The 113,376-nt window shown below is 59.5% G+C and carries 113 protein-coding genes, 7 pseudogenes and 1 riboswitch (2 of these 121 running past the window's edge); of the genes and pseudogenes, 48 read left to right on the top strand and 72 right to left on the bottom strand.

Annotation, left to right across the window (positions count from 1 at the left end):
* Positions 1-689, bottom strand: partial view of a Fe-S cluster assembly protein SufB gene (gene sufB, locus G3A56_RS00935; RefSeq protein ID WP_006698793.1) — the start only. Its footprint begins 781 nt before the window's first position; 689 of the gene's 1,470 nt are visible here — the first part of the coding sequence; its start codon is at positions 687-689; its stop codon lies beyond the left edge, outside the window.
* 195 nt (positions 690-884) lie between these two features.
* The gene (locus G3A56_RS00930) at positions 885-2,054 is read right to left on the bottom strand and encodes a cysteine desulfurase family protein (protein WP_082182513.1); all 1,170 of its coding nucleotides are present in this window, start codon (positions 2,052-2,054) and stop codon (positions 885-887) included.
* 211 nt (positions 2,055-2,265) lie between these two features.
* Between G3A56_RS00930 and G3A56_RS00925 the strand changes: the two genes are divergently transcribed.
* Positions 2,266-2,943, top strand: a complete 678-nt coding sequence (locus G3A56_RS00925) for an alpha/beta hydrolase (protein ID WP_003495402.1) — start codon at positions 2,266-2,268, stop codon at positions 2,941-2,943.
* A gap of 237 nt (positions 2,944-3,180) precedes the next feature.
* On the opposite strand, the gene G3A56_RS00920 is transcribed toward G3A56_RS00925, so the two are convergent.
* On the bottom strand, positions 3,181-4,302 hold the full coding sequence (locus G3A56_RS00920; RefSeq protein ID WP_082182514.1) for an anhydro-N-acetylmuramic acid kinase: 1,122 nt from the start codon (positions 4,300-4,302) through the stop codon (positions 3,181-3,183).
* Between the two features lie 149 nt (positions 4,303-4,451).
* On the opposite strand from G3A56_RS00920, the gene tyrS reads away from it, so the two are divergent.
* Positions 4,452-5,705, top strand: coding sequence for a tyrosine--tRNA ligase (gene tyrS / locus G3A56_RS00915; protein WP_082184457.1), 1,254 nt, complete (start codon positions 4,452-4,454; stop codon positions 5,703-5,705).
* Positions 5,706-5,891: 186 nt separating this feature from the next.
* On the opposite strand, the pseudogene G3A56_RS00910 reads toward tyrS, so the two are convergent.
* Positions 5,892-9,274, bottom strand: a pseudogene (locus tag G3A56_RS00910) (YhdP family protein).
* Between the two features lie 119 nt (positions 9,275-9,393).
* Here G3A56_RS00910 and G3A56_RS00905 point away from each other — a divergent pair.
* From G3A56_RS00905 to G3A56_RS00840, 14 genes and pseudogenes are all read left to right on the top strand, one after another.
* Positions 9,394-9,861, top strand: a complete 468-nt coding sequence (locus G3A56_RS00905; RefSeq protein ID WP_082182516.1) for a peroxiredoxin — start codon at positions 9,394-9,396, stop codon at positions 9,859-9,861.
* 33 nt (positions 9,862-9,894) lie between these two features.
* Positions 9,895-10,701, top strand: coding sequence for a ferritin-like domain-containing protein (locus G3A56_RS00900; protein WP_164056568.1), 807 nt, complete (start codon positions 9,895-9,897; stop codon positions 10,699-10,701).
* Positions 10,702-10,867: 166 nt separating this feature from the next.
* A pseudogene (locus G3A56_RS00895) lies at positions 10,868-12,165 on the top strand (M23 family metallopeptidase).
* A 219-nt stretch (positions 12,166-12,384) separates the two neighbouring features.
* A pseudogene (locus G3A56_RS00890) lies at positions 12,385-13,889 on the top strand (DEAD/DEAH box helicase).
* 29 nt (positions 13,890-13,918) lie between these two features.
* Positions 13,919-14,335: an NUDIX domain-containing protein gene (locus tag G3A56_RS00885; protein WP_003495385.1), complete on the top strand. Its 417-nt coding sequence runs from the start codon at positions 13,919-13,921 to the stop codon at positions 14,333-14,335.
* 827 nt (positions 14,336-15,162) lie between these two features.
* Positions 15,163-16,290: a branched-chain amino acid ABC transporter substrate-binding protein gene (locus G3A56_RS00880; RefSeq protein ID WP_246231035.1), complete on the top strand. Its 1,128-nt coding sequence runs from the start codon at positions 15,163-15,165 to the stop codon at positions 16,288-16,290.
* A 105-nt stretch (positions 16,291-16,395) separates the two neighbouring features.
* Complete coding sequence (gene rpe / locus G3A56_RS00875; protein ID WP_082182520.1) at positions 16,396-17,073, top strand: ribulose-phosphate 3-epimerase; 678 nt, start codon at positions 16,396-16,398, stop codon at positions 17,071-17,073.
* Positions 17,074-17,134: 61 nt separating this feature from the next.
* A complete protein-coding gene (locus G3A56_RS00870) occupies positions 17,135-17,659 on the top strand; it encodes a hypothetical protein (protein ID WP_082182521.1) in 525 nt (174 codons plus the stop codon).
* Positions 17,660-17,783: 124 nt separating this feature from the next.
* Positions 17,784-19,091 carry an adenylosuccinate lyase gene (gene purB / locus G3A56_RS00865; RefSeq protein ID WP_035242377.1) on the top strand — a complete coding sequence of 436 codons (1,308 nt, stop codon included), beginning with the start codon at positions 17,784-17,786 and terminating at the stop codon, positions 19,089-19,091.
* A gap of 68 nt (positions 19,092-19,159) precedes the next feature.
* Positions 19,160-19,723, top strand: a complete 564-nt coding sequence (locus G3A56_RS00860; protein ID WP_003495376.1) for an alpha/beta hydrolase — start codon at positions 19,160-19,162, stop codon at positions 19,721-19,723.
* Between the two features lie 203 nt (positions 19,724-19,926).
* Complete coding sequence (gene purC / locus G3A56_RS00855; protein WP_003495374.1) at positions 19,927-20,691, top strand: phosphoribosylaminoimidazolesuccinocarboxamide synthase; 765 nt, start codon at positions 19,927-19,929, stop codon at positions 20,689-20,691.
* Positions 20,692-20,746: 55 nt separating this feature from the next.
* Positions 20,747-20,989 carry a phosphoribosylformylglycinamidine synthase subunit PurS gene (gene purS, locus G3A56_RS00850; RefSeq protein WP_003495372.1) on the top strand — a complete coding sequence of 81 codons (243 nt, stop codon included), beginning with the start codon at positions 20,747-20,749 and terminating at the stop codon, positions 20,987-20,989.
* Positions 20,990-21,010: 21 nt separating this feature from the next.
* Positions 21,011-21,682, top strand: coding sequence for a phosphoribosylformylglycinamidine synthase subunit PurQ (purQ, locus tag G3A56_RS00845; RefSeq protein ID WP_082182522.1), 672 nt, complete (start codon positions 21,011-21,013; stop codon positions 21,680-21,682).
* Between the two features lie 78 nt (positions 21,683-21,760).
* The gene (locus G3A56_RS00840) at positions 21,761-22,165 is read left to right on the top strand and encodes a hypothetical protein (protein WP_003495368.1); all 405 of its coding nucleotides are present in this window, start codon (positions 21,761-21,763) and stop codon (positions 22,163-22,165) included.
* A 294-nt stretch (positions 22,166-22,459) separates the two neighbouring features.
* Here G3A56_RS00840 and G3A56_RS00835 read toward each other — a convergent pair whose 3' ends face one another.
* Positions 22,460-22,765, bottom strand: coding sequence for a DUF1127 domain-containing protein (locus G3A56_RS00835; RefSeq protein ID WP_035224218.1), 306 nt, complete (start codon positions 22,763-22,765; stop codon positions 22,460-22,462).
* Between the two features lie 93 nt (positions 22,766-22,858).
* On the opposite strand from G3A56_RS00835, the gene G3A56_RS00830 reads away from it, so the two are divergent.
* From G3A56_RS00830 to G3A56_RS00815, 4 genes and pseudogenes are all read left to right on the top strand, one after another.
* Positions 22,859-24,277, top strand: a complete 1,419-nt coding sequence (locus G3A56_RS00830; protein WP_082182523.1) for an aminotransferase-like domain-containing protein — start codon at positions 22,859-22,861, stop codon at positions 24,275-24,277.
* A gap of 107 nt (positions 24,278-24,384) precedes the next feature.
* Positions 24,385-24,975: an acyloxyacyl hydrolase gene (locus G3A56_RS00825; RefSeq protein ID WP_082182524.1), complete on the top strand. Its 591-nt coding sequence runs from the start codon at positions 24,385-24,387 to the stop codon at positions 24,973-24,975.
* Between the two features lie 114 nt (positions 24,976-25,089).
* Positions 25,090-27,323, top strand: a pseudogene (gene purL, locus G3A56_RS00820) (phosphoribosylformylglycinamidine synthase subunit PurL).
* 16 nt (positions 27,324-27,339) lie between these two features.
* Complete coding sequence (locus tag G3A56_RS00815; RefSeq protein ID WP_003507909.1) at positions 27,340-27,573, top strand: BolA/IbaG family iron-sulfur metabolism protein; 234 nt, start codon at positions 27,340-27,342, stop codon at positions 27,571-27,573.
* Between the two features lie 136 nt (positions 27,574-27,709).
* On the opposite strand, the gene G3A56_RS00810 is transcribed toward G3A56_RS00815, so the two are convergent.
* Positions 27,710-28,858, bottom strand: a complete 1,149-nt coding sequence (locus tag G3A56_RS00810) for a hypothetical protein (protein ID WP_082182526.1) — start codon at positions 28,856-28,858, stop codon at positions 27,710-27,712.
* Positions 28,859-28,970: 112 nt separating this feature from the next.
* Between G3A56_RS00810 and G3A56_RS00805 the strand changes: the two genes are divergently transcribed.
* From G3A56_RS00805 to G3A56_RS00795, 3 genes are all read left to right on the top strand, one after another.
* Complete coding sequence (locus tag G3A56_RS00805; protein WP_082182527.1) at positions 28,971-29,222, top strand: hypothetical protein; 252 nt, start codon at positions 28,971-28,973, stop codon at positions 29,220-29,222.
* 146 nt (positions 29,223-29,368) lie between these two features.
* On the top strand, positions 29,369-29,704 hold the full coding sequence (gene grxD, locus G3A56_RS00800; RefSeq protein ID WP_003520429.1) for a Grx4 family monothiol glutaredoxin: 336 nt from the start codon (positions 29,369-29,371) through the stop codon (positions 29,702-29,704).
* Positions 29,705-29,841: 137 nt separating this feature from the next.
* Positions 29,842-31,050, top strand: coding sequence for a multidrug effflux MFS transporter (locus G3A56_RS00795; protein WP_082182528.1), 1,209 nt, complete (start codon positions 29,842-29,844; stop codon positions 31,048-31,050).
* A gap of 233 nt (positions 31,051-31,283) precedes the next feature.
* On the opposite strand, the gene G3A56_RS00790 is transcribed toward G3A56_RS00795, so the two are convergent.
* From G3A56_RS00790 to rpsD, 5 genes are all read right to left on the bottom strand, one after another.
* Complete coding sequence (locus G3A56_RS00790) at positions 31,284-32,108, bottom strand: inositol monophosphatase family protein (RefSeq protein WP_003495348.1); 825 nt, start codon at positions 32,106-32,108, stop codon at positions 31,284-31,286.
* A gap of 29 nt (positions 32,109-32,137) precedes the next feature.
* Positions 32,138-32,965, bottom strand: a complete 828-nt coding sequence (locus tag G3A56_RS00785) for an inositol monophosphatase family protein (protein ID WP_082182529.1) — start codon at positions 32,963-32,965, stop codon at positions 32,138-32,140.
* A gap of 16 nt (positions 32,966-32,981) precedes the next feature.
* Positions 32,982-33,908: a tRNA 2-thiocytidine(32) synthetase TtcA gene (gene ttcA / locus G3A56_RS00780; protein ID WP_164056025.1), complete on the bottom strand. Its 927-nt coding sequence runs from the start codon at positions 33,906-33,908 to the stop codon at positions 32,982-32,984.
* A 62-nt stretch (positions 33,909-33,970) separates the two neighbouring features.
* Positions 33,971-34,900: a glutaminase gene (locus G3A56_RS00775; RefSeq protein WP_003495341.1), complete on the bottom strand. Its 930-nt coding sequence runs from the start codon at positions 34,898-34,900 to the stop codon at positions 33,971-33,973.
* Between the two features lie 70 nt (positions 34,901-34,970).
* A complete protein-coding gene (gene rpsD, locus G3A56_RS00770; RefSeq protein ID WP_003507896.1) occupies positions 34,971-35,588 on the bottom strand; it encodes a 30S ribosomal protein S4 in 618 nt (205 codons plus the stop codon).
* Between the two features lie 451 nt (positions 35,589-36,039).
* On the opposite strand from rpsD, the gene G3A56_RS00765 reads away from it, so the two are divergent.
* Complete coding sequence (locus G3A56_RS00765; protein ID WP_082182530.1) at positions 36,040-37,023, top strand: TerC family protein; 984 nt, start codon at positions 36,040-36,042, stop codon at positions 37,021-37,023.
* Positions 37,024-37,213: 190 nt separating this feature from the next.
* Here G3A56_RS00765 and G3A56_RS00760 read toward each other — a convergent pair whose 3' ends face one another.
* From G3A56_RS00760 to G3A56_RS00725, 8 genes are all read right to left on the bottom strand, one after another.
* Complete coding sequence (locus G3A56_RS00760; protein ID WP_164056566.1) at positions 37,214-38,731, bottom strand: helicase HerA domain-containing protein; 1,518 nt, start codon at positions 38,729-38,731, stop codon at positions 37,214-37,216.
* A gap of 126 nt (positions 38,732-38,857) precedes the next feature.
* Positions 38,858-39,745, bottom strand: a complete 888-nt coding sequence (locus G3A56_RS00755; protein WP_082182532.1) for an EamA family transporter — start codon at positions 39,743-39,745, stop codon at positions 38,858-38,860.
* Between the two features lie 37 nt (positions 39,746-39,782).
* Positions 39,783-40,421, bottom strand: a complete 639-nt coding sequence (locus G3A56_RS00750; RefSeq protein WP_082182533.1) for a LysE family translocator — start codon at positions 40,419-40,421, stop codon at positions 39,783-39,785.
* Positions 40,422-40,466: 45 nt separating this feature from the next.
* Positions 40,467-40,955, bottom strand: a complete 489-nt coding sequence (locus G3A56_RS00745) for a GNAT family N-acetyltransferase (protein ID WP_082182534.1) — start codon at positions 40,953-40,955, stop codon at positions 40,467-40,469.
* Between the two features lie 111 nt (positions 40,956-41,066).
* Positions 41,067-41,306: a hypothetical protein gene (locus G3A56_RS00740; protein WP_082182535.1), complete on the bottom strand. Its 240-nt coding sequence runs from the start codon at positions 41,304-41,306 to the stop codon at positions 41,067-41,069.
* A 378-nt stretch (positions 41,307-41,684) separates the two neighbouring features.
* Positions 41,685-42,506 (bottom strand): glutamate racemase, encoded by an 822-nt coding sequence (gene murI, locus G3A56_RS00735; RefSeq protein ID WP_082182536.1) that lies wholly within the window; start codon positions 42,504-42,506, stop codon positions 41,685-41,687.
* Complete coding sequence (locus G3A56_RS00730; RefSeq protein ID WP_003495322.1) at positions 42,490-43,323, bottom strand: RNA methyltransferase; 834 nt, start codon at positions 43,321-43,323, stop codon at positions 42,490-42,492. The genes murI and G3A56_RS00730 overlap by 17 nt, the downstream gene beginning before the upstream one ends.
* A gap of 62 nt (positions 43,324-43,385) precedes the next feature.
* Positions 43,386-43,967: a hypothetical protein gene (locus G3A56_RS00725; protein WP_164056024.1), complete on the bottom strand. Its 582-nt coding sequence runs from the start codon at positions 43,965-43,967 to the stop codon at positions 43,386-43,388.
* A 215-nt stretch (positions 43,968-44,182) separates the two neighbouring features.
* On the opposite strand from G3A56_RS00725, the gene G3A56_RS00720 reads away from it, so the two are divergent.
* Positions 44,183-45,397 (top strand): NADP-dependent isocitrate dehydrogenase, encoded by a 1,215-nt coding sequence (locus G3A56_RS00720; RefSeq protein WP_082184460.1) that lies wholly within the window; start codon positions 44,183-44,185, stop codon positions 45,395-45,397.
* Between the two features lie 32 nt (positions 45,398-45,429).
* Here the strand turns inward: G3A56_RS00720 and G3A56_RS00715 are convergent, their stop codons facing one another.
* A complete protein-coding gene (locus tag G3A56_RS00715) occupies positions 45,430-46,041 on the bottom strand; it encodes a TetR/AcrR family transcriptional regulator (RefSeq protein ID WP_082182537.1) in 612 nt (203 codons plus the stop codon).
* A gap of 80 nt (positions 46,042-46,121) precedes the next feature.
* On the opposite strand from G3A56_RS00715, the gene G3A56_RS00710 reads away from it, so the two are divergent.
* Both G3A56_RS00710 and G3A56_RS00705 read left to right on the top strand, forming a co-directional pair.
* Positions 46,122-46,658, top strand: a complete 537-nt coding sequence (locus G3A56_RS00710) for an anthrone oxygenase family protein (protein ID WP_164056023.1) — start codon at positions 46,122-46,124, stop codon at positions 46,656-46,658.
* Positions 46,659-47,045: 387 nt separating this feature from the next.
* Complete coding sequence (locus tag G3A56_RS00705; RefSeq protein ID WP_035242360.1) at positions 47,046-47,672, top strand: glutathione S-transferase family protein; 627 nt, start codon at positions 47,046-47,048, stop codon at positions 47,670-47,672.
* Positions 47,673-47,748: 76 nt separating this feature from the next.
* Here the strand turns inward: G3A56_RS00705 and G3A56_RS00700 are convergent, their stop codons facing one another.
* From G3A56_RS00700 to recA, 3 genes are all read right to left on the bottom strand, one after another.
* A complete protein-coding gene (locus G3A56_RS00700; RefSeq protein ID WP_082182539.1) occupies positions 47,749-48,132 on the bottom strand; it encodes a VOC family protein in 384 nt (127 codons plus the stop codon).
* A 67-nt stretch (positions 48,133-48,199) separates the two neighbouring features.
* Positions 48,200-50,863, bottom strand: a complete 2,664-nt coding sequence (gene alaS / locus G3A56_RS00695) for an alanine--tRNA ligase (RefSeq protein ID WP_082182540.1) — start codon at positions 50,861-50,863, stop codon at positions 48,200-48,202.
* Between the two features lie 231 nt (positions 50,864-51,094).
* Positions 51,095-52,186 (bottom strand): recombinase RecA, encoded by a 1,092-nt coding sequence (gene recA, locus G3A56_RS00690; RefSeq protein ID WP_003495306.1) that lies wholly within the window; start codon positions 52,184-52,186, stop codon positions 51,095-51,097.
* A 246-nt stretch (positions 52,187-52,432) separates the two neighbouring features.
* Here recA and G3A56_RS00685 point away from each other — a divergent pair, with 246 nt between their 5' ends.
* Both G3A56_RS00685 and G3A56_RS00680 read left to right on the top strand, forming a co-directional pair.
* Entirely contained in the window at positions 52,433-53,374 is a 942-nt protein-coding gene (locus G3A56_RS00685; RefSeq protein ID WP_082182541.1) for a carbohydrate kinase family protein, read from the top strand.
* A gap of 29 nt (positions 53,375-53,403) precedes the next feature.
* Complete coding sequence (locus G3A56_RS00680; RefSeq protein ID WP_082182542.1) at positions 53,404-54,327, top strand: pseudouridine-5'-phosphate glycosidase; 924 nt, start codon at positions 53,404-53,406, stop codon at positions 54,325-54,327.
* 126 nt (positions 54,328-54,453) lie between these two features.
* On the opposite strand, the gene G3A56_RS00675 is transcribed toward G3A56_RS00680, so the two are convergent.
* Positions 54,454-56,727: an OmpA family protein gene (locus G3A56_RS00675; protein ID WP_082182543.1), complete on the bottom strand. Its 2,274-nt coding sequence runs from the start codon at positions 56,725-56,727 to the stop codon at positions 54,454-54,456.
* 346 nt (positions 56,728-57,073) lie between these two features.
* On the opposite strand from G3A56_RS00675, the gene G3A56_RS00670 reads away from it, so the two are divergent.
* The 5 genes from G3A56_RS00670 to G3A56_RS00650 all read left to right on the top strand — a co-directional run bounded on the left by G3A56_RS00670 (position 57,074) and on the right by G3A56_RS00650 (position 60,944).
* On the top strand, positions 57,074-57,847 hold the full coding sequence (locus G3A56_RS00670) for an ABC transporter substrate-binding protein (protein ID WP_003495294.1): 774 nt from the start codon (positions 57,074-57,076) through the stop codon (positions 57,845-57,847).
* Positions 57,848-57,960: 113 nt separating this feature from the next.
* Positions 57,961-58,764, top strand: a complete 804-nt coding sequence (locus tag G3A56_RS00665) for an ABC transporter permease (protein WP_003495292.1) — start codon at positions 57,961-57,963, stop codon at positions 58,762-58,764.
* Positions 58,761-59,591: an ABC transporter permease gene (locus tag G3A56_RS00660; protein WP_003495290.1), complete on the top strand. Its 831-nt coding sequence runs from the start codon at positions 58,761-58,763 to the stop codon at positions 59,589-59,591. Before G3A56_RS00665 ends, G3A56_RS00660 begins: the two co-directional genes overlap by 4 nt.
* Positions 59,592-59,768: 177 nt before the next feature.
* Positions 59,769-60,035: an usg protein gene (locus tag G3A56_RS00655; RefSeq protein WP_035224318.1), complete on the top strand. Its 267-nt coding sequence runs from the start codon at positions 59,769-59,771 to the stop codon at positions 60,033-60,035.
* Positions 60,036-60,119: 84 nt separating this feature from the next.
* On the top strand, positions 60,120-60,944 hold the full coding sequence (locus tag G3A56_RS00650) for a class I SAM-dependent methyltransferase (protein WP_082182544.1): 825 nt from the start codon (positions 60,120-60,122) through the stop codon (positions 60,942-60,944).
* A gap of 267 nt (positions 60,945-61,211) precedes the next feature.
* Here G3A56_RS00650 and G3A56_RS00645 read toward each other — a convergent pair whose 3' ends face one another.
* From G3A56_RS00645 to G3A56_RS00630, 4 genes are all read right to left on the bottom strand, one after another.
* On the bottom strand, positions 61,212-62,177 hold the full coding sequence (locus G3A56_RS00645) for an aliphatic sulfonate ABC transporter substrate-binding protein (protein WP_082184462.1): 966 nt from the start codon (positions 62,175-62,177) through the stop codon (positions 61,212-61,214).
* 289 nt (positions 62,178-62,466) lie between these two features.
* The gene (locus tag G3A56_RS00640) at positions 62,467-62,955 is read right to left on the bottom strand and encodes an Lrp/AsnC family transcriptional regulator (protein WP_003507846.1); all 489 of its coding nucleotides are present in this window, start codon (positions 62,953-62,955) and stop codon (positions 62,467-62,469) included.
* A 70-nt stretch (positions 62,956-63,025) separates the two neighbouring features.
* On the bottom strand, positions 63,026-63,679 hold the full coding sequence (locus tag G3A56_RS00635) for a uracil-DNA glycosylase family protein (protein WP_164056022.1): 654 nt from the start codon (positions 63,677-63,679) through the stop codon (positions 63,026-63,028).
* Positions 63,672-64,265 (bottom strand): thermonuclease family protein, encoded by a 594-nt coding sequence (locus G3A56_RS00630; protein ID WP_082182545.1) that lies wholly within the window; start codon positions 64,263-64,265, stop codon positions 63,672-63,674. Before G3A56_RS00630 ends, G3A56_RS00635 begins: the two co-directional genes overlap by 8 nt.
* 108 nt (positions 64,266-64,373) lie before the next feature.
* On the opposite strand from G3A56_RS00630, the gene pdhS2 reads away from it, so the two are divergent.
* Positions 64,374-65,909, top strand: a complete 1,536-nt coding sequence (gene pdhS2 / locus G3A56_RS00625; RefSeq protein WP_003495275.1) for a two-component system sensor histidine kinase PdhS2 — start codon at positions 64,374-64,376, stop codon at positions 65,907-65,909.
* A 6-nt stretch (positions 65,910-65,915) separates the two neighbouring features.
* Here the strand turns inward: pdhS2 and G3A56_RS00620 are convergent, their stop codons facing one another.
* Both G3A56_RS00620 and cobT read right to left on the bottom strand, forming a co-directional pair.
* Positions 65,916-66,320: a diacylglycerol kinase gene (locus G3A56_RS00620; RefSeq protein ID WP_082182546.1), complete on the bottom strand. Its 405-nt coding sequence runs from the start codon at positions 66,318-66,320 to the stop codon at positions 65,916-65,918.
* An 8-nt stretch (positions 66,321-66,328) separates the two neighbouring features.
* Entirely contained in the window at positions 66,329-67,351 is a 1,023-nt protein-coding gene (gene cobT, locus G3A56_RS00615; RefSeq protein WP_003495271.1) for a nicotinate-nucleotide--dimethylbenzimidazole phosphoribosyltransferase, read from the bottom strand.
* A gap of 153 nt (positions 67,352-67,504) precedes the next feature.
* On the opposite strand from cobT, the pseudogene G3A56_RS00610 reads away from it, so the two are divergent.
* The 4 genes and pseudogenes from G3A56_RS00610 (at position 67,505) to ribB (ending at position 70,278) form a co-directional block, all read left to right on the top strand.
* Positions 67,505-68,289, top strand: a pseudogene (locus G3A56_RS00610) (adenosylcobinamide-GDP ribazoletransferase).
* Positions 68,290-68,308: 19 nt separating this feature from the next.
* Positions 68,309-68,503 carry a DUF1289 domain-containing protein gene (locus G3A56_RS00605; protein ID WP_003495267.1) on the top strand — a complete coding sequence of 65 codons (195 nt, stop codon included), beginning with the start codon at positions 68,309-68,311 and terminating at the stop codon, positions 68,501-68,503.
* Positions 68,500-69,207: a TIGR02281 family clan AA aspartic protease gene (locus G3A56_RS00600; protein ID WP_164056021.1), complete on the top strand. Its 708-nt coding sequence runs from the start codon at positions 68,500-68,502 to the stop codon at positions 69,205-69,207. Before G3A56_RS00605 ends, G3A56_RS00600 begins: the two co-directional genes overlap by 4 nt.
* 160 nt (positions 69,208-69,367) lie before the next feature.
* Positions 69,368-69,517: riboswitch (FMN riboswitch) on the top strand.
* A gap of 119 nt (positions 69,518-69,636) precedes the next feature.
* Complete coding sequence (gene ribB, locus G3A56_RS00595; RefSeq protein ID WP_082182549.1) at positions 69,637-70,278, top strand: 3,4-dihydroxy-2-butanone-4-phosphate synthase; 642 nt, start codon at positions 69,637-69,639, stop codon at positions 70,276-70,278.
* Positions 70,279-70,357: 79 nt separating this feature from the next.
* Here ribB and G3A56_RS00590 read toward each other — a convergent pair whose 3' ends face one another.
* The 5 genes from G3A56_RS00590 to G3A56_RS00570 form a co-directional block, all read right to left on the bottom strand.
* Positions 70,358-71,119, bottom strand: coding sequence for an ABC transporter permease (locus G3A56_RS00590; protein WP_003495259.1), 762 nt, complete (start codon positions 71,117-71,119; stop codon positions 70,358-70,360).
* A complete protein-coding gene (locus tag G3A56_RS00585; protein ID WP_082182550.1) occupies positions 71,116-72,042 on the bottom strand; it encodes an ABC transporter ATP-binding protein in 927 nt (308 codons plus the stop codon). The genes G3A56_RS00590 and G3A56_RS00585 overlap by 4 nt, the downstream gene beginning before the upstream one ends.
* 115 nt (positions 72,043-72,157) lie before the next feature.
* Positions 72,158-72,979 (bottom strand): sulfite exporter TauE/SafE family protein, encoded by an 822-nt coding sequence (locus G3A56_RS00580; protein WP_082182551.1) that lies wholly within the window; start codon positions 72,977-72,979, stop codon positions 72,158-72,160.
* 432 nt (positions 72,980-73,411) lie between these two features.
* Positions 73,412-74,680 (bottom strand): extensin-like domain-containing protein, encoded by a 1,269-nt coding sequence (locus G3A56_RS00575; RefSeq protein ID WP_137067549.1) that lies wholly within the window; start codon positions 74,678-74,680, stop codon positions 73,412-73,414.
* Positions 74,681-75,041: 361 nt separating this feature from the next.
* The gene (locus G3A56_RS00570) at positions 75,042-76,856 is read right to left on the bottom strand and encodes a methyl-accepting chemotaxis protein (RefSeq protein ID WP_082182553.1); all 1,815 of its coding nucleotides are present in this window, start codon (positions 76,854-76,856) and stop codon (positions 75,042-75,044) included.
* 252 nt (positions 76,857-77,108) lie between these two features.
* On the opposite strand from G3A56_RS00570, the gene G3A56_RS00565 reads away from it, so the two are divergent.
* Entirely contained in the window at positions 77,109-77,423 is a 315-nt protein-coding gene (locus tag G3A56_RS00565) for a DUF1883 domain-containing protein (RefSeq protein WP_082182554.1), read from the top strand.
* Between the two features lie 80 nt (positions 77,424-77,503).
* Here G3A56_RS00565 and G3A56_RS00560 read toward each other — a convergent pair whose 3' ends face one another.
* Both G3A56_RS00560 and G3A56_RS00555 read right to left on the bottom strand, forming a co-directional pair.
* Positions 77,504-78,820, bottom strand: coding sequence for a replication-associated recombination protein A (locus G3A56_RS00560; protein WP_082182555.1), 1,317 nt, complete (start codon positions 78,818-78,820; stop codon positions 77,504-77,506).
* Complete coding sequence (locus tag G3A56_RS00555; RefSeq protein ID WP_082182556.1) at positions 78,817-80,223, bottom strand: DegQ family serine endoprotease; 1,407 nt, start codon at positions 80,221-80,223, stop codon at positions 78,817-78,819. The genes G3A56_RS00560 and G3A56_RS00555 overlap by 4 nt, the downstream gene beginning before the upstream one ends.
* Before the next feature lie 170 nt (positions 80,224-80,393).
* Between G3A56_RS00555 and G3A56_RS00550 the strand changes: the two genes are divergently transcribed.
* On the top strand, positions 80,394-80,747 hold the full coding sequence (locus G3A56_RS00550; RefSeq protein WP_082182557.1) for a lysozyme inhibitor LprI family protein: 354 nt from the start codon (positions 80,394-80,396) through the stop codon (positions 80,745-80,747).
* Between the two features lie 3 nt (positions 80,748-80,750).
* Here G3A56_RS00550 and G3A56_RS00545 read toward each other — a convergent pair whose 3' ends face one another.
* A complete protein-coding gene (locus tag G3A56_RS00545) occupies positions 80,751-81,752 on the bottom strand; it encodes a serine hydrolase domain-containing protein (protein ID WP_082182558.1) in 1,002 nt (333 codons plus the stop codon).
* A 388-nt stretch (positions 81,753-82,140) separates the two neighbouring features.
* The gene (gene ilvD, locus G3A56_RS00540; protein ID WP_003495241.1) at positions 82,141-83,976 is read right to left on the bottom strand and encodes a dihydroxy-acid dehydratase; all 1,836 of its coding nucleotides are present in this window, start codon (positions 83,974-83,976) and stop codon (positions 82,141-82,143) included.
* 312 nt (positions 83,977-84,288) lie between these two features.
* Between ilvD and msrP the strand changes: the two genes are divergently transcribed.
* The gene (msrP, locus tag G3A56_RS00535) at positions 84,289-85,230 is read left to right on the top strand and encodes a protein-methionine-sulfoxide reductase catalytic subunit MsrP (protein WP_082182560.1); all 942 of its coding nucleotides are present in this window, start codon (positions 84,289-84,291) and stop codon (positions 85,228-85,230) included.
* Between the two features lie 2 nt (positions 85,231-85,232).
* Positions 85,233-85,879: pseudogene (gene msrQ, locus G3A56_RS00530) on the top strand (protein-methionine-sulfoxide reductase heme-binding subunit MsrQ).
* Here msrQ and G3A56_RS00525 read toward each other — a convergent pair.
* Entirely contained in the window at positions 85,833-86,261 is a 429-nt protein-coding gene (locus G3A56_RS00525) for a ribosomal maturation YjgA family protein (protein ID WP_082182562.1), read from the bottom strand. The pseudogene msrQ and the gene G3A56_RS00525 overlap by 47 nt on opposite strands.
* Positions 86,262-86,316: 55 nt before the next feature.
* Here G3A56_RS00525 and G3A56_RS00520 point away from each other — a divergent pair, with 55 nt between their 5' ends.
* Together G3A56_RS00520 and G3A56_RS28650 are read left to right on the top strand one after the other, a co-directional pair.
* Complete coding sequence (locus G3A56_RS00520; RefSeq protein ID WP_082182563.1) at positions 86,317-87,189, top strand: DUF817 domain-containing protein; 873 nt, start codon at positions 86,317-86,319, stop codon at positions 87,187-87,189.
* Positions 87,190-87,313: 124 nt separating this feature from the next.
* Complete coding sequence (locus G3A56_RS28650; RefSeq protein ID WP_246231033.1) at positions 87,314-88,261, top strand: RNase A-like domain-containing protein; 948 nt, start codon at positions 87,314-87,316, stop codon at positions 88,259-88,261.
* 136 nt (positions 88,262-88,397) lie between these two features.
* Here the strand turns inward: G3A56_RS28650 and rplQ are convergent, their stop codons facing one another.
* The 31 genes and pseudogenes from rplQ to rpsL all read right to left on the bottom strand — a co-directional run bounded on the left by rplQ (position 88,398) and on the right by rpsL (position 108,048).
* Complete coding sequence (gene rplQ, locus G3A56_RS00510) at positions 88,398-88,823, bottom strand: 50S ribosomal protein L17 (RefSeq protein WP_003495230.1); 426 nt, start codon at positions 88,821-88,823, stop codon at positions 88,398-88,400.
* Positions 88,824-88,943: 120 nt separating this feature from the next.
* Positions 88,944-89,954: a DNA-directed RNA polymerase subunit alpha gene (locus tag G3A56_RS00505; RefSeq protein ID WP_003495228.1), complete on the bottom strand. Its 1,011-nt coding sequence runs from the start codon at positions 89,952-89,954 to the stop codon at positions 88,944-88,946.
* Positions 89,955-90,149: 195 nt separating this feature from the next.
* A complete protein-coding gene (gene rpsK / locus G3A56_RS00500; protein ID WP_003495225.1) occupies positions 90,150-90,539 on the bottom strand; it encodes a 30S ribosomal protein S11 in 390 nt (129 codons plus the stop codon).
* 138 nt (positions 90,540-90,677) lie between these two features.
* Complete coding sequence (rpsM, locus tag G3A56_RS00495; protein WP_003495222.1) at positions 90,678-91,046, bottom strand: 30S ribosomal protein S13; 369 nt, start codon at positions 91,044-91,046, stop codon at positions 90,678-90,680.
* A 305-nt stretch (positions 91,047-91,351) separates the two neighbouring features.
* Positions 91,352-91,942 (bottom strand): adenylate kinase, encoded by a 591-nt coding sequence (locus tag G3A56_RS00490; protein WP_035242327.1) that lies wholly within the window; start codon positions 91,940-91,942, stop codon positions 91,352-91,354.
* The gene (gene secY, locus G3A56_RS00485; protein WP_164056020.1) at positions 91,939-93,279 is read right to left on the bottom strand and encodes a preprotein translocase subunit SecY; all 1,341 of its coding nucleotides are present in this window, start codon (positions 93,277-93,279) and stop codon (positions 91,939-91,941) included. The genes G3A56_RS00490 and secY overlap by 4 nt, the downstream gene beginning before the upstream one ends.
* A gap of 334 nt (positions 93,280-93,613) precedes the next feature.
* A complete protein-coding gene (gene rplO, locus G3A56_RS00480; protein ID WP_035224073.1) occupies positions 93,614-94,093 on the bottom strand; it encodes a 50S ribosomal protein L15 in 480 nt (159 codons plus the stop codon).
* 16 nt (positions 94,094-94,109) lie between these two features.
* Positions 94,110-94,316 carry a 50S ribosomal protein L30 gene (gene rpmD / locus G3A56_RS00475; RefSeq protein WP_003495212.1) on the bottom strand — a complete coding sequence of 69 codons (207 nt, stop codon included), beginning with the start codon at positions 94,314-94,316 and terminating at the stop codon, positions 94,110-94,112.
* Between the two features lie 11 nt (positions 94,317-94,327).
* Positions 94,328-94,897: a 30S ribosomal protein S5 gene (rpsE, locus tag G3A56_RS00470; protein ID WP_003495208.1), complete on the bottom strand. Its 570-nt coding sequence runs from the start codon at positions 94,895-94,897 to the stop codon at positions 94,328-94,330.
* 119 nt (positions 94,898-95,016) lie between these two features.
* Positions 95,017-95,379: a 50S ribosomal protein L18 gene (gene rplR, locus G3A56_RS00465; protein ID WP_035224069.1), complete on the bottom strand. Its 363-nt coding sequence runs from the start codon at positions 95,377-95,379 to the stop codon at positions 95,017-95,019.
* Positions 95,380-95,391: 12 nt separating this feature from the next.
* Positions 95,392-95,925 carry a 50S ribosomal protein L6 gene (gene rplF, locus G3A56_RS00460; RefSeq protein WP_003495204.1) on the bottom strand — a complete coding sequence of 178 codons (534 nt, stop codon included), beginning with the start codon at positions 95,923-95,925 and terminating at the stop codon, positions 95,392-95,394.
* 42 nt (positions 95,926-95,967) lie between these two features.
* On the bottom strand, positions 95,968-96,366 hold the full coding sequence (rpsH, locus tag G3A56_RS00455) for a 30S ribosomal protein S8 (protein ID WP_004442588.1): 399 nt from the start codon (positions 96,364-96,366) through the stop codon (positions 95,968-95,970).
* Positions 96,367-96,378: 12 nt separating this feature from the next.
* Positions 96,379-96,684 (bottom strand): 30S ribosomal protein S14, encoded by a 306-nt coding sequence (rpsN, locus tag G3A56_RS00450; RefSeq protein ID WP_003495202.1) that lies wholly within the window; start codon positions 96,682-96,684, stop codon positions 96,379-96,381.
* Between the two features lie 33 nt (positions 96,685-96,717).
* On the bottom strand, positions 96,718-97,272 hold the full coding sequence (rplE, locus tag G3A56_RS00445) for a 50S ribosomal protein L5 (RefSeq protein WP_003495201.1): 555 nt from the start codon (positions 97,270-97,272) through the stop codon (positions 96,718-96,720).
* Positions 97,265-97,573 carry a 50S ribosomal protein L24 gene (rplX, locus tag G3A56_RS00440; RefSeq protein WP_003495200.1) on the bottom strand — a complete coding sequence of 103 codons (309 nt, stop codon included), beginning with the start codon at positions 97,571-97,573 and terminating at the stop codon, positions 97,265-97,267. Before rplX ends, rplE begins: the two co-directional genes overlap by 8 nt.
* A gap of 12 nt (positions 97,574-97,585) precedes the next feature.
* The gene (gene rplN, locus G3A56_RS00435; RefSeq protein WP_003495199.1) at positions 97,586-97,954 is read right to left on the bottom strand and encodes a 50S ribosomal protein L14; all 369 of its coding nucleotides are present in this window, start codon (positions 97,952-97,954) and stop codon (positions 97,586-97,588) included.
* A 235-nt stretch (positions 97,955-98,189) separates the two neighbouring features.
* Positions 98,190-98,426: a 30S ribosomal protein S17 gene (rpsQ, locus tag G3A56_RS00430; RefSeq protein WP_003495195.1), complete on the bottom strand. Its 237-nt coding sequence runs from the start codon at positions 98,424-98,426 to the stop codon at positions 98,190-98,192.
* A gap of 11 nt (positions 98,427-98,437) precedes the next feature.
* A complete protein-coding gene (gene rpmC, locus G3A56_RS00425; protein ID WP_003495193.1) occupies positions 98,438-98,638 on the bottom strand; it encodes a 50S ribosomal protein L29 in 201 nt (66 codons plus the stop codon).
* 12 nt (positions 98,639-98,650) lie between these two features.
* Positions 98,651-99,064, bottom strand: coding sequence for a 50S ribosomal protein L16 (rplP, locus tag G3A56_RS00420; RefSeq protein WP_003495190.1), 414 nt, complete (start codon positions 99,062-99,064; stop codon positions 98,651-98,653).
* A gap of 38 nt (positions 99,065-99,102) precedes the next feature.
* Positions 99,103-99,834: a 30S ribosomal protein S3 gene (gene rpsC, locus G3A56_RS00415; protein ID WP_003495188.1), complete on the bottom strand. Its 732-nt coding sequence runs from the start codon at positions 99,832-99,834 to the stop codon at positions 99,103-99,105.
* Positions 99,834-100,223 carry a 50S ribosomal protein L22 gene (rplV, locus tag G3A56_RS00410; protein WP_003495184.1) on the bottom strand — a complete coding sequence of 130 codons (390 nt, stop codon included), beginning with the start codon at positions 100,221-100,223 and terminating at the stop codon, positions 99,834-99,836. Before rplV ends, rpsC begins: the two co-directional genes overlap by 1 nt.
* A 2-nt stretch (positions 100,224-100,225) precedes the next feature.
* Complete coding sequence (gene rpsS / locus G3A56_RS00405; protein ID WP_003507772.1) at positions 100,226-100,504, bottom strand: 30S ribosomal protein S19; 279 nt, start codon at positions 100,502-100,504, stop codon at positions 100,226-100,228.
* A 15-nt stretch (positions 100,505-100,519) separates the two neighbouring features.
* Positions 100,520-101,356: a 50S ribosomal protein L2 gene (rplB, locus tag G3A56_RS00400; RefSeq protein ID WP_003507771.1), complete on the bottom strand. Its 837-nt coding sequence runs from the start codon at positions 101,354-101,356 to the stop codon at positions 100,520-100,522.
* Between the two features lie 43 nt (positions 101,357-101,399).
* A complete protein-coding gene (locus tag G3A56_RS00395) occupies positions 101,400-101,693 on the bottom strand; it encodes a 50S ribosomal protein L23 (protein ID WP_003495178.1) in 294 nt (97 codons plus the stop codon).
* Positions 101,690-102,310, bottom strand: a complete 621-nt coding sequence (gene rplD, locus G3A56_RS00390) for a 50S ribosomal protein L4 (protein WP_003495173.1) — start codon at positions 102,308-102,310, stop codon at positions 101,690-101,692. Before rplD ends, G3A56_RS00395 begins: the two co-directional genes overlap by 4 nt.
* Positions 102,311-102,322: 12 nt before the next feature.
* Positions 102,323-102,963: pseudogene (rplC, locus tag G3A56_RS00385) on the bottom strand (50S ribosomal protein L3).
* 169 nt (positions 102,964-103,132) lie between these two features.
* Positions 103,133-103,441, bottom strand: coding sequence for a 30S ribosomal protein S10 (gene rpsJ, locus G3A56_RS00380; RefSeq protein WP_003495158.1), 309 nt, complete (start codon positions 103,439-103,441; stop codon positions 103,133-103,135).
* A 310-nt stretch (positions 103,442-103,751) separates the two neighbouring features.
* A complete protein-coding gene (gene tuf / locus G3A56_RS00375) occupies positions 103,752-104,927 on the bottom strand; it encodes an elongation factor Tu (protein ID WP_003495154.1) in 1,176 nt (391 codons plus the stop codon).
* Positions 104,928-104,993: 66 nt separating this feature from the next.
* Complete coding sequence (fusA, locus tag G3A56_RS00370; RefSeq protein WP_035224062.1) at positions 104,994-107,093, bottom strand: elongation factor G; 2,100 nt, start codon at positions 107,091-107,093, stop codon at positions 104,994-104,996.
* A 34-nt stretch (positions 107,094-107,127) separates the two neighbouring features.
* Positions 107,128-107,598, bottom strand: a complete 471-nt coding sequence (gene rpsG, locus G3A56_RS00365; RefSeq protein WP_003507761.1) for a 30S ribosomal protein S7 — start codon at positions 107,596-107,598, stop codon at positions 107,128-107,130.
* A 78-nt stretch (positions 107,599-107,676) separates the two neighbouring features.
* Entirely contained in the window at positions 107,677-108,048 is a 372-nt protein-coding gene (gene rpsL, locus G3A56_RS00360) for a 30S ribosomal protein S12 (protein ID WP_003507760.1), read from the bottom strand.
* A gap of 530 nt (positions 108,049-108,578) precedes the next feature.
* Here rpsL and G3A56_RS00355 point away from each other — a divergent pair.
* From G3A56_RS00355 to G3A56_RS00345, 3 genes are all read left to right on the top strand, one after another.
* Positions 108,579-108,872, top strand: coding sequence for a hypothetical protein (locus G3A56_RS00355; RefSeq protein WP_035224059.1), 294 nt, complete (start codon positions 108,579-108,581; stop codon positions 108,870-108,872).
* A 10-nt stretch (positions 108,873-108,882) separates the two neighbouring features.
* Positions 108,883-109,233 (top strand): VOC family protein, encoded by a 351-nt coding sequence (locus tag G3A56_RS00350; RefSeq protein ID WP_082182564.1) that lies wholly within the window; start codon positions 108,883-108,885, stop codon positions 109,231-109,233.
* A gap of 99 nt (positions 109,234-109,332) precedes the next feature.
* The gene (locus tag G3A56_RS00345; protein ID WP_082184465.1) at positions 109,333-110,415 is read left to right on the top strand and encodes a helix-turn-helix transcriptional regulator; all 1,083 of its coding nucleotides are present in this window, start codon (positions 109,333-109,335) and stop codon (positions 110,413-110,415) included.
* Between the two features lie 131 nt (positions 110,416-110,546).
* Here the strand turns inward: G3A56_RS00345 and rpoC are convergent, their stop codons facing one another.
* Positions 110,547-113,376, bottom strand: the 3' portion of a protein-coding gene (gene rpoC, locus G3A56_RS00340) for a DNA-directed RNA polymerase subunit beta' (RefSeq protein WP_082182565.1). 1,379 nt of this gene lie beyond the right edge of the window; the window shows 2,830 of its 4,209 coding nt (coding positions 1,380-4,209); its start codon lies off the right edge, out of view — the gene reads right to left on this strand; its stop codon occupies positions 110,547-110,549.

The raw sequence follows: 113,376 nt of genomic DNA, 5'->3' as shown, positions 1-113,376 counted from the left end.
CGCTCGAACTGGCCGGTGTTCTTTTCATTGATGCGGAAATAGGTGGAAAGCTCCATCGGGCAGCGAACACCCTTCGGCACGAACACGAAGGAACCGTCGGTGAAGACAGCCGAGTTCAGCGTCGCGTAGAAATTGTCCGTCGTCGGAACGACCGAGCCGAGATATTTCTTCACCAGTTCCGGATGCTCGCGCACGGCTTCCGAAATCGACATGAAGATGACGCCGGCTTTCGCCAGTTCCGCCTTGAAGGTGGTGACGACGGAGACGCTGTCGAACACGGCGTCCACCGCAACCTGGCGCTTTTCGACGCCGGCGAGGATTTCCTGTTCCTTCAGCGGAATGCCGAGCTTTTCATAGACCTTCAGAAGCTCCGGATCGACTTCATCGAGCGACTTCGGGCCGGGCGTGCTTTTCGGCGCCGCGTAATAATAGAGATCGTTGAAGTCGATCTTGGGGTAGCTGACGCGTGCCCATGTTGGCTCTTCCATCGTCAGCCAGCGCTTGTAAGCCTCAAGACGCCATTCCAGCATCCATTCCGGCTCCTGCTTCTTGGCCGAGATGAAACGGATCACCTCTTCCGAAAGGCCCTTCGGGGCCTTGTCGACTTCGATATTGGTTTCGAAGCCGTATTTATACTGGTCCACATCGATCTGGCGTACCTGATCGATCGTTTCCTGAACCGCTGCCATGTCGTTCTCCAATCTCGCCGGAGCCAAGGTCCGGTGGCTTGTCAACGTATCAAGGCGGAAAGCCGCCTTATCCATCTTCGGGCAATGTCACCGCGCCGTTAAGGGGCGGAGCTTATACCCATGTAAGTGCGGGATGGCGCTTTTCACACATCCCGGCAAGCGGAAAATTGCTATTCCGCAATTCTTTGCCGCATTTTAAGCGGCCTGACCGGAAAGCCTGCGCCGCCCGGCAATTTTCGTGAACGCCGCAAGCGTCCGTTCTATATCGGCCTCATCAGTCGCATGGCCAAGGGAAATCCTGAGTGCGCCAAGCTTGGGATCACGCCCCATAGCCGTCAGCACATGGCTTTCCCCCACCTTGCCGGATGAGCAGGCCGAACCGGCAGAGAGCGCAATGCCTTCAATATCGAAAGCGATCTGCCCCGTTTCCGCCTTCAGGCCCGGCAGGGTGAAAAACGTGGTATTGCCAACGCGGGCAACGTCCTCGCCGTGGATGATCACGTCAGGCGCACTCACCCGCATGCCGTCTTCCAGCCGCGCCCGCAGAGCGGCAAGACGCGCCGCTTCAATCTCGAGATTCAGGGCAGCCACAGCGGCAGCGGCACCAAAACCGATGACAGACAGGGTATTTTCCGTGCCGGAACGATGCCCCTTCTCCTGCCCGCCGCCATGGATAAGCGGCTTCGGCATCATCACCTCGCCGCGCGAGACCAGCGCGCCAGCCCCCTTGGGGCCACCGAGCTTATGGGACGAGACAACCACGAAATCGGCATCGAGCGCATTGATATCGAGCGGGACACGACCTACCGCCTGCACGGCGTCGACGACCATCAATCCACCCGCCGCATGCACCAGCCGCGCCGCTTCCACCACCGGCTGGAGGATGCCGGTCTCATTGTTCACCAGCATGCAGGCAACCATCGGCAGGCCGGTGGAAGCATCATGCGAAGACAGAAGCGCCTCGAGTGCGACAAGATCGATGACACCCGCTGACGTAACGGGAATTTCCGTAACGTCAGCCTTGCCGAACCGGCCGCCTTCGCGAAAGGCGGGGTGCTCGATCGCGGAGACGTAAAGACGGCCATAGCGCACCGGAGCGCGCCCCATCTTGAATTCAGGCGTCAGCACCAGATTGGCGGCTTCCGTCGCGCCGCTGGTGAAGGTGACATGGGCGGCCTGCGCACCGGCAAGCGCTGCAACCTCGCGGCGGGCGGCCTCGACGGCAGCGCGCGCCGCACGCCCTTCCCGGTGAACGGAAGACGGGTTGCCGGAAAGATCGAGCGCCGACACAAGGACGTCACGCACGGCGGGCAGAAGCGGCGCCGTGGCGTTCCAGTCCATATATGTGCGCGTCAAACCCGTCATGGCGATGAGGCTTTATCCAATCTTCAATGCGCAAAAACGCATTTTTCTTGAAATTACAGTTGCGCTTGCCTTATGACACGACCCGAGTGCTTAAGCACACGCAAAGTTTCGAATTATTCTAAACTGCGTTCTAGAAAAGATGACACAGTTCGTCAAGTCTTCTCATCGGAAGAATGCGGTTGGAGAATGAAAAAACACGACCGGAGTACCAATGCCCGAAGTCATCTTTAACGGCCCTGCGGGTCGCCTCGAAGGCCGTTATCAACCCTCCAAGGAAAAGAGCGCGCCGATAGCGATCATCCTTCATCCGCACCCGCAGTTCGGCGGCACGATGAACAACCAGATCGTCTATCAGCTCTTCTATCTTTTCCAGAAGCGCGGTTTCACGACGCTCCGGTTCAATTTCCGCTCCATCGGCCGCAGCCAGGGCGAGTTCGACCACGGCGCTGGCGAGCTTTCCGACGCCGCTTCCGCCCTCGACTGGGTCCAGAGCCTGCATCCCGATTCGAAAAGCTGCTGGGTTGCCGGTTATTCCTTCGGCGCCTGGATCGGCATGCAGCTTCTGATGCGCCGTCCGGAAATCGAAGGCTTCATGTCGATTGCGCCGCAGCCCAACACTTACGATTTCTCCTTCCTCGCGCCGTGCCCCTCTTCCGGCCTCATCATCAATGGCGATGCCGACAAGGTCGCGCCTGAGAAGGACGTGAACGGTCTGGTTGAAAAGCTGAAGACCCAGAAGGGCATCCTCATCACCCACCGCACCCTTCCCGGCGCCAACCACTTCTTCAATGGCAAAGTGGATGAGCTGATGGGCGAATGCGAGGACTATCTCGACCGCCGCCTCAACGGCGAGCTGGTGCCGGAACCGGCGGCCAAGCGCATTCGGTGATTGGCTGCGCCTCTTGGCGGGCGGCTCGATTTTTCTAAAGTGATCGCAGGCGGTTGTGGCTTACCCCCCTCTGCCCTGCCGGGCATCTCCCCCTCAAGGGGGAGATCAGCTAGACGCCTGCTCCTCGCCTAAGCCTCTGCATTAAAGATGACCGGAAGGTCGCCCCGATTCGATCTCCCCCTTGAGGGGGAGATGCCCGGCAGGGCAGAGGGGGTAAGCCACACGCACCGTCCTCTATTACCCCCGCACCAAAACCCCACCCGTCACCGGCTCCTTCACCCCCGTCGTCCCCGGATAGGTCAGGGGCAAACCCTTCAGCGAGCGCACCGCCAGATAGGCCCAGGCCTCCGCCTCCATCGCCCCGCCATCGAAACCCGCCTCCTCCGCCGCGATCACCCGTGCACCGACCTTTTCGGCAAGGTCCGCGAATTCTGCCATGATCACCGGGTTCAATCGACCGCCGCCACAAACGACATAGGTCTTCGCCGCTTCGGGCAGATAACTCGCCGACTTCAGAATCGCCGCCCCCGTCAGATGCGCCAGCGTCCGCGCGCCATCCGCCAGCGAGACTTCTCCTTTTTTCGGCGGCACGAAATCGCCGCGGTCCAGCGACCGGCGGATATTGGCTGAAAAAAACGGGCTTTCCATATAACGCGCCACAAGCGACGCGACGACGCTGCCGCCAGCCGCCGTCTTCCCGCCCTTGTCGAAGGCTTTGCCCGTATGCGCCTCGATCCACTGGTCGATCAGCATATTGCCCGGCCCGCTGTCGAACGCCGCAAGCCTCCCTGCCTCGCCAATATAGGTCAGATTTGAGATGCCGCCGATATTGACAAAAACGGCCGGCGTTTCGAAGCCATCAGGCAGATTGGCGGAGAGCGCCATGTGGTAGGCGGGAATGAGCGGCGCACCCTGCCCGCCATGCACCATGTCGTTGGCGCGCATATCGTAAACCACATCGATACCGGTTTCCTCGGCCAGCAGTGCGCCGTCGCCGATCTGCACGGTCAGCGCCTCATCCGGCCGGTGCAGCACCGTCTGGCCGTGAAAACCGATCACGTCGACATCGCTGGCTTCAAGCCGGTGACGGTGGAGAAAGGATTTCACCGCCGCCGCATGGGCAAGCGTCAATTTGCGCTCGGCCTCAGCCAGATCGCCGGGGCGTTCACGCCGTTCGCGAATGGCTTTGGCCGTAACCAGCGCCTTCTGCCAGATCGCACGCAGGCCCGGATCATAGGGAAAATAACCGCTCGGCCCGTGCCGGACCACGCTTTCGCCATCCGTGTGCAAGAGGGCGATATCGATGCCGTCCATCGATGTCCCGCTCATCAGCCCGATCGCCGTTTTGACCTCGCCCACGCGCCGCTCCCTTTCAATATCGAATCATGCTGACATGAATCGCCGTTATTCATGGCCGAAACGGGTGCACTTTTCAAAAAACAATGGTAAAGCCCCCGCGTTCATTGACAGACAATGACGGCAAAGGTCCGACCAGAAAGAAAAAGGTTATGTCCAGGTTCAAGTCCGATTTCCTCCGCACGCTCGACGAGCGCGGCTTCATTCACCAGATCTCCGACGAGTCGGGTCTCGACGAACTGTTCGCCAAGGAAACCGTGACCGCCTATATCGGCTTTGATCCGACAGCGCCAAGTCTTCACGCCGGCGGTTTGATTCAGATCATGATGCTGCACTGGATGCAGCAGACCGGACATCAGCCGATTTCGCTGATGGGCGGCGGCACCGGCATGGTCGGCGATCCATCCTTCAAGGACGATGCACGGCAATTGATGACCGTCGACACCATTGAAAGCAACATCGCCTCGATCAAGCGCGTTTTCTCGAACTACCTCGATTACGACCGTGCCGACAAACCAGCCATGATGATCAACAACGGCGACTGGCTGCGCGAGATCAATTACCTCGAATTCCTGCGCGACGTCGGCCGCCATTTCTCGGTCAATCGCATGCTGTCCTTCGACAGCGTGAAGACGCGTCTCGACCGCGAGCAGTCGCTGTCCTTCCTCGAATTCAACTACATGATCCTGCAGGCCTACGACTTCGTTGAGCTGAACAAGCGAACCGGCTGCCGGCTGCAGATGGGCGGTTCGGACCAGTGGGGCAACATCGTCAATGGCATCGACCTCGGTCACCGCATGGGGACGCCGCAGCTCTACGCGCTTACATCGCCGCTTTTGACCACCTCTTCGGGTGCGAAGATGGGTAAATCGCTGAACGGCGCGGTATGGCTCAATCCTGACATGCTGTCCGCCTATGATTTCTGGCAGTACTGGCGCAACACGGAGGATGCCGACGTGTCCCGCTTCCTCAAGCTCTATACGACGTTGCCGATGGACGAAATCGCTCGCCTTTCCAGCCTCGGCGGTTCGGAAATCAACGAAGTCAAAAAAATCCTCGCAACCGAAATCACCGCTATGCTGCATGGCCGAGCCGCTGCGGAAGAAGCAGCCGAGACGGCGCGCAAGACTTTCGAGGAAGGCGCGCTTGCTGAAAACCTGCCTTCCATCGAGGTTCCGGCATCCGAACTCGATGCCGGCGTCGGTGTCCTCTCGCTCATCGTCCGTGCCGGTCTTGCCGGTTCGAACGGCGAGGCCCGCCGCCATGTCCAGGGCGGTGCGGTGAAGATCAACGATCAGGGCGTCTCCGATGAGCGCCAGATGATCGGCACCGGTGAAGTGACCGGCGACGGCGTCATCAAGCTGTCGGTCGGCAAAAAGAAGCACGTTCTGGTTCGCCCGGCTTAAGGGGCATAAAGATAGTCTTCCGGGAGCCGCGAAAACGGCTCTCGGGAGTGACGATAAGAGGCAGCGATCCCTCCACCGTCATCCTCGGGCTTGACCCGAGGATCCACAATCCGACGCACCATGGATCCTCGGATCAAGTCCGAGGATGACGTCGGGTATGAGGCTCACTCGCTATATGAGGCTTTCTCACTGAAACTCAAAAATCTGCCGGAACACACCGGGCGCGATCAGCGAGAGGGGATTGATCGTCAGCTTCGGCTGGTCCGTCTGGCCTGATAATTTGAAGGTGATGCCGAGCAGCCCCCGGTCGCGGCCGTTGCCGAGGAAGATGCCGATGAAGGGCAACTCGCCGAACAGCCGGTTCAGCCCGTAGGCTGGCATGAAGGTGCCGGTCATGTCCATGCGGCCGCTCTGGTCTTTCAACAGCCCTTGGAAGGTTGCGCCGATCTGTTCGCCGCGCACCACCCCGTTTTCCACCGCAACCGAGCCATTGACGTAAACAAGCCGGGCAAAACCGCGCTGGAATTTTTCCGAGCTGACATCGATATTGCGGCGTACCGCATTGTTGAGGCTCCTGCCATCCTCACCGGCGGGCGTGGCGACGATGTCCTGCAGCTTCGCTTCGTTGACGACGGAAAAATTGCGCAGGTCGAGCGAGCCGCTCCAGTCGCTGCCATTGGCAGTCGTCAGCGCAAGATTGAGCAGACCGCCGCGGATGCGGCTATAGATATTGGCGAAGCGGGCCAGGGATCCGGCATCGCTGCTGGTCAGCGTCACAGTCCCCGTCGCGCCGCGATTGGTAGTCTGCGCGACGACGGCCTGGCCATTGCCGGTGACACCGCGCACATCGACCGACCGAACCTTGCCGTCCCGCACGCTGACATCGGCACTGACATTGGCGAGGATTTCGTCGTTGAAACCGTAGACCTTGTCGAACTGCGCCTTGACGGCAAGGGATGGCTGCGAGCGTGATGCGCCGTCGCCCCCGCTCGAAGGGCTGCGAAGCTTGGATATGAAGGGCCGAAGATCAGCGGATTTTCCCGAAGCATTGATATTATAGCCATTCTTCGAGGCGGCGACCGAAACGGCGTAATTATCGGCAGGCGACAATTGCACGCGGCTGAGATCGGCCGAGATCAACCCGTTCTTGCTGAAAGCAATGTCACCGGCAGCGCCGAAACCGTCACCGTCGAGGGAAAAATCGCTGATCGTGGTGCGGCCATCGGCGGCTTCCAGGGTGAAGGCGGCTTTTGCCGGAATGCCGATGCCCTTGCTCCAGCCGAGCCCCGGCAGGATGATCGACGCCTTTGCCAGATCAAGCCGGATGTTCTGACGTTTCGGATCCGCACCCTCGATTTCCACCACCGTCGTGCCGCCAAGAACGGTGGACAGCTCCGGCGCGAGCTTGGCGACCTGCGTCTCGTTCAGGGTTGCCTTCAGCGACAGTGTCGGGGCAACGTCGCTGTTCTTGCGAACAGGCTCCGTCATCGCGATATCCATCGGCACGTCGTCCACACGGCCCTTGCCCTCAAGCCTGAGCTGGTGGTCGTTCAACGACATGAAACCGTCGAGCGCGGTCACCTTGTGTCCAGCGAACGGCTTTGTGAGCGACAGGTTCTTGAGATCGAGATCGGCCGTCCATACCGGCGGCGGCGGATTTTGGCTGGAGAGCAGCCCGATGGTCAGCTTCGCATTCGCCTTGACGTCACCGGTGAAGTCATCCGGCTTGAACTGCGTATCCTTGAGGGCATTGATGGGTTTCAGCGTCGCAAGTTCGGCAACCGCATCAGCCGCGCCTGCAACGTTCAGTTCGAGGTTGCCGAGCAGCGGCTTGTCATAAACGTCGGAGATGATGAAACGGCTGTTTTCCAGCGCCAGCGAGCGGTTGGACGGGAAATAGGATGTCGCCCGCTTGATATCGACACTCATCTGGCCGCCGACGAGATTGAAATGCGCATCGACATCGCGCAGCGGCGGAATATCGCCGGTGGTGTTAAGCCGCGTATCGTCAATATCGAAGCGAATCTGCATTTCGCTGTCGCCGAGCACCAGCGGGCAACCGGGACCGCACATCCGCCCCTGCGGAATGAAGACGGCAATCGAGCCGTTCGTGATCGTGCCGCCATAGAGATTGGACACCACCCATTCCCGCGGCTTGTGCGCCATCCAGAACGGCCAGAGCTGCTTGACAGCCGTCGCCTCCATCTTCGGAATCTGCCCCGCGAAACTGATTTCCGGCGATCCCTCGCCGAACCGGATCTTCAGCGATCCCGCCATGTCTCCAAGCGGGCCGCTGACATAGAGCGAGGGAACCTCAAGCTGCTTCGTGGCCGCCGTGAACTGCCCGTCCGCCTTCAGGCTGAAAGGTACGGGCTCCTCGCCCGACGCTTCGGCGGAAGCCACCGCATTGTCGATCCGCAGCGAAAGACCGAAGCCCTCCTCCGTATCCCTGATCTCGCCAACAACCGGAACAACCGTCCGCCCCAGCTCCACCCGTGAATTTTCGATCAAAAGCGTGCTCTTTTGAAAATCGTAGCGGGCATTGACGGTGCCGGCGGTAAAGGGCTGGGCCTCGCCACCGATGAGAAGCGTTCCGTTGCCCATGCCGACCGAGACTTCCAGCCGCGGCTCATGCCCTTCCATGGCGCGGCGGGCCACGATGCTGACACCGGTCTTGACGTTCAGCCCCTCATGAAGATTGCCCTGCGGATCATATTTCTCCAGAAACGGACCGATATCGAAACCGTCGATCCGGGCCTGAAAGCCATCGATCGTACCGCCAGCCCCGAGGTCTTCAGCGACACGCTGGCAATTTCCCCGTTAAACAACGTTTCGCCATCAAGCGAATATCCGCCCTGCTGGTCGGGCGTCAGTGACAGTTCCCGCACCTCGATGGTGCGCGGTTTGCCCAGTTCGCCAGGCGGCAGGTGAACCGAGACGCTGGAAATATCGATTTCCTCGGTCCCGCTGCTCAAGAAAGCCTGCGCGAGCTTGTCAAGCTGCCCGAAGGCCGCCTGCAATTGCTGCGGCACGGCGTCGAGCTTGACACTGGACAGATCAAACCCGTTACCCTTGGGCAGCAGCGCGGTGTCCAGTTCCATGCCGTCGGCTTCAAGGCTTTGCACCGAGACACGGCCTGCCAGAAGCGCAAGCGGATCGAGCGCCATGCCGATCGCCCGCGCCCGGCTCAGATGCTGGCCGGACTCCTTTTCGACGATATCGACATCCTGCGCCACCAGCGCCAGCCGCAGCCCGGTCGAGAACCGGATAGCCGACGAGCCTATCCGCGCGCTGTAGTGAGGCCCGAGCGCCCTTTCCAGCGCCTGCTGCGCCTGGCTGGAAAGGGTCTTGTCAATCGATCCGGTCTCGACGGAGACGATGATGCCGCCGATCGACAGAAAGGCGAGCACGAAAAGCGCCGCGAAAATCTTGATGAAGGCGCGCGCCATGGAGCGCGGCGGCGGGCAATGCACGATGATCGGATCTTCCGCCTGCGCCGAAGGGAGATCGTGCAGCGCAACGATATCACGCTTGCCGAACGTAACCTTTTCACCCCGTATTTCAGCCATACGCCCGTGTTTGCCCCTGAATAGCTTTTGTTTCGCCCCAACACTGGACGACGCGCCGTTTCGCTATATATCGAATGTGGCGACTTTCACTCAACATCCCGGCGAAAGAAAGGTGGATTATGACAGACTTGACGATTGGCAGCCCGGCTCCGGATTTCACTTTGCCCCGTAACGGTGAAGGAACGGTGACGTTGTCCGGCCTGCGAGGCAAGGCGGTCGTTCTCTATTTCTATCCGAAGGACGATACATCCGGCTGCACCGCCGAAGCCATCGACTTCAGCGCCCTTGGTGGAGAATTCGAGGCAGCCAACACGGTTGTCATCGGCATTTCCCCTGATAGCGTCAAAAGCCACGACAAGTTTGCCGCAAAACACGCGCTCAGCGTCATGCTTGCCTCCGACGAGGACAGGAAAGCTCTCGAGGCCTATGGCGTCTGGAAGGAAAAAAGCATGTATGGCAAAAAATACATGGGTGTCGAACGCACCACCTTCCTCGTCGCACCGGATGGCAAGATCGCGGAAATCTGGAACAAGGTGAAGGTTCCGGGCCACGCACAGGCCGTCCTTGAGGCAGCAGGCAAGCTCTGAGAGACGGCGCCTTGTGACGCCCCTTTCAAAATCATCTCGCTGCGCAGCGGCGCCACCGAGGCGATCGCCAGCGCCGATCTCGACCGAAAAACTGCATTGGCGCAGGAAACGGCGACGCGATGGTTTGAACGTCGCCTGTCGCTGCGCTCCCCGCTCGATCCGCCCTTGCCGGAACGTCCGGGCAGGCCGGAAAAGCCGGAACTCGTTCCACCGACCGCCGTCGAGCGCCGCTCCCTTCACACCGTCAAGGGCCGCATAGCGCTCCTTCACGCCATCGCCCATATCGAGCTGAACGCCGTTGATCTCGCGCTCGACATCGTTGCCCGTTATGCCAGCGAGCCGGTGCCACATTCCTTTTTCGATGGGTGGATGCAGGTTGCCTTCGAGGAGGCGAAACATTTCCGGCTGGTGCGTGACCGGCTGCGAAGCCTGGGCGCCGACTATGGCGATCTGCCGGCCCATGACGGGCTCTGGCAAGCGGCCCATTCGACCCGCAACGACCTGACCGCGCGGCTCGCGGTCGTCCCTCTCATTCTCGAAGCCCGCGGGCTGGATGTGACGCCCTCCCTGCAGGCAAAGATGCGGGAAACCGGAGACCTCGACAGTGCGGCCGTTCTCGATGTCATCTACAATGATGAAAAGGGCCACGTCGCCATCGGCGCCAAATGGTTCCGGTTTCTGTGCGCGCGCGAAAAGAAGGACCCGGCAGCCACCTTCAAACAGCTGGTGCGCACCAATTTCCGCGGTCCGCTGAAGCCACCTTTCAACGATCTCGCCCGCGCCGAAGCCGGGCTGACACCAGCCTTTTATCGCTCGCTTACCGCCGTCAGCAACAACTGACGCCGCTTTCCCGCCCTGAGGGCCTCTCCGGCAAAACTTCGTTAACCTTAACGAATTATGATTTCCTTTAGAGCGACGTGCGTCCATTCGGACGCGCAAATGATGCTCCAAACTGTTGAATCTGCGCGTCGTGCTTTGCGAAAATCGGCCAGCCCGGAGAGAGATTTTGACTGATACAACGGAAAACCGGGTATTCGGCAAAAAGCGTGAGCCACACGTCCTCATTCTGGCGCGCGGTGACAAGGTCCGGCATCTGACGATCCGGCCATGGATGTCGGCACTTGCCGGCTGCACCATCGGTCTTTTTTCGCTCGGTTATCTCGGGGCTACTGGCTATCTCATCCTGCGCGACGACCTGATCGGCGCAACCATGGCGCGCCAGACCCGCATACAGAACGATTACGAAGACCGCATCGCAGCGCTGAGGGCGCAGGTGGACCGCGTTACTTCACGGCAATTGCTTGACCAGCAGGTGGTTGAAAAGAAAGTGGAAAAGCTGCTGGAACAGCAGGCCGCCCTCACCTCCAGGCACGGGCGCATGAGCGAGTTGCTGGAACGCGCGGAAAATTCCGGCATTGCCGCCTCGCCGGCCGCACCTTCCTCTCTTTCCAACGCGATGGCGCCGGAAAAACGCGCCGATATGTCAGGCGGTCTTTCCGCCATCGAAAAGCTGATGGCGCCCCGGAAATTGCAGCCGGAAAACGCCGCCGGCACCGACAAACGGGCATCCTACGCGCCCGAAGCCGGCGAAACACCTTCCGACCGGGCCGACCGGGTGTTCTCCAAGGTGACGCTTTCACTGAAGGACATCGAGCGCCAGCAGATATCGCGCATAGCGAGACTGACCAGCGACGCCGAGGACAAGGCGAGCGCGATGCAGGACATCATCCGCCAGGCGGGACTGAAAATTGATGAAAGCGGCATGGACGATGTTGGCGGCCCCTACGCCGACCCGCAGCGCAGCGAGGCCGATCCGTTCAATCTGTCCCTCACCAATCTCGACAACGCACTCAACCGGCTGGATATCGTCAAGGAAAGTGCTACCGCCCTGCCCTTCGGCAATCCGGCCCCGGCAGAACGATCACCAGTCGATTCGGCAACCGGATGGATCCGTTCCTCGGGCGGCCCGCCTTGCATACCGGCATCGATTTTCGCGCCGAAACCGGTGCCGACGTGAAAGCGACGGGGGCTGGCAAGGTCACGGTTGCGGAAAATTCCGGCGGCTACGGCAATATGGTCGAGATCGACCACGGCCAGGGCGTGTCAACGCGATTCGGCCACCTCTCCGCCATTCTGGTCAGGGCCGGCGACAAGGTGGAGGCCGGCGACGTCATCGGCCGTGCCGGCAGCACCGGTCGCTCGACCGGTCCGCATGTGCATTACGAAGTACGCCGCAACGATACGCCCGTTGATCCGATGCGGTTCCTGATCGCCGGGGCAGAGCTTAAAACCTATCTTAAATAGTGGCCCGATTTTAACGCTTTTTTTGCGCTTTTGACGATAAATCGCGCAAAACCGCGCCGAAGGCTAAAATGCCTCGCCCGAACCGCGACGTTTCGCGTGCATTTCCCGTTGTTTCCTTGACTTTCCGGCAATTTGGGCATATCCCCGCGCCAAGTCTTTGCAAGTGTCGCAGCGGCACGCAGGTGTTCTTCCCGAACCAGAACGGAAAAAGTTCTTCCTTTGACAACATTCTCTGATCTTGGCCTGAGCCAAAAAGTTCTTTCCGCTATTGCAGATGCCGGCTACACGACGCCGACACCCATTCAGGCCGGCGCAATTCCGCCCGCGTTGGAAAAGCGTGATATCTGCGGTATCGCACAGACAGGCACGGGGAAAACCGCTTCCTTCGTTCTGCCCATGCTCACTCTGCTCGAGAAGGGCCGCGCGCGGGCCAGAATGCCGCGCACGCTGATCCTCGAGCCGACCCGCGAACTCGCGGCGCAGGTGGCTGAGAACTTCGAGAAATACGGCAAGAATCACAAGCTGAACGTCGCCCTTCTGATCGGTGGCGTCTCCTTCGAAGATCAGGACCGCAAGCTTGAGCGCGGCGCCGATGTTCTCATCTGCACGCCCGGCCGCCTTCTCGACCATTGCGAACGCGGCAAGCTGCTGATGACCGGCGTGGAAATCCTCGTCATCGACGAAGCCGACCGCATGCTGGACATGGGTTTCATTCCCGATATCGAGCGTATCGCCAAGATGATCCCTTTACCCGGCAAACGCTGTTCTTTTCCGCCACCATGCCGCCGGAAATCCAGAAGCTCGCCGATCGCTTCCTGCAGAACCCGACCCGTATCGAGGTTGCCAAGCCCTCCTCCACGGCAAAGACAGTCACGCAGCGCATCGTCGCCGCGCACAACAAGGACTATGAGAAGCGCGCTGTCCTGCGCGATCTCGTCCGTGCCGAAGAGGCCGAACTGAAGAACGCCATCATCTTCTGCAACCGCAAGAAGGATGTCGCCGACCTGTTCCGTTCGCTGGATCGTCACGGCTTTTCCGTCGGCGCCCTGCATGGCGACATGGACCAGCGTTCGCGCACCACCATGCTGCAGAATTTCCGCGATGGAAACCTGACGCTGCTGGTCGCTTCCGACGTTGCCGCCCGCGGACTGGACATTCCCGATGTCAGCCACGTCTTCAACTTCGATGTTCCCATTCATGCTGAAGACTATGTCCACCGCATCGGCCGCACCGGTCGCGCGGGCCGTTCGGGCAAGGCCTTTACCCTCGTCACCAAAAGCGACGCAAAATATCTGGACGCGATCGAGAAGCTGATCGCCGAGAAGATCGAGTGGCTGAATGGTGATCTCTCCTCACTCCCCGCCCCCATGGAAAGCTTTGAAAGCAATGCGGGCCGCCGGGGCAGCAAGGAACGTGGCGGCAGGGGCCGCGACAGGAGCCGTCGCGATGCACCCGTATCGCCGGTCGAAAACATCAATCAGGTTGCACAATCCGCTGTGGAAACGGACATCCCGGCTCATGGAGACGACAAGGTGAAAGCAGAACGCAGACCGGAAAAGACCCCGCGCAATTCTGAGCGCAACAATCGCAACCAGCCGCACGCCAATGACGACAACCGCGACCGCCGCCGCCATTATCGTGACCATGATGATGGCCCGACGCCCGTTGGTTTCGGCGACGACATTCCCGCATTCATGCTGATCGTGGCCAACGCCAAGGCCTGAGCCCACACGACTGACGCAGGAATGACAGCATGACGCCGACCATCAAGCCAGGACAAGATTTTCCGGGCGTCGGCGTTGGCCTTGCCATTTTACGTGACGGCAGGCTGCTTTTATGCCGGCGCCTGAAAGCGCCGGAGGCCGGATACTGGAATATTCCAGGCGGCAAGGTTGACCATCTGGAATCCGCCCTCGCCGCAGCAAGGCGAGAGGCCGAAGAAGAAACCGGGCTCACGATCGGCACGGTCGAATTTCTCTGTCACAGCGAATATATCAATCCGCAAGACCGCCATCACTGGGTCTCGCTGATCTTCGTGACACGCGATGCACAGGGCGAGCCGGCGCTGACCGAACCGGACAAGCTTTCCGATATCGGCTGGTTCGACCTCGATGCGCTTCCTGCACCGATCTCCGCCTTTGCAAAAGACGCGCTGAGCGCCCTGAAATAAAGCCGGGCAACAAACGGACATCACCGATTCAGCGGAGCACGGCGGGGTTTTTTCGTCCTCAGGCGAATATCTGCCGGGGAGCAGACATGCTCTCACACCCGGTATAAACCAACTCTGCGCGCGATTTCTTTTCGGTAAATATAATTATAAGAGAATGCCTTTGCGCAAAGCCGCGCAAATACAATTTTAAATTGCTTAATTTAGCACCATTTAAAAAACCGCCTCAGTTTCCTGAAGCGGTTTATACGTGATGAAATAAATACAATAAAGAATGTAATATAGTCTGGCAGTGCTTATAATCGGAACACTTCCGAGGCTTTTTACAGCCAATTTCAGTCGTCCCCTGAAACACGTATATCTAAGCTAAACATTTACTTTCCGTCAAGCAAATCTTCTCGCAAATGCGAAAAAAACATGGCAAGAAGCAAATGCCGAACAAAAAAAGCCGAATATTAGCTTTGTATATCAATGCATTAAAGAAGTGAAAATAAAATGTGCAGCCTATCGCGCTGCACTCTAAAAGTGCAGATTATGCTATTATTCTGCGCAAAATCTGCTTATAACCGCGGCATGTTACAGCATTATAAAGTAAAGAGCCTCTCACTGAGCGCAGTCGATACTTCTTTTGGCGCTCGACGGAAATTCCTTTAGCTTCAGAGCAGATATAATCGGCAGATCGCACATAATTGCATCAAAGCCCAACAACCAGGACGTGTTGTCGTCTTCCGATCTTTCAAATCATGTAAGTTCTGGCCTGAACCACCGTGTCAGGGCCGGCGATGTGCGATTCTGCTGGGGTATCGGTGATTTTTCCTTTGGAAAACCGATTGTTGCCGATAAACATCAAGCCGGGACAACAGGATTTCGATCACGTCATGCTTTCACTTCGCCTGCTAACGATTATCGCCGGTTTTGCCTTTGCGGGCTCAGCAAGTGCGGCATCGATTGGCATCGTTGCTCCGCAGAACGGTCCCTATGAGCTTCTGGGGCAGCAGGTGCGGCAGGGAGCAAAGGCAGCAGCTGCCAAGCTCGGGCTGGATATCGTCGAAATCCATGAAAGCTGCGAAGACGGCAGCGGCGGTGCGATTGCCGACGGCCTGGTGGCCGCCAAGGTCAGCGCCGCAATCGGATTTTTGTGCACCGAGACGCTGCAGGGCGTTTTGCCGCCTCTCAAGGCGGCCGCCATTCCGGCGATCACGCTTTCCAGCCGTGCCCCGATCCTGATGGAAGACGCCCTTAAATACGGCTGGCCGCTTTTCCGCCTTGCCCCATCGGACAAGGCCGAGTCGGACAGGGCCGCGGAAATCATCCTGCGCGACTGGAAAGGACATTCCATCGGGCTTGTGGATGACGGCACGATCTTCAGCCGCGACCTGGTGGACCGCATCCGTTCGACGCTGGAGCAAAACGGGCTGAAACCCACCTTTGCCGATACGATACGTCCGGGCCAGGAACAGCAGGTGGCACTCGTGCGCCGGCTGGCACGAACCGGCATTACCCATGTCTTCATCGGCGCCGAGCGCAACGATGTCGCCATCATCGCCAGGGATGCTGCTTCCGAAAACATTCCCCTCACCATCATGGGCGGCGATGCCATGAATGCGGCGAACAATCCCGTCGCACTTGCTCAGAACGTGCTGGCGATCACGCGCCCCGCCTATGACACGCTGCCCTCGGCACAGGCCGTCGCCGGTGAATTGCGCGCCGCCAACATTGAACCGGAAGGTTACACCCTGCCCGCCTATGCGGCGACGGAATTGACCGCAGCACTCGCGGAGGCGGCGCAATCGCAGGGAAAACCTGCACCCGAAATACTGGCAAGCGGCACCCCGTTCAAAACGATCATCGGCGATATCGTTTTCAATCCGTCGCATGAGGTTTCCGAAAACCCCTATCGCCTGCAGCGCTGGAATGGCCAGCGCTTCGAACCCGCGGACAAGGCCGAAAGACAGTAAGCGAAGCCGGTCGTGCCGGAAATTCAACAAGTCGCGGCCGAGGCCGTTTCAAACCCCGAAACATGATGCTAAAGGCAGCTTAACGCGTCGAGAGGAGTTTGCCCCATGTCCCTGCCCATCCGCATAGCACCGTCCATCCTGGCTGCCAATTTCGCCAAGCTGGGACAGGAAGTCGCCGATGTCACGGAAGCAGGCGCGGACTGGATCCACCTCGATGTCATGGACGGCCATTTCGTGCCCAACATCTCGTTCGGTCCTGACGTCATCAAGGCGCTCCGCCCGCACAGCAATGCCTTTTTCGACTGCCATCTGATGATTGCCCCCGTCGATCCCTATCTCGAAGCCTTCGCCAAGGCGGGCTGTGACGGCATCACCGTCCATGCGGAGGCCGGGCCGCATCTGCATCGCTCGCTCCAGACCATCCGCACACTCGGGCTGAAGGCCGGCGTGACGCTCAATCCCGCCACACCACTTTCCGTCATCGAAAACGTGCTTGATGATGTCGATCTCATTCTGATCATGAGCGTCAACCCCGGTTTCGGCGGCCAGAAATTCATTCCCGCCATGCTCGACAAGATCCGCGCGGCAAAAGCGATGATCGGCGACCGGCCGATCGAGCTTGAAGTGGATGGCGGTGTGACGGCGCAGACCGCCGGCGCGATCGTTGCCGCCGGCGCCAATGCACTCGTGGCCGGCTCGGCCGTCTTCAAGGGCGACGGCGTCGAAGACTATCGCAAAACGGTCTCGCTGCTGCGCACGGCGGCTGAAGCCGGGCAGTCCTGACCCGCCGCCAAACGCGGAGACGCCGCAAGCGGGACGACAGGGCGTTTGGGTGGGGGCTTTGATGGACAGCGACAGGCAGGAATCCGGCAACACATTATCGGCATGGCTGTTTCCACTTCTCGCCCCGCTCGTCTGGGCCGCCTCTTCAGCGGCCAGCGCCGGCCTTGGTCTTTATTCAAGAAACCGGTTCGAAACCGACCATGCCGCTGATATCGCCATACTGTTCTTCTGCGGCGGCCTCCTCGGCTGGCCGCTGGCCATGGTTGCCTTGCGCTTCCTCCCCGCATCCGCCGGCCTGCCGCTGCGCTTTGCGGCAAGCTGCCTTGCCATCGCATTCTTCACCATAGCGGTCGCGGCGGCGCTTTTCGCTTTCCAGTACCGCATCTTTTATGCGCAATGGCATGCACCGGCACTTTCCCGCATCTGGTTTTTCCAGCAGCTCTTCACCTCCCTCGGCGCGATCTACCAGTTCTGCATTCTCGGCCTTCGCCTCTATTTTCCATTTGCCGCTGTTCCGCTGGCGCTGGCGGGCGCAATCCTCTGCCGACGGATCCATGACCGCCCGGACGTCCAAAGGACGCTTTGACATCTGCAATAGGCGCATCGAGCCGGTGCGCTGGCTCTATAGTTGATTGAGATTATCGGAACACTTTGCTAAACGGGCAGCAAATTCCTCCACCAAGAATTCCTCCACTAAGAAAGTCATTGCCATGATCCCTCGTTACTCCCGACCGGAAATGGTCGCCATCTGGTCGCCGGAAACGAAGTTCCGCATCTGGTTCGAGATCGAGGCGCATGCCTGTGACGCGCTTGCCGAACTCGGCGTCATTCCGAAATCGGCAGCACAGACGATCTGGGAAAAGGGCGGCAGCGCCACCTTCGATGTCGCCCGCATCGACGAGATCGAGGCCGTCACCAAGCACGACGTCATCGCTTTCCTGACGCACCTTGCCGAATTTGTCGGCCCCGACAGCCGTTTCGTTCACCAGGGCATGACCTCGTCGGACGTGCTGGACACCACGCTCAACATCCAGCTCGTCCGCGCCGCCGATCTGCTGCTCGCCGATATGGACCGTGTACTCGCTGCACTGAAGACCCGCGCCTTCGAACACAAGAACACGGTGCGCATCGGCCGCAGCCACGGCATCCATGCCGAGCCGACCACCATGGGCCTGACCTTTGCCCGCTTTTATGCCGAGATGCACCGCAACCGCGAGCGCCTCGTCAATGCCCGTGCGGAAATCGCCACTGGCGCGATCTCCGGCGCCGTCGGCACCTTCGCCAATATCGACCCGCGCGTCGAAGAGCATGTCTGCGCCAAGCTCGGCCTCATTCCCGAGCCGGTCTCCACGCAGGTCATCCCGCGTGACCGTCACGCCATGTTCTTCGCCGTCCTCGGCGTCATCGCCTCGTCGATCGAAAACGTCGCCATTGAAATCCGCCACATGCAGCGCACCGAGGTTCTGGAAGCGGAAGAGTTCTTCTCTCCCGGCCAGAAGGGCTCGTCCGCCATGCCGCACAAGCGCAACCCGGTGCTGACCGAAAACCTGACGGGCCTTGCCCGTCTGGTGCGCATGTCGGTCGTTCCCGCCATGGAAAACGTGGCGCTCTGGCATGAGCGCGATATCAGCCACTCCTCCGTGGAGCGCGCCATCGGCCCCGACACCACCGTTACCCTCGACTTCGCACTGAACCGTTTGGCCGGCGTCATCGAAAAGCTGGTGATCTACCCGGACAACATGTTGAAGAACATGAACAAGTTCCGTGGCCTCGTGCATTCGCAGCGCGTGCTGCTGGCGCTGACGCAGGCCGGCGTTTCCCGCGAGGACGCCTACCGCCTGGTGCAGCGCAACGCCATGAAGGTCTGGGAACAGGGTGCGGATTTCCTGGAGGAACTGCTGGGTGACGAGGAAGTGCGTGCCGCCCTTCCCGAAGATGCCATCCGCGAGAAGTTCGATCTCGGCTACCACACCAAGCATCTCGACACGATCTTCAAGCGCGTCTTCGGCAACGCCTGAGCAAACACCCTGAAGTTAATGCCGTCGCGGCCTTGATCGCGGCGGCGTCACGACACAGATATGGGCGCATGAAAGTTTCAGAAGCAGATATCCTCATCGTACCGGGTTACACCAATTCCGGCCCAGACCACTGGCAGACCCGCTGGGAGCGCAAGCTTTCCACCGCGCGCCGTGTCGAGCAGGCCGAGTGGACAAAACCGGTGAGGCACGATTGGGTGGCGCGGCTCGTGGAAGAGGTCAACGCCTCGACCAAGCCCGTCGTTCTCGTCGCCCATTCGCTGGGTGTTCCGACCGTCATCCACGCCATTCCGGAAATCGGCAGGAAAGTTGCAGGCGCGCTTCTCGTCGCACCGCCGGATGTCGCCAATCCGGATATCCGGCCGAAACATCTGATGACCTTCGGCCCCTATCCGCGCGATCCGCTGCCATTTCCGGCCATCACCATCGCCAGCCGCAACGATCCCTTCGGCTCCTATGAACATGCCGACGATATTGCCGCCGCCTGGGGTTCGCTGCTGATCGATGCCGGCATGTCCGGCCATATCAACGCCGAGTCCGGCCATGGCCCATGGCCCGAAGGCGGCATGGTGTTCGCCCAGTTCCTGAGCCGCCTGAAGGCAAACGAGCCCTGAGAGGGACGAAGGGCGAGACCCGTCCCGCCCCTTGCCGCTCGCGCCGGCCGATTTTCAGCCATGGGACATTGTCGGCCCGACATAAGAATTGAAGGGAAGATATGCGCGCTGCATTGTAGAATGCACTCTTTTCCTTTATGGGACCGCTCAAAGACAGAAACGTAACGCCACCAGAATCGGCGTCAACCAAGAGACCTGCCATTATGAACCGTCGCCGCCGTATTTACGAAGGCAAGGCCAAGATCCTTTACGAAGGTCCGGAGCCAGGCACGCTTATCCAGTTCTTCAAGGACGATGCGACCGCCTTCAACAAGAAGAAACACGAAGTCATCGACGGCAAGGGTGTGCTGAACAACCGTATCTGCGAATATGTCTTCACGCATCTGAACAAGATCGGCATTCCCACGCACTTCATCCGCCGCCTCAACATGCGCGAGCAGCTGATCAAGGAAGTGGAGATGATCCCGCTCGAGATCGTCGTGCGCAATGTCGCCGCCGGCTCTCTGTCCAAGCGCCTCGGCATCGAGGAAGGCGTGGTGCTGCCGCGCTCCATCATCGAATTCTATTACAAGTCCGACGAGCTCGAAGACCCGATGGTCTCCGAAGAGCACATCACGGCTTTCGGCTGGGCCAACCCCGCCGAGCTTGACGACATCATGGCGCTGGCCATCCGCGTCAACGACTTCCTGTCCGGCCTCTTCCTCGGCGTCGGCATCCAGCTCGTCGATTTCAAGATCGAATGCGGCCGGCTTTTCGAAGGCGACATGATGCGCATCATCCTCGCCGACGAGATTTCGCCAGACAGCTGCCGTCTCTGGGACATCGAGACCCAGAAGAAGATGGACAAGGATCTGTTCCGCCGCGACATGGGCGGGCTTCTCGAAGCCTATTCCGAAGTTGCGCGCCGTCTCGGCATCATCAATGAAAACGAACCGATCCGCGGCACCGGCCCAGTCTTGGTAAAGTAATATCGGCCGCGTGAAGTAATATTGGCCTAGCAAGGTAAAATCAGGAGAAGATCAGGTGATCAAGGCACGGGTGACTGTTACGCTGAAGAACGGCGTTCTCGATCCGCAGGGCAAGGCAATCGAAGGCGCGCTCGGCAGCCTCGGTTTCGGCGGCGTCGGCCATGTCCGTCAGGGCAAGGTCTTCGACCTGGAGCTCGAAGGCGCCGACAAGGCCAAGGCCGAGACCGACCTGAAGGCGATGTGCGAAAAGCTTCTGGCCAATACGGTTATCGAAAACTACTCTATCGCCATTCTCTAAAAGCCGCAGGAGCCGCCGACCATGAAATCCGCTGTCGTCCAACTTCCCGGCCTGAACCGCGACCGCGACATGATCGCGGCGCTCACGAAAATCTCCGGCACGGCGCCCGTCACCATCTGGCAGACGGAAACGGCACTTCCGGATGTGGACCTGATCGTCATTCCCGGCGGCTTCTCCTACGGTGACTATCTGCGTTGCGGCGCGATTGCCGCCCGTATGCCGGTCATGCAGGCCATCCGCGAAAAGGCCGAAAAGGGCGTCAAGGTTCTCGGCGTCTGCAACGGCTTCCAGATACTGGTCGAAGCGGGCATGCTGCCGGGCGCGCTGATGCGCAACGCCTCCCTGAAATTCGTCTGCCGTGAAGTGAAGCTCGAAGTCGTCAACAACGACACCGAATTCACCCGTGCCTATGACAAGGGCCAGGTCCTGCGTTGCCCCGTCGCCCATCACGACGGCAACTACTTCCTCGATACGGATGAGCTCAAGTCCGTTGAAGACAACGGTCAGGTCGTGTTCCGTTATGCTGACGGCACCAACCCCAACGGCTCGCTGAACGACATTGCCGGCGTCATCAACGCACAGGGCAACGTTCTCGGCATGATGCCGCATCCTGAAAACCTGATCGAAGCCGCCCATGGCGGCAATGACGGCCGCGGCCTCTTTGCCTCGGCGCTCGGCGTCATCGCAGCCTGACAGACCGGGCGGGCTTCAAGCCCGCCTTTTTAATGCCCGCTTGCGGCTGCCGCTTCGGCCTCTCTTCTGGATGACCTGATGTCTCTTGCTTTTCGACTGAATGCCCACAAAGCTACCGGACTGATCCTTGCTGCCGTCGCACTCGCCGCCTGCCAGCCGAAACCGCAGCCGGCTGCCTCCGTTTCCCGCGCCGCCCTGCCGACGATGGAACGGATCGCGCTCGGTGCCAATGCCTGCTGGTTCAAGTCGGGGGATGCAGCTTTCAAGGCCTACCGTCTGGCGCCGGAGTTGAACTCCTTCTCCGGCAGGCCGCGCATTCTGCTCGTGCCGCGCAACAGCCCGGAATCGCGCCCCATGCTGGTCGTACAGGCCGAGGGTAACCCGGCAAAGCTCGATGCTTTCGGTCCCATGATGAACGAGACCGTTTCCGGCCGCATCGCAACCGATGTCAAACGCTGGGCGAATGGCGGCAAGGGCTGCTGATCTCATCGTACGCGACAAAAAGATTCTAGGCCGGCGCGTCGGTTAAGACGCTTGCCCTTTGTAATACGCGCTCGCTTCCTCATTCCTGTGCTTGTCACAGGAATGAGGGGCGTGGGGATGCATCGCGGCAGGAAACTCCTCACGTCATATGTTTAGGTGTATTGGTTTGGCGAAAATGCTCCAAGCAGTCCAAACACAAAAAGACCCGCCAACGCCGGTTGGGACTGGCGTGGCGGGCCTGCCGAATGGCAATTCAGGCACCGGGGAAAGATGGCGCCGCTCTCCGGCAGAAAATCAAAGCGGCCGCGTTGGCCACGAGAAAAGCTGTGACTTTGCGGCCTCTTTCAAGGCCTCGTCGCGCGTCACGCCAATATCCTGCAGAAGATCGTCCGACAGTTCCCGCAAAGCGAGCCGTCCCTGTCGTTTATCGTGCCAATTGAACAAGCCCGTAATCAGGCGACCAATAAGCGTGCGAGCGATCTCAGCCGGATACGGCGCCGGTGCGACCATGTCGCCGGCATCGCGGAACACGCGTTCCCGTTCGTAACCGTCAGGATAAATTGTATCCGTTGTCGAAAGGTATTGATCCATCTTGCGCATATTGCACCTATTGTCTCCGTGCGTTCAGCCTCAGTTAATGCATCCAATAAATACAATTGACTTGCGCATAGATACAATGCATAAATTGTCACCATGACAAATTGGCTTCCCGACATTACCGAGGGCAATGGGCCCATTTACCTGCGCCTTGCAGACAGTATCGAAGGTGCGATTTCGGATGGCATTCTGAAGGCAGGTTCGAAATTGCCGCCGCAGCGCAATCTCGCTTATGATCTGGGTGTGACAATCGGCACAATCAGCCGCGCCTATGCGCTCATCCACGAACGTGGTCTCGTCAGCGGCGAAGTCGGGCGCGGTACTTATGTCAACGAGAGCAAGACCCCTGCCCCGTCGTCACGTATCGAACCGGCAGCGTCTGGATTCGGCGGCACACGCCACCCGATCGAAACCAGCGCGGAGTTTCGGCTGAACACCACAGCTGCACCCGATGTCGGCCAGAGCGTGCTGATCACCCGGCACATCGAGGCCGTCACCCGGGACCATCCTTTCGAAGTCGCCAACTACACCCGCACGCTTCCAGACAGCTGGTGTATGGCGGGCGTCCGCTGGCTTTCCCAGAACGGCTGGTCGCCGAAACCGGAAAACATTGTTTCGACGCTCGGCGCCCATGCGGCGGTAATGAGCGTTGTGACGGCGATGACGGCGCCGGGCGACCGGATCGTTTTCGAGCCCCTCACCTATTCCCATATCAGCCGCAGCGCCGCGCTCGCCGGACGGCGGGTAACGCTGGTGGAAGCGGATGAGAAGGGCATTGTCCCTGATGATTTCGAGCGCGTCTGCGCCCAGCAGCACCCCAAGATGATCTTCCTGATGTCGGCCGGCCAGAACCCGACCTGCGCCACCCTGCCCGAGGAGCGGCGGCGGGCAATCGCCGATATCGCCCGCAGATACGGCGTATGGATCGTCGAGGACAATCTCTATGGCGCCATGACCCGCGAGGCCATTCCCCTGATTGCCGAATTTGCGCCCGATATAACCTTCGTTATCGGCGGGCTGTCCAAATCCGTTTCCGCCGGCGTCCGCGGCGGCTGGGTCGCCTGCCCGGCACAATTCTCATCGCGGATACGCATTTCGCATTCGATGATAACAGGCGGCCTGCCCTTCATGCTGGCAGAACTGAATGCGCGGCTCGTCAACAGCGGCGACGCCGATGACATCCGCAAGGATTGCATTGCCGAGATCAACCAGCGCGAGGCGATCGCCAGACGCGTTTTTACCGGGCTGGAATTCAACTCCCTGCCGGATATCGCCTTCCTGTGGCTGCGACTGCCCGAACCCTGGCTTTCCGGTACATTCCGCAATGCCGCCATGAAGGAAGGCGTGCTGATCGACGACGAGGACGAGTTCAAGGCCGGGCGCACGGAGAAGGTTTTCCACCGTGTCCGCATCAGCTTCTCCGGGCCTCCCAAACGCGAGGATCTAACCCATGCCTTCGGCACCTTGCGGCATCTGCTCGATAATGGTTCGGCCGGTTATGAAAGCGAGGCGTGAGCGGGAACGAGTCTTTCCTGCAACACGACCTCTAATTCAGTAACTCATTATTTACCAAACCGGCGAATCTGCCATCCTTTCCCTACTTCGGAGCGGGGAATGATTCGATGGCAGCATTCGGTTCCATATCCGCCAGGGCATTTGTTGCTCTCGCGATGGTTTTCGCAGCATGTGTGTTGAGTGACATGACGCCGGCCGCCGCCGCAGACGGCACGGTGTTCGATGAATTGCGTTTCGGGGTCACGACCTCGCTCGCCGATCGCGGTGGCGGTGGCGAAGACGGCGTATTCCCGGCCTTTACCGCCTATTTCGATCCCTTCGCCAGCGCCTCGGCCGTCACCCTTGGCGAAAAGCTTGCCCGCCCACGACTGCATCTGGGTGCGGAAATCGGCACCGAGGGCGAAGCAAATACCATTTACGGCGGCGTCAACTGGACCTTCGACCTCAATCCGAAAATTTTCGTCGACCTCGGCTTTGGCGGCCTGTGGCATGATGGCAGGCTGAGAAACGGCCCGGGCGAAACCGGCGCGGAATTCGGCTGCCGCGTGCTTTTTCATGAATATGCCGCCATCGGATATCGCTTCAACAGCAACTGGAATATTTCGACTCAGATCGAACATGCCTCCCACGCCAATCTGTGCGACGGCCCCAATGACGGGCTGACGCGTGTGGGACTAATGGTCGGCTACAAGTTCTGAATATGCCAACAAAGCAGCGTTTTGCCGGCAAAACGGCGCATTTTCCTGTCGCACGATCAAGCCTCTTGCGGTAAAGAACCGGAAACTTTCCTCGGCTCGAACCGCGTGAGACCTATGTCTATCTCAAATTCCATCAAGATCACCCCGGAACTCGTTGCATCCCACGGGCTGAAGCTCGACGAATACCAGCGTATCCTCGACCTGATCGGACGGGAGCCGAGCTTTACCGAGCTGGGCATCTTCTCGGCCATGTGGAACGAGCACTGCTCATACAAGTCCTCCAAGAAGTGGCTGAAGACCCTGCCGACCAAGGGCCCACGCGTCATTCAGGGCCCCGGTGAAAATGCCGGCGTTGTCGATATCGACGATGGCGACTGCGTCGTCTTCAAGATGGAGAGCCACAACCACCCATCCTACATCGAACCCTATCAGGGTGCGGCGACCGGCGTCGGCGGCATCCTGCGTGACGTCTTCACCATGGGTGCCCGCCCGATTGCGGCCATGAACGCCCTGCGCTTCGGCGCACCCGATCATCCGAAGACCCGCCACCTCGTGGCCGGCGTCGTCGCCGGTGTTGGCGGTTACGGCAACTCCTTCGGCGTGCCGACCGTCGGCGGCGAAGTGGAGTTCGACCCGCGCTACAACGGCAACATCCTCGTTAACGCCTTTGCCGCCGGCCTTGCCAAGTCCAATGCGATCTTCCTCTCGGAAGCCAAGGGCGTCGGCCTGCCGGTGGTCTATCTCGGCGCAAAAACCGGCCGCGACGGCGTCGGCGGCGCGACCATGGCATCCGCCGAATTCGACGAATCCATCGAAGAAAAGCGCCCGACCGTTCAGGTTGGCGACCCCTTCACCGAAAAGTGCCTGCTGGAAGCCTGCCTCGAACTGATGAAGACCGGCGCGGTCATCGCCATTCAGGACATGGGTGCAGCCGGCCTCACCTGCTCGGCCGTTGAAATGGGCGCCAAGGGCGATCTCGGCATCGAGCTCGATCTCAACGCCGTACCGGTGCGCGAAGAGCGCATGACGGCTTACGAAATGATGCTCTCGGAAAGCCAGGAGCGCATGCTCATGGTTCTCGAGCCCTCCAAGGAAGAAGTCGCCAAGGCGATCTTCGTCAAGTGGGGTCTGGACTTCGCCATCGTCGGCAAGACCACCGACGACCTGCGCTTCCGCGTGCTGCACAATGGCGAGGAAGTCGCCAACCTGCCGATCAAGGATCTCGGCGATCAGGCCCCGGAATATGACCGTCCGTGGACGCCCGCCAAGGTTCAGGCGCCGCTTTCGGAGAACGACGTTCCAGACGCAGACATTGCCGACGCGCTGGTATCGCTGGTCGGTTCGGCCAACAACTCCTCGCGCCGCTGGGTATACGAACAGTACGATACGCTGATCCAGGGCAACTCCCTGCAGCTGCCGGGTGGGGATGCGGGCGTGGTTCGCGTCGAAGGCCATGACAAGAAGGCGCTCGCCTTCTCCTCCGACGTCACACCGCGTTATGTCGAGGCTGATCCTTTCGAAGGCGGCAAGCAGGCCGTGGCCGAATGCTGGCGCAACATCACCGCAACCGGTGCTCTGCCGCTGGCGGCCACCGACAACCTCAATTTCGGCAATCCGGAAAAGCCGGAGATCATGAGCCAGCTCGTGCATGCCATCAAGGGCATCGGCGAAGCCTGCCGCGTGCTGGAATTCCCGATCGTTTCCGGCAACGTCTCGCTCTATAACGAGACCAACGGTCAGGCGATCCTGCCTACCCCACCATCGGCGGCGTTGGGCTCCTGAAGGATTGGAACCGCATGGCGCGCATCCGCTTTGCTGCGGCTGACGAGGTGGTGCTGTTGGTCGGCGCGCCTGCCGGTCTCGGCACCCACATCGCCCAGTCCGTTTACATGCGCGACATCCATGGCCGCATCGATGGCCCGGCACCGCATGTGGATCTGGCAGCCGAAAAGACGAACGGCGATTTCGTCCGCACGCTCATCACCGACGGTCTTACGACAGCCGTTCACGATTGCTCTTCGGGCGGTCTCGCACTTGCTGTTGCCGAAATGGCGATTTCCTCGGGCATTGGCGCGACGATCGATGCGGTCGAAGGCCACAATCCGGTCCTCACCTTCTATGGCGAAGACCAGGGTCGTTACGTTCTGACGGTGAAGAAGGCCGATCTCGACAAGGTGCAGGCGGCGGCCAAGGCGGCAGGCGTTTCCTGCCCGGCAATCGGCGTCACCGGCGGTGCAAGCGTAAAGCTGGGCACGGCGCGGGCTGTCGAGATTAAAGAATTGCACTTGGCCTATGAATCGTGGTTCCCTCAATTCATGGACGGCGAAACTTTGATCGCCGCAGAATGAATTAAGGAGAAACACCATGCCCATGAAACCCGGCGACATTGAAGACATGATTAAGGCGGGAATTCCCGGGGCAAAGGTCACGATCCGCGATCTGGCCGGTGATGGCGACCATTACGCGGCGGAAGTCGTCGCGGAAGCGTTCAAGGGCAAGACCCGCGTGCAGCAGCACCAGATGGTCTATGACGCGCTGAAGGGCAATATGGGCGGTGTTCTGCACGCCCTTGCCTTGCAGACCTCGGCTCCCGAATGACCGTGGCCGTCAAAGCCGTTCGGGCAAGACAGTTTCACTGTCCTGCCAACGCATAAAGGCTCCGGACTAAAATCAAAGGCCCGCGTGATACTCTCACGCGGGCCTTTTCATATCCGGGAGAATGAGCGGTAGCCGCTTATAAAACAGGCGGGCTCTGCGATTCCAGATCGGCAAAAGATGCGGCCGGTAAAGGTCCAGCCGTTAGCAGCGTAAAATCGTAACCGGATTTGCGATCAGGCCCCAGAACATATTGCCGGTGCATGCGCAGGAAGTTTCGCTTGTTCTTTTTATACCGCTCCGGCGAAAGCGAATGCTTGAAGCGGATCGGCACGATCTTCGGCAGCGGCGCATCCTTATGGCCGGTCAGCGCCACCGTGTTACACCTGTAGAGATGAATGGGATCGGTGAGGCACTGGATATCGAACCATGTCACCTCCGGGTGATGCGCGATCGTGCCGACGCTCTGTCGCAGCCTGTCCGCACTCGACAGCAGCGCGCATTGCAGGGCAGCACCACCGAGCGTGGCAAAGGACAATTTCCGGCCATCCAGCGCATCGGGTTCGAGTTCCAGCACACGGCCGATCACGGCGAGCGCGAGGCTCGCCCCCATGCTGTGCGACACGACCAGAACCTCCTCAGAAGGCTGCTCCAACGCCTTGAGGACAAGGGCCGCCTTCTCTTCGATCCAATCACGGGAAATCGGCTCATCGCGGCCGACGGCCAGCGCGAAGCGCCAGTCGGCGTAAAGATGCAACGTATGAAACCGCTCAGCGAAGGGCAGAAACGCCTTCACGAAGAACAGGGCCGCAGCGGGAAGACTGATCACGAAGAGCCAGAGGGGGAAACCAAACAGCAGCGGCGACAGGGCAATGCCCGCCGCAAGCGCGCCGCCCACCAGCATCAGCAGGAACGGAAAAATGAAGAAAAGACCGAAACGCCAGGCATGACGAAGATAGCGCCCTGCCCCGCCTTCTGCGACGATACCGCCCGCAGCCGCAAAGCCCAGCCCGACCTGCCGCCAGACGGGCATATCCCGCAGGCGCGATATCACCGCATTATGATCATAGACGAAGATGGTGGAACGCGTCCGCCAGTCACCGGCCGAGGCCTCCACCGTGAATGTTTCGCCCGCCGGCGTAGTCTCAAGCGCTCCCACCGTATAGTCCACCCCCCATGTCTTGCCGGCAAGCGCCGCCGCCCGCTGATAGCGCAGATGATGGGCCGCCGCATCCAGCGGATCGAAGCCGGGGAAATAAAGAACAAGTCGTGACTTGACGGTCGGCATGCATAAACCTTCGGGCTGGAGACACCCAAAAGGATCGCTTGATACAGTGGGCGATGCACGTATAGTAAAAATCGCGACAGAAATATGATTTTTATTTATTGGCGAGGGAATTTTGTCTGGCATCGTCGATCAAGTGCTCAACGGCGTCGTCAAGGGCGCACTGTCTGAAATCCTCACCAAGACCGGTCTTCGCAAGACCCGCCGCACCCGCCGCCGGACAAAAAGCAACACGTCCCTTGCAGGCGGAATCGTCGGCTCCGTGCTAGAAGCAGCAATCAACGCCGCGGTCAAATCCACGCCGGCCAAGAAACAGGTGAGCAAAAGACGCACCGCCGCCGCGCGCAGCAGACAGCGGCTTCGATGAGCCAAACAACGGGCTTTTCCGAGCTGTGACGCATTGCAACACCCACGCATTTTTTCCGTCCGACGGGTGGAAATCGCGCCGCGACATGTTATTTAGGGACAAAGAGAAAGCAGCGGCCTTGAACCGCATGTGAAAGGAATAGGCCTATGAGCGGCATTCACGACATGATCGACAGCGAAGTGAAGAGCAACGATATCGTTCTTTTCATGAAGGGCACCCCGCAATTTCCGCAGTGCGGTTTTTCCGGCCAGGTGGTACAGATCCTCGATTATCTCGGCGTCGACTACAAGGGCATCAACGTGCTTGCCGATGCAGATATCCGCCAGGGCATCAAGGACTACTCCAACTGGCCGACCATCCCGCAGCTCTACGTCAAGGGCGAATTCGTCGGCGGCTGTGACATCGTAAGAGAGATGTTCCAGTCCGGCGAACTTCAAAACCACTTCCAAGAACAGGGTATCAGCGTCCGCGGCGCGGCCTGATTTCGGCCGGTTCATCCGGCCCACCCTGATTGTCAGAAATTTATGCCAGGCGTTGCTTCATGCAACGCCTTTGCCGTTCTTTTTGGGGCAATCCTGTGACAGAACTTTCACAATCCACCGCTTCGCGCGCAGGCTCGATGGGGCGCACGGAATTCATTGCGCTGGCCGCGATGCTGATGGCGCTGAACGCGCTCGCCATCGACATCATGCTGCCCGGTCTTCAGGAAATCGGCGCATCGCTTGGCGTCGTGAATGAAAACCACCGCCAATATGTCATTTCCACCTATCTTCTCGGCTTCGGCGTCGCACAGCTTCTGTACGGTCCGATCTCGGACCGTTTCGGACGCCGGAAGCCGATGCTCGTCGGACTTGCGATCTATATCGTTTCAGCCCTCGCCGTAGTCTTCGTACCGTCATTCTCCGGCCTGCTGATCCTGCGTTTCATTCAGGGCATCGGCTCGGCGGCGACACGCGTCATCACCATCTCGATCGTGCGTGACATCTATGGCGGCCGCCAGATGGCGGAAGTCATGTCGTTGATCATGATGGTGTTCATGGTCGTTCCGGTCATCGCGCCCGGCACCGGCCAGATCGTGCTGTTTTTCGGTAACTGGCACCTGATCTTCGCCTTCATGGCGGGAATTGCCGCCGTGGTGACGGCCTGGATGTATTTCCGCCTGCCGGAAACCCTGCATCCGGACGATGTCCGCCCCTTCACCGCCCGTTCGGTGCTTGGCGGCTTCAAGATCGTGCTCACCAACCGCATCGCGCTCTGTTACACGCTCTCCAGCACCTTTATCTTCGGTGCGCTGTTCGGCTTCATCAATTCGGCTGAGCAGGTCTATAAGGGCATCTACGGGCTCGGTGCATGGTTTGCGGCGGCCTTTGCGGGCGTTGCTTTGTTCATGGCCTTCTCGTCCTTCATCAATGCAAGGCTGGTCGGCAGGTTCGGTATGCGCAAGCTGTCGCACGGATCGCTGCTGGGCTTCATCGCCATCACCTTCATCTGGCTGCTGGTGCAGGTGATGGGTCCGGAACCGATGCCCTTTGCGATCTTCATTGTGTTCTTCGCGCTCGCCATGTTCCAGTTCGGCTGGATCGGCTCGAACTTCAACTCGCTCGCCATGGAGCCGCTCGGCCACGTCGCCGGCACCGCCTCCTCCGTCATCGGATTCATGGGAACGGTCGGCGGCTCGCTGATCGGCGCAGCAATCGGCCAGGCCTTCGACGGCACGGCGCTGCCCATGGTGGCGGGCTTCTTCGTCGTCTCCATCATCGGCCTCGTCTTCGTGCTGATCGGCGAAAAGGGCGTGCTGTTTCAGGCCCACAACAAGCCGACCCGCTAGGGGCAGGTAGACAAATAAAAAGGGCGCGGAACTCGGTTCCGCGCCCTTTTTATTGATTGACGGTTCACGTCATACGCATTCCGTCACCCCGGACTTGATCCGGGGTCCAGCCAGCCCAAGTCTTTGGGCTGAGAAGAGTCTTCCGCCACGCAGACGCGCGGCTACTGGATGCCGGATCAAGTCCGGCATGACGGGCAAAAACCTTTCCGCCCTGCCCCTTACACAACACCGCCTCAAACCGTAAAAATCTTCTCGCGCAGCAATTCCCAGGTCTCCTGGTTTGGCGCCAGCAGCAGGCCGCCATCCGTGTGGCGCGGCAGATAGGGCGAGCCGTCGAGGCGCGCGGCATAGGCGCCCGCTTCCTGCGAGAGCAGCGTGCCGGCCAGATGGTCCCAGGGCATCAGCTTGTTATACATCAGGAAATGCATGTGGCCGCCGCAGAACAGGCGGTATTCGTGCGCGGCGCAGCGATAGCTGGTGAAGAGGCGCACATCCGCGAGGTTCATGAGGATCTTGCGGCGTGTCTCCACGTCGAAATAGCCGGTATTGGCGATGCCCACCATCTGCGAAAGTTCAGGCGCGGGCACCACGGACATCTCTGTCTGCGTACCATCGGCGCTGCAAAGCCAGGCGCCGGAGCCCTTTTCGGCAATAGCCCAGTCATTGCCCATCGGATCGAAAATCAGGCCGGCAACGGTCTCGCCCTTGGAGATGACGCTCATCATCACGCCAAACAGCGGCAGGCCTGAGGCGAAGTTGTAGGTGCCGTCGATCGGATCGACCACCACGGCAAGATCCGCATCGGCAAGCTTGCCAAGCAGCGAGGCATCCGCCGCAACGGCCTCTTCACCGATGAACAGAGCGTCCGGCATGATTTCCTGCACGCGTGCGCGGATCAACCGTTCTGCAGCCTCGTCGGCCTCGGTCACGAGGTCGATCGCCTCGCTCTTTATCCTGACGTCGCCCTCACCCAGATTACGGAACCTCGGCAGGATTTCCACTGCCGCCGCCTCCTGAAGCGCATTGGCGAGAGAGGCGATGTCGAGTTCGATAGCCATGGGCGATATCCTTCCTTCTAAGCGTAAAACTATAAAGCCACGATTTCCCGGCGCAGCATCTTCCAGCTTTCCTTGTCGGGCGCCGACAGGATGCCACCCGTCGTCTGTCCCGGCCGGTAGGGCGTATTGTCGAAACGGGCCGTATAGCCGCCCGCTTCCTGATGAATGAGAACACCGGCAAGATGATCCCAGGGCATCAGCTTTTCATGGCCGATGAAGTGCAGCTTGCCAGCGGAGGCAAGCCAATATTCATGAGCCGAACAATTGATTGAAAGCGCCATCTTGATCTTGGCCATATTGGCGGCGATCACCGGGCGGCGATCTTCATGGCTGTGACCCCAGGAAAAGATGCCGACCATTTCGGACAATGGCACAGGATCGGCGACCTTGAGCTTTGCCTGCGAGCCGTCCCTGCGGTTAAGAAACGCGCCCTCACCTTTCAGCGCGATGATGGTATCGCCCATGACGGGATCGTGGATGATGCCCGCGACCGTCTCACCCTTGACGGTGACGGCGAGCAGCGTGCCGAAAGCGGGAAAGCCCGAAGCATAGTTGAAAGTGCCGTCGATTGGATCGATCACGAAGGCGAAAGGCGCATCGGCAAGAGCTGGAATGACGGATTGATCCGCATCATAGGCCTCTTCGCCAACGATATGGGCCTTCGGAAACCGTTGCAGAAGAGCGGCGGTTATCGCCTTTTCCGTAAGAATATCCGCCTCGGTGACGAGATCGACGGCGGAGGTCTTTTCGGAGATCGCGCCAGCGTCGAGATTGCGGAAGCGGGGCATTATTTCCTGGCGGCCGGCAGCGGCAACGGTGGAAATCAGAAAGTCGATATCTTTATCGGAAAGGGTCATCGCGCGGTGCACTTCTTCATAAGGGAGGGCGGGCCTCCGTACGCTCTTCAGGTGACGCCCCGGTGACAGCGAGCGCCGAAAAATCAAAAAGCTTCGGATCGAGCAGATGCGACGGATTGACGTGGGCAAGCGCCCTCAGCATCACGTCCTTGCGGCCCGGCATGCGCCTTTCAATGTCGGCCAGCATCTCCTTCATGGCATTGCGCTGAAGCCCGTCCTGCGAGCCACAGAGGTCGCAGGGAATGATCGGGAACTCCATCGCCGCCGCGAATTTCGCCATATCTTCCTCGGCGCAATAGGCAAGCGGGCGCATGACCATCAGGTCACCCTCATCATTCAAAAGCTTCGCCGGCATGCCGGCCAGCCGGCCGCCATGGAAGAAATTCATGAAGAAGGTCTCAAGAATATCCTCGCGATGATGGCCAAGCAGCAGCGCGTCGCAGCCCTCTTCCCGCGCAATACGGTAGAGATTGCCGCGCCGGAGCCGCGAACAGAGCGAACAGTAAGTGCCACCGGACGGCACCTTTTCCTTCACCACGGAATAGGTGTCGCGATATTCGATGCGATGGGGCACGCCGATCTTCGCCAGATACTCCGGCAACACGTGCTTGGGAAAATTCGGCTGGCCCTGATCCAGATTGCAGGCGATGAGTTCGACAGGCAAAAGGCCGCGCCACTTCAGATCGAGCAGCAGCGCCAACAGCCCATAGCTGTCCTTGCCGCCGGAAAGGCCCACCAGCCAGCGTTTTTGGCCGTTCAGCATGCCGAAATCGGTAAAGGCCTGACGCACATTGCGCAGCAGACGCTTGCGCAGCTTGTTGAACGAGACCGAACGTGGTGCATTGTCGAACAGAGGATGCGAGCTGCCGTTTTCCTCGGGCGCGTCCTGATCTGCCTCGACCTTATCGGCGATGTCATCGATCCTGGTGAGAATGTTCATCATTAGCTCGCTCCGGCACGACTGCCGTTCTCAATGCAGGCAAATGCCCGCATCTGCCTGCAATATCAAGCCCCGAATACCGACCAGCCGGTTTTCGTCGCCAGCATTTCCAGCGCATGTGACCCAAGCGCCGAATTGCCCACCTTGTTGAGACCCGGCGACCAGACGGCAATGGACGCCTTGCCCGGCGCAACCGCCATGATGCCGCCACCCACACCACTCTTGCCGGGCAGGCCGACATGATAGGCGAAATCGCCCGATCCGTCATAATGGCCGCAGGTCAGCATCAGCGCATTGATGCGCCGCGCCCGCCGGTCTGACACGACCGTATGGCCGCTCAGCGGATTGCGGCCGCGATTGGCAAGGAACAGCCCGGCGCGCGAGAGCTGCGCGCAGGTCATGGACAGCGCACATTGGTGAAAATAAACGCCCAGCGTATATTCGACGGGGTGATGCAGATTGCCGAAGGACCGCATGAAATTGGCAAGCGCGAAGTTGCGGAAACCCGTCGCCTGCTCGGATTTCGCCACCGTGTCGTCAATGCTGATCGTGTCATCGTCAGCGAGATAACGCACGAAACGCAAGAGTTCGCCGATCGCCTCTCGCGGCTGGTGGCCGGAAAGAACGATATCCGTCACCACGATGGCGCCGGCATTCACGAAGGGATTACGCGGAATGCCGTGCTCATGCTCCAGCTGGACGATGGAGTTGAAGGAAGACCCGGATGGCTCGCGCCCCACCCGGTTCCACACGGTCTCTCCCGCCTTGCCGAGCGCCAGCGTCAGCATGAAGACCTTGGAAATGCTCTGGATCGAAAACGGCGTGAGCGCATTGCCGGCCGTATAGGTGGTTCCATCGACAGTGGTGATGGCGATGCCGAACTGGTTCGGATCGACCTTGGCGAGCTCGGGAATATAGTCCGCAACTTTGCCCTCGCCCAGCCGCGGCACCATGCTGTCGTAAATGGAATCGACGATCGCCTGAATGTCCTGCATGCAAAGCCTTCCCCAGCAAACAAAAAAGCCGCCCCGAGGGGGCGGCTTTCTCAATACTGAAACGCGTCGATTAACGCGAGTAGAATTCGACGACCAGATGCGGTTCCATGACGACCGGGTACGGAACGTCAGACAGAGCCGGGATGCGAGCATAGGTCGCAACCATCTTGTTGTGATCGACTTCGATGTAATCAGGAACGTCGCGTTCTGCGAGCTGAACAGCTTCGAGAACCGTCACCAGCTGCTTGGACTTCTGGCGAACTTCAACAACGTCGCCCGGCTTGCAACGGTAAGAACCGATGTTGACGCGAACGCCGTTAACCGTGACGTGGCCGTGGTTGATGAACTGACGCGATGCGAAAACGGTCGGAACGAACTTGGCGCGGTAGACGATGGCGTCCAGACGCGACTCGAGCAGGCCGATCAGGTTCTCGGAGGTATCGCCCTTGCGACGGTTTGCTTCGTCGTAGGTGGCGCGGAACTGCTTTTCGCGCAGTTCGCCGTAGTAGCCCTTGAGCTTCTGCTTGGCGCGCAGCTGCGTGCCGAAGTCGCTCATCTTGCCCTTGCGGCGCTGGCCGTGCTGGCCCGGGCCGTATTCGCGGCGGTTTACCGGAGACTTCGGACGGCCCCAGATGTTTTCGCCCATGCGGCGGTCAATTTTATACTTAGCCGATTCGCGCTTGCTCATCGTATTTCCTTCTCAAAAGGTTATGCCGGTCTGTTACCAAACCGGTTTAAGGAAACACGCCCTCCTCTGAAGCCCGTTTCAGGGCCTCTGACAGGCTTCTCACATGCAAATGGAGAAACCACGGGACATGTCGGTGATATTGACCGCCGAACGTCAGTTATTAAACTGCAGGGCAGTCAACAAAACACACCGGACATCACTGCCCGGCGTTGGGGCGGCTTCTAAACAGGTTTTACAAATTTGTCAAACAAAGCCTGCCGCTTTTTTCTCGAACCGGCCCTTGAAAAGCCTGAAGGCTCTCCTATCTCTCCCTCGTGATCAGAACTCGGGCCCCTCTGGCGTGTTACCGGACAACACGTGATGTCGAGTTTCTTTAGGTTGGGGCCCACGTATATTCTTGACACACGTTCCCCATCCGCAAAGCCAACCTCGTCCGGCTAAAGGTTGACTGATGGAGTTCCTCCTCAACGATTTTCTCGGTACCCCCACATGGATGTGGGCGGTCTTCATTTCTCTCGTCCTTGGCCTCCTGGCGCTCGATCTTGGCGTATTGCACAAGAATTCCAAGGAAATCGGCATCCGTGAAAGCCTGCTGATGTCAGGCTTTTACATCGCCATCGGTTTGGCCTTCGGCGGCTGGATCTGGTATCAGTCCGGCCAGCAGTCGGCGATGGAATATGTCACCGGCTTCGTGGTCGAAAAAAGCCTGGCGATGGACAATATCTTCATCATCGCCATGATCTTCTCCTATTTCGCCATTCCCCGCCAATATCAGCACCGCGTGCTGCTCTGGGGCATTCTCGGCGTCATCATCCTGCGCGGCATCATGATTGCCGGTGGCGCCGCCATTGTCGAAAACTTCCACTGGGTGCTTTATCTCTTCGCGGCCTTCCTCGTCTTCACCGGCCTCAAGATGCTGTTCTCGTCCGACCATGACGAGGCCGATATCGGCAATAACCGCATCCTGAAGTTCCTGCGCAGCCGCCTGCCGGTGACGGAGAAGCTGCATGGCGAGAAATTCTTCGTCAAGGAGACGGATACGACCACCGGCAAACTCAAGACCTTCGTGACGCCGCTCTTCCTGGCGCTCATCATGGTCGAAATCGCCGACCTTATCTTCGCGGTCGATTCGATCCCGGCGATCTTCGCGATCACCACCGATCCCTTTATCGTCTACACCTCGAACATCTTCGCGATCCTTGGCCTGCGCGCCCTCTATTTCGCGCTTGCCGCCCTGATCCACCGCTTCGCTTATCTGAAATATGCGCTGGCTGCGGTTCTGGTCTTCGTCGGTTCGAAAATCTTCGTGGCCGACATGCTCGGCATCGCCAAGATCCCGCCGGCAGTCTCGCTCGGCGTCACCGTCGCCATCCTCGCAACCGGCATCATCGGTTCGCTGATTGCGACGCGCAAGGAAGCAAAGGCCATCGAATAAGGATGAGCAAGATGAGGAGGCGGTAACGCCTCCTCACACGCCGTCACCCCGGACTTGATCCGGGGTCCAGCGCGATCAAGTCCTTGATCGCAAGAGACTCGTCTCACGGCGCAGACGCGCCGTGGCTGGATGCCGGATCAAGTCCGGCATGACGGGTAAGTATATCGACGCAGACAAACCTGCCGTAACTTCACTCCGCCGCCAGCCTCGCGTCATCCTCCGCCGCATCCGCATCGCCGGGTGCGGTTTTTGCATCGAGATCAGGGAAAGCCACAATGCGCTTGCCGGAGAAATCGGCATGTACCACCACAAGCTCCTTCTCCTCGAAATAACCGAGAAGACGGCGCGCGCGGCGGGCGGAATGGGTGCCATAAGCGCGGGCAATACGGGCATCCGACGGGCAGGGTTCTTCACCCAGCGCCGCCTTGACCAGAAGCAGGAAAACCCCCTGCAGATCGTCGGAAACCGACATCGACAGCTCCAGCGCCTTCTGCCAGCCTTCGCTTGCCGCCATCGTCGCATCCACGCCTGAGCGTGCAATCGCCACCTGCCGGCGGAAATCCGCAAGCGTCATGGGCGTGCCGGGAATACGGCGCATGCGGGCGCGCACCAGAAAATCCTGGTACAGCACGGCGTCGGTGCGATAGGCCGATTGCGGATCGTCGAGAATTTCGACCAGCACAGCGGCGATCTTCTCCTCGCGCTCCTCCGGCGTCAGCTCCGGCTGGCCAGCACGCGGAGACTGCTCCGGTGAGGGACCGCCGACCGCAGGGGTGGAACGGGAGAGTTCGGCCAGAATATCGGTTGTCGGGCGCGGCGCCGGCGGTGTGCGGCGCGTGGCGGGTCGCGTGAACTCTTCCGGGTCCGGCGTGAAGATCAGGTCTTCCACATCCTGGGGCGCATCCGGCAGCGGCATCAGCTTCGGCGAGGACGAGCGCGCCGAGGTTTCCACGGCACCGATGACAATCGGCAACGGGCGGCGCGACAACGCCGGGCCGAGCGCCACGAAATTGCCGCGCTGCAGATCGCGGAACATTTCCGCCTGTCGCCGGTCCATGCCGAGCAGATCGGCCGCGCGCGCCATGTCGATATCGAGAAAGGTGCGGCCCATCAGGAAGTTGGAGGCTTCCGCCGCCACGTTCTTGGCAAGCTTGGCAAGGCGCTGCGTGGCGATGACGCCGGCAAGCCCGCGTTTACGGCCACGGCACATCAGATTGGTCATGGCGCCGAGAGACGCCTTGCGGGCATCTTCCGTCACCTCGCCGCCGACGGAGGGCGCAAACATCTGCGCCTCATCCACCACGACAAGCACCGGATACCAGAATTCACGATCCGCATCGAACATGCCGTTGAGGAAGGCGGCGGCGGCCCGCATCTGCTGCTCGATATCAAGGCCTTCCAGCGTCAGCACGCAGGAAACGCGGTGCTGGCGAATGCGGTTGGCAATGCCGGCAAGTTCCGCCTCGGTGCGCTCGCCATCCACCACCACGTGGCCGAACTTATCGGAAAGCGTGACGAAATCGCCCTCGGGATCGATGATGACCTGCTGCACCCATTGCGCCGATTGCTCCAGCAGCCGGCGCAGAAGATGCGACTTGCCGGAACCGGAATTGCCCTGCACCAGCAAACGCGTCGCAAGCAATTCCTCGATATCGAGCTTGGCCTGCTGCCCGCCCGATAGGGTTCCCATGTCGATGCCGACCTGCAATGTTCCGTTCCTCGTGCTGCATGTCATCCGGCCGATTCCCTTGACGGCGGCCGAACATGCTCTTTACCAAAAAATCGCCGGTTGCGTCTGCCCCGTGCCGGTAATGCACAGGCAATTACGCCCCATCTATGCGGCTCCGGATGAGACCCGCAAAAATGAAAGCCGCCTGCCGAACACATTCAGCATCAGCCCGACGATGACCAATGCAGCACCGACCACTTCGAAGACGGTAATATGCTCCGCAAAAGCGAGATAGGCGCTGATGAAACCGACAATCGGCACCAGCAGCGAAAACGGCGCCACCGTTCCGGCCGGATAACGCAGAAGCAGGTAACTCCAGATGCCCGCGCCGACGATGGTCGCACCATAGGCCATGTAGATCACCACGAAAGCCATCGTCGGCGTTGCGTTGAGCAACCCTTCCGCAATCGCATCAGGTCCTTCCACCACAAGCGAAAGCAGGATCAACGGCAGAACGGGCACAAGGCTCGTCCATGCGACGAAGGAGACCGCGTTCACCTGGCCGATGCGGCGATTGACGATGTTGCCGCAGGCCCAGGCAATGGCCGAGCCGACGCCCATCAGGAGCGGTATCAGCGCTGCGGCCGTCATGCGCTCCAGACCGATGACCGCCAGCCCGCCAAAAGCAACGATCGCACCGATGATCTGTGACGGCAACGGCCGCTCGCCGAGAAACACCACGGCCAGCGCCAGCGTGAAGAAGGCCTGCGACTGCATGACGAGCGAAGCAAGCCCCGCAGGCAGGCCGAGCTTGATGGCCGGGTAAAGCAGGCCGAACTGCACAAAGCCCATCGCCATGCCGTAAACGATCATATGCCGCCACGGCACGTTGGGTTTCGGCAGGAAGAATATCAGGGGCACGGCCGCAAAGAGATAACGCACGCCCGTCAGAAACAAAGGCGGCATGTCGGCGACGCCCACCTTGATGACGACGAAGTTGAAGCCCCACAAAAACACGGTGATCAGGGCGAGAAGAATATGCGGCAATGCCATTTTGTTATGTCCGAATTTCAGGCGATCGACGGGCGTTTTACGCCGAAACCGCCCTCTTCCAGCCGAAGGCAACAAGACCGGCGCCGATCAGGAGACCGCCACCCGTGCGATTGACGATGCGCTGAACCTTCGGTTTGCGGATCGTATTGCGGGCGGCGCTTGCCAGAAGTCCATAAAGCGCCGCGTTCACGGTGGCAAGCACCAGGAATGTCGCTTCGAAAATCAACACCTGCGGCCAGAATGGCAGCGTCGGCACCAGAAACTGCGGCAGGAAGGCCACGAAGAACACGATGCTCTTGGGGTTGAGCGCCGTCACGATATAGGCATGCAGGAAGATTTTGAGCGGTCTCTCACGACCCGTCACGCCCGTGCCTTCCGCACCTTCGCCACCGACCGGAGAGCGCCACAGCTTGATGCCGAGATAAATGAGGTAGGCGGCGCCGATCCATTTGAGGCCGGTGAAAAGTGCCGCCGAGGTGGCAAGCAGCGCGCCGAGGCCGAGCATCGAGGCCGTCATCGCGGTGAAGTCACCAAGCGCCACACCCGTTACCGTCGCAGTGCTCGCCTTGCGGCCGTGGCCCAGCGCATAGGAAATAACCAGCAGGATCGTCGGTCCCGGAATGGCGAGCATGATGGCGGATGCGGCCACGAAGGCCAGCCAGTTCTCAAGCGGCATGATGAAATCTCCCTTGCGTGATTTTGGGAGCAAGCCATGGAAATCTCACGCTGGCAAGAGCGCCGTTTCTTGCTCGGCAAGACGGGCAAGCGTCGCCTCATCGAAGCGCAGGAGAACGCTGTCAACTTCGCTTGCGCCAACGCGACTGTAGAACCGTTGCGCGCCGACATTGTCCCGGCCAGTGGTAAAATCGAGGCGCGAACCACCCCTCTCGAAAACGATCTTCGCCGCCTCGCGGATCAGCGCCTCTCCCACACCACGTCCCCGAACCCGCTCTGTGACGTAAAGTTCCTTCATGAACCAGACCGGGCGCAAAGCCACACCGGGAAACATCTCGAACATCGAGAGAATGCCAAGAGCGCCGTCGTCAAAGGCGGCAAGCATGATGCCCTGGCCGGTGTGCAGAAATTCTCCGAGACGAACGCGGATCTCGTTCCCGTCAATCGCGCCCTCTCCCTCATAGTGCCGCTCCATATCGGCAAAGACAGGGCAAAGCAGTTCGATATCGGCCAGTGTGACTGTTCTTATCTGCACTACATTCCACTCCAAAAACGCCACGAAAGCATAAGATCATGACGATGGCGCAAATTGCGGGATACCCCGCCGGACCTCAAGGGCCGGCGGGGTTATGATCCGACCACACGATCAAAACCGCGGCGCCCAGTGGGGAGCAGCCCACTCCCGCCGCCTTTTGCGGGCGGATGGCTCGACGCCGATATCGTCCAGCAGGCGTTCCGGCAGATCGGTAAGATCGGTCGGTGGCGCGCGCGGCACGAGGGCGGCGACGATGACCGCCCGCAGGGTCTTCCAGACGCCGAATGTGACGAACAAACGATCGACCGCATCCGGCAGCGCATATACTACCATTGGTTGATTTTTCTGCATGGGGAATCCATCCCGGCGCGGCAAAGCGGCCAGGTCCTTTATCGATGGAAAACGACATGCCGGGAGCGCGTGGGGCAGCCTGTCGGCCACGCGGACGCACAATCAGATGTCGGACGAAGTGAGAATGCCAAACGGCAGGGAAATCAGGCCATAAGCCTTATCGGAGGTCGATGCCTCGGGACATGTAACCACCGATGACCATGCCGGAAATGCCAGACATGCCGTTAAGGCGCATATTCATGTAATCAGTCATTCCACGCCTCCTTTTATAGCGGTTACAGACGAGGTGCATCTTACACAAGATGCCGGACGCGACAAGAGGTCGCAATCTCGAATTGCAAAACTCAGATGGAGAAGATGCAAAAATGCAACACACACTCAGCCCAACGAGACACTGAGCCCGAAACCTTGCATCAGCCGCCGCGTCGCGAAATCCGGCTTGCCGGAGGTGAAGACGGCGAAGTCGAAACCATCGGGATGTTCCGCATCCTGCGGCAGCGGCACCAGATGACGCGCGCGCCTGGCAATCGCTTCCGCCGGATCGAGCCAGTCGACCGGCCAGGGCGCCAGCCTGCGAAACACATTGGCCATGAAGGGATAGTGGGTGCAGGCAAGCACGACGATATCGGTGCGCTTGCCGTCGCTGTCGATGAAGCAGGGCTCGATTTCGGCAAGCACGGCTTCGTCGGATATAGCCTCGCCCCTGATCCAGCCTTCTGCCATGCGTGCCAGATTTTCCGACCCCACGAGGCGGACATGGCATTGCGTGGCGAAGGACTGAATGAGATCGCGCGTATAGGCGCGTTTGACGGTGCCCGGCGTCGCCAGCACGGAAACGAGACCGGAGCGGGTGCGTTCTGCGGCGGGCTTGATGGCGGGAACGGTGCCCACGAAGGTCATGTCCGGAAAGCGCGCCCGCAGATCTGCCCCGGCCAGCGTGAAGGCGGTGTTGCAGGCGATGATGCAGACTTCGGGACTGTAATCTTCAAGCAGCTTTTCGAAGAGTGAGAGAATGCGCGCCTTCAGCGCCTCCTCTTCCCAGCCGCCATACGGGAAGCCCGCATCGTCGGCTACATAGATGAAGCCGCGCTCGGGCATCAGCACCCGCGCTTCGCGCAGAACCGTCAGCCCGCCAATGCCGGAATCGAACACCAGCACCGGTTTCAGCACGTCGGCCGCGGCCTCACTCGTCTTCAGCATTCTCCCCTGCCCTTTCGGCCGATGGCCCCGCTGCTCTTCCCGTCTGCTTCGGCCACTGCCGGGGAAAACGGTCGAGCGAATTGATCACGCCACGGACAACACTGATTTCCTGCTCGGAAAAACCGCGTCTCGACAGCACTGCGCGCAGGTTGTCGACCATTTTCGGCTTTTTTTCGGGCGGATGGAAATAACCGCGCGCATCGAGCGCCTCCTCGATATGCTCGAACAGGCCAAAGACCTGTTCCTTGGTCGAAGGCCGCTGCTCGACAGACTGGAAAAGCGTTTCGCCCAGATCGTCCATGCCGGATTTCATCCATTCATAGGACATCAGAAGCACGGCCTGCGCGATGTTGAGCGAGGCGAAGGCGGGGTTGACCGGAAATGTCACGATCTCGTCTGCCAGCGCCACTTCCTCATTGGTAAGACCCCAGCGCTCGCGCCCGAACAGGATGCCGGTTCTTTCCCCCGTCTTGAACTTTGCCCGCAGCGTTTCGGCGGCGGTGACGGGCGCACGCACGGGCTTGAAACCGTAACGTTCGCGTGCGGTCGTGGCGTAAACAAAGTTGAGATCCCTGATCGCCTCTTCGAGCGTCTCGAACACCTTCGTCGCATCGATGACATGATCGGCCTTGGAAGCGGCAGCCCGCGCCTTCTCGCTCGGCCAGCCGTCACGCGGATTGACCAGACGCAATTCGGCAAGGCCGAAATTGGCCATCGCCCGCGCCACCATGCCGATATTTTCGCCGAGCTGCGGTTCGACCAGAATGATCGCCGGGCCTTCCGCCACAAGTTCAAGCTCGCTGTTTGTGCCTGCCATCGTCGTTTGTCCGTGTGTTGAAGCGTCGCATCGATTTTCGAGCCGATGCGCTAAAGCGCGCTTCACTGGCACAGATCGGCGCTAAAATCAAAGGCGGAGGGATGCAAGCACCCCTCACTCCCCTTGATGATCGTCGCCATCTCTTCGCGCAGCGAATCCCTGCCCTCGTCGCCAACCCGGTGAATGTCGCTGATGACCGGCCGGCCATCTTCCTCGATGACATCGAAATGCACCTCGTCGACCGTTGCCTTCATTTCCGCCTCGTCCATGCAGGCCCAGAGCTTGAACTTCGCCGTCACATCCGTCACGCCGTCCTTTATTGCACCCGCGGTCACCGACACATCCTCCAGCGGGCAACCATCCTGCGAATTGGTGACGACGTCGTAACCGAAGGGGTCGCCCTTCTCGCCACTCTCGGCCTCATAGGCAGGCTTCTTGGATGCTTCGCGATATTGCGCAACGAAGTCCTTGCTGAACAGGCTCACCAGCATGTCCTCGTCGAAGATGTATTTCCAGTTCTCGGCATCGCCGGACCAGTTCTTGACGGTGATGTCCATCACCTTCTGGACGGGATCGGCAGGCCCCGCCGCAAGGGCGCTATGGGAAAAGAGGACGGCGGCAGTCAGAAGCAGAATATTCCGCATGATGTGATCCCGGGATAGGCCCGACACGCGGGCGAAGCGATTCGCCTGACTGTATTCCGGCATTGTGGTTTGGCAATGCGCAAAGCGTTATTGCGCTGCGCCAAAAAAGCGCCCCCCATGGCTTTGCCTCAGGCGCATGCGATGCTATAGCCGCACCGGATATTTTTCCGACTATTGGCGTTATCAGGCGCCACAGCTTCGAAGGTGAGGAATTCATGGCAAAGATCAAGGTAGCCAATCCGGTCGTCGATCTCGACGGCGACGAAATGACCCGTATCATCTGGCAGCTCATCAAGGACAAGCTGATCCTGCCATACCTCGATCTCGACATCGAATATTACGACCTCTCGGTTGAAAACCGCGACGCCACCAACGACCAGGTCACCATCGATGCGGCACACGCCATCAAGAAACACGGCGTCGGCATCAAGTGCGCGACGATCACGCCGGATGAGCAGCGCGTCGAGGAATTCGGCCTGAAGCAGATGTGGAAGAGCCCTAACGGCACCATCCGCAACATTCTGGGCGGCGTCATCTTCCGCGAACCGATCATCTGCAAGAACGTTCCGCGCCTCGTTCCCGGTTGGACGAAGCCGATCGTCGTCGGCCGTCACGCCTTCGGCGACCAGTACAAGGCAACCGATTTCAAGTTCCCCGGCAAGGGCAAGCTGACGATCAAGTTCGTCGGTGAAGACGGCACGGTCATTGAAAAGGACGTCTTCGACGCCCCGAGCGCCGGCGTTGCACTCGCCATGTACAACCTTGACGAATCCATCCGCGAATTCGCCCGCGCATCCATGATGTACGGCCTGATGCGCAAGTGGCCGGTCTACCTGTCCACCAAGAACACCATTCTCAAGGCTTATGACGGTCGCTTCAAGGACATCTTCGAAGAAGTCTACCAGAACGAGTTCAAGGCGAAGTTCGACGAAATCGGCATCACCTACGAGCATCGCCTGATCGACGACATGGTCGCCTCCGCCCTGAAGTGGTCCGGCGGTTACGTCTGGGCCTGCAAGAACTACGATGGCGACGTGCAGTCCGATACGGTTGCCCAGGGCTTCGGTTCGCTCGGCCTGATGACCTCCGTTCTTCTGTCGCCGGACGGCCGCACGGTCGAAGCCGAAGCAGCACACGGCACAGTGACGCGCCACTACCGCCAGCACCAGAAGGGTCAGGAAACCTCGACCAACTCGATCGCGTCGATCTTCGCCTGGACCCGTGGCCTTGCCCACCGCGCCAAGCTGGATGACAATGCCGAGCTGGCCAAGTTCGCGACGACGCTCGAAACCGTCTGCGTCGACACTGTCGAAAGCGGCTTCATGACCAAGGATCTGGCGCTCCTCATCGGACCGGACCAGCCGTGGCTCTCCACCACCGCCTTCCTCGACAAGATCGACGACAACCTCAAGACGGCGATGGCGGCTTAAGCCTCTTTGCTCAGCAGCTTTAAAACCCGGCCTCAGCGCCGGGTTTTTTCATTCGTGCCATAGAGCCGGAATATCAGCATCGCGGCGCGCGCCGATCGCGCCCTTATGTCCTCTTCCGTCGGAAGGCCGATCGCACCCGTGGCGCGTCTGACCTGCAAATCCCCAACCAGAAGCGACAACCAGATTTCCGCAGGCTCTTCCGAAGCCTCGGCACATATGGCGCCCTGCTGCGCCAAAGCCGCAAAATAGATGGCAAGCTTCGGCATGACATGGCTACGGCCTTTAGCCGAGAGAAATTCGCCGAGCGTGGTTTCGCTGCCTGCCTCCGCCGCCGCCACCCTGTTGAGCAGCACCGCCCGTTCTCCCAAAAGCACCGTCAGGAGATCGGCCCCGAAACGCGAGAGCTCGCCAACACCATCCGCCGCCTCCGCCGATGGCAATACCAGCGTTGCGGCATTCTCGGCGACCATGGCTTCGTAAAGACCGGCCTTTCCCCCGAACCAGCCGTAGAGCGTCTCCTTGGAAGACTTGCTCACCTTTGCCAGCGCCTGCATGGAAAACGCGGCGTAACCGTCCTGCGCAAGCATGGCGAAGGCGTGCTCGACAATTTCACGCCGGCGTAATTCCTTGCTCTCGCTTCGCATCAGCACTCCCTTGACAAAAACCGTACAGATACGTACGGAATATCCGTACGATAGCGTACGGATATTCTATGGAGATTTTCATGTCCAGCTCATTTCTGCATGACATAAAAACAAAGCACTTTCCCGCACTGGAAATGACAAGAGAACCGGCGAGCCTTGCCCTGCGCCTGTTCGCACCGCTTAGTCTTGGCATCATGGCCGGTTTTTTCTTCGCCTTCAGCAATCCCGTCATGATGGCCTTCCAGCAACTGGAGGCGGATATTTTCATCCAGGCGTTCAACGGCATCAATATCAGCGTCCGCAACGGCATTTTCTTTGCGGCCTTCTTCGTTCCGCTCGCCGCCCTTCTCGGCGCAGCACTCATCGACCGCGACAGCCGGCTACTATGGGTCATGGCCCTGGTCATCTACGCGGTTGTCGTGATCCAGACCCGCATGGTCAATGTGCCCATCAACGAGTTCTTCAAGACGGTTTCGACTGAAATACCGAGCGACTGGCAGGAACTGCGTGACCGATGGGCGCTTTCCAACCTCGTCCGCACCGTGCTTACCACCCTCGCCTTTTTTGTGGCGCTGCTTGCTGCCACAAGACATCGCGAAAGACGCATGGCCGCTTAACCCGCACCACACTCGCTGCACATCCGTCGACCCTTCGAGGAAAGACGTGATCACGTCCTGACAGGCGGCATGAAATATCCAGGAAACAAAAACCCGGCCGCAACGCCGGGTTTCTTTTTTTGTTCACAGTATCTTGATTAGACGTTGCACTAGGCGCAAACTTCCATTCCGCACCGTGCCGCGGCCAGCACAACAATAAGACAAAGCTGAAACAGCATTTACTCACACATGACTTGCTCGGCACAGTCAAAATTTCAACGCAGCGTCGGCGCAAACCTGAAAGACGCGCGAATGATGCTGCGGACCATAAAAACGCACCGTGACAGCAAGAAATCCGCACCGGTTTTCTCATGATGCTTAGGCGATTTTGCTTGGGGAGGCAAAGCCATGAGTGAGTTGATCTTCTACACAAATCCCATGTCGCGCGGTCGCATCGCGCGCTGGATGCTCGAAGAAGTCGGCGTTCCGTATAAAACGGAGATACTGGGCTTCGAAACCTCGATGAAATCGCCCGCCTACCGGCTGATAAACCCGATGGCCAAGGTGCCCGCCATCAAACACGGCGATACCATCGTCACCGAGGCGGCGGCGATCTGCGCTTATCTCGCCGATGCCTTTCCGGGTGCCAATCTCGCACCGACGCCGAAAGCGCGCGGACTTTATTACCGCTGGATGTTCTTCGCCGCCGGACCGCTGGAAATGGCGGCCAGCATGAAGGCGATGGGTTTTGAAGTGCCGAAGGAAAAGCTGCGCATGGCCGGCTGCGGCAGCTATGCGGATGTGATGAACACCCTTGAACGCGCCGTCAGTGAAAACCGCTATGTCGCCGGCGATCTTTTCACCGCGGCGGATGTCTATGTCGGCGCCCATGTCGGCTGGGGACTGCACTTCGGCACGATCGAAAAACGTCCCGCCTTCATCGATTACATGTCGCATCTGACCGACCGCCCGGCCTTCAAGCGGGCCGCCCAGCTGGATGAGGAAGCGGCGAAGGATTTGCAGGCAACGGGATAAACAGCCCGCCCCTTTTGCAACAAATCAACCGTGGTCCGTGCGGACGCCGTCTGTCGGGCTCGATCTTCGCGACGGGTTACTCCCCGGATTGGCCGAGCGGCTCTCCGACCTCTATTGCATGCCCATCCGGATCGTAAAAACGAAACACCCTTTGGCCCCAGGCTTGCCGCTCAAGAGGATGAATAAGCTCCACATGCGGCGCGATGCTTTGAAAAGCCGCTTCCACATCCGCATGCTCGAAATAAAGCAGCATGTTTCGTCTGCCATAGGGCTCTTCCGCACCCCGCGACCTCCGCCACACCGTCTCTTCAAGCGACCGCCCGTCATGAATTGCAAAGCCGGTTTCGAATAGGACGAAATTCCCGAAATCCTCCACTATGGTGAGGCCGAGCCTGTCACGATAAAATTCCTTGGAGCGATTGATATCGCGCACGAAAGGGATGGGATTTACAAAGCGCATCGCATTCCTTCCGGACCATCCAGAATAAAAAGGCGGGGCAAAACCCCGCCTCTTCAATTCTTCCAGATCATGCAGCGAGCGCCGCAGCCACCGCTTCGATGGCTTCCTGCGCCTTGGCGCCATCCGGGCCACCGGCCTGCGCCATATCGGGGCGTCCGCCGCCACCCTTGCCGCCAAGCGCGGCAGAGGCCGTGCGGACGATATCGACGGCGCTGAAACGGGCCGTCAGATCTTCGGTCACGGCGGCGACAGCGCTTGCCTTGCCATCTTCGGAAACGGCAATCAGCAGCACGACGCCGGAACCGAGATTGGCCTTGGCTTCATCGGCAAGACCCTTGAGGTCCTTGGCATCGATGCCGGACAGGGATTTGGCGAGGAAATTGACGCCTGCAACCTGCTGGACGTCATTGGCGCCGGCATCCGAAGAACCGCCACCCATGGCGAGTTTCCTGCGGGCATCGGCAAGTTCGCGCTCCAGCTTCTTGCGCTCGTCGAGAAGGCCCTCGACACGCGACAGCACATCGCCCGGCTGCACCTTCAGCGAAGAGGCCAGCGCCTTTACCCGCTCATCCTGCTCGGCGAGATAGGCAAGCGCGCCCTGCCCAGTGACGGCTTCAAGACGACGCACACCTGCACCGACGGCGCTTTCGCCGAGAATGCGGATAAGGCCGATCTGGCCGGTTGCGGCAACATGGGTGCCACCGCAAAGCTCTACGGAATAAGGCCGGTTGGCTTTCGCCCCCTGCACGCCGGTGCCCATGGACACCACGCGAACCTCATCGCCGTATTTTTCACCGAACAGCGCCATGGCGCCCTCGGCAATGGCGTCGTCAACGCTCATCAGACGCGTCACGACCGGCGAGTTCTGCAACACGATCTCGTTTGCCATTTCCTCGACGACCTTCAGCTCTTCGGCCGACATCGGCTTCGGATGCGAAACGTCGAAGCGCAGGCGCTCGGGCGCGACCAGCGAACCCTTCTGGGCCACATGGGTGCCGAGTACCTCGCGCAGCGCCTCATGCAGCAGGTGGGTGGCGGAGTGGTTGGCGCGCAGACGGGAACGACGGTCATGATCGACCGTCAGCTGCACGGCTTCGCCGAGCTTGAAGCCGCCCTTGGAAACGGTGCCCGTATGCACGAAGAGGCCTTCACCCTTCTTCTGGGTGTCGGAAACGGTAAAGGCGCCATTGTCCGAGGAGATCACGCCGGTATCGCCCATCTGGCCACCGGACTCACCATAAAACGGCGTTTGGTTGACGACGATCTGCACCGTTTCGCCATCGGCGGCGCTGTCAACCGACTTCCCGTCCTTGACGATCGCCTGAATGACGCCTTCGGCGGTTTCCGTGTCATATCCCAGGAATTCACTCGCGCCGAATTTTTCCTTCAGCTCGAACCAGACGGTTTCCGTCGCCTTGTCGCCGGAACCGGCCCAGTGCGAGCGCGCTTCCGCCTTCTGGCGCTCCATGGCATCCGTAAAGCCGGAAATATCGACGCCGATTTCGCGGGCGCGCAATGCGTCCTGCGTCAGATCGAGCGGGAAACCATAGGTGTCGTAAAGCTTGAAGGCCGTTTCGCCGTCCAGCATGTCGCCCTTGTGCAGTGTCGAGGTGGCGTCGGAAAGCAGCGAAAGGCCGCGTTCCAGCGTCTTGCGGAACCGGGTTTCCTCAAGTTTCAGCGTCTCGGAGATCAGCGCCTCGGCGCGGACGAGTTCCGGATAGGCGCGACCCATCTGCTGCACCAGCGCCGGCAAAAGCTTGTAGATCAGCGGCTCGCGCGCGCCGAGAAGTTCGGCATGGCGCATGGCGCGGCGCATGATGCGGCGCAGAACGTAACCGCGACCTTCGTTCGACGGCAGAACACCATCGGCGATCAGGAAGGCGGACGAGCGCAGATGATCGGCGATGACCCGGTGGCTGGCGCGCTTTTCGCCTTCCGCCGGAACGCCGGTCGCTTCAACGGAGGCCGAAATCAGCGCCCGGAACAGATCGGTGTCGTAATTGTCGTGCTTGCCCTGCAGCAGCGCGGAAATACGCTCGAGACCCATGCCGGTGTCAATCGACGGGCGCGGCAGGTCGATGCGTTCTTCCTTCGTCAGCTGCTCATATTGCATGAAGACGAGGTTCCAGATTTCGATGAACCGGTCGCCATCCTCTTCCGGCGAGCCGGGCGGGCCGCCCCAGATATGGTCGCCGTGGTCGTAGAAGATTTCCGAGCAGGGACCGCAGGGACCAGTATCGCCCATGGCCCAGAAATTGTCACTGGTCGGAATGCGGATGATGCGGTCGTCGGAAAAGCCGGCGATCTTCTTCCAGAGATCAAAGGCCTCGTCGTCAGTGTGATAGACCGTGACCAGCAGACGGTTGCGATCGATGCCGAATTCCTTGGTGATCAGGTTCCAGGCGTGGGTGATCGCTTCTTCCTTGAAATAATCGCCGAAGGAGAAATTACCGAGCATCTCGAAGAAGGTATGGTGGCGGGCCGTATAACCGACATTGTCCAGATCATTGTGCTTGCCGCCGGCGCGCACGCATTTCTGCGCCGATGCCGCGGTGGAATAGGGACGGCTTTCAAGACCGGTAAAGACGTTCTTGAACTGCACCATGCCGGCATTGGTGAACATCAGTGTCGGATCGTTGCGCGGCACCAGCGGGCTGGAGGGCACGATCTCGTGTCCGTTCTTCTTGAAGTAGTCGAGAAAGGTCGACCGAATTTCATTCACACCGCTCATGCCCACACACCGCTCACAGCTGGAGTCCATCACCGCCATCGGAAACGATGGCTCTATTGCAAAATCACTGGCTTTTATCGTTCGCATCCTGCCCTGTCCAGCCATGGAGGCGAAGCAAGACATATAGGCAAAGAAAAAGGGCCACGCGAAGAAAAATCGCACGGCCCCTTTTGATCTATACAAGTTCGGCGAAGTCTCCGGACGGAGATGCCCGGACCTTCGCAAAATGCATCAGCCTTCGTCGCTGCCGTCGTCGCCTTCGCCGGCGTCCGGGCCGCCATTCTGCAGGAAGCGGTCGGCGATCAGACCGGCATTCTGGCGCAATGCCAGTTCGATCTCATTTGCCGTTTCCGGATTGTCGCGCAGGAAGGTCTTGGCGTTTTCACGCCCCTGCCCCAGACGCTGACTGTTATAGGAGAACCAGGCACCGGATTTCTCGACGATGCCGGCCTTGACGCCGAGATCGACAAGCTCGCCGGTCTTGGAAACGCCTTCGCCATACATGATGTCGAATTCCACCTGCTTGAAGGGCGGCGCCATCTTGTTCTTGACGACCTTCACGCGGGTCTGGTTGCCAACAACCTCTTCGCGTTCCTTGACGGCGCCGATGCGGCGAATGTCGAGGCGCACGGAAGCGTAAAACTTCAGCGCGTTGCCGCCCGTCGTCGTTTCCGGCGAACCGAACATGACGCCGATCTTCATGCGGATCTGGTTGATGAAGATCACCATGCACTTCGACTTGGAGATCGAGGCCGTCAGCTTGCGCAGCGCCTGGCTCATCAAGCGCGCTTGAAGACCCGGCAGGCTGTCGCCCATTTCACCTTCGATTTCGGCCCGCGGGGTCAGCGCCGCAACCGAGTCCACGACCAGAATGTCGACAGCACCGGAACGCACCAGCGTATCGGTGATTTCGAGGGCCTGCTCGCCCGTATCCGGCTGCGAGATCAGGAGGTTCTGCAAATCCACACCAAGCTTGCGGGCATAGACCGGGTCGAGCGCATGCTCGGCATCCACGAAGGCGCAGATACCGCCCTTCTTCTGGGCTTCCGCAATCGTCTGCAACGCGAGCGTGGTTTTACCGGAGCTTTCCGGACCGTAAATCTCAACGATACGCCCCTTCGGCAGGCCGCCGATACCGAGCGCAATATCCAGGCTGAGCGAACCCGTCGAAACGGTCTCCACTTCAACCACGTTTTCATTGGAACCGAGCTTCATGATCGATCCCTTGCCGAACGACCGTTCGATCTGGGAGAGCGCCGCTTCCAGTGCCTTGCTTTTATCCACCGATTTATCCTCTACGAGACGCAAAGAATTTTGTGCCATCCGAACCACCTTTAGGTTATTGAAGCCGCACAGGCAATGAAGCAGTATGGAATTGGTATGTACTCTATTTGTTCTCATTCCGCAAGGCTGAGCCAGCATATTGAAAACAAATAGGGATAAGTCGTTTGTTCTGCTTTCGTTTTTCCGTGCGCGGCCCATCGCCGCAAACCGGATGCGAGGTCAGGAAGACACCATTTTAGGCCGAATCGTCCGGTCTTTCCATCCGCCAGAGAGGGAAACGCAAGCGTGAAGAAAATACTCGTTCTGGGCGGCGCGCACATAGACCGGCGCGGCATGATCGAGGCGGAAACAGCGCCCGGCGCCAGCAATCCCGGCTCGTGGATGGAAGAGGCCGGCGGCGGCGGTTTCAATGCGGCCCGCAATCTCTCCCGGCTCGGTTTTCAGGTCCGCATCATCGCCCCGCGCGGCGGCGACGTCACCGGCGAAGCCGTGGCGGAAGCCGCAAGACAGGCGGGCGTGGAAGATACGCCCTTCACCTTCCTCGACCGTCGCACGCCGAGCTACACCGCCATTATGGAACGCGACGGCAATCTCGTCATCGCGCTTGCCGATATGGATCTTTACCGGCTGTTTTCCCCGCGCCGCCTTAAAGTTCGCGCGGTGCGTGAAGCGATTACCGCGAGCGATCTTCTCCTCTGCGACGCCAATCTGCCCGAAGATACGCTGACGGCGCTCGGTCTCGTTGCCCGCGCCTGCGAAAAGCCGCTTGCGGCCATCGCAATTTCGCCCGCCAAGGCAGTGAAGCTGAAAGGCGCGCTCGCCGATATCGACATGCTCTTCATGAATGAGGCGGAGGCCCGCGCCCTGACCGGGCAAACGACAGCAAATGTGCGCGACTGGCCGGAGATCCTGCGCAAGGCGGGGCTTGCCGGCGGCGTCGTCACCCGTGGTGCAAGCGAGGTCGTGGCCTTCAATGCGACGGAAACAGCAATTCTCCACCCGCCGCTCATCCGCGAGGTAAAGGACGTGACGGGTGCGGGAGACGCCATGGCCTCCGGTTATCTCGCGGCGATCGCCGAGGGCAACACCATCGCACAAGCATTGCGGCTGGGTGCCGCGGCAGCCGCCATCACGGTGCAATCGCCCTTCGCCACCGCCCAAGACCTATCAAAAGACAGTGTCGAGGCCATGTTGGGGCTTGTCCCCGAGGCCGAAATGCTGGCATGAACCCGTTTTAAGAACCTGGAACAGACAGAATGACCCGCCCCATCTCCCCGCTCCTGCCCATCGTCTATTCGCAAGAGGTTGCCGCCGCCAAGCAGCGCGGCGCACCGATCGTGGCGCTCGAATCGACCATCATCACCCATGGCATGCCCTATCCCGGCAATATCGAGATGGCCGAAAGCGTCGAGCAGATCATCCGCGATCAGGGTGCTGTTCCGGCAACCATCGCCGTCATTCACGGCACCCTGCATATCGGCCTCGAGAAGGACCAGCTTGAGGCGCTCGCAAAGACCACCGATGCCATGAAGGTTTCGCGCGCCGATATCGCCTTCGCGATTGCCGAGCGCCGCACCGGCGCCACCACCGTGGCTGCCACCATGATCGCCGCCGCCCGTGCCGGCATCCGCGTTTTCGCCACCGGCGGCATCGGCGGTGTGCACAAGGGCGCGGAAGAGACCTTCGATATTTCCGCCGATCTGACCGAGCTTGCGAAAACCGGCGTGATCGTCGTCTGCGCCGGCGCCAAGGCCATTCTGGATATTCCGAAGACACTGGAAGTTCTCGAAACCAACGGCGTACCGGTCGTCACCTTCGGTTCGGAAGAATTCCCGGCCTTCTGGTCGCGTTCCTCCGGCCTGCCGAGCCCGCTGTCACTCAACAGCCCGGCGGCTATCGCCAATTTCCAGGTGACCCGCGAGCAGCTGGGCATCGATGGCGGCATGCTGGTGGCCAATCCCGTGCCGGAAGAAGACGAAATTCCGCGCGAGGAAATGGAAATCTACATCAACCGCGCCATCTCCCACGCCGAGCGCGACGAGGTCACTGGCAAGGCGGTCACGCCCTATCTGCTCGGCGATATCTTCCGCCTGACGGATGGCCGCAGCCTCGAGACCAATATTGCGCTGGTGCGCAACAATGCCCAGCTTGCGGCAGAGATCGCAGTGGCGCTGAACTGAGTCTTCTCAGTCATCCTCGGGTCAAGCCCGAGGATGACGCCGAGTTGCTGGAAAGGCTCGTCAAAAACAACAAAAAGGCCCGGAGAGCTTGCGCTTTCCGGGCCTTTGTTTTTCACCTGAACCCGATCAGTTCTGGGCGACCGGCTTCACCAGCGGTGTCACGCGGCGGATGGTGACGCGGCGGTTCTGCTGTTCCGGGCCGAGCGTCTGAACCTTCAGGTAACGCTCGCCATAACCCTGCGTCGCCAGGTTTTCCGGCGGAATGCCGTAGACATCGGTCAGCACATTGGCGACTGATGCGGCGCGTTCGTCGGAAAGCACGAGGTTGCTTTCATCCGAACCGACGGCATCGGTATGGCCTTCGATGAGGAAGGTTTCGCCCGGGTTTTTCTCCAGCGCCTTGTTGATCGCATCCGCCACCTTGCGCAGCGAACGTGCCTGCGCCATCGGAATTTCGGCGCTGCCGGTGGCGAAGGTGATCGTATCGAGGTCGATACGGCGCACCTTGTCGCGGATACGGGCCGAGTAGCGCACTTCATCCAGCGAGTAGACACGCTCCACCGGCTCGACCGGCGGCTGCTCCAGGAAGCGGTAATAGTCGCGGTCAGGATCGCTCGACGTGTCGATGATGTAGTCACGCACGGGGATGCGCAGGCGCATCGGCGGCAGGTCGAGGCCCGGATCGCGATAGACGTAGTCGCGGTCGGGATCATCCATCAGATCGGGCGCATAGAACAGTACATATTCCCGGCCCCGGTCGTCGATGCGCGAACGCTGAATGACGTCGCCATAACGGTTGCGGATCGTTACGACCTGCGTGCCATCACGGCGCTCCACCGTCTCGCGGACACGGCCGCCCGGCAGGCGCTCATAATAAGGCTCGCCGCCATCGCGGATGAAGCGCTGGTTATCGTCGCCGCGTACAACGACGCGGTCGCCGAATTGCAGGATGATCGGCGCGTCGCGGTCCCGGTCACGTGGACGGCCTTCACGCGGCTGCCATTCGCGCACGCCTTCCGGCCGCTCATATTGCGGACGGCGGTCGATGCGCTCGCCCTGCTGGGAGGTGATCGCTTCCATCTTCACGGGCGGCGGCGGGGCCTTGCCTTCGCCGGCACCGGCGCGCTGCGCTTCGGCGTCAGAGGTCGGCACTTTCACATCACCGGCCTGTTCGCGTTCACGACGGCGTTCCTCACGGGTCTGACGGTTGCCGGACCGTTCCACTTCCTTGTCGCTATCAAGGACCGCTGCACCCTTGTCGACGGGCAGGATGACCGTGTCAGCGGTCTTGGACGGATCCTTGGCGATCGCCTTGGCCTTGTCCAGTTCCTCCTTGGTCGACGCAGGCGCTTCCGTCTGCGGAATGGCGACCTGATTGGGAACCGGTTCGCCGGCAGGCGCCTGTCCGGTTGTGGCGCCACTTGGGGGCGGAGGCGTCGGCGTGCCTGGCAGCGGTGCTGCGGGCTCGGCTTTACCCTGGCCTTCTACCGGCGGCTTTTCGGAAGGCTGCTGACCGGGAGCAGGATTGGGCTGCGCCTCGGGAGCCGGCGGTCGCGCAGGCGTGGGCGCTTCGGTGGGTACAGGCGCTTCCTTCGCAGCGGGTTCCGGCGCGGCCGGCTTTTTCTCCGGAACAGCCTTTTCAGCCGGTTCCGATTTCTGTTCCGGGGCCTTTTCCTCTACCTGCGGCTTTTTCTCGGCTGCCGGCTCGCGGGGCTTGGCCGGCTGTTCGGCATTTTCCGGACGTGCGGCGGGCTGTTCGGCAGCCGGCTCCTTCGCGCGTTCCTTGCGCGGACGCTGTTCGCCCTCGCCCGCAGGCTGCTCTGCCCGTTCGGGTTTGCGCGGACGTTCCTTTGGCTGCTGTTCGGCCGGTGCTGCTTCAGGTGCGGCCTCCCGCTGGCGTGCCGGCTGCTGCTCGCCTCCACCCTGGGGCTCCTGCGCACGTTCGGGACGGCGTGGGCGCTCCTGCGGCTGCTCGGCAGGCGCAGGCTCGGGGCGGGCCTCGCGCTGCTGCTGAGGCTCGCGCTGGGGTTCCGGCTGAGCTTCGCGCTGCGGTTCCCGTTGAGGTTCAGGACGCGGCTCGGCGGGGGCTGCCTCCTGCTTGGGCTCGGGCGGCCGTTCGCGTGGTGCTTCCGGCGCCTGTTCCTGCTTTGGAGGTTCGGCCTGCGGCTGCGCCTCTTCGGCCTGCTGGCGCTTCTTTCGCAGCTCCTCTTCCGGGTTCTGTTCCTCCGGTTGCGCCTGAGCCAATATCATCGGAGCCGCAGACTCATGAGTCTGCGATTGCGGCATCTGCGCCTGCGCCCGCGCGGCCCCGGCAAAACCGGCGGCGGCCGGTTCCACCGCGATCGCCAGCGACATGAGGGGGAAAACCACCCCCGTCAGCAATGTGTTCTTCTTCAGCATCGGTGCTTCCTCATCTGCCAATCGTTATACATCGCTTATGTCGCGACATGTTTTAATCCGGCTGCGCGTGCAGGCGCTGGTCAACGCCTTGCACAGGCTTCGGTTCCCATGATGACCAAAGCCTTCTGTACTGGAAATGAACAGATCAAGGCGTTTTCGTGATGGCGCCGCGGCCAAATCGCGCTGGCTAATATTGCAGTTGCATTTTTTGACCAACCGGATGAATAATCTGAGCCACGCCGAAGGCCACGAAGGGTGAAAGCCATTCTGTTGCGCCTGGCGCTCAAGGCGTCCGCACTGAAAAAAACAACAGACTGCGGATGAACGACCAAAAGAGAGGATCGAAATGCCTATTTCCACCCGTCTGCTCGCAGCCGTATCGATTGCCGCCATCTCGCTGTTTTCAGGTGCTGCCCTCGCGCAGGACAAGATCGTCATCGGCACCGAAGGCGCCTACCCGCCTTTCAACAATCTTGAGGCCGACGGCACGCTGACCGGCTTCGACATCGACATCGCCAAGGCGCTCTGTGTCGAGATGAAGGCCGAGTGCACCTTCGTCACCAATGACTGGGACGGCATTATTCCGGCCCTGCAGGCCAAGAAGTTCGATGCCATCATCGCGTCCATGTCGATCACGCCCGAGCGTCTCGAGAAGGTCGACTTCTCCAAGAAATATTACAACACCCCGCCGGCAATCGCCGTGCCGAAGGATTCGCCGATCAAGTCGGTCGACGATCTCAAGGGCAAGTCGCTCGGCGCCCAGGGCTCCACCACCCACTCCAACTATGCCGAAAAGCATTTTCCGGGTTCCGACCTGAAAATGTATCCGACCGCGGACGAATATAAGCTCGATATCGCCAACGGCCGCATCGACGCCGTCATCGACGATATCGTCGTCCTTTCGGAATGGCTGAAGACGGATGCCGGCGCCTGCTGCAAGATCCTGACGCCGCTTCCGGTGGATGTCGAGATCAACGGCAATGGCGCGGGCGTTGCCGTGCGCAAGGGTGACACGGCGCTTGCCGACAAGTTTACCGCCGCCATCGCCGGCATCCGCGCCAACGGCAAATATCAGGAAATCAACAAAAAATACTTCGATTTCGACGTTTACGGCCAGTAACAGGCACAGTGCTTGTTGAAATCTCGTGGCGGAAGGCTTGCCCTTCCGCCATTTTTGTTTGAAAACGTAACCATAACAATCACGGCGGCTTAAGACCGCGGGGGAAAACTGGCATGAGCGGAGCATTTTCCGCCATAGGTGCGTTCTGGACCTATGTCTCGACACTTCTCGATCCCTTCTGCGGACCGGTCGGTCTCTTCTCGCTTTTCGGAAACGGCACCCTTGTCGCCTGCGGCGATGCCGGCTGGGGCGACGAAATCGCCTTCGGCGTCAAGGTCACCATAACCCTGGCGCTTGCCACGCTGCCCGTCGGGCTGCTGATCGGTTTCCTCATCGCGCTCGCAGCGCAATCCGAGGAAAAATCGCTCAGGCTCGCGGCCGGTATCTACACCACCATCTTTCGCGGCCTGCCGGAACTCCTGACGCTCTTCATCGTCTATTACGGCATCCAGATATTGCTGCAATCGGTCGCGGGTTATGTCGGCATCACCGGCCCCGTCGAGATCAACGCCTTCGTGGCGGGCATGATCGCGCTTTCCGTGGTGTTTTCGTCTTATGCCTCCGAAGTGCTGCTATCCGCCTTCAAGGCCATCCCAAAGGGGCAATATGAGGCAGGCCACGCACTCGGCCTTTCGCGTGGCCGCACCATGGTGCTCATCATCATTCCGCAGTTGGTCAGGATCGCCCTGCCCGGCATGACCAATCTCTGGGTCATCCTGCTGAAAGACACCTCCTATGTCTCGATCATCGGCCTTGCCGATATCGTGCGCCAGACCGGCATCGCCGCCCGTGTCAGCAAGGAAGCCTTCTTCTTTTACGGTATCGCCTGTCTGCTCTATCTTATCCTCGCACTTCTCTCCTCCATCGGGATCGGCTTCATCGATCGCTGGTCACGCAAATCGGAGGCGAGCCGATGAGCCACGTTCAGGAACTCATTCCACCGCGCCCTGCCCCGGTTGCCGTCGACAAACCGCTCAATATCTCGCGCATTGCCGGTATTGCCGTCATCACGCTTTGGCTGCTGCTCGCTGCCGGGCTGCTCTTTGCCATGATCGAAGGCTGGGACTGGGCGAAATTCGAGCGTTACGGGCCGCGTTACATTGACGGCCTCATCACCACCATCACATTGGTCGGCAGTTCGATCATCCTCGGCGCCATTCTCTCGGTGCCGATCGCCTTTGCCCGCATGTCGGAAAACCGCGTCCTCGGCGCGCTGGCCTATGCCTATGTCTACGTGTTTCGCAGCACGCCGCTGCTCGCGCAGCTCTTTCTGATCTATTACGGCCTCGGCAGCTTCCGCCAGGGGCTGGAAACCGTCGGCCTGTGGTGGTTCTTCCGTGAGGCGTGGTATTGCGGCCTCCTGTCGCTCACCCTCAACACTGCCGCCTATCAGGCCGAAATCCTGCGTGGCGCGATCCGCAGCGTGCCGCAAGGCCAGCACGAGGGCGCCGCCTCGCTCGGCCTCTCGAAATTCATCACCATGCGCAAGGTCATCCTGCCGCAGGCGCTCATCGTGGCGCTGCGTCCCTATGGCAACGAGATCATTCTGATGATCAAGGGCTCGGCGGTGGTCTCCATCGTCACGGTCTTCGACCTGATGGGACAGACGCGTTACGCCTTCTCCCGCACCTTTGATTATCAGGCCTATCTCTGGGCCGCGATCTTCTACCTGACGATCGTCGAGACGCTCCGACACGTCTGGGCATGGCTGGAAGCCCGCCTGACGCGCCATCTCAAGCGCTAGCGCGCCATCGCGCAGAGTTGGCAGCACTCACTAAGCAAGGCTGCCAACATTTTGAAAAATATAACTATTTTGTGACAGTCCGTGCCTTTGGCAAGCTTGGATTAACCATCCCGTGTTCCCATATCAGATACAGCGGCAATGCTGTTATCGGCAATCATGAAAACGGGAACCGCCGTCATGAACAAGGACATGGAAATGATGCTGAGGGGCTACGGCCTCACCACCGCCCAGATTTTCTATCGCATGCCGGACCATCCGCTGGTTCTGCAGACCTATGTCTGGCAGGACTATGATCTCGCCCCGGACTTCCCCGAAATGCACGGTTTCCTCAAATTCTGGCAGGAAAAGCTCGACGGACCGTTGCACTCCGTCCGCTATGTGCACCGGCAGGTGATCTCGGCGCAGGAATGGCGCGCGCTGAAAGGAGAGTTCATCCTCCACTGATCTATCGCGCCATATAAACATTGCGCCCATGCCCGTTGCGGCTTACAGCAGACTTCAACTGAAGACGCTGACGGATACCGCACGATGACGAAGAACCAGAAAATTGACGAAGAGGCGCTTGCCGAAGCCTATAACCGCGCGCTGGCGCTTGAAAAAGCAGGCGATGTGGATGCCGCGGTAAAGGCCTATGAAGAGGTTCTGGCCATCGATCCGGAAGATCACGGCGGCGCGGCCGTCCGCATCGCCGCCATGGGCCGCGGAGAGCCGCCGTCGAAAGCGCCTGACGCCTATGTCGAGACCCTGTTCGACCAGCATGCCGAAGCCTTCGAAGATATTCTCGTCGAACAACTCGGTTATGCCGTGCCGATGATGGTGCGCCAGCGCCTGCAGACGCTGAAGCTCGGCCCCTTCAAGCGCCTGCTCGATCTCGGCTGCGGCACCGGCCTGACCGGCGAGGCGCTGCGCGACATGGCCGACGACATCACCGGTATCGACATTTCCGAAAACATGGTCGAGATCGCCCATGAGAAAGACCTCTACGAGACGCTTTACGTCGCTGAAGCCGAGGATTTTCTCGAGGACAATGACGACGAGCCCTTCGACATCATCACCGCAACCGATGTGCTGCCCTATCTCGGCGCGCTGGAACCGCTGTTTTTCGGCGCCGCCGAAAACCTCGTCCCCGGTGGGCTGTTGATCTTCTCCTCGGAAACTCTACCGGAAGCGACCATGGCCGGACGCCCCTATATCGTCGGCCCGCACCAGCGTTTCGCCCATGCGGAAACCTATGTGCGCGAAAGACTGGCGGCGACCGGTTTCGAGGTTCTCGAGGTGACGGATATCAACGTGCGCATGCAAGACGGCAACCCGACACCGGGTCATCTGGTGGTTGCGAAGCTCAAGGGCTGATGCAGCTTCGACTTCTTGCACCTCAACGTTGCCAAAAGTTTCTTCTCCCGCCGGGGAGAAGATGGCCCGAAGGGTCAGATGAGGGGGTAAGCTCTCCGCATATCCCTGCCGTCGCCCCTCATCCCGCTGCCGCGACCTTCTCCCCGGCGGGGAGAAGAAACAAGCGGCACGCACTCGTCCTGCATGCGACGAACACGGCACTCACCTGAATCAATCTCTCAGCAATAACAGCCAGACGGTTGAAGAGACTCGACTTTCTCGCCCGCCTCAGCTCGCCTTCGGACGCCAGACGATATCGGCGACCTTGAGTTTCTTCGGCACGATTTTCAGATCGTAGAACTCGTCGGCAAGCGCCTGCTGATAGCTGACAGCCTCATCAGCAACCAGCGAGACCCGTCCGAGATCGGCGCCAGGGCGCGTCAGCGAAACCTTTGTGACATCCTCCGGAACGCCGGTGATCGCCGCCAGCGACTTCGCCGTCGCGTCAATATTGGCCTGCGCCCTTGCGCCGACATTCGCCAGTTCCTTGAGGATCAGCGGCACGAGATCGGGATTGCTTTCGACGAAATCGCCATTGGCGAGGAAGTAACTCCAGGGATCGACAATCCCCTCAGCCGTCGCGAGAACCCGTGTCGTCGGTTCTTTTTCGGCCACCGCGAAATAAGGATCCCAGATCGACCAGGCATCGATGCTGCCGCGGCGGAAGGCGGCCGCAGCATCCGGCGGGGCAAGATCCACGGGCGTTATATCATTCAGCGTCAGCCCTGCCTTCCGCAACGCTTTCACAGTGACATTGTGGGCGCTGGAGCCGCGCTTGAAGGCAACCTTCCTGCCCTTCAGGTCTGCCAGCGTCTTCAGCGGCGAATCCTTCTGCACGAGGATTGCCGAGCCACCGGCTGCGCCCTTATAGGTGCCCACATAACGCAGATTGCCACCGGCGGCCTGCGCAAAGAGCGGCGGCACGTCGCCCGTCGGCCCGATGTCCAGCGCGCCCGCACCAAGCGCTTCGAGAAGCGGCGGCCCGGAGGAAAACTCCGACCATTTGACCTCGATGCCGCGATCCTTCAGCAGCGCTTCGAGCGCACCCTGGCTTTTCGCCAGCGCAATCACGCCATTTTTCTGCCAGCCGATCCGCAATGTGGTGGTTGCGGCACCAGCCCGCCGGACATGCGGCAGGAACACCGCCCCAGTCGCACCCGCAATCAGTCCCAATGTTCCGCGTCTTGTGAGCATGTGGATATCCTTCGCCGTTGCCACCCTTCGATAATAAAAGCGTAGATATTCGAGCGAATTTATCAAAATCAGGCTTTGCGCGGCGGCAGCACGCAGAGAATTGAATGTGCGAATTTGCCGCTACGGGCGGAATAAGATTGTCGCGCTGCAGGGAAGCGCCATTCGGCGCACCCCTTGCGCGACTGTGAGATAACCCGCTTGCGCAGTTGCGGACCGACCAGACCACAAACGAAAAATGCCCTTCCCGGCAGCCGGAAAGGGCATTGATCAAAGCCTGATCAAGCGGGGATCACTCCTCGCCGGATTTCGGATTGTCGAGAAGCATGTAATCGAGCGGCAGTTCCGTCGTATATTTGATCTGTTCCATGGCAAAGGCGGACGACACGTCGCGAATCTCGATCTTGGCGATCATCCGCTTGTAGAAGGCGTCATAAGCCGCGATATCAGGCACGACGACGCGCAGCAGATAATCGACATCGCCGCTCATGCGGTAAAACTCAACGACTTCCGGAAACTCGGACACCACCTCGGAAAACCGCTTCAGCCATTCGATGGAATGGGAAGCGGTGCGGATGGAGACAAAAACGGTGACCTTGGTGTTGACCTTGACCGGATCCAGCAGCGCCACGCGCCGACGGATGACACCGTCCTCCTCCATCTTCTGGATACGCCGCCAACAGGGCGTCGTGGAAAGGCCGACCTTCTTCGCCAGATCAGCGACAGCCAAGGTGGAATCTTCTTGCAGAATGCGCAAAATCTTACGGTCTAGGCGATCCAATGCGTCTACCCTCCTGAATTAATTTCCTTTCAATACACTAATTTTTAGAGAAAAACAGAAAATTGTTTCACTAAAGCCGCATTTCCACATGTCGGCGAAGAACCGGAAGCAACTCCTCCGTAAACCACGGGTTCTTTTTCAGCCAGCCGGTGTTACGCCAGCTCGGATGCGGTAGCGCAAAAATGGCCGGCCCCGAATTCGAGTGAAAATAGCTGCGCCAGTCGCGCACTGTCTCGGTCATGGTTTTGTGCCGCCTTTCGCCCAGATGGAAGGCCTGCGCATATTGGCCGACGGCAAGGATGAGTTCCACCTGCGGCATGGCCGCCATCACCCGCTCCCGCCATTTGGGCGCACATTCGCGTCGCGGCGGCAGGTCGCTGCCCTTGTCGTCATAACCGGGAAAACAGAACCCCATCGGCACGATGGCGAAACGGTCCGGATCGTAAAACGTTTCCCGATCCACATTCAGCCACTGGCGAAGCCTGTCGCCGGAAGCATCGTTGAAGGGCAGACCCGTTTCATGCACACGAAGCCCAGGCGCCTGCCCGGCAATCAGGATGCGCGCCTTCTTCGACATCACCACCACCGGCCGTGGTTCGTGCGGCAGGCGATCGGAAGCACCTTTGAGCGGGGTATCACGACAGAGGCGACAGCGGGCGATCTCGGCACGCAGGCCATCCAGCCCGTCATCAGGTATTGATGGAGCCCGATCTGTCTCAGCCATTTTTCCACCCCAGAAGATGACGGACGATGGTCAAAAACCCAGCCGCTGGCGTCTCGATGTCGGCCACACGGTGTTCGCGCCGCCATTCCGACGGTTTTTCGAATTCTCCAGCCCAGATACCGCGTGCCTCGCGGCGCGCTGTCGCCTGCTCGCCGGAAAACTGGAAATAACCGGAGGCAACGGCAAAACCCGCCGCCACCATTTCCGACGAAACATCCTTCTCATCCGCCGTACAATAAACCAGCAACCGCCCGTAACGATCTCTGGAACTGCCGGAACAGGAGACTTGGGCGCCGTCCATCAACCTTCGCAGAAAGCGGCGCGCCTCCTCGCCGCAGGGCCAGCTCTCGCCGCCGCGCAGACATGTCTGCGAAAGCTCGGGCGCGTCGATGCCGAGCAGCCGGAACCGCTCACCGCCCTTTGCGAGCGTGTCGCCATCGATCACAAAGAAACGGCCGCTATGGGTCTCGCTATTGACGAGGTCCAGCTTGGCGGCAATCAGAATGCCGAGAAAAACCGTCGCCAGAAAAAGCCCGCCGTCGCGAAAGGCCGAAAAACGCCTGCGTCTGCCTCCATTTCGTCCCATGTAACAACAAACCCTTGTCAGAAATGGCAAACAAATCCTTTCACGGCAGCATCTTCTTAAGATTTTGCGCGTAGCCTGCAAGGGTTCATGTCACCCCACGTTGTAACAATGAGTAAAAGCGTCAGCACGTCCACCGACAAGATCATCGTCGACCGGTCGAAAAAACACCGCAACAAGGCGGTTTTCGACACGGTGAAGACGACACGCGAACGCCTGCAGCAGGGCGCTGGCGGAAGTGACGCTTATGAACGTGAAATGCTGACGATGCATATCGCCGAAGCCCTTCAGGGCGCGATGATCATGCCGCTCTTCATCGTACTCGCCTCCATCATCGGTTTGTACATCACCCGTGACATAGGGCTGATCATCTGGTCGCTTATCGCCCTTAGTTTCCACGCCATGTCGCTGATGCTGGCCAAAAGGGCGGCAAAACAGGAAATTACAGCGGAAAATCTGCAGCATTGGCGTAATCTCTTCCTTGGCATGCAGATCCTCATCGGTTGCGCCTGGGCGATGTTTGCGCTCGCCGAGCCGGCGCGCAATGATCCGACACTCGTCCTCTTCTTCAAGGGCGCGACACTGCTGATCGCCCTTTCGCTCACTGCCATGGCCAATTTCATGCTGCGGCGGGCGACATTCATGACCTTCCTGCCGGTGCTGGCCGCTCTCTGCGTCACCTCGGCCATATCGCGCGATCCCTTCGATGTCGGCCTTGCCCTGATGTTCGGCATGGCGATCCTTTTCTGTCATCGCATCACCAGCCGGCTTTATCAGACCAGCGTCAAGCTGCTTTCGTCGCAGACTGAAAAGGACGATCTGATCGCCGAACTCGAAGTCGCCAACTCGGTCTCGGATGAGGCGCGGCGGCGCGCGGAAGAGGCGAATCTGGCAAAATCACGCTTTCTCGCCTCCATGTCGCATGAGCTCAGGACCCCGCTCAACGCCATTCTCGGCTTCTCCGAAGTCATGGCCTCGGAAGTGCTCGGTCCGCTCAATAATCCGCTCTACAAGGAATATTCCGGTGATATCCACCGCTCCGGCCAGCATCTGCTCGATCTGATCAACGAAATCCTCGACCTGTCGCGCATCGAGGCCGGCCGCTACGACCTCAACGAGGAATCGATCTCGATGCTGGAAATCGCCGAGGATTGCATCGGCATGATCCAGCTTCGCGCCCGCGCCAAGACGATCAGGATTTCGCAGCAATTCGAAAGCAGCCTGCCGCAGGTCTGGGCCGATGAAAAATCCATCCGCCAGGTGATCCTGAACCTTCTCTCCAATGCGGTGAAATTCACGCCGCAGGGTGGTGAAATTCTCGTAAAGGCAGGCTGGACGGCGGGTGGCGGGCAATATGTCTCGATCAGGGACAACGGCCCCGGCATTCCCGAAGACGAAATCCCCATCGTCCTTTCGGCCTTCGGTCAGGGATCTATCGCGATCAAGAGCGCTGAACAGGGAACGGGGCTAGGCCTGCCCATTGTTCAGGCCATCCTCGCCAAACATGACGGCCAGTTCATCCTGAAGTCGAAATTGCGCGAGGGCACCGAAGGCATCGCCATCCTGCCGGCAAAGCGCGTGCTGCAAAGCCTGCCCGCCGTGGAGGAAACCCACGCCATCCAGCCGCGCCGGCGATCCTTCGCCTGAGACACCTCAGAAGAACAGCGTCGTCCCCAGCGAATAAAGCACGAAAAATCCGTTTGCCATGAGAAGGCAGAAGACGGCGAAGGAGCCGAGATCCTTGGCATGCCGCCCGACCGAGGAGATTTCCGGCGAAATACGATCCACCAGTTCCTCAATTGCGGTATTGAGCGCCTCGACTGCAAACAGAAGCAGCATCAGCACCGTAAAAACGAGAAGATGCGCAAAGGGCGCTCCGGCCACCAGAAGCAGGGCAAGTCCGACGCCAAAGGCGAGAACCTCATGACGGAACGCCGCCTCCTGCCATAGCCTTCCCAGCCCCTGCAAGGAATAACGTGCGGCGGCAAAAAGATGCCGCCAACCCTTTTCCTTGCGGAAGGCGGGCTCAGCTTGCTTCTTTTGCGGCGTCGCGTCCATCTTCGACCTCAATGGCTGATGCGGGTGTCCACACCCGCTGCTTCAAACGTCGCCATGCCGGAATGGCAGGCGGCGGCGGCCTTGACGATACCGGCGGCCAGAGCAGCACCCGTTCCCTCGCCAAGCCGCATGCCAAGCGCCAGAAGCGGCGTCTTGCCAAGTTTTTCGACGGCAGCGAGATGGCCGGGTTCACCCGAGACATGGCCGATCAGGCAATGGTCGAGCGCGGAAGGATTGGCCGCTTTCAACAATGCGGCAGCGGCCGTGGCCACATAACCGTCGATAAGCACGGGAATGCGCTGCACGCGCGCCGCAAGGATGGCGCCGGCAATCGCCGCAATCTCACGTCCGCCAAGACGGCGCATGATTTCCAGCGGATCGGACAGGTGATCTTTATGGAATTCCACGGCAGCCTTCACCGCCGCAATCTTGCGCGCCATGACATCGCCTTCCGAGCCGGTGCCGGGACCGGTCCACTCTTCCGCCGTGCCGCCGTAAAGCGCCAGATTGATCGCAGCAGCAATGGTGGTGTTGCCGATACCCATTTCACCGACGCAGAGAAGATCGGTGCCGCCGGCAATCGCCTCCATGCCGAAGGCCATGGTCGCGGCGCAGTCGCGCTCGGAAAGGGCCGGCTCGCAGGTGATGTCTCCGGTCGGGTAATCGAGCGCCAGATCGAATATCTTGAGACCGAGATCGTTGGAGACGCAGATCTGGTTGATCGCAGCACCGCCTGCCGCGAAATTCTCCACCATCTGCTGCGTCACCGACGTCGGATAGGGCGTGATGCCGTGACGCGTGACGCCATGATTGCCGGCAAAGATCGCCACCAGCGGACGGGTGACGGCGGGCGAACGGCCGGACCATGCGGCGAGCCACATGGCGATTTCTTCCAGACGGCCGAGCGAGCCCGCAGGCTTGGTCAATTGCGCATTGCGCTCCTTGGCCGCCACAAGCGCATGCGTGTCCGGGCCGGGAAGCTCGCGCAGCAGCGCGCGGAAATCATCGAAGGGCAATCCGCTCATGCTCATGGTATCAGTCTCTTTCGTAGCCGGGTTGGCTTTCGCATCGGCTCATGCGTCCGGAAACTTGTGTTTTCCGGCAAATCGGTCTTTGTTGCGCCTCTCATAATCGCGGATGCGCCGCGGAACAACCGGAAATGCAAGTACTGCAGCGGAGAGAGCATGAAGGCCGGGGATTTTATAACAGATGTCATGCATTCCGTTGCCTTTCTCAGCCGCCTGCCGGTTCCCTCGCGCTTTTTCAGTGATGGTGACGACGTCTCGATGCGCCGCACCGCCCGCACCTTTCCCGCAGCCGGCCTGTTGATCGCCCTGCCCGCGGCTTTCCTTGTGGTCCTTCTCGCCACCTTCGACGCCTCCCCCAGCTCACAGGCTGGCTCGCCATCGCCGTCACCGCCCTCATCACCGGCGCGCTGCATGAAGACGGGCTGGCCGACATGGCCGACGGTTTCGGCAGCGGCAAGGACCGGGCCCGAACGCTTGACATCATGAAGGACAGTCGCATCGGCAGCTATGGCACGATCGCCATGATCCTGTCCTTCGCGCTGCGCGCCACAGCACTTGCATCGCTGATCGAGACCCTGCCCGCCAGGACCGCCGCCGCCTGCCTGATCGCCGCACTGGTGATGAGCCGCGCCCTGATGGTGTGGCACTGGCAGGCGTTGCCGGCCGCAAAAACCACCGGCATCGCCGCCGCCGCCGGGCAGCCGGGGACAAGCGAGCGAAACATCGCGCTGGTGACAGGCCTGCTGCTGTTCGCGCTCTTCACCCTGCACGCCCTGCCCTTTGTATCGATCGTTGTCGTTCTGGCGGCGGCTTGGCTTGCGACGGCGCTATTCGGCAGGCTCTGTGTCAGCAAGATCGATGGCCACACCGGTGATACCATCGGCGCCTGCCAGCAGATCACGGAGATCGTGATTCTCATCACCCTTGCCCTTGTGGCGTGACGGCCTGATATAGATCACCATGGAAACGCCCTGCATTCACATCTGCTCCCTTGATGCGACCGACAGCCTCTGTATCGGTTGCGGCCGCACGCTGGAGGAAATCGGCGGCTGGGCGAGCTATAGCGACGAGACGCGCCGGAGGATCATGCAGGCGCTTCCGGAAAGACTGGCAAGAGCTGGCAGGGATGCCGCCAAGGAGACGCCCACCGCATGAACAGGCTGACCATCGTTCTCCTCCTGCTGGCCGTCGGTCTCGGCCTGCTTCTCGTCAATCACGACAGCGGCCGCACCTTCGGCATCGATAACGACAAGTTCGGACAGATGATCTTTTTCCTGCCGATCGCCGGGCTCCTGTCCGTCGGCATTCTGGCGGGAAGGCGCGGCAGCTTCGGCACCGTCATCCGTCAGCTTGCCGTCTGGCTCGTCATCATCCTCGGCCTGGTCTCGCTCTACCTCTATCGTTACGACCTGCAATCCTTCGGCGATCGGCTGCTGGGCGGGCTGATGCCGGGCCGCGCCGTTGTGGTAACAACATCCGGCGGCGAACAGGAGATCGTCCTGCACAAATCGATGAGCGGCCATTTCGAAGCGAATGTGAGCGTCGACGGCAAGACCATCCACATGCTCGTCGATACCGGCGCAAGCTCCGTGGTGCTCGCCAATGCGGATGCGGCGACAATCGGCATCGATACGACGAGCCTGCGCTACACCGTACCTGTCATGACGGCGAACGGCCGCACGGCGGCTGCCCCCGTCACCCTGTCGGAGATAGGCATCGGCCCCATCATGCGGCGCAACATCCCTGCCCTCGTCGCGCAGGACGGGCAATTGGGCCAGAGCCTGCTCGGCATGAGCTTCCTGTCTACCCTCGGCTCGCTGCAGATGCAGACCGACGAACTGAGATTGCGGGATCGGTAAAAGCTCGCCGCCGGGCGATCATTCACATTGCTCCGACCTGGTTACCTGCTTCTGAAAGGAATTTCGCCGGTCAGGAAATAATCGGATATTCTTTTCGCCGATCACCTGTCGCAGCGCAGCATTGCCCCTTGATTCCCCCTTGATTGATAAATTATGTTGGCAATGTTCTCAGGGCGGGGCGCAATTCCCCACCGGCGGTATCGGGATTTTCCCGGAGCCCGCGAGCGCTTTCGGCCTCCAAAACCGAAAGGTCAGCAGATCCGGTGAGAGGCCGGAGCCGACGGTATAGTCCGGATGGAAGAGGACAAGGCATAGGACACCCGCGCGCTGCGGGCTTCGCATTGCATTGTTCGCCCAAGGGATATTTGGCGCTTCTCGAAGCGCGAAAATGCCGCAAAACGGCATAACCCTTGAAAGGCTTGAAAGAAAATGACCATTGCTAGAATTGAAGACGCGATCGAAGCCATTTCCCGTGGCGAGATGGTGATTGTCGTTGACGACGAGGATCGCGAAAATGAAGGCGATATCATCGCCGCCTCCGACAGCATCACACCGCAGCAGATCGCCTTCATGATGAACCATGCGCGCGGGCTCATCTGCGTCGCCATGCCGGGCGAGCGTCTGGATGCACTCGACATTCCGCTGATGGTGTCGCGCAATACCGAATCCCTCAAGACGGCCTTCACTGTTTCCGTGGACTACATTCCCGGCACGACCACGGGCATATCGGCAGCGGACCGGGCCAATACCGTGCGTGCACTGGTGTCGGAAGGTTCGCGTCCGGAAGACTTCGCGCGTCCCGGCCATATCTTCCCGTTACGCGCCAACCCTAATGGCGTTCTCGGCCGCACCGGCCACACCGAAGCAGCGGTGGACCTGTGCCGCCTCGCCGGCAAATACCCCTGCGGGACCATTTGCGAAATCGCCAATGATGACGGCACCATGGCCCGCCTGCCGCAGCTCAAGGTCTTCGCCGAGCGCCACGGCCTGCTCATCGTCACGATCAAGGACCTCGTCTCCCATCTGAAGGGCGAGGTTGTGGAAGACGTGGCACAGAAGCAGGTTGCGTGATCCCCGCATGCCTGTGTCGTGAATACGAAAACGCCCGGCGTGAGCCGGGCGTGAAATGGGTAACTGAAGCGCTGAAACCTCAGTTGCGCAGCCTGTAACCCGTCTTGAACATCCAGCTGACGACGCCAAGGCAGATCGCGAGAAACAGCGTGATCATCGCAAGGCTGATGACGGGATTGACGTCGGCGATCTCGTAGAAGCTCCAGCGGAAACCGCTGATAAGATACAGCACCGGATTGAAATGGCTGACCGTCTGCCAGAAGGGCGGCAGCATGTCGATGGAATAGAAGCTGCCACCGAGGAAGGTCAGAGGCGGCACCACCAGCATGGGGATGAGGTTCAGCTGCTCGAAATTCGTCGCCCAGATGCCGATGATGAAACCGAACAGGCTGAAGCTCACCGCCGTCAGCACGAAGAACAGGATCATCATGAACGGATGGGCGATGGTGATATCCACGAAGAAGGATGCCGTTATCAGGATGATCGTGCCGATCATCAGGCCTTTCGTCGCCGCCGCCCCCACATAACCGGCGACAATTTCCGTCATCGATACGGGCGCTGACAAAATCTCGTAGACCGTGCCGGTGAATTTCGGAAAATAGATGCCGAAGGAGCCGTTGCTGATGCATTGCGTCAGAAGCGTCAGCATGATGAGGCCGGGCGTTATGAACGCGCCGTAGGAAACCCCGCCAACCTCCTGAATCCGCGACCCGATCGCGGTTCCGAAGACGATGAAATAAAGCGATGTGGAGATGACCGGCGATACCACGCTCTGCAACAGGGTGCGGCGGGTGCGCGCCATTTCGAACAGGTAGATGGCCTTGATGGCTTCGAAGTTCATTTCTGGCCTCCCACCAGCGAAACAAAGATATCCTCAAGCGAACTCTGCCGCGTTGAAATATCCTTGAAATGGATGTTGGCGGCGGAAAGAGCGCTGAGAAGATCGGCGATTCGTCCCTGCTCGCCATTATCCTCGATTTCATAGGTGACGGTGCAGCGGTCGTCCGAAAGCGTCAGGCCGAAAGCCGAAAGATTATCCGGCAATTTGTCGACAGGATGCGCAAGCTCAAGGAAAAGCTGCTTGCGGCCGAGCTTCTTCATCAGCGCCGTCTTTTCTTCCACCAGCAGCAATTCGCCGCCATTGATCACGCCCACACGGTCGGCGATCTCTTCCGCCTCCTCGATATAATGCGTCGTCAGGATGATGGTGACGCCCTTGGCGCGCAGTTCGGAAACCACATTCCACATGTCGCGGCGCAGAGCCACATCGACGCCGGCGGTGGGTTCGTCAAGGAACAGAACCTTCGGCTCGTGCGCCAGCGCCTTGGCGATCAGCACGCGCCGTTTCATGCCGCCGGAAAGCTCCCGCAGCATATTGTCCTTCTTGCTCCAGAGCGACAGGGATTTCAGAATGCGCTCGATCAGCTCCGGGTTCTTCTTCTGCCCGTGCAGGCCGCGCGAGAAGCTGACGGTGTTCCAAACGGTCTCGAACTGGTCGGTCGTCAATTCCTGCGGCACGAGGCCGATCAGGGCGCGGGTCTGGCGAAAATCCTTCACCACGTCATGCCCGCCGACAAACACCGAACCCTCGCCCGGATTGACGAGACCGCAGACGATGGAGATCAGCGTGGTCTTGCCGGCACCGTTCGGCCCGAGAAGGGCAAGGATTTCACCCTCTCTGATATCGAGGCTGACACCCTTTAACGCCTGAAAGCCATTTGCGTAGGATTTGGTCAGATTCCGTATCGAAACAATGGCATTCATCGCGAATCTTTCGAAAAACCGAGTAAGATGCACGCCATATAGGCCCTGAAACGCTCAAATGCCAGTCCAATGCCAGTCCAGGGGCCTGAACACTGCGTTCGGCAGGGAAGGAAAATCAGCCGTAGACGCTATAGAAAAACTGCGCTGCGACGAAGACCAGAAACACACCGAAGGCCCGTTCCAGCTGCTTCTTGCTGAGCGCATGCGCCAGCCGCGCGCCATAGGGCGCAACGACAAGCGTGATGGGGATCAGGAGCACCACGGCGATCCAGTTGATGAAGCCGGTGGAAAATGGCGGCAGGCCCGCATCGCCCCAGCCGGCCCAGATATAACCCAGGAGACCCGGCAGCGAAATCAGCACACCGACACCGGAAGACGTGGCGACGGCCTGGTGGATGGTGCGTCCGTAGAGCGTCATGAAGGTATTGTTCATCACCCCGCCGCCAACGCCCATCAGGCCGGAAAAAAGCCCGATGCCCGTGCCCACCAGAAACCGGCCCGGATTATTCGGCAGGTCTGAACCAAGATGCCAGCTCGCCCGGTTGAAGATCATCCGGAAGGCGAGCGCGAGCGCAATGAAGGCGAAGATCAGCCGGAGCGCGACGCTGGAGGCATGGGCGGCCACGACAGATGCGAGGATGGTGCCGAGCGGCACGGCGACGATCCAGCCCTTCAGCAGATCGATATCGACGGCGCCTTTCTGGCGATGCGTCAGAAACGAGCGGATGGAAGTCGGCACGATGATGGCAAGCGACGTGCCGAGCGAGAGATGCATGCGCACCGCCTCCGGCACCTCCAGAAAGCCAAAGACATGGTAGAAGACGGGCACCAGAACCGCGCCGCCGCCGATGCCGAACAGCCCCGCCAGAAGACCGGCGATCACGCCAGCCGCCGCAAGCGCCGCGGCAAAGACCATTATCTCTGAAACAGGGGGCATGAAGGTGGGCTCCCGGGGTCCGTTGTCACAAACATGTGACCCTCATAGCGTATCAGAGACGGGCGGCAAGCCATGTTGGCCGCAGGTCAGTACGGCGCGATGTCTTTTGCCGCCTATCCCGCGCCGGATGGACCGCTTCTTGGGACCATGTCCCATTGCATGCCCTTGCAAAGACGCCGATATCCCCCGATAAGGCAGTCTTCTTCACCGGCCTTCGGGCCGGTCTTTTTTTGCGAAGACCGAGAGTAGGCAAGCGGAGCTTCTCATGCAGCCGCCTCCCCCACCTCCGTCATTCCGGCCTTGAGCCGGAATCCAGCCAGCCCAAGTCCTTGGGCTGAAAAGACTCTTCCCGCCACGCGAGAGCTGCCTCGACCGGATTCCGGCTCAGCGCCGGAATACTGGGAAATGAAGCTGAACACCCTTTGAAATCCGCTAATCGCAATGCCTATAACCTGACTTGCGGGTGCGCAGGTCGAAGTGAAAATGGTTCCAGTGATTGGGATCGCTGCCCGGCCCGAGAACGGTCGAGAAATATTTGCAGCTATCGGACCTTACCGCCTTCAGCAGCGCTTTCTCGCGGAAGGCGAAGAAGCTCTTGCTGCGAACGTCGATCTCCTTGCCATTCTTCAGCGTGATGGTGCCGATATCGATGGCGTTGCCGCGCGCATGTTCGGACCAGGGATTGCTGGAGCGCGAATTCATCTTGCGGCAGGAATAACCGCCCATCGGCGTGATGCGGCCGACGCCCGAGAGATAACGGAAGCGCGAGGATGGCACGAGTTCGAACTTCACCCATTTGGCGAAGGCAAGCGTGACCTGGCAATTGAGCTTCACCGCCGGGCGGATGGCAACGCCGCTGGCGAGCCCGCTAAGTTCGATCGGATAGTCGATGCCGCAGGTCGGACCATCGGCAATGCGGGCGACGTCTCGGAAAGCGACGCCGAGGCGACGCAGTTCGGAGCGGCAGGCGACTTCAGAGGACGGCATGACGCCGGGCGGCATGGTTGACCGGTTGCTTTGCAAGCCGCCGCGCGCCATGGGATCATTTGGCATCAGCATGGCGACCTCCTCCACTGGCTGGCGGCGGGAAGACGAGCCGACGGGTGGCGGCGGTATCAACCGCGATTGCCCGGCACTCTGCTGCCGGCGCGGCGGAGCGACGGCGACCGGATTATCCGTGCCGATACCATCCACCACCGGCTGCTCCGAGACACCTTCGGCAATATCGGCATCCTGCTCTTCCGCGAGCCCACGCACCGGCTCCACGCCCAGCATGGAATCCATGTTCACTCCACCCTCGCCTTCAGCGATCTGGCTGGAGGTAACCTGCTGGTTGGGGATGCTGGGAGAGGCCATGCTCTGGCCGCTTGCGGCCATGCGCGCCTGATGCTGGCCGTCGAGTGTGGAATATCCCTGCCCGCCCTGTGGCGATTGCAGCAGGGGATCCTGCGAGGCGTAAGGTTCCGGCATCGGCTGCGACACGGCCGCGGGATAATCGGAGGACTGCCCGACCCGCTCGGCCTGATAGACGGCTCCTGATGGCGCGCTGTAGCCCTGCTGCCGCGACGACCGGATGGCGCTGACACGCGTGGTGCCATCAACCTCGGCCGGCGGCACGAGGCCTTCCGCCGAACACGACACCATAACCGAGGAAATCATCAGCAACGTCACAAGACGACGCGGAAGGGAAACATACGCCATACGAGAACCTGTACCTTCAGCGGCCGCTACTCGCGGCAATACAGGATAAATTTTAAAGAAATGAGGTAAACGAAACCTTATTGGTTGCGGGAAATAACGAAGCTGGGTGGTGCGTGACGCTGCAGATGAAGGAGTCGCGATCGAAATTGGGTCGAAGGCGATGACAGAAATGCTGAAGCCCCTCTTCGGTCAACGACACTTACCCCCTCCGTCATCCTCGGGCTTGACCCGAGGATCCATTCCCGCGCGGCTGTGGATCCTCGGGTCAAGCCCGAGGATGACGTCGAGTGTTGGAAAAACTTCTCATTCATTCAGGAGCGCAGCCATGCCGCGCCCTCCACCCTGCCCCAAAACGCATGAGTCACGCCGCCCGTGAAACCTCGCGTCCCGTTCCCTGTCCAAGTTCGAAACGGGAAAGCAATGAGCGCAGCTGGTGGCTCTCCTCGGCAAGCGTCTGGCTGGCTGCCGTCGTTTCTTCCACCATGGCGGCATTCTGCTGCGTCATCTGGTCCATGTGGTTGACGGAGGTATTGATCTCCTGCAGGCCCGTCGCCTGTTCCCGCGCCGCCGTGGCGATGGAGTTGACGTGGCCTTCGACGCGGTTGACCAGTTCCACGATCTCGTCCAGCGCATCACCCGTGGAGCGCACGAGCGCGACACCGCCACCGACCTCTTCCGCAGAGCGGTTGATAAGGGTCTTGATCTCCTTGGCGGCATTGGCGGAGCGTTGCGCAAGTTCACGCACCTCCTGCGCCACCACGGCAAAACCGCGCCCCGCCTCGCCCGCCCTTGCAGCCTCCACGCCGGCATTCAGCGCCAGAAGGTTGGTCTGGAAAGCGATTTCGTCGATGACGGAAATGATCTGCCCGATACGCTTGGACGAGTCCTCGATACGGCCCATGGCGTCGACGGCATTGCGCACGATCTCGCCAGAGCGACCGGCGCTCGTTTTCGTGTCCTGCACCATCTGCCGCGCCTCATTGGCCCGCTCGGAAGCGGTGCGTACCGTGGCGGTGATCTCGTCGAGAGCCGCTGCCGTCTCCTCCAGCGCCGCCGCCTGCTGTTCTGTCCGGCGCGAGAGATTGCCGGTTGCGCCGCTGATATCGGCAGCACTGTCATTGACGACATCGCCGGTTCTGGCGATGGCCTCGATGGCGCCATGCAGCGCGCCGACGGCCCGGTTGAAGTCCGTGCGCAGCTTTTCATATTCGACGCCGATATCGGCAAGCTCGACGGTCAGATCACCATTGGCGAGCGCTTCCAGCGAGTTGCCGAGCGCATTCATGGCATGGGCCTGACGTTCGGATGCGGAACGCAGGACCATCTCATTGCCGTGCCGCGCCTCTTCCAATGCCCGCTGCTGATCCGCCTCGCGGGCCTGCAGGGCGCTGCGTTCATTGACGCTGTCTCGCAGCACCAGCAGTGTTTTCGCAATCGCGCCGATTTCGTTGCGACGGTCTGCGAACTGGATTTCAGCCGCACCGTCCCCGTCAGCGATACGCTTCATGCTCTGACGGATGAGATCGATCGGCCGCGTCACGCTGCGCACGACGGCGGCGGCGACGCCAATCACCAGCAGGCCGGACAAAACACACAGCCCGATGTTGAAATAGGCATCGCTCCAGAAAACCGCCTCAAGATCGTCCACATAAACGCCAGTACCGACAATCCATCCCCAGGGCGCGAAACCGGCAACATGGGAGAATTTTTCGACAGGATCCGGCGCGCCGGGCTTCGGCCAGTAATAGTCGACAAAACCCTGACCGCCCGCCTTCACCGTATTGACGAATTCAACGAAGAGCGCCTTGCCGTTCGGATCCTTGTTGGCGGTGAGATCGGTGCCGTTCATCTCGGGCTTGATCGGATGCATCACCATCTTGGGATGCATGTCGTTGATCCAGAAATAGCCGCTGCCATTGCCATAACGCATCGCCGCGATCGTGGTCTTGGCCTGCTGCTGCGCTGCCTCCCGCGTCAGGGCACCGCTCTGCTCCAGACGATAATATTGTTCGAGAATGGCGACGGCTGTTTCGTTCATGGATGCAAGCCCCGCTTTGCGCTCGCGCTCCATTTCATGGAAGGTTTCGAAGAGGCTGAATGTCAGCGCTGCGGTCAATATTGCCAGAAACAATGCAACGAGCGCATAAAGGCGCATAGATATCGTAACGTTTTTCATATTCCCCCAACGCCGCTGACGGCACTTCGACCAGACGATGTTAAGGTTGAAAAATTTATTATCATTAAATACGCATGTTATACGTTAGTACTATCCCATAACGGCTTTCTGAGCCCCGCCAATACTCTTCGCAGTCGGTCAAGAGCGGCACGGCAGCCCGAAATCCGACAACTGCCCTTCTGCTTTAAAGGGCTCGTTAACCCTGGCGTCCTATCCTTGTCTGCCAAAATATACGGTATTGGGAGGCGCGCGATGGCACGGCCGAATTTCCGCTTTACGCATTATGACCTGAAGGAATTGCGGGCTGGGACGACCATTGAAATCTCCCTGTCGGCCGTCAACAATGTACGGCTGATGACAGGCGCGAATTTCCAGCGTTTCACCGAATTGCTCGATTTCAAATATCTCGGCGGCGTCGCGAAAAAATCGCCGATCCGCATCAGCATTCCCGAGACCTTGCACTGGCATCTGGTGATCGATGCCGAAGGGCATAGTGGTCTGGCAGAATCCTCGGTCAAGATGCTGCCAGCGCCGTCGCAGGCCATGCAGCACCGCAAAGCGTCCTGATTTCTTTTTAAAAACAAATGGATGCTGCGGCTTTGCGACTCATTTTGGCAAGCGCCTGATTCTTTTTGTGAAGACGGCGCTTAACGCGAACCGCGCTCGCGGCGCAGCTTCGCCCACCAGTCGAGACGCTTGCGGATTTCCCGCTCGAAACCCCTGTCAGGCGGATCGTAGAAGGTCGTGCGCCCCATTTTTTCCGGGAAATAATCCTGCCCTGAAAAGGCATCCGGCTCGTCGTGGTCATAGCGATAGCCGTCGCCGTAGCCCTCACCCTTCATCAGCTTGGTCGGCGCGTTGAGGATATGCTTCGGCGGTACCAGCGAACCGTTTTCCTTGGCCGCCCGCATCGCCGATTTGAAGGCGGTATAAACGGCATTCGATTTCGGCGCAGTGGCGAGATAAACGCAGGCCTGTGCCAGCGCCAGCTCGCCTTCCGGTGAGCCAAGATAGTCATAAGCGTCCTTGGCGGCGTTGCAGACGGCAAGCGCCTGCGGATCGGCAAGGCCGATATCCTCAACAGCCATGCGCACCAGCCGCCGCCCCAGATAAAGCGGGTCTTCGCCGGCATCGAACATGCGGGCGAGATAATAAAGGGCGGCATCCGGGTCGGAGCCGCGCACCGATTTATGCAGCGCGGAAATGAGATTGTAGTGGCCGTCCTGGCTCTTGTCGTAAACCGGGGCACGGCGCTGCACGATGCGCGTCAGGCCTTCGGTATCGAAAGTCTCATCCTTGCGCGCGGCACGCCAGACCTCTTCGGCAAGCGTCAGCACGGCGCGCCCATCGCCATCGGCCATGCGGATCAGGCTCGCACGGGCCTCCTCTGTCAGCGGCAGGGGCTTTTGCTCCGCCTCCTCGGCGCGTTTCAGAAGCTCGCTGAGGCTCTCCTCGTCATGCGAGCCGAAGGTCAGCACCCGCGCTCGCGACAAGAGAGCGGCGTTGAGTTCGAAGGACGGGTTCTCGGTGGTGGCGCCCACCAGAATGATGGTGCCATCCTCCATCACCGGCAGAAAGCTGTCCTGCTGGGCGCGGTTGAAGCGATGAATCTCGTCGACGAAAAGCAGCGTTTGCCGCCCATTCATCCGCCGCGTGCGAGCCGCTTCGAAAACCTTCTTGAGATCGGCGACACCGGAAAAGATCGCCGATATCTGCTCGAAAGCCAGACCAGCCTCGCCGGAAATCAGGCGGGCAACCGTCGTTTTACCGGTTCCGGGCGGCCCCCAGAAGATCATCGACCCCAGCGAGCCGCTGTCGATCATGCGGCGCAGAACGCCCTCCTCGCCCGTCAGATGCGGCTGCCCGCTCACCTCCGCCAGCGTTTTCGGACGCAGGCGATCGGCAAGAGGCCGCCGGTTGGCGACCTCGACAGGCACTTGCGGGGCGAAGAGGTCGTCACTCATCGCAGGAACTGCCGGATGCGCTGCCCGTCACGCAGGATTTCCACCCGCCAGAAGCCGGGATTATCGTCCAGCGCCTTCTCGACCGCAGCCGTAGAGGCGATATCCGCGCCGTTCAGCGACAGGATGACGTCCTTCGGCTGGAAGCCGACGCGATAGGCCGGCGAGCCGCGCTTCACATCGGTGATGACAACGCCCGTCACCTGCGAAGGCATGCGCAATTCATCGGCAAGCTTCGGCGAAAGATTGGCGACCGTCGCCCCGGCGAAGGGATTGCGGCCCTCGATCAGCCGCTCGTCGCGCGGCGCGGTTTCCGGCGCCGTATCAAGCGCGATGGTCACCTTTTTCTCTTTACCCTTGTCCATCACAGTCAGTTCGGCGGATTTGCCGATGCCGGCGGTCGTCAGGCGATAACCGAGTGCATCCGGATGCTCGACCTCGAAACCATTGACGGCGGTGACGACCTGCCCAGGCTCAATGCCCGCCTTTTCGGCCGGGCCGCCTTTGACGACGCTGACGACGAGCGCGCCGCGGGCGCGGTGCAGGCCGAGCGCCTCGGCGACATCGGAGGTCACGGGATCGAAGGTTGCGCCGATATAGGGCCGCTGGAAACTCGCATCTCCCCGCTCGGCGGCAGCGATGAACACCCGGACCAGATTGGCGGGAATGGCAAAACCGATACCGTTCGACCCACCGCCCTTGGAAAAGATGGCAGTGTTGATGCCGATCAGCTCACCCGCCATGTTCATCAGCGCACCACCGGAATTGCCGGGGTTGATGGAAGCATCTGTCTGGATGAAGAAGCCGAAATCGCCCTGCGTCACCTGGTTGCGCGCAAGGCCGGAAACGATGCCGCTCGTCACCGTCTGGCCGACACCGAAGGGGTTGCCAATGGCAAGAACGAGATCGCCGACCTCAAGCGCATCCGAATTACCGAGCGACAGCACCGGAAACTGTTCCTTTGCATCGATCTGCAGAATGGCGAGGTCGATGCGGTCGTCCTTCAACAGCACCTTGGAGGAAAATTCGCGCCCATCCGCCAGCGCCACCTTGATGTCGTCAGCACCGTCGATGACGTGATTGTTGGTCACCACGAGGCCGCCGGCGGTGACGATCACGCCCGATCCGAGCGATGACTGTTTTTCCGTGCGGTTCGGCATCTGCTGTCCGAAGAACTGCTCGAAGAAAGGATCGCCAGCAAAGGGGGAAAGACGCCGCTGCACGACACGTTCGGCATAGACGTTCACCACAGCCCCTGCGGTACGCTTGACCAGCGGCGCAAAGGACAGCTGCATTTCCGTGTGGCTCGACGGCACGGCCCTGTTGTCCTGCGCCTGCGCGCCCATGGGCAGGAGAACGAGCGCGGCAAGAAAGCCGGTGGACAGATACTTCAACACGCTTCGCATGTGATTCCTCATGGTCATCAGTATGATGGAGTTATAACGCCAAAGCCTGTAAAGCAAAGAGCGGCAAGATGATGGCCGGCCATTTCGTTGCGGGGACAAGCGCCGGCAGTTGGAACCAACCACGCTGTTTTCGGTTTCACCCACCAGACTGTCCTCAAAAGAGACGCCCCATGCATCTGAAACGCACACTTCTTGCCTCCAGCATCATCCTCGCCTTCTCCGCTCTTGTTTCGCCGGCCAGCGCGGCAAGTTTCGATTGCACGAAACCCGATCTTGCGGCGGACGAAAAGGCGATCTGCGACAACCGCGCCCTCAACGACCAGGATGTGAAGATGGCCACCACCTTCGACATCCTCACCCAGCTGATGGCGATGGGCGCACGCGACACGTTGCGTGACGAACAGAGCCAATGGCTGAAGAGGCGCCAGGAATGCGCGGCGGATGTCGCCTGCCTCACCGGCGCTTACGAGGAACGCATGAACAAGCTCGGCGAAGCGTTCCAGAGCATCAACAGACCGCTTTGATTGTCACGCCACGCGGATGATGTTCTCCATCAGCTCGTGCAGCTGGTCGCGATAGCCGGTTCTGGCCGAAGGCGCGTCCTCGCGTGAGGTCATGACAACGGAAAGTCGTTTGGCGGGTACGATATAAAGCATCTGCCCGCCATAACCCCAGGCATAATAGACCGTCGAACCCGCCATCTCCTTGATGAACCAGCAATAGCCGTAACCATCGCCGTTGAAGACGGAGTTGGTGCGCTGTTGCCAGGATTGGTCGATCCAGCCTTGCGAAATCAGCCGCTCCCCGTTGGGGGTCACACCGCCCAGCCGGTAAAGCTCGCCAAACGCAAGCAGCGAGCGCGCCGTCATCGCCATCTGGTTGCCGCCGAGATAGATGCCCTGTGGATCACGCTCCCAGCCGCCGATGGAGAAACCCTGAAGTGGCCGGAACCAGTCGCGCGCCAGAGAGAGCGTCGAGCGGCCGGATGCCTTGGTCAATATCGCCGAAAGCAGATGCGTGGAGCCGGTGGAATAAAGCATGCCGCCACCCGGATCTCCGGCAAACCCAGACCCCAGAGCCATCCGCACCCAGTTGCGGCTGGCGACCCAGCGACCGTAATTCGGCCCGGACATGCGCTCCAGACCCGATTGCATGGAAAGCAGGTTGCCGATTGTCACCCTTTCCAGACGCGGATCGGGGTTCTGCGGAAAATCACCTCGTAGAATAGTGGCGATCGGCTGGTCGGCCCCATCAAGTATCTTGCGATCGATCGCCATGCCGACCAGCGCCGAAATGACCGATTTCGAGGCCGACTTGATGTTGGTTGAACCGTTGAGGCCGGCGCCATGATAGGCGCGGCTGGCCACCTCCCCGCCATCGACGCTGACGATGACGGCCTTGAGGCTCGAAAGCGCATCCGCATTCCGCAGCAACGGATCAAAACGGATACCATTGCCACTGCTTTGCGCACGGGCAAGCGGGGCTATAGGCAGGGACGCGATAAGGGCGAGTGCGGTTCGTCTTTTCATGCTGTTGAAGTTAGCAATCACCACGCCGTGGAAAAGCCCCGCTGGACGAAATCACTCCAACGTGACCGCGGGGATAGCAGGCATCCCGCCGGGAGTTTTCGAATTTACAACGGTAAAACAGCGGGTTGCGCCGGCTTTAAGAATCAAGCTCTGAGGCAATTGATTCTGTTTCTGAACCGCGAGCAGCATTCGCCAAAAGCGCAATAAAAAGCCGCCCCGAAAGGGCGGCTGGTCAAGGATGATAGATCTATCCTCACATTCAACGTCTTCCTCGGGCTTGTCCCGAGGATCCATGGCGTTCACGGCTTATGGATCCTCGCCTAAAGGGCGAGGATGACGGAGGAAGGTTGCGCACCTTCGCCCTTGCCCGAAACCGCCGAAAAGGCGCTTACTCCGGCAAGATCCGAACGGCACCCTTGTCCGCGCTGGACGCAAAAGCGGCGTAGGCCTTCAGCGCCGTCGTCACGTTGCGCTTGCGCGGCGCCTCCGGCTTCCAGCCACGCTCTTCCTGTTCGGCGCGACGCGACGCGAGTTCCGCATCCGGCACATTGAGGTTGATCGTGCGGTTCGGAATGTCGATCTCGATCAGGTCGCCCTGGCGTACGAGGCCGATTGCGCCGCCCTGTGCCGCTTCCGGCGAGGCGTGACCGATGGAAAGCCCGGACGTGCCACCCGAAAAACGACCGTCGGTGATCAGCGCGCAGGCTTTGCCGAGGCCCTTGGACTTGAGGTAGCTGGTCGGATAGAGCATTTCCTGCATGCCCGGACCGCCCTTCGGTCCCTCGTAACGGATGACGACGACATCGCCGGCCTTGACCTCATTGCCGAGAATGCCCTTCACCGCCGCATCCTGGCTTTCGTAAACGACCGCCGGGCCGGTGAATTTCAGGATGGATTCGTCGACACCCGCCGTCTTCACGATGCAGCCGTCGAGCGCGATATTGCCGTAAAGCACGGCCAGACCGCCATCCTTGGAGAAAGGCTTTTCGACTGAACGAATGACGCCGTTGTCGCTATCGGTATCCAGATCGTCCCAGCGCGAGGACTGGCTGAAAGCCACCTGCGTCGGCACGCCGCCGGGTGCGGCCTTGAAGAACTGGCGCACCGTTTCGCTGTTGGTGCGGGTAATGTCCCAGCGATCGATGGCGTCGCCCAGCGTCGCCTCGTGCACCGTATAGGTGTCTCGATTGATGAGACCGCCACGCTCCAGCTCGCCGAGAATACGCATGATACCGCCGGCGCGGTGAACATCTTCCATGTGCACGTCCTGCTTGGCGGGCGCAACCTTGGAAAGGCAGGGAACCTTGCGCGAAAGACGGTCGATGTCTTCCATGCCGAAATCGACGCCGCCCTCATGCGCGGCCGCCAGAATATGCAGCACCGTGTTGGTGGAGCCGCCCATGGCAATATCCAGTGACATGGCGTTTTCGAATGCCGCCTTGTTGGCAATGGTGCGCGGCAGGACGGTTTCATCATCCTGCTCGTAATAACGGCGCGCCAGATCGACGATCAGATGGCCGGCCTCGACGAACAGACGCTTGCGATCCGAATGAGTGGCGAGCGTCGAGCCGTTACCGGGCAAGGACAGGCCCAGCGCCTCGGTCAGACAGTTCATGGAATTGGCCGTGAACATGCCGGAACAGGAACCGCAGGTCGGGCAGGCGGAACGCTCGATGATCTTGACGTCCTCGTCGGAAATCTTGTCGTCGGCAGCCGCGACCATGGCGTCGACCAGATCGAGCGCGACCGTCTTGCCATGCAGGACGACCTTGCCCGCTTCCATCGGGCCGCCGGAAACGAAGACGGCGGGAATGTTCAGGCGCATCGCCGCATTCAGCATGCCGGGCGTGATCTTGTCGCAGTTGGAAATGCACACCATCGCGTCGGCGCAATGGGCATTGACCATATATTCCACCGAATCCGCGATGATTTCGCGCGAAGGCAGCGAATAGAGCATGCCGTCATGGCCCATGGCGATACCATCATCGACCGCAATGGTGTTGAATTCCTTGGCGACGCCGCCGGCCGCCTCGATTTCGCGGGCAACAAGCTGGCCAAGGTCCTTCAGATGCACGTGACCGGGCACAAATTGCGTGAAGGAATTGACCACCGCGATGATCGGCTTGCCGAAATCGCTGTCCTTCATGCCGGTGGCGCGCCAAAGGCCGCGCGCGCCCGCCATGTTGCGGCCGTGGGTTGTCGTTCTGGAGCGATAGGCTGGCATGGTGTTTTCCTCGATCTCATGGGCAGAAAGGCGCATTTCCGCCGAAGCGGTCAAATGACCCCTGCCCCATTTTGCGGTTTTTCTAGCGCAAACCGCAAGCCCTGTCACTGTCACCTTCGGGTAAAACAGTACGGTCCGGTACGGTACGCCTCATCTATGCCCGTAATTCTGGCGGCATCTCATCACAAATGCGCGATTTCCGCCGTCCCATCGTTGTTTTTACACAGAGCGCTGAAACATATCTGTGCAGCGACCGTATTGGCTATCATAATCGATTTATCGCCGATGCACCCGGCTTTTGTGGAGGTTTGAATGCCCGCCTATCGTCCGCCCGTAATCGCGGCAAGAGAAATCACGCCAAAGAATGTCTACCTCTCCAGACGCGGCTTCCTCGGCACGGCGGCAGGGCTTGCGGCAATAGGGCTGGCCGGCCGCGAGGCGATTGCCGCACCGCTGTCGGCAACAGCCGGTGCGTACAAGCTGGATGAAAAGCTCACCCCGCTCGATGCGGTCACCAGCTACAATAATTTCTACGAATTCGGCGTTGGAAAATCCGACCCCAAGGAAAACTCCGGCAAATTCAAGCCCAGTCCCTGGACGGTGAAGGTGGATGGCCTCGTCTCCAAGCCGCAGGAATTCGCCATCGAAGACCTCATGAAATATCCTCTCGAAGAGCGCACCTATCGCATGCGCTGCGTCGAGGGCTGGTCGATGGTCATTCCATGGATCGGTTTCCCACTCGCCGCCCTTCTCGACAAGGTGGAGCCGCTCGGCAGCGCGAAATACGTGTCGTTCGAAACCGTGGTGCGGCCCGAGGAAATGCCGGGCCAGAGCGGCCTCTTCCAGCCTCTGTCCTGGCCTTATGTCGAGGGCCTGCGCCTTGATGAAGCGCGCCATCCTCTCACCATCCTCGCTGTCGGCCTTTATGGCGAGACATTGCCGAACCAGAATGGCGCACCGATCCGCCTCGTCGTTCCCTGGAAATATGGTTTCAAGGGTATCAAATCCATCGTGCGGATCTCGCTTGTCGAGGAACAGCCGGAAACCACCTGGAAAAACTCCAACGCCCGTGAGTACGGCTTCTATTCCAACGTCAATCCGCATGTCGACCATCCCCGCTGGAGCCAGGCAACGGAACAGCGCATCGGCGAAGGCGGCTTTTTCGGCACGCAGAACCGCCCGACCCTGATGTTCAACGGTTATGATGAGGTGGCAAGCCTTTATACCGGGCTGGATCTGAAAGCGAATTACTGACCATGGCCTTCGCCCTGCCACTTCCCTCGCTGCCCAAGCGTTACCAGCCGGCGGCCATCTGGTCGCTTTATGTCATCGGTCTCTGTCCTGGCCTCTGGTATTTCTATCTCGCCGCAACCGGCGGCCTCGGCTTCAATCCGGTCAAGGATTTCGAGCACCTGCTCGGCATCTGGGCGCTGCGCTTTCTGTGTCTGGGCTTGCTCGTGACGCCGCTGCGCGATCTCTTCAACGTCAACCTCATCGCCTATCGCCGCGCGCTGGGGCTGATCGCCTTCTATTATGTGCTGGCCCATTTCACCGTCTATCTGGTGCTGGATCGGGCCTGATCATCAGTTCCATCGCCGGTGATATTCTGAAGCGGCCCTATATCATGCTGGGCATGGCCGGGCTTCTCATGCTCATTCCGCTGGCGCTCACCTCCAACCGCTGGTCCATCCGCAAGCTCGGCAGCCGCTGGAACACGCTGCACAAACTCGTCTATCTCGTGCTCATCGTCGGCGTGCTGCATTTCGTGCTGGCGCGAAAATCGATCACGCTGGAACCTGTGTTTTATATCAGCACGATGATTATCCTGCTCGGCTATCGGCTGGTACGGCCCTCGATCATGTCGATGAAGAGGGCGAAGCGCGCCAGACCCGTGCGGCCATAATGGCGGCGGCCCCAATCCCCGCGACATAACAGACTATATTCCACAGCGAAAAAACACGGCCGAGCAGCAAAGCGCCGGCCGTCGTTGCGCGAAACGCATCCAGCGCCGGGAAATGAACAAGCCGGACGAGTTCTACAAGAACGACGGTAAGAATGGCGATATGAACCTCATAGCCGTGCCAGCGGGAAGGAAAGAAGGCTGCCAGCAGTAGATAGATCATCGCTCCCCAGAGCACGGATCCGCCATATTTTACCGCCACGAACGGCAGTCCCACGTCGTAACCGAACCTGCGCAGGCAAAGGCCGCAGACAATCACCGCCATCGCCGCCGCCAGAAGCCGGATGCGGGCAAAATAAGATGGGGATACGCGCGGCAGGCCCATACGGCTTCCTTCGGGTTTTCGTATGAAAGGTGACGAAGTGAGATCGGGGACGGAAATGAGCACAGCAACAAGCCCGGCCGCAAGCCGCCTCTCCGTTCTGGACAATCTCCTCTGCGATACCTATCCCTGGGGCGAACTCAAGGGCATCCGGCGTTTTATCGTCGAGTTTCTGTATTTCGGCATCAAGGAAGCCCGCGCCTGCATGTTTGCGGGCTTGTTCTTCGTCTCCATCTTCGTGGTACCGCATGGCGGCGTGCTCGGCATTCCCCGCTATGACGTACTTCTGATCATTGCGCTCGCCATCCAGTTCTTCATGATCTGGAGCAGGCTCGAAACGCTTGACGAGGCCAAGGCCATCCTGCTGTTCCATATCGTCGGCTTCGCACTGGAAGTGTTCAAGACATCGAGCGCCATCCAGTCATGGTCCTATCCGGATTTCGCCTACACCAAAGTGCTAGGCGTACCGCTCTTTTCCGGCTTCATGTATGCCGCTGTCGGCAGCTACATCATTCAGGCGTGGCGGCTGCTGGATGTGCGCATTCGCCACTATCCCACCTACTGGATGGCGACCCTGATCGGTATCGCCATCTACGCCAACTTCTTCACCCATCACTTCATCGGCGATTACCGCTGGTACATCGCCGCCTGCGCCATCGGCCTCTATTCCCGCGCAACGGTGATCTTTCGTCCCTATGACCGGGACCGAAAGATGCCTTTGCTGCTCGCCTTCATCCTGATCGGCTTTTTCGTCTGGCTGGCAGAAAACATCTCCACCTTCTTCGGCATCTGGAAATACCCCGATCAAATCGGCGCCTGGTCCGTCGTCCACATCGGCAAGTGGAGTTCATGGTCGCTGCTGGTCATCATGACTTTCACAATCGTCGCACATCTCAAGCACATCAAGGCCCGCATTCATATTCCGGAGTAAGATGGGCTCTCTCACAAAACGCCCGCGGAGTTGCGCATGATCAATGAGCGAAGCAGCCATTTTTTCCACGTCGCTAAAAACAGATTTAATCTCGTTAGTTCTATGAACTTGGAGATTACCAGCTGTGGAGAAGCTTGAAAGAAAACTCAAAATCTGTCGCCTGTACTTATCTTATGCCCGTCTGCAGATTCACCGAACAAAGGCCAATTTCAATCCAGATCAACCCAGAATACCCGCAGGTGATCCACGCGGTGGAGAATGGACTGCAGTCAATCATTCGGGCTCGCAAGACGAAGTTCCTTCTTCGGAAAAAAATACCCCGAAGGTAGATTTACGCAAGGAAGAAAACTACCGTGGCGCGCATACGCTACGATACCATGTCGGCAAAACCGATATGGAAATACTACTGCGGATGGGACCTCCAGCAAGATGGTGGATGCCTCGACCCTTCGTTATGTATCGAAACAGCAGCTTCGACAGTTATGGAGATGCTGATTACTTTGTGAATAAAACTATTGCTCGCAATATCGAAACTGTAAGGCTTGTCTCCTCAGGTATCTTGCAACAAGCTTTTCTAATAACGAGATTCGGCCATCGCACAGGTGTCGAGGGTTTTAAAGAGACGCCGTACTCAGAAGCATATTTGCGCGTTGCCTACGAGGTTGGCGTGCAGATTATCCATGATCGCGACCGCCCGAACGGCTTTTATATCAATACGGCTTACCCCAGAAACGATGAGCCAATGAGGAAGAACGTCACCCCGCCCACCGTTTTCTTGAAGTTCACAAGCTATATGATCCAGGACTTCGAGTTGTTTGAAAGTCTCGACGCGGTACTGCTTTTTGGTCTCATGCATCTGACAAAAACGGAACGCAATGAACTCCTCGCATTTTTGCGATCCACACTGCGCCCAGATATCCCAAACAGTTTGATTGGAAAACTCTGGAACAAATCGAATGCCGAGTTCGGCAGCGATGACGACGGTATTCGTTGGCTGCTTCAACGTACTGCCGACTTGATTGAGAAGGATGACGGGACCGACGTTTACTACAACCGGCCATTTCGAAGTTAAAGTCGAGTGTTGCTCGAACATACGTCGTCCGAAACGCAAAACTTCCTTCAAGATCGAAAGGCCATTAAGGACGCAAAAAGCCGGGCGATCTCTCGCCCGGCTTTTTTAACTCACGACGCCTGAACGGCGTCAGACCTTATGCGGCTTCGGCAGCAGCAGCTTCTGCAGCAACGCGAGCCTTGTCGGCTGCGCCCTTGGCGTCAACGTCGCGCTCGACGAATTCAACGACGGCGAGAGCCGCGTTGTCGCCCTGGCGGAAGCCGGCCTTCATGATACGCAGGTAGCCGCCGTTGCGGGTTGCGTAACGCGAAGCGATCGCGTCGAACAGCTTGCGAACAGCGTCCTGATCCTTGATCTGCGAGATCGCCTGACGACGAGCGTGCAGGTCGCCGCGCTTGCCGAGGGTAACGAGACGCTCGACGATCGGGCGGATTTCCTTCGCCTTGGGAAGCGTCGTTACGATCTGCTCATGGGTGATGAGCGAAGCAGCCATGTTGGCAAACATTGCCTTGCGGTGGCTGGCGGTTCTATTGAGCTTGCGGCCTGAATTTCCGTGGCGCATTGCTATTCTCCTTCTACGCAGGTTCCTTCTCTAAGGCCTGCCGTTTCCTGGCACATGCAGGTGACTTACCTGCTGTTTGACGGGGAAAGGCAGTCTTTAAAGGGTCTGCCTTTTTGATTGTTAGTACTGGTCTTCGTAACGCTTGGCGAGATCTTCGATGTTCTCAGGCGGCCATGCCGGTACTTCCATACCGAGGTGCAGACCCATGGAAGCGAGAACTTCCTTGATTTCGTTCAGCGACTTGCGACCGAAGTTCGGCGTGCGAAGCATTTCGGCTTCGGTCTTCTGGATCAGGTCGCCGATGTAAACGATGTTGTCGTTCTTCAGGCAGTTTGCCGAACGAACCGACAGCTCCAGCTCGTCGACCTTCTTGAGAAGCGCCGGGTTGAACGCGAGTTCGGTGACCGATTCTTCTTCTGCTTCCTTCTGCGGCTCGTCGAAGTTGACGAAGACGCCCAGCTGGTCCTGAAGAATGCGAGCGGCAAAGGCAACGGCGTCTTCGCCGGAAACAGAACCGTTGGTCTCGATCGTCATGATCAGCTTGTCATAGTCGAGAACCTGGCCTTCACGGGTGTTTTCCACCTTGTAGGACACTTTCTTGACCGGAGAATAGAGGCTGTCCACCGGAATGAGGCCGATCGGGGCATCTTCCGCGCGGTTGCGCTCAGCCGGTACGTAACCCTTGCCGTTGTTGACGGTGAATTCCATGCGGATTTCAGCGCCATCGTCCAGCGTGCAGATCACGTGGTCGGGGTTCAGGATCTCGATGTCGCCAACCGTCTGGATGTCACCAGCGGTTACGGCACCCGGACCCTGCTTGCGCACGACCATGCGCTTGGAATCGTCACCATCCATCTTGATGGCGATTTCCTTGATGTTGAGCACGATATCCGTCACATCTTCCCGAACGCCGGGAATGGAGGAGAATTCGTGCAGAACACCGTCGATCTGCACGGCCGTCACAGCGGCGCCACGCAGAGAAGACAACAGAACGCGACGCAGCGCGTTGCCGAGGGTAAGACCGAAACCACGCTCCAGCGGCTCGGCAACCAGCGTTGCCTTGGTGCGGCTGGACGAGGTGAACTCGACCTTGTTCGGCTTGATAAGTTCCTGCCAGTTCTTCTGAATCATCTTTAAACCTTCCGTTCGCCGCCACCATCCAATCGTGACGGACCGAGCATGAAAACACTGAGAGGAACCTAATTCAGCGGTTCATCAGTGGGTTCTTGAGCGCAAGTCCGTCGATTGAAATCGACGCGCACACGCCAGATACACGAAAATTCCGCCAGACCTGAGGAAAGGCGGAATTTCCGAACCACGGTCGCGTCAGACGCGGCGCTTCTTGCGCGGACGGCAACCGTTGTGCGGGATCGGCGTCACGTCGCGAATGGAAGTGATCATGAAACCGGCAGCCTGCAGAGCGCGAAGTGCCGATTCACGGCCGGAACCCGGACCGCAAACTTCAACTTCAAGCGACTTCATGCCGTGTTCCTGAGCCTTCTTCGCGCAATCTTCAGCAGCGATCTGGGCAGCAAACGGAGTCGACTTGCGCGAACCCTTGAAGCCCTTGGCACCAGCAGACGACCAGGCAATGGCATTGCCCTGTGCGTCGGTGATGGTGATCATCGTGTTGTTGAAGGTCGAGTTGACGTGCGCGACGCCCGACGTGATATTTTTACGTTCGCGACGGCGAACACGTGCGGCTTCCTTGGCCATTTTATACCTTTCATTGATCTCTTCACCGCCGTAACACCAGCGGCTACACCGGCGATCGACCCGTATCCGGGCTTCACGCCAAACTCAGAAAGGCTGGCGCAGACCGCACCAGCCTCCCCTTTCCGGAGAACCGGAAAATTACTTCTTCTTACCAGCGATAGCCTTCGCCGGACCCTTGCGGGTGCGGGCGTTGGTGTGCGTGCGCTGACCGCGGACCGGAAGGCCACGACGGTGACGCAGGCCGCGGTAGCAGCCGAGGTCCATCAGACGCTTGATGTTCATCGACGTGTCGCGACGCAGGTCGCCTTCGACCTGGTAGTCGCGGTCGATGGCTTCGCGGATCTGAAGAACTTCAGCATCCGTCAGCTGATGGACGCGCTTGTCAGCCGGAAGACCGACCTTTTCCATGATTTCCTGCGCGAATTTCGGACCGATCCCGTGAATGTAGGTCAGCGCAATAACAACGCGCTTCGCGGTCGGGATGTTGACGCCAGCGATACGTGCCACGTCTCTTCTCCTTGGTTCCAGTTGCCATCCGGCAAGTGGTGATTCCATTCGAGCGGCCGACACGACCGCCAGTTCAAAATTGATGTCCGTGACAAGTCAAAACGACTGAACCCGGATCTCCCTTCCCTAAGGGAAATCCGCGCCAGTCGCTTGGGATGTCGCGAGTTGGCGCGGTGTTTAACGGAATCAGCGCAAAAAAGCAACCGGCTCCGCCAAGATTCTTTTACGATCCAAAGGATCTGCTCGATCCGGAGAGCGGGATATCGGGCAAAACCGACAAGGCTTTCACCATCCCGCACCGGCCATCAGGCCGAAGCCTTCTCCAGAACGCCTTCGATGGCTTCAGTAACGGCATCGACATCAGCCATGCCGTCGAGCGTCACAAGCTCGCCCTGCTCGCTGTAATAGTTCGACAGCGGCGCGGTCTTTTCGCGATATTCCGTCAGCCGCTTACGGAAGGCTTCCGGATTGTCGTCGGAACGAACCGTGCCGCCGGCGGCGACGGTTTCCGCGACCCGGTTTTCGATTCGGCGAATCAGCGCCTCTTCGTCCACCTTCAGTTCAATCACGGCATCAAGGGCAAGATTCTTCTTGCGCATGTTCTCGGCAAGCGCCTTGGCCTGCGGAACGGTGCGCGGATAGCCGTCGAGAATAAAGCCCTTGGCACAGTCAGGCGCTTCGATGCGTTCGGAAACGATCTGATTGACGATATCGTCGGACACGAGCCCGCCGGCATCCATGACCGCCTTGGCTCGTTTGCCGATTTCGGTGCCCGCGCTGACCGCAGCGCGTAGCATGTCACCGGTGGAAAGCTGCGGGATCCCGTACTTGTCAGTCAGGCGCTTGGCCTGGGTTCCCTTGCCCGCACCCGGCGGACCCAAAAATATCAGTCTCATCGTCCCCTCTTTCCTCCACGCAACTTCGACTTCTTGATCAGCCCTTCATATTGCTGCGCGATCAGGTGACCCTGAATCTGCGCAACCGTATCAAGAGTTACACTGACAACGATCAAAAGCGAAGTACCACCAAGGGCTAACGGAATGCCCGTACGTGCGATAAGTGTCTCAGGAAGGATACACACGAAGACCAGATAAATCGCGCCGACCACCGTGATGCGGGTCAGGACGTAATCGATGTACTCCGCGGTGCGCTCGCCCGGACGAATGCCCGGAATGAAGCCGCCGTGCTTCTTGAGGTTATCGGCCGTGTCCTTCGGATTGAAGACGATAGCCGTGTAGAAAAACGCGAAGAACGCGATCAGCAGGCCGTACAGCGCCATGAACAGCGGCTGCCCATGCTGCAGCGACGCGATGATGGACGTCGCCCAGCCCGGCAGATTGGTGTTTCCGGCAAACCCGGCAGCCGTCGCGGGCAGAAGTAGCAGCGAGGATGCGAAGATCGCGGGAATGACGCCGGCCGTGTTGAGCTTCAGCGGCAGGTGCGACGTATCGCCCTGGAACATCCGGTTGCCGACCTGTCGCTTCGGATATTGTATCAGCAGGCGACGCTGGGCACGCTCCACGAAAACAATCAGTGCGATGACGCCGATGGCGACGACAACGACCATAAGGATGAGCGTGGTCGACAGCGCGCCGGTGCGGCCGAGTTCGAGCGTGCCGGCGAGCGCCTTGGGCAGACCTGCGGCAATGCCCGCAAAGATGATCAGCGAAATACCGTTGCCGATACCGCGCGAGGTGATCTGTTCACCGAGCCACATCAGGAACATCGTGCCGCCAAGCAGTGTGATGACGGTGGAAACGCGGAAGAACCAGCCCGGATCGACCACAAGGCCAGCACCGCTCTCGAGGCCAACTGCAATACCGTAGGCCTGCAGCGTGCCGAGCAGCACCGTGCCGTAGCGCGTGTACTGGTTGATGATTTTGCGGCCGGCTTCGCCTTCCTTCTTCAACGCTTCGAGCGAGGGCACGACCGAGGTAATGAGCTGCACGATGATCGAAGCGGAGATGTAAGGCATGATGCCGAGCGCGAAGATCGCCATACGCTCGACGGCGCCACCCGCAAACATGTTGAAAAGACCGAGAATACCGTTGGCCTGGCCCTGGAAGGCCTGCGCATAGGCTTCGGGGTTCAGGCCCGGAAGCGGAATATGGGTGCCGAGACGGTAGACGAGAAGTGCGGCAAGAGTAAACCAGAGACGTTTTTTCAGATCCTCCGCCTTAGCGAAGGTCGAAAAATTCAGGTTCGAAGCCAGTTGTTCCGCTGCTGAAGCCATAAATTTCTCCGAACGACCCTTGCCGGCCAGGAAAACCGGCCAATGCGGAAAGGTCTAAAAGATACCGGTTCAAAAACCGGGCTTCGGACGAACACGGCTTTGCGCCGCCATCATGCCTCACCCTGTTTTTTTATGTCCTATCCCCTCCCCTATGGAAGTTCAAGAACTGTGAGGCTCTCCCTGCAGCACTTTATGCCGCATGCGGACCGCTTGAAAGCCGAACCGCGAAGAGTTTGCCTTGATGCCTGTATAAATCGATTTAGATCGAAAGCACCATAGGCCAGGGAGCGCAAACGCCCGGAGCGACGAGCCCCGGGCGTCTGAAGTCTATATATTACTCGGAGGCTTCTGCTGCAACTGCGAGAAGCTTGATCGAGCCGCCAGCCTTTTCGATCTTTTCGATTGCGGGCTTGGAAGCACCGGCAACTTCGAAAGCGACCTTGGCCTTCAGTTCGCCGTCCGCGAGGATGCGAACGCCGTCCTTGGCGCGACGGATAACGCCGGCAGCCTTGAGAGCAGCAGCATCGATCGTGGCGGAAGCGTCGAGCTTCTTGGCGTCGATGGCGGTCTGAATGCGACCGAGCGATACGACAACATATTCGGAAGCGAAGATGTTGTTGAAACCGCGCTTCGGCAGACGACGGTAGATAGGCATCTGACCGCCTTCAAAACCGTTGATGGCGACGCCCGAACGAGCCTTCTGACCCTTCACACCGCGACCACCGGTCTTGCCCTTGCCGGAACCGATACCGCGACCTACGCGGATACGATCCTTGGAGGCGCCTTCGTTGTCTCTGATTTCATTGAGTTTCATGATAGGTTACTCCGTCTCACTTCTCGTCAACGACGCGAACGAGATGCTGGACCGCACGGATCATGCCGCGAACCGCAGGAGTATCTTCCAGGGTGCGCTGACGATGCATCTTGTTGAGACCCAGACCGACCAGCGTCTGACGCTGGATTGCCGGGCGGCGAATAGGGCTGCCGATCTGTTCGACCGTAACAGTCTTCTTGGCTTCAGTAGTCTTCTTGGCCATGATCCAGCTCCTTATTCTTCAGAAGCGTTGCCGGAGGCGGCACGGCGAGCCTGAAGCGTTGCATACTTGAGACCGCGCTGTGCAGCGATGTCCTTCGGATGAACCTGATGCTTCAGAGCGTCGAACGTTGCGCGAACCATGTTGTACGGGTTCGAAGAACCAGTAGACTTGGCAACAACGTCGTGAACACCCAGGGTTTCGAAAACGGCGCGCATCGGACCACCGGCGATGATACCGGTACCGGCCTTGGCCGAACGCAGCAGAACCTTGCCTGCGCCGTGACGGCCATTGACGTCGTGATGCAGAGTGCGGCCATCGCGCAGCGGAACGAAGATCAGATCGCGCTTGGCGCTCTCGGTAGCCTTACGAATGGCTTCCGGAACTTCGCGAGCCTTGCCGTGACCGAAGCCAACGCGGCCCTTCTGGTCGCCGACGACGACGAGAGCGGCGAAGCCGAAGCGACGGCCACCCTTAACAACCTTTGCAACGCGGTTGATCGCGACCAGCTTGTCGACGAATTCGCTATCGCGCTCTTCACGGTTCTGGCGATCGTCGCGAGAACCTCTTTTTTCCTGTGCCATTGTCCTTGTCCTTTTTCTTTTACGGGTGGAACGGCAAACGAAAAGACCACCGGCCTCTTTGAGGAGACCCGCATGGCCCGGTGAAATTCCGCCCGGATCGTTGTCCGGGCGGAAAAAAATCAGAAGTTCAGGCCGCCTTCGCGGGCAGCTTCAGCCACGGCCTTGATGCGGCCGTGATAGATGAACGCGCCACGGTCGAATACGACATCCTTGACGCCAGCCTTGACGGCGCGCTCGGCAACGAGCTTGCCTACGACAGCTGCTGCTGCAACGTCGGCGCCGGTCTTGAGCGAGCCGCGCAGATCTGCTTCGAGCGTGGAGGCAGACGCAAGCGTCTTGCCAGCCACATCATCGATGATCTGGGCGTAGATGTTCTTCGACGAGCGATGAACCGACAGGCGCGGGCGGCCATTGGCAACCGCCTTGATCTGGCGGCGCACACGGCTCGCGCGACGTGCAAGTGCTTCTTTCCTGCTAGCCATTTCGCGTGATCCTTACTTCTTCTTGCCTTCTTTGCGGACGATACGCTCTTCAGCGTACTTCACGCCCTTGCCCTTGTAGGGCTCGGGACCGCGGTATTCGCGGATTTCCGCGGCTACCTGACCGACCTGCTGCTTGTTGATGCCGGAAACGATGATTTCCGTCGGCTTCGGAACGGCAATGGTGATGCCGACCGGAGGCTCATAAACAACGTCATGGGAAAAGCCGAGAGCCAGCTGCAGGTTCTTGCCCTGCATGGCGGCACGGTAACCAACGCCGTTGATTTCGAGCTTGCGCTCATAGCCGTCCTTAACACCCTTGAAGATGTTCTCGATCATCGTGCGGGACATGCCCCACTTCGAGCGAGCTTCCTTGGTGCCGTTAGCCGGCGTTACGGAAACGCCGTTATCTTCGAGCTTCAGCTGAATGTCGTCATTAGCGACGAAAAACAGTTCACCCTTCGGGCCCTTAGCAGTGACCTTCTGGCCGTCGACATTGGCCGTAACACCTGCTGGAACCGGAACGGGCTTTTTACCGATACGAGACATTATTCAATCCTGTCTGTTCGTTATGGAGATCCTGCTTTGGCCTTAGAAGACCGAGCAAAGAACCTCGCCACCAACGTTCTGTTCGCGAGCCTGGTGATCGGCCATCACGCCCTTCGGGGTCGAAAGGATGGTGATGCCGAGGCCGTTCGCGACCTGCGGAATGGACTTAACCGAGACATAAACTCGGCGGCCCGGCTTGGAAACGCGGCCGATCTCACGGATCACGGATGCGCCTTCGTAGTACTTCAGTTCGATGGTGAATTCGGACTTGCCGTTTTCGAAATCGACCTTGGAATAACCGCGAATGTAGCCTTCAGACTGAAGCACGTCGAGAACGCGTGCGCGCAGGCTGGAAGCAGGCGTGCTTACCGACGACTTGCGGCGAGCAGCACCATTGCGGATGCGGGTGAGCATATCACCCAAAGGATCAGTCATGGTCATGTGCCCGTCTCCTTACCAGCTCGACTTGACAATGCCCGGCACCTTGCCGGAATTGCCCAGCTCACGAAGCGCGATACGCGACATCTTGAGCTTGCGATAGAACGCGCGCGGACGGCCCGTTACTTCGCAGCGGTTGCGGATACGCGTCTTCGAGCCGTCACGCGGCAGCGAAGCGAGCTTCAGAGTGGCCTTGAACCGGTCTTCGATCGGAAGGGACTGGTTCATCACGATCGCCTTCAGTGCGGCACGCTTGGTGGCCTGCTGGGCGACCGACTTGCGGCGGCGCTTGTTCTTTTCAACTGCGCTTGTTTTCGCCATATCGGAGTTCCTTTTCTACGCTCGTCGTTACGGTTAGTGACGGAACGGGAAGTTGAACTCTGTAAGCAGAGCCCGAGCTTCGTCGTCCGACGTCGCCGTCGTGCAAACGATGATGTCCATGCCCCACATCTGATCAACCTTATCGTAGTTGATCTCAGGGAACACAATGTGTTCCTTGATGCCCATGGCGAAGTTGCCACGGCCGTCAAAGCTCTTGGGGTTCAGACCCCGGAAGTCGCGAACGCGCGGCAGCGCGATGTTGACCAGACGATCAAGGAATTCGTACATGCGTGCGCCACGAAGGGTAACCTTCGCACCGATCGGCATGCCTTCGCGAACCTTGAAACCAGCGATCGAGTTGCGAGCGCGGGTAACGACCGGCTTCTGGCCGGCAATCGCAGCCAGATCGCCAGCAGCAATCGTGGGCTTCTTGGAATCGGCAGTCGCTTCGCCAACACCCATGTTGATCACGATCTTTTCAAGCTTCGGGATCATCATCACGTTGGCGTAGGAGAACTTCTCCTGCATGGCGCCACGGATACGGGAAACGTATTCCGTCTTGAGACGCGGCTCGTACTTATCAGCCATCGATCACTTCTCCCGAACGCTTGGCCACGCGGACCTTCTTGCCATCCACAACAGAGAAGCCAACGCGGGTCGGCTTGCCATCCTTGTCGACGATGGCGATGTTGGAGATGTGCAAGGATGCTTCCTTGTTGATGATGCCGGCTTCCTGTGCCTGGGTCTGGCGCTGGTGACGCTTCACCATGTTTACGCCACGCACAACGGCACGGTCTTCTTTCGGCATCACCTGGATTACTTCGCCGGTACGGCCCTTGTCCTTACCGGTCAATACGACAACCTTGTCGCCTTTACGAATTTTCTGCATCGCTATAGCTCCTTACAGCACTTCTGGAGCCAGCGAGATGATCTTCATGTGGTTCTTGGCGCGAAGTTCGCGCGGAACCGGTCCGAAGATACGGGTGCCGATCGGCTCTTTCTTGTTGTCGATAAGAACGGCTGCGTTGTTATCGAAACGGATGACGCTGCCGTCAGCGCGGCGGATGTCCTTGGCGGTGCGAACGACAACCGCCTTCATCACGTCGCCCTTCTTGACGCGGCCGCGCGGAATAGCTTCCTTGATGGAAACGACAATGATGTCGCCAACAGAAGCATATTTGCGCTTCGAGCCGCCCAGCACCTTGATGCACATGACACGACGTGCGCCGGAATTATCCGCCACGTCGAGGTTTGTTTGCATCTGAATCATGTCAGGTCGCCTTCTTGTTGTTACCGGAACGGTTGGGCAAACTCTCCCGAGCGAGCCCCCTGCCCCAGCTTATGAATATATCTTCGTCTTGCGCGGAAATGTCGTGACAGGGTGGTTTCCCGAGGGACCTTCCGTGCGCATCAAAGCAAAAGACGCTCGATTCACGAGCGTCCTTGCGGTGCTTCATACAGGATTTCGCGCCAAGTACAAGAGACCTGGCGCGATTCTGTTGAAATTAAGCCTGGGCGGAAACGACCGTCCAGCGCTTGTCCTTGGAGATCGGTGCGCATTCCTCGATGGAAACGACATCGCCGACCTTATACTGATTGTTTTCGTCGTGCGCCTTGTACTTCTTCGAACGGCGAACGGTCTTCTGAAGCAGCGGGTGAGCGAATCGACGCTCAACGCGGACAACGACAGTCTTCTCGTTCTTGTCGGACACTACGACGCCCTGCAGAATGCGTTTCGGCATATTATTTTTCCTTAGGCCTTGGCTTCTGCCGCCTTCTGGCGGGCAATGGTTTTTACGCGGGCGATGTCCTTGCGGACTTCGTTGATGCGCGAGGACTTCTCCAGCTGGCCAGTTGCCTTCTGGAAGCGCAGGTTGAACTGCTCCTTCTTCAGATCGGCGAGCTTGTCCTTGAGCTGGTCGGCGCTGAGGCCGCGAACTTCATCGGCTTTCATGTGCCTTGCTCCTTACTCTGCGATGCGCTGTACGAAGCGCGTCTTGACCGAGAGCTTGGCAGCGCCGAGACGAAGCGCCTCGCGGGCGATCTCCTCGGACACACCGTCGATCTCGAACATCATACGACCGGGCTTGACCTTGCATGCCCAGTAATCGACCGAACCCTTGCCCTTACCCATACGAACTTCGGTCGGCTTTGCCGTTACCGGAACGTCGGGGAATACGCGGATCCACACACGACCTGCGCGCTTCATGTAACGCGTGATCGCGCGGCGGGCCGCTTCGATCTCGCGCGCGTTCACGCGGTTCGGTTCCTGCGACTTCAAGCCGAATTCACCGAATGCCAGGTCAAAGCCGCCCTTGGCGACGCCCTTGATGCGTCCCTTGAACTGCTTACGGTACTTAGTACGCTTTGGCTGCAACATTTTCTTACTTCTCCGAGCTTATCTTTCGCCAGCGTCAATCAAGCGTTTTCGCGACGACGATCGGGACGATCGCCACGCTCGCGGCTTGCAGGGCCCTGCGCATCGCCTTCGAGACCGCGACGCTCAGAAGCCATCGGATCGTGCTCAAGGATTTCGCCCTTGAAGATCCAGACCTTGATGCCGCAGATACCGAATGCGGTTTCCGCTTCAGCCGTGCCGTAATCGATGTCCGCACGCAGAGTGTGCAGCGGAACGCGGCCTTCGCGGTACCATTCGGTACGAGCGATTTCTGCGCCACCGAGACGGCCGCCGCAGGTGATCTTGATGCCTTCGGCGCCAAGACGCATTGCGGACTGAACAGCACGCTTCATCGCACGGCGGAAAGCCACGCGGCGCTCGAGCTGCTGAGCGATCGACTGGGCAACCAGCGTCGCGTCGATTTCCGGCTTGCGCACTTCAACGATGTTGAGGTGCGTTTCGGAGTTGGTCATCTCGGAAAGCTTCTTGCGAAGCTTCTCGATGTCCGCGCCCTTCTTGCCGATGATCAGACCCGGGCGAGCCGAGTGGATCGTAACGCGGCACTTCTTGTGCGGACGCTCGATGACCACCTTGGCGATACCGGCCTGCTTGAGTTCCTTGATCAGGTAAGCCCGGATCTTCAGGTCTTCATGCAGAAGCTTGCCGTATTCAGCAGTGTCAGCGTACCAGCGGCTATCCCAGGTACGGTTGATGCCGAGGCGGAAGCCGATCGGATTGATTTTCTGACCCATTATGCGGCCTCCCCTTTTTCCTCAACTTCACGAACAACGATCGTGAGGTGAGAGAACGGCTTTTCAATGCGGGAAGCACGACCACGGCCACGGGCGTGGAAACGCTTCATGGTGATGGACTTGCCAACATAGGCCTCGGCGACGACGAGAGCGTCGACGTCGAGGTCATGGTTGTTTTCCGCATTGGCAATCGCAGATTCAAGCGTCTTCTTGACGGTGCCTGCAATGCGCTTGCGGGAGAATTCGAGCTCGGCGAGAGCGCGATCTACCTTCTTGCCACGGATAAGAGCGGCAACCAGGTTGAGTTTCTGGGGGCTGACGCGGAGCGTACGGGCAATGGCCTGAGCCTCATTGTCCTTCAGCCGGCGTTCGGTCTTAGCCTTCGCCATGATTACTTCCTCTTTGCCTTCTTGTCCGCGCCGTGACCGTAATAGGTACGGGTCGGAGAGAATTCACCGAACTTGTGTCCGACCATGTCTTCATTGACAGAGACGGGCACATGCTTGCTGCCGTTGTAGACGCCAAAGGTCAGACCGACGAACTGCGGCAGGATCGTGGAGCGACGGCTCCAGATCTTGATTACTTCGTTGCGTCCGCTTTCGCGCACCTTCTCAGCCTTAGTGAGAAGATAGCCGTCAACAAACGGACCTTTCCAAACTGAACGAGCCACTTGAGACTTCCTCTCTTACTTCTTGCGCTGATGGCGCGAACGCATGATGAACTTGTCGGTCGACTTGTTCGAACGGGTGCGCTTGCCCTTCGTGGGCTTGCCCCACGGAGTAACCGGGTGGCGACCACCCGACGTGCGACCTTCACCACCACCGTGCGGGTGGTCGACCGGGTTCATGACGACGCCGCGAACGTGCGGACGCTTGCCACGCCAACGCGAACGACCGGCCTTGCCGTCGTTGATGTTGCCGTGATCCGAGTTCGAAACAGCGCCGATCGATGCCAGGCACGAGCCGTGCACCAGACGCTGTTCGCCCGAGTTGAGACGCAGGATGGCCATACCGGCATCGCGGCCGACGAGCTGGACATACGTACCGGCGGAGCGAGCGATCTGACCGCCCTTGCCCGGCTTCATCTCGACGTTGTGGATGATCGAACCGACCGGGATGTACTGAAGCGGCATGGTGTTGCCGGGCTTCACGTCCACTGCCTTGTCGGAGGCGATCACCTTGTCACCGGCAGCGAGACGCTGTGGCGCGAGAATGTAAGCCTGTTCGCCGTCGGTATACGTAACCAGCGCGATGAACGCGGTGCGGTTGGGGTCGTATTCCAGACGCTCAACGGTGCCTTCAACGTCGAACTTGCGACGCTTGAAGTCAACCAGACGGTAGGTCCGCTTGTGACCGCCACCCTGGAAACGGACGGTGATCCGGCCCTGGTTGTTACGGCCACCCTTGGAGCTGAGGCCCTGGGTGAGAGCCTTTACCGGCTTGCCCTTGTAGAGCGAAGCTCGGTCCACGATCACCAGCTGACGCTGGCTCGGCGTGGTCGGATTGAAACTTTTCAATGCCATATTCTTGTTCCCTTTTGGGTCTTTGCCCGCTTGGGCCTAACCTTTAGAGTCCGGTGGACACGTCGATGGATTGACCTTCGGCGAGCGTTACGACGGCTTTCTTGACGTCCTTCAGCTTACCGGCGAACCCACGGAAACGACGGGTCTTACCCTTGCGGATAAGCGTGTTCACAGCCGTGACTTTGACGCCGAAGAGAGCTTCCACGGCAGCCTTGATCTCAGGCTTGGAAGCGCTTTTGGCGACGTTGAATACGACCTGGTTCTGTTCGGATACCAGCGTCGACTTTTCCGTGATCGAAGGAGATACGATCACATCGTAGTGGCGAAGATCCGTCATTTGAACCGCTCCTCCAGAGCCTCTACAGCAGCCTTGGAAAGCACCAGCTTGCCACGGCGCAGGATGTCGTAAACATTGATGCCCTGTACCGGCAGAACGTCCACATTCGGAATGTTCTGGGCTGCGAGCTTGAAGTTGCCATCAAGTTCGGCGCCACCGATAACGAGAGCGTTGGTCAGGCCAAGCGAAGCGAAGCTGCCCAGCAGAGCCTTGGTCTTTGCTTCAGATGCAACGAGCTGATCAACGATGATCAGTTCTTCAGCCTTCAGCTTTGCAGACAGCGCGTGACGAAGCGCAAGCGCACGAACCTTCTTAGGAAGATCGTGTGCGTGGCTGCGAACGACCGGGCCGTGGGCCTTGCCGCCGCCGCGGAACTGCGGTGCGCGAGCCGAATGGTGACGAGCGCGGCCCGTACCCTTCTGCTTGTACATCTTAGCACCGGTGCGGGAAACTTCCGACCGGTTCTTGGACTTGTGAGTTCCCTGCTGCTTCTTGGCAAGCTGCCAGCGAACCATGCGGGCCAGGATGTCCTGGCGGGGATCGAGGCCGAAAATTTCGTCCGACAGAGAAACCTTGCCGGCGTCTTTTCCCTCGAGGGTCTTGACGTTCAATTCCATGATAAGGCTCCCTTACTTCGCAGCCGACTTGACGGCGTCGCGGACAACAATCCAGGAACCCTTCGAACCGGGAACGGCACCCTTCACGAGGATCAGGCCACGGTCTTCATCGGTCGAAACGACTTCGAGGTTCTGGGTCGTAACGCGCGTCTGGCCCATATGACCAGCCATGCGCTTGCCCTTCCACACGCGGCCCGGATCCTGGTTGTTACCAGTCGAACCGTGTGCGCGGTGCGATACGGAGTTACCGTGCGAAGCGCGGCCACCACCGAAGTTGTGACGCTTCATAGCACCGGCAAAACCTTTACCGATCGTGGTTCCTGTCACGTCGACCAGCTGGCCGGCCTGAAAATGAGTTGCGGTCAGTGTTGCACCGATGTCGATCAGGTTCTCGGGGAAACCCGGAACTCGACGAGCTTAGCTTTCGGTTCGACATTGGCAGCGGCAAAATGACCGCGAAGAGCCTTCGTCGTGTTCTTGACCTTGGACTGGCCGGCACCGAGCTGAACTGCGGTGTAGCCATTCTTGTCTTCCGTGCGCTGGGCAACGACTTGTACGTTATCCAGTCGCAATACTGTTACAGGGATATGTTCACCTGCGTCGTTGTAGACGCGTGTCATACCCACTTTCTGTGCAATCACACCTGAACGCATTGGTTCATCCTCTTGCGAGCCTTGAAGGGAAAACCCTCTCTGGCCTTTGTTAAGGAGTACCCTTCGACATCTCACGATGTTTCCGGTCTCCGGTTTGGAAGTCGTTGGATGTCTCCACGTACCTTCCTTGTTATTTCAGCCCTCACCTTTGGATGGGTCGGGCCGGGTCTTAGAGCTTGATTTCCACGTCAACGCCAGCAGCGAGGTCGAGCTTCATCAAAGCATCGACAGTCTGCGGGGTGGGGTCAACGATATCGAGAAGACGCTTGTGCGTCCGCATTTCGAACTGTTCACGGCTCTTCTTATCAACGTGAGGAGAGCGGTTGACGGTAAACTTTTCGATGCGGGTGGGGAGCGGAACCGGGCCGCGAACGCTGGCGCCGGTGCGCTTTGCGGTCGACACGATTTCACGGGTAGAGGCATCGAGGATCCGGTGATCGAACGCCTTGAGGCGGATACGGATATTCTGGCCGGTCATTCGTCTTGTCCTTGTTCTTTGTTATTCGTTTCCGCACGCGGAAACACATGAACTTCTATTGATCGTGGCGCCGCAGATTTTCAAAAATCGAGAGGGATGCCCCTGCACCCCAATCATTTCAGTTGTCTGTATTGCTAAAACACCGCGTTCCGCAATTACTTGCGAATCCAGCGGTGAGTGTGAGTGCGCGTTTACGCGCTTTCACCGAATTTTTCAAGCACTAAAAATGCAACGCCGCCAGGCTTTTTATCAAAAGTCCGGCGGCGGTGTTTGTGACACCGCCGCCGGGCCTGAATTTCAAAAGGCGAAATTACTCCACGATCGAAGCCACGATGCCGGCGCCGACGGTACGGCCGCCTTCGCGGATAGCGAAGCGCAGCTTTTCTTCCATCGCGATCGGAACGATCAGTTCGACTTCAACGGTCACGTTGTCGCCAGGCATAACCATTTCCGTGCCTTCAGGAAGCGAAACGATACCGGTCACGTCCGTCGTACGGAAGTAGAACTGCGGACGGTAGTTCGTGAAGAACGGCGTATGACGGCCGCCTTCTTCCTTCGTCAGGATGTAGGCTTCTGCCATGAACTTCTTGTGCGGCTTGACCGAACCCGGCTTGCACAGGATCTGACCACGCTCAACGCCGTCACGGGTAACGCCGCGAACCAGCGCACCGATGTTGTCGCCGGCCTGGCCCTGATCGAGCAGCTTGCGGAACATTTCAACGCCGGTAACCGTCGTCTTCGAGGTCGGACGAATGCCGACGATCTCGACTTCCTCACCAACCTTGACGATACCGCGCTCAACGCGACCCGTCACAACCGTACCACGGCCAGAGATCGAGAACACGTCTTCGATCGGCATCAGGAACGGCTGGTCGATCGGACGCTCAGGCGTCGGGATGTAGGCGTCAACAGCGGCCATCAGCTCGCGGATCGCGTCTTCACCGATCTTCTTGTCGCTGTCTTCAAGAGCGGCAAGTGCCGAACCCTTGATGATCGGGATATCGTCGCCCGGGAAGTCGTAGGACGACAGAAGTTCGCGAACTTCCAGTTCAACGAGCTCGAGAAGCTCGGCGTCGTCAACCTGGTCGACCTTGTTGAGGAACACGACGATTGCCGGAACGCCAACCTGACGGGCAAGCAGGATGTGCTCGCGGGTCTGCGGCATCGGGCCGTCAGCAGCCGAGCAAACCAGGATCGCGCCGTCCATCTGGGCAGCACCGGTGATCATGTTCTTCACGTAGTCGGCGTGGCCGGGGCAGTCAACGTGCGCGTAGTGACGGTTCGGCGTCTCATACTCAACGTGGGCCGTCGAAATCGTGATACCACGTGCCTTTTCTTCAGGCGCGGCGTCGATCTGGTCATACGCCTTGAACTCGCCGAAGAACTTCGTGATCGCGGCGGTCAGCGACGTCTTGCCATGGTCAACGTGACCGATCGTGCCAATGTTGACGTGCGGCTTATTGCGCTCAAACTTGCTCTTTGCCATTAGTGGCTCTCCATTCTTGTCCCTTGACGGGAATAATCTTCAAATCTCTGATGGGGCGTACCCCGATCACTTCTGACCGGAGTACTTTGCCTGGATTTCCTGCGCCACGTTCGACGGAACCGGCGAATAGTGATCGAACGTCATCGAGTACTGAGCGCGGCCCTGCGACATGGAGCGCAGGTTGTCGACGTACTTGAACATGTTCGCGAGCGGAACATGCGCGTTGATGACAACGGCGATACCACGGCTTTCCTGACCCTGGATCTGACCACGGCGGGAATTGAGGTCACCGATAACGTCACCGACGTAATCTTCCGGCGTAACGACTTCGACCTTCATCATCGGCTCGAGAAGCTGTGCACCAGCCTTCTTCGCTGCTTCACGGAAGCAGGCACGCGATGCGATTTCGAAGGCGAGAACCGACGAGTCGACGTCGTGGAATGCACCGTCGATCAGCGTCGCCTTGACGCCGAGCATCGGGAAGCCAGCGAGCGGACCGGAAGACAGAACGCTTTCGATACCCTTCTGAACGCCCGGGATGTATTCCTTCGGAACAGCACCGCCGACGATCTTGGATTCGAACTTGAAGTCTTCGCCTTCTGGGTTCGGTTCGAAGATGATCTTCACGCGAGCGAACTGACCGGTACCACCGGACTGCTTCTTGTGCGTGTAGTCTTCTTCGTGCTGACGCGTGATGGTTTCGCGATAGGCAACCTGCGGAGCGCCGACGGTGGCTTCAACCTTGAACTCGCGACGCATACGGTCAACGAGAATGTCGAGGTGAAGTTCGCCCATGCCTGCGATGATCGTCTGACCGGATTCTTCATCCGTCTTGACGCGGAACGAAGGATCTTCAGCAGCCAGACGGTTGAGCGCGAGGCCCATCTTTTCCTGGTCGCCCTTGGTCTTCGGCTCGATCGCGATCTGGATGACCGGCTCGGGGAATTCCATGCGCTCGAGGATAACCGGCTTCAGCGGATCGCAGAGCGTATCGCCAGTGGTGGTTTCCTTGAGGCCAGCCAGAGCAACGATGTCGCCTGCAAAGGCTTCTTCGATGTCTTCACGGCTGTTGGAGTGCATCTGCAGCATACGGCCGACGCGCTCGCGCTTGTCCTTGACCGTGTTGATGACAGACGTACCCTTTTCGAGCTTGCCCGAGTAGATACGTGCGAAGGTCAGCGAACCGACGAAGGGGTCGTTCATGATCTTGAACGCGAGCATGGAAAGCGGCTCGCTGTCGTCGGCATGACGTTCGATTTCGGCTTCGGTCTTGAAGTCGATGCCCTTGATCGCCGGAATGTCCAGCGGAGAAGGCAGGTAGTCGACGACGGCGTCGAGAAGCGGCTGAACGCCCTTGTTCTTGAACGCGGTACCGCAGAACATCGGGTGGAACTTCACGTCGATGGTGCCGCGGCGAACGAGCGCACGGATCTGCTCGTTGTCAGGCATGATGCCGTTCAGGTAGTTTTCCATCGCTTCTTCGTCGATCTCGACAACGGTCTCGATCAGCTTTTCGCGATATTCGTCAGCCTTGGCCTTCATGTCATCAGGAATTTCGACGACGTCCCACTGAGCGCCGAGCGATTCGTCGCGCCAGATGAGTGCGTTCATCTCGATCAGGTCGATAACGCCCTTGAACTCGGTCTCAGCGCCGATCGGCAGCTGCATGACAACGGCGATGGCGCCGAGACGGGTCTTGATCATTTCTACCGAGCGGTAGAAGTCAGCACCGGTCTTGTCCATCTTGTTGCAGAAGATCATGCGCGGAACATGATACTTCTCGGCCTGACGCCAGACGGTTTCCGTCTGCGGCTCAACACCGGCGTTGGCGTCGAGCAGCGCGATGGCGCCGTCGAGAACGCGCAGCGAACGCTCGACTTCAATGGTGAAGTCGACGTGGCCGGGGGTGTCGATGATGTTGAAGCGGCGCATCTTGCCGTCGCGACCCTTCCAGAAGGTCGTGGTGGCTGCGGAGGTGATGGTGATACCACGCTCCTGCTCCTGCTCCATCCAGTCCATCGTGGCAGCGCCATCATGAACTTCGCCGATCTTGTGCGACTTACCGGTGTAATAAAGAATACGCTCGGTGGTCGTCGTCTTGCCGGCGTCGATATGCGCCATGATACCGAAATTGCGGTAGTCTTCGATTTTATATTCGCGAGCCATAATGGACTGCCTTTCGATATGCGACCGTTTAAGATTACCAGCGGTAATGCGAGAATGCGCGGTTAGCGTCGGCCATCTTGTGCGTGTCTTCACGCTTCTTGACAGCGGAGCCGCGGTTGTTCGCTGCGTCCATGAGTTCGCCGGAAAGGCGATCGACCATGGTCGTTTCGTTGCGCTTGCGCGCAGCAGTGATCAGCCAGCGGATGGCGAGAGCCTGACGGCGCTCCGGACGAACGTCGACCGGGACCTGGTAAGTTGCACCGCCGACGCGGCGCGAACGCACTTCAACGTGCGGAGCAACGTTGTCGAGGGCGGAGTGGAACACGCCGAGCGGCTCCTGCTTCGTCTTGCCCTGAACGACGTCGAATGCGCCGTAAACGATGCTTTCCGCAACAGACTTCTTGCCGTGAAGCATGATGGCGTTCATGAACTTGGTGACGACCAGATCACCGAACTTCGGATCCGGGTTGATCTCACGCTTTTCTGCACTATGGCGACGGGACATATTCTTTGTCTCTCAATGTTATTGACGCTTTACCACGCGGAGAACCTCGCGCAGCGCCGGAATTTGTTTGAACCCGAATTACTTCGGACGCTTCGCACCGTACTTGGAGCGGCGCTGCTTGCGGTTCTTGACGCCCTGGGTATCGAGAACACCGCGGATGATGTGGTAACGCACGCCCGGCAAGTCCTTTACGCGGCCGCCGCGGATCATGACCACGGAGTGTTCCTGAAGGTTGTGACCTTCGCCCGGAATGTAGCCGATGACTTCGAAGCCGTTGGTGAGGCGGATCTTGGCAACCTTACGCAGAGCCGAGTTCGGCTTCTTCGGGGTCGTCGTGTAAACGCGGGTGCAAACACCACGCTTCTGCGGGTTTTCCTGAAGAGCAGGAACCTTGTTGCGCTTTACCTGTGCCTGGCGGGGCTTGCGGATCAGCTGGTTTACGGTAGGCATATAACCATCCCTTGCAAAAACTACTTTAGCCACCCTCACGGGTGGCGGCTATGCCGTTTCCGGCGACGAAGCACGCATATATCCTCATGCGCAAAACGTGGCCCGATCCGGTTTCACGGATGGACCACCAAGAGCAGAGGACGCCGGATGAGGCGTCTTGCGTGCAACATTCGTGTCTTCTACGTGCAATGGAGTCTCGGTTGAGATGATGTTCAGGAAAAACCTATCCCGAACGGCCAGCATCCACAGAGGCTCCGATGGCGGGCGTACTACTGTTTTAGCCAGCTTTCGTCAAGGGCGAATCCGCATTTTGCGCCGGCTCCCGCGGCCACAAAGCCCGCGCGCACGCCATTTCCCGCTTCTTCTAACATAAGTCATCGCCGGCAACAGCGATTTTGACCTCCGGCCTTTGGCTTTTCACAAAATCCGTCTATTGATTCCCTCAAGCGGGTCAAAGACTTCACCCGCCGCGCGCAAGACCGATTCCGGCCAACCCGCGCACTCGCAACGACACATCAAGGAACCGCGTCATGAGCACCCTCCCCGACAACGACAACGGACGCGACGAGCCGATGGTCTTCATCGTCATCGGCAAGGCTTACGAGAACGACAATTCCGAGGGCATCGACATCCACGTCATCCTGCGCGCGCCGGATGACGACACCGCCGTGCGTGAAACGCTGAACGCGCTTTCCGAGGAAGGTTTCATCGAAGCCGACCTCGACCAGATCGGCATGCTGACCGAAGTCCCGGATGAAGAGCCCCATGCTTCTGCCTACCAGGGCGCACTGGAAGGCGAAGTCGCCATCATCCGCTTCGCCTGAGGCCCGCCAGATGACGGTCAGACGCATCGTCGCCAATATCGCGACACCCGACCTTGCGAGGGCGGGTGTCTTTTATCGCGATATTCTCGGCATGACCGTCGCGATGGATCATGGCTGGATCGTGACCTATGCAAGTCCGCTCGAATCCTTGGCGCAGATCAGCTTTGCCAGTGAAGGCGGCTCCGGCACGGCCGTTCCGGACCTCTCCATCGAAGTCGACAATTTCGACGAGGTTCATGCCAGAATACTGAAGGCGGGACTGCCGATTGAATATGGCCCCATAACGGAGCCATGGGGTGTCCTTCGCCTGTTTGTGCGCGATCCATTCGGAAAGCTGATCAATATATTAAGTCACTCATAGATTATATACTTTTAGTACAATAGTATTATTCGACACATCTATTGAACAACACGAAAATATCAGCTTAAAGTGGTCCCGGCGCAGCATTTCGGTGGCGGGTTGAATAATATATCGTCGGCAGACATTCTTGATGACATTTACGAGGCAGCGCTTTTCCCGGACCGTTGGGCGAAGGTCATCGCCGTAATTGGACAGCGACTCGATTTCTGGGGCGGCGCCCTCACCTGGGGCAAGGGCGAGGAGGAAGCATGGCTCTTCACGCCGAATTTTCAGGAGCTGATGCAGGCCTTCATGGAAGGCGGCTGGAATCATCGCAACGACCGCCTCACCCGTGCAATCCGTGAGGGGCAATTTTCCTTCGTGCATGATTTCGATGTCTTCACCCATGATGAATGGGCCGGTTTACCGATCGTGCGCGACTTTCTCATGCCGCGCGGGCTGGGATATGGGGTGGCGACGCAGGTCGCGCCGCCCGACCACCCGGAAATGACGGTGATTTTTGAGCGCAAGCTCGACAGCGGCGTCATCGGGCCGGAAACCATGGCCGCACTCGGCCAGCTAAGGCCGCATATCGCCCGCAGCCTCACCCTCGCAACAGGTTTGCAGCGCCAGAAAGCCGACGCCATGACGCTCGGCCTCAACGCCATCGGCGCTCCGGCGGCAGTACTTCAGGCGAGCGGCCGCGTTCTTTCCGCCAACACCCTGTTCCAGACGATCCAGAAATGCATTTCCACCCGGGCCCGCGACAGGATTGTGATCTCCGACGAAAGAGTGAACCGGCTGCTCTACAAGGCGCTCGCCGGACACAGCGTCGGCTCCTTCCCGCTGCCGACGGAAGACAGAACCTGCATCCTTCACGTCATACCGCTTCGCAAGGATGCGCTTGACCTGTCGCCGAACGGTTCCGCCATCGTGCTGATATCGCAACCCACGGATACGGTTGCTGACGCGACGCCCCTCCTGAAGAGCCTCTACGATCTCACCAAGGGCGAGGCCCGCGTGGCACTGGAAATCATGAAGGGACTTTCGCTTCCTTCCGTGGCGAAGCAATTGAAGATCTCCCATGAGACCGTCCGCAGTAACGCCAAGTCTATCTATGCCAAGACTGGGAGCACGGGCCAGACCGATCTCGTTCGCCGGCTTTCCGTCTTGACGCGCTACACCATCGGCGGTGAGGCCTGAAAACACGCGCTCGCTGACAGGCGGACAGATCTGACGCTCCACCCAGCCCAAAAACAAAAAAACGCCCGGATTACTCCGGGCGTCTTCGTTACCGAACTTCGGCGGGGCTTCGTAAAGCCCCTGCCCTGACCTTATTCCGCAGCCGGAACCTGGTCCGTCATGTCCTGCAGCATCTGGTTCGCGGAACCGGCGCCCGTACCCTTGCGGCGTTCCTCGAGGATGAGGTCGTCGCGCGAGGTGGCGATGCGGCGGATCTGCGTCATGGTGCCGCCAGTACCGGCAGGGATGAGGCGGCCGACGATGACGTTTTCCTTGAGGCCCTGCAGCGTGTCCGTCTTGCCGGCGATCGCAGCTTCCGTGAGAACCTTGGTGGTTTCCTGGAACGATGCGGCCGAGATGAAGGACGGCGTCTGCAGCGAAGCCTTGGTGATGCCGAGCAGAACCGGCTCGCCATAGGCAGGCTTCTTACCTTCTTCGATCAGGCGGTCGTTGTTGTCGTCAAGCTCGATGCGATCGACGTTGTCACCAACGATGTACTGGCTGTCGCCAGCATCGGTGATTTCAACCTTCTGCAGCATCTGGCGAACGATCACCTCGATGTGCTTGTCGTTGATCACAACGCCCTGCAGACGGTAGACTTCCTGGATTTCGTTCACGAGGTAGGAAGCCAGAGCCTCCACGCCCTTGATCGCCAGAATGTCGTGCGGCGCCGGGTTGCCGTCGAGAATGTATTCGCCCTTCTCGATGTAGTCGCCTTCCTGAAGATGGAAGGGCTTGCCCTTCGGGATCAGGTATTCGACCGGCTCGACACCGTCTTCCGCAGGCTCGATCATCACGCGACGCTTGTTCTTGTAGTCGCGACCGAGGCGGATCGTACCATCGATCTCGGCGATGATGGCGTGATCCTTCGGACGACGGGCTTCGAACAGTTCGGCAACGCGCGGCAGACCACCGGTGATGTCCTTCGTCTTGGCGCTTTCCAGCGGCGAACGTGCAAGCACGTCACCCTGGGAGACCTTGGAACCCGGCTCGACCGACAGGATGGCATCCACAGACAGATGGAAGCGGGCTTCGCCACCACGGCTAAGCTTCGCCACAGCGCCGGAAGCATCCTTGATGATGATCGCGGGCTTCAAGTCCGAACCGCGCGGCGTCGAACGCCAGTCAATGACCTGACGCTTGGTGATGCCGGTGGATTCGTCGGTGGCTTCCAGAACGGAGAGACCGTCGACGAGGTCTTCGAAGTGAACGGTACCTTCCACTTCCGTCATCATCGGACGGGTGTAGGGGTCCCACTCTGCAAGACGCTGGCCACGCTTCACCTTGTCGCCATCATCCACGAAGATTTTCGAACCGTAAGCGACACGCTGCGAGGAACGTTCCGCGCCGCGCTCATCAAGGATCGTAACGGACATGTTACGGCCCATGGCGATGAGAACGCCTTCGGAGTTCCGCAGGATGTTGCGGTTCTTGATCTGGATCGTGCCTTCATACGACGCTTCGAGGAACGACTGGTCGACCACGTTCGCCGTACCACCAAGGTGGAACGTACGCATGGTGAGCTGCGTGCCCGGTTCACCGATCGACTGTGCGGCGATGACGCCAACGGCTTCGCCCATGTTGACAGGCGTACCGCGCGCAAGGTCACGACCGTAGCAGACGCCGCAGACACCGATCTGCACTTCGCAGGTCAGAGCAGAGCGGATGCGAACGGACTGGATGCCCGCCTTTTCGATGGCGGCCACATCGGCCTCATCGATAAGCGTGCCGGCCTTGACGATGTTCTCGCCGGAAACCGGATGATCGATGTCATCAAGAGCCGTACGGCCGAGGATACGTGCGCCCAGCGAGGCAACGACCTGACCGGCATCGACGATGGCGGTCATGGTGAGGCCCTTGTCGGTGCCGCAATCCACGGAGTTGACGATGCAATCCTGCGCGACGTCGACGAGACGACGGGTAAGGTAACCCGAGTTCGCCGTCTTCAGAGCGGTGTCTGCAAGACCCTTACGGGCACCGTGGGTCGAGTTGAAGTACTCGTTAACGGTCAGGCCTTCCTTGAAGTTCGAGATGATCGGCGTCTCGATGATTTCACCCGACGGCTTCGCCATCAGGCCGCGCATGCCGCCCAGCTGACGCATCTGGTTCGGAGAACCACGGGCGCCCGAGTGGGACATCATGTAGATGGAGTTCATCGGCTTCTGGCGGCCCGTTTCCGGATCGAACTCGACAGCCTTAATGCGTGCCATCATTTCTTCGGCGACCTTTTCGGTAGCCTTGCCCCAGGCGTCGACAACCTTGTTGTACTTTTCGCCCTGGGTGATGAGACCATCATTGTACTGCTGTTCGTATTCCTTCACCAAGGCTTCGGTGTCACCGACGATCTTCACCTTGCTGTCCGGAATGACCATGTCGTCCTTGCCGAACGAAATGCCGGCGCGGCAGGCATGGGCAAAGCCGAGCTGCATGATGCGGTCGCAGAAGATGACCGTGTCTTTCTGGCCGCAGTGACGGTAGACCGTGTCGATCATCTTGGAGATGTTCTTCTTGGTCATTTCCTGGTTGCAGACGTCGAAAGGCACGTTGACGTTCTTCGGCAGAAGTTCGCCAATCAGCATACGGCCAGGGGTCGTTTCATGGATCTTGGAAACCGGCTTGCCATCGGCATCCACGGTCTTGAAGCGACCGCGAATCTTGGCATGCAGCGTCACGACCTTGTTTTCAAGCGCGTGATGCAGTTCGCCGATATCCGAGAAGGCCATGCCTTCGCCCGGCTCGTTCTGGTTCATGATCGACAGGTAATACAGGCCGAGAACCATATCCTGCGAAGGAACGATGATCGGGTGGCCGTTTGCCGGATGCAGAATGTTGTTGGTCGACATCATCAGCACGCGCGCTTCCAGCTGGGCTTCCAGCGAGAGCGGAACGTGAACAGCCATCTGGTCACCGTCAAAGTCGGCG

This window comes from Rhizobium oryzihabitans, from assembly GCF_010669145.1.
Taxonomy (GTDB): domain Bacteria; phylum Pseudomonadota; class Alphaproteobacteria; order Rhizobiales; family Rhizobiaceae; genus Agrobacterium; species Agrobacterium oryzihabitans.
The sequence above is the reverse complement of the archived record's forward strand: the minus strand, read 5'-3'. Positions and strand labels throughout refer to the sequence as shown.

Bases quoted from the DNA above. Each gene is read 5' to 3' on its own strand.
- G3A56_RS00930 (WP_082182513.1), bottom strand. From the start codon at position 2,054: ATGACGGGTTTGACGCGCACATATATGGACTGGAACGCCACGGCGCCG.
- G3A56_RS00925 (WP_003495402.1), top strand. From the start codon at position 2,266: ATGCCCGAAGTCATCTTTAACGGCCCTGCGGGTCGCCTCGAAGGCCGT.
- tyrS (WP_082184457.1), top strand. From the start codon at position 4,452: ATGTCCAGGTTCAAGTCCGATTTCCTCCGCACGCTCGACGAGCGCGGC.
- G3A56_RS00905 (WP_082182516.1), top strand. From the start codon at position 9,394: ATGACAGACTTGACGATTGGCAGCCCGGCTCCGGATTTCACTTTGCCC.
- G3A56_RS00885 (WP_003495385.1), top strand. From the start codon at position 13,919: ATGACGCCGACCATCAAGCCAGGACAAGATTTTCCGGGCGTCGGCGTT.
- rpe (WP_082182520.1), top strand. From the start codon at position 16,396: ATGTCCCTGCCCATCCGCATAGCACCGTCCATCCTGGCTGCCAATTTC.
- G3A56_RS00870 (WP_082182521.1), top strand. From the start codon at position 17,135: ATGGACAGCGACAGGCAGGAATCCGGCAACACATTATCGGCATGGCTG.
- purB (WP_035242377.1), top strand. From the start codon at position 17,784: ATGATCCCTCGTTACTCCCGACCGGAAATGGTCGCCATCTGGTCGCCG.
- G3A56_RS00860 (WP_003495376.1), top strand. From the start codon at position 19,160: ATGAAAGTTTCAGAAGCAGATATCCTCATCGTACCGGGTTACACCAAT.
- purC (WP_003495374.1), top strand. From the start codon at position 19,927: ATGAACCGTCGCCGCCGTATTTACGAAGGCAAGGCCAAGATCCTTTAC.
- purQ (WP_082182522.1), top strand. From the start codon at position 21,011: ATGAAATCCGCTGTCGTCCAACTTCCCGGCCTGAACCGCGACCGCGAC.
- G3A56_RS00840 (WP_003495368.1), top strand. From the start codon at position 21,761: ATGTCTCTTGCTTTTCGACTGAATGCCCACAAAGCTACCGGACTGATC.
- G3A56_RS00835 (WP_035224218.1), bottom strand. From the start codon at position 22,765: ATGCGCAAGATGGATCAATACCTTTCGACAACGGATACAATTTATCCT.
- G3A56_RS00830 (WP_082182523.1), top strand. From the start codon at position 22,859: ATGACAAATTGGCTTCCCGACATTACCGAGGGCAATGGGCCCATTTAC.
- G3A56_RS00825 (WP_082182524.1), top strand. From the start codon at position 24,385: ATGGCAGCATTCGGTTCCATATCCGCCAGGGCATTTGTTGCTCTCGCG.
- G3A56_RS00815 (WP_003507909.1), top strand. From the start codon at position 27,340: ATGCCCATGAAACCCGGCGACATTGAAGACATGATTAAGGCGGGAATT.
- G3A56_RS00810 (WP_082182526.1), bottom strand. From the start codon at position 28,858: ATGCCGACCGTCAAGTCACGACTTGTTCTTTATTTCCCCGGCTTCGAT.
- grxD (WP_003520429.1), top strand. From the start codon at position 29,369: ATGAGCGGCATTCACGACATGATCGACAGCGAAGTGAAGAGCAACGAT.
- G3A56_RS00795 (WP_082182528.1), top strand. From the start codon at position 29,842: ATGGGGCGCACGGAATTCATTGCGCTGGCCGCGATGCTGATGGCGCTG.
- G3A56_RS00790 (WP_003495348.1), bottom strand. From the start codon at position 32,108: ATGGCTATCGAACTCGACATCGCCTCTCTCGCCAATGCGCTTCAGGAG.
- G3A56_RS00785 (WP_082182529.1), bottom strand. From the start codon at position 32,965: ATGACCCTTTCCGATAAAGATATCGACTTTCTGATTTCCACCGTTGCC.
- ttcA (WP_164056025.1), bottom strand. From the start codon at position 33,908: ATGATGAACATTCTCACCAGGATCGATGACATCGCCGATAAGGTCGAG.
- G3A56_RS00775 (WP_003495341.1), bottom strand. From the start codon at position 34,900: ATGCAGGACATTCAGGCGATCGTCGATTCCATTTACGACAGCATGGTG.
- rpsD (WP_003507896.1), bottom strand. From the start codon at position 35,588: ATGAGCAAGCGCGAATCGGCTAAGTATAAAATTGACCGCCGCATGGGC.
- G3A56_RS00765 (WP_082182530.1), top strand. From the start codon at position 36,040: ATGGAGTTCCTCCTCAACGATTTTCTCGGTACCCCCACATGGATGTGG.
- G3A56_RS00755 (WP_082182532.1), bottom strand. From the start codon at position 39,745: ATGGCATTGCCGCATATTCTTCTCGCCCTGATCACCGTGTTTTTGTGG.
- G3A56_RS00750 (WP_082182533.1), bottom strand. From the start codon at position 40,421: ATGCCGCTTGAGAACTGGCTGGCCTTCGTGGCCGCATCCGCCATCATG.
- G3A56_RS00740 (WP_082182535.1), bottom strand. From the start codon at position 41,306: ATGCAGAAAAATCAACCAATGGTAGTATATGCGCTGCCGGATGCGGTC.
- murI (WP_082182536.1), bottom strand. From the start codon at position 42,506: ATGCTGAAGACGAGTGAGGCCGCGGCCGACGTGCTGAAACCGGTGCTG.
- G3A56_RS00730 (WP_003495322.1), bottom strand. From the start codon at position 43,323: ATGGCAGGCACAAACAGCGAGCTTGAACTTGTGGCGGAAGGCCCGGCG.
- G3A56_RS00725 (WP_164056024.1), bottom strand. From the start codon at position 43,967: ATGCGGAATATTCTGCTTCTGACTGCCGCCGTCCTCTTTTCCCATAGC.
- G3A56_RS00720 (WP_082184460.1), top strand. From the start codon at position 44,183: ATGGCAAAGATCAAGGTAGCCAATCCGGTCGTCGATCTCGACGGCGAC.
- G3A56_RS00715 (WP_082182537.1), bottom strand. From the start codon at position 46,041: ATGCGAAGCGAGAGCAAGGAATTACGCCGGCGTGAAATTGTCGAGCAC.
- G3A56_RS00710 (WP_164056023.1), top strand. From the start codon at position 46,122: ATGTCCAGCTCATTTCTGCATGACATAAAAACAAAGCACTTTCCCGCA.
- G3A56_RS00705 (WP_035242360.1), top strand. From the start codon at position 47,046: ATGAGTGAGTTGATCTTCTACACAAATCCCATGTCGCGCGGTCGCATC.
- G3A56_RS00700 (WP_082182539.1), bottom strand. From the start codon at position 48,132: ATGCGCTTTGTAAATCCCATCCCTTTCGTGCGCGATATCAATCGCTCC.
- alaS (WP_082182540.1), bottom strand. From the start codon at position 50,863: ATGAGCGGTGTGAATGAAATTCGGTCGACCTTTCTCGACTACTTCAAG.
- recA (WP_003495306.1), bottom strand. From the start codon at position 52,186: ATGGCACAAAATTCTTTGCGTCTCGTAGAGGATAAATCGGTGGATAAA.
- G3A56_RS00680 (WP_082182542.1), top strand. From the start codon at position 53,404: ATGACCCGCCCCATCTCCCCGCTCCTGCCCATCGTCTATTCGCAAGAG.
- G3A56_RS00675 (WP_082182543.1), bottom strand. From the start codon at position 56,727: ATGCTGAAGAAGAACACATTGCTGACGGGGGTGGTTTTCCCCCTCATG.
- G3A56_RS00670 (WP_003495294.1), top strand. From the start codon at position 57,074: ATGCCTATTTCCACCCGTCTGCTCGCAGCCGTATCGATTGCCGCCATC.
- G3A56_RS00665 (WP_003495292.1), top strand. From the start codon at position 57,961: ATGAGCGGAGCATTTTCCGCCATAGGTGCGTTCTGGACCTATGTCTCG.
- G3A56_RS00660 (WP_003495290.1), top strand. From the start codon at position 58,761: ATGAGCCACGTTCAGGAACTCATTCCACCGCGCCCTGCCCCGGTTGCC.
- G3A56_RS00655 (WP_035224318.1), top strand. From the start codon at position 59,769: ATGAACAAGGACATGGAAATGATGCTGAGGGGCTACGGCCTCACCACC.
- G3A56_RS00650 (WP_082182544.1), top strand. From the start codon at position 60,120: ATGACGAAGAACCAGAAAATTGACGAAGAGGCGCTTGCCGAAGCCTAT.
- G3A56_RS00645 (WP_082184462.1), bottom strand. From the start codon at position 62,177: ATGCTCACAAGACGCGGAACATTGGGACTGATTGCGGGTGCGACTGGG.
- G3A56_RS00635 (WP_164056022.1), bottom strand. From the start codon at position 63,679: ATGGCTGAGACAGATCGGGCTCCATCAATACCTGATGACGGGCTGGAT.
- G3A56_RS00630 (WP_082182545.1), bottom strand. From the start codon at position 64,265: ATGGGACGAAATGGAGGCAGACGCAGGCGTTTTTCGGCCTTTCGCGAC.
- pdhS2 (WP_003495275.1), top strand. From the start codon at position 64,374: ATGAGTAAAAGCGTCAGCACGTCCACCGACAAGATCATCGTCGACCGG.
- G3A56_RS00620 (WP_082182546.1), bottom strand. From the start codon at position 66,320: ATGGACGCGACGCCGCAAAAGAAGCAAGCTGAGCCCGCCTTCCGCAAG.
- cobT (WP_003495271.1), bottom strand. From the start codon at position 67,351: ATGAGCATGAGCGGATTGCCCTTCGATGATTTCCGCGCGCTGCTGCGC.
- G3A56_RS00605 (WP_003495267.1), top strand. From the start codon at position 68,309: ATGGAAACGCCCTGCATTCACATCTGCTCCCTTGATGCGACCGACAGC.
- G3A56_RS00600 (WP_164056021.1), top strand. From the start codon at position 68,500: ATGAACAGGCTGACCATCGTTCTCCTCCTGCTGGCCGTCGGTCTCGGC.
- ribB (WP_082182549.1), top strand. From the start codon at position 69,637: ATGACCATTGCTAGAATTGAAGACGCGATCGAAGCCATTTCCCGTGGC.
- G3A56_RS00590 (WP_003495259.1), bottom strand. From the start codon at position 71,119: ATGAACTTCGAAGCCATCAAGGCCATCTACCTGTTCGAAATGGCGCGC.
- G3A56_RS00585 (WP_082182550.1), bottom strand. From the start codon at position 72,042: ATGAATGCCATTGTTTCGATACGGAATCTGACCAAATCCTACGCAAAT.
- G3A56_RS00580 (WP_082182551.1), bottom strand. From the start codon at position 72,979: ATGCCCCCTGTTTCAGAGATAATGGTCTTTGCCGCGGCGCTTGCGGCG.
- G3A56_RS00575 (WP_137067549.1), bottom strand. From the start codon at position 74,680: ATGGCGTATGTTTCCCTTCCGCGTCGTCTTGTGACGTTGCTGATGATT.
- G3A56_RS00570 (WP_082182553.1), bottom strand. From the start codon at position 76,856: ATGAAAAACGTTACGATATCTATGCGCCTTTATGCGCTCGTTGCATTG.
- G3A56_RS00565 (WP_082182554.1), top strand. From the start codon at position 77,109: ATGGCACGGCCGAATTTCCGCTTTACGCATTATGACCTGAAGGAATTG.
- G3A56_RS00560 (WP_082182555.1), bottom strand. From the start codon at position 78,820: ATGAGTGACGACCTCTTCGCCCCGCAAGTGCCTGTCGAGGTCGCCAAC.
- G3A56_RS00555 (WP_082182556.1), bottom strand. From the start codon at position 80,223: ATGCGAAGCGTGTTGAAGTATCTGTCCACCGGCTTTCTTGCCGCGCTC.
- G3A56_RS00550 (WP_082182557.1), top strand. From the start codon at position 80,394: ATGCATCTGAAACGCACACTTCTTGCCTCCAGCATCATCCTCGCCTTC.
- G3A56_RS00545 (WP_082182558.1), bottom strand. From the start codon at position 81,752: ATGAAAAGACGAACCGCACTCGCCCTTATCGCGTCCCTGCCTATAGCC.
- ilvD (WP_003495241.1), bottom strand. From the start codon at position 83,976: ATGCCAGCCTATCGCTCCAGAACGACAACCCACGGCCGCAACATGGCG.
- msrP (WP_082182560.1), top strand. From the start codon at position 84,289: ATGCCCGCCTATCGTCCGCCCGTAATCGCGGCAAGAGAAATCACGCCA.
- G3A56_RS00525 (WP_082182562.1), bottom strand. From the start codon at position 86,261: ATGGGCCTGCCGCGCGTATCCCCATCTTATTTTGCCCGCATCCGGCTT.
- G3A56_RS00520 (WP_082182563.1), top strand. From the start codon at position 86,317: ATGAGCACAGCAACAAGCCCGGCCGCAAGCCGCCTCTCCGTTCTGGAC.
- rplQ (WP_003495230.1), bottom strand. From the start codon at position 88,823: ATGCGCCACGGAAATTCAGGCCGCAAGCTCAATAGAACCGCCAGCCAC.
- G3A56_RS00505 (WP_003495228.1), bottom strand. From the start codon at position 89,954: ATGATTCAGAAGAACTGGCAGGAACTTATCAAGCCGAACAAGGTCGAG.
- rpsK (WP_003495225.1), bottom strand. From the start codon at position 90,539: ATGGCCAAGGAAGCCGCACGTGTTCGCCGTCGCGAACGTAAAAATATC.
- G3A56_RS00490 (WP_035242327.1), bottom strand. From the start codon at position 91,942: ATGAGACTGATATTTTTGGGTCCGCCGGGTGCGGGCAAGGGAACCCAG.
- secY (WP_164056020.1), bottom strand. From the start codon at position 93,279: ATGGCTTCAGCAGCGGAACAACTGGCTTCGAACCTGAATTTTTCGACC.
- rplO (WP_035224073.1), bottom strand. From the start codon at position 94,093: ATGAAACTCAATGAAATCAGAGACAACGAAGGCGCCTCCAAGGATCGT.
- rpmD (WP_003495212.1), bottom strand. From the start codon at position 94,316: ATGGCCAAGAAGACTACTGAAGCCAAGAAGACTGTTACGGTCGAACAG.
- rpsE (WP_003495208.1), bottom strand. From the start codon at position 94,897: ATGGCACAGGAAAAAAGAGGTTCTCGCGACGATCGCCAGAACCGTGAA.
- rplR (WP_035224069.1), bottom strand. From the start codon at position 95,379: ATGGCTAGCAGGAAAGAAGCACTTGCACGTCGCGCGAGCCGTGTGCGC.
- rplF (WP_003495204.1), bottom strand. From the start codon at position 95,925: ATGTCTCGTATCGGTAAAAAGCCCGTTCCGGTTCCAGCAGGTGTTACG.
- rpsH (WP_004442588.1), bottom strand. From the start codon at position 96,366: ATGACCATGACTGATCCTTTGGGTGATATGCTCACCCGCATCCGCAAT.
- rpsN (WP_003495202.1), bottom strand. From the start codon at position 96,684: ATGGCGAAAACAAGCGCAGTTGAAAAGAACAAGCGCCGCCGCAAGTCG.
- rplE (WP_003495201.1), bottom strand. From the start codon at position 97,272: ATGGCTGATAAGTACGAGCCGCGTCTCAAGACGGAATACGTTTCCCGT.
- rplX (WP_003495200.1), bottom strand. From the start codon at position 97,573: ATGCAGAAAATTCGTAAAGGCGACAAGGTTGTCGTATTGACCGGTAAG.
- rplN (WP_003495199.1), bottom strand. From the start codon at position 97,954: ATGATTCAGATGCAAACAAACCTCGACGTGGCGGATAATTCCGGCGCA.
- rpsQ (WP_003495195.1), bottom strand. From the start codon at position 98,426: ATGCCGAAACGCATTCTGCAGGGCGTCGTAGTGTCCGACAAGAACGAG.
- rpmC (WP_003495193.1), bottom strand. From the start codon at position 98,638: ATGAAAGCCGATGAAGTTCGCGGCCTCAGCGCCGACCAGCTCAAGGAC.
- rplP (WP_003495190.1), bottom strand. From the start codon at position 99,064: ATGTTGCAGCCAAAGCGTACTAAGTACCGTAAGCAGTTCAAGGGACGC.
- rpsC (WP_003495188.1), bottom strand. From the start codon at position 99,834: ATGGGTCAGAAAATCAATCCGATCGGCTTCCGCCTCGGCATCAACCGT.
- rplV (WP_003495184.1), bottom strand. From the start codon at position 100,223: ATGGCGAAGGCTAAGACCGAACGCCGGCTGAAGGACAATGAGGCTCAG.
- rplB (WP_003507771.1), bottom strand. From the start codon at position 101,356: ATGGCATTGAAAAGTTTCAATCCGACCACGCCGAGCCAGCGTCAGCTG.
- G3A56_RS00395 (WP_003495178.1), bottom strand. From the start codon at position 101,693: ATGACGGATCTTCGCCACTACGATGTGATCGTATCTCCTTCGATCACG.
- rplD (WP_003495173.1), bottom strand. From the start codon at position 102,310: ATGGAATTGAACGTCAAGACCCTCGAGGGAAAAGACGCCGGCAAGGTT.
- rpsJ (WP_003495158.1), bottom strand. From the start codon at position 103,441: ATGACCGGCCAGAATATCCGTATCCGCCTCAAGGCGTTCGATCACCGG.
- tuf (WP_003495154.1), bottom strand. From the start codon at position 104,927: ATGGCAAAGAGCAAGTTTGAGCGCAATAAGCCGCACGTCAACATTGGC.
- fusA (WP_035224062.1), bottom strand. From the start codon at position 107,093: ATGGCTCGCGAATATAAAATCGAAGACTACCGCAATTTCGGTATCATG.
- rpsG (WP_003507761.1), bottom strand. From the start codon at position 107,598: ATGTCCCGTCGCCATAGTGCAGAAAAGCGTGAGATCAACCCGGATCCG.
- rpsL (WP_003507760.1), bottom strand. From the start codon at position 108,048: ATGCCTACCGTAAACCAGCTGATCCGCAAGCCCCGCCAGGCACAGGTA.
- G3A56_RS00355 (WP_035224059.1), top strand. From the start codon at position 108,579: ATGAGCACCCTCCCCGACAACGACAACGGACGCGACGAGCCGATGGTC.
- G3A56_RS00350 (WP_082182564.1), top strand. From the start codon at position 108,883: ATGACGGTCAGACGCATCGTCGCCAATATCGCGACACCCGACCTTGCG.